We start from the raw sequence: 88,776 nt of genomic DNA, 5'->3' as shown, positions 1-88,776 counted from the left end.
CGGCGACGGTGTTCCAGACGGTGTTCCAGACGGTGTTCCATCGGGCCCAACGGCCGGCTGGCCGGCGGCTGGTGCCTCCGCCCCTTCGGCTCCGCCCGCGTCTGCAGCGGTGTCCCCGGACGGCGCGGTCCCTGCCGCCGGCAGCCCGTCCCCAGGCTGCTGGAGCGGCGTGGCCGTGCCGGCGGGCAGGGGTGGAGTGGCGGTCGCCGGTGTCGCGGACCCGGCAGCCGCCGCGCCCGTGGCGGGGGCCGGAGCCGGGGAGTTCGGGACTGTCGATGTCGGAACAGGAGTTGTCGACGGGGTGACCGTGGTTGTCTCGGGGACCGGCGTGGGCTGCGGGGCGGTAGGGGCCGCATCACCGAGCAGGCCCTGCAGCAGCCCGCCGATCGCGGGTAGCTGTGTGCTCCCCGTGATCTGCACGTCGGGTTCGCCGGAGCCGGAACCTCCGTCCGCCTGCGACGCGGGAACGCCCGCCGAGAGGACCAGTACCGCACCGATCGCGGCAGCGGCGCTGCCACGTCGGACTCCCCCATGGATACCGGTCCGGGAACGTGAAATTTCGGACCTGTAATTCACCATAGTGCTCAACCCTAGCCACGCTGGCGGGGGATGTGAAAGTCGGACATAGCCTGTGGCGGGCATGGATAAGCAGCTGATATCCGGAGCTGAACTGGGGCGATACTCAGCTCAGCAGGCTGCGGATCTGCTCCTTGGTGTCTGCCACCACAGCGGCCAGCCCGTTGCCTGCCACCCAGCCTCCTACGATGCCAAGTCCCTCCTGGCGGGCACAGATGGTCCTGATGGCCGCCACGCGTGCCTTGTGGCCGACGGCGGCGAATGGCAGCGCCCCCTGCCACCGCACGACGTCCCAGCCAATAAGGTCTTCCTGCCGGATCGGGACACCGAGCAAGGCCGAGGCATCACGTAGGGACGAGGCAAGAAGGTCATTGTCGGTTGCCGGACCGCCCGTGCCGGAGGCCGAGCCGTCAATCCGGCCATAGGAGAGCCGGAGAACATGTGTTCCGGGGCCGGCAGCGGCGGCCAGCCAGTCCCATTTCGCGGTTGCATGCGTCAGTGCTTTGGCTTCAATGCCGGCGGTCTGCGGTGCAACGAGGATGCCTGTCCCCCGGGGCCGGCGGTCCAGTTCGGGGACGTCCACCACAAGCGTGGCAAGCCTGACGTCGGGACCGCCGGCAGGCCCTTTCCCCGCCAGGTCCGGGACCGCAGCCTGCAGCAGCCCGACGGCGGCCGGACCGTCGAGCGCCACGACGAGGAGGCCGGCGTCGTAAGCGGTCTCAGCCGCGGTGACGCGCCAGCCGTCCGACGTCCGGATGGCCCGTTCCGCGCGGGCACCATCCACCAGCGCCACGCCGCGGGCCCGCAGGTCCGACACGAGGGTGGCAACCAGAGTGTGCATGCCGCCCTCCAAGCCTGCGACGGCGGATCCGGCCTTGGCGGCTTGGGTTGGCACGGTGGTTTGTGCTGTTGTTGGCCCCGCCCCCGGTCCAGACGGCATGGGGCCGCGCCGCTGCGCCGAGACCGCGGCTGCGAGTGAACCGTGCCTGCGGAGCCCTGCGCGCAGTCCTGGCGCCACCATGTCAACGTCCAGCAGTCCAGGATCGGCGGAATGCACCCCTCCGACCACAGGGGCGACCAGCCGGTCAAGGACGCGGCGGCCCATGCGGGCACGCACGAGCGAGGAGACGCTCGTTACCTCAGCCGTTGTCCCGATGGAGGCGGGCAGGATCCTGTCCAGCGAGGCCCGCAGGGAACCCAGCAGGCCCAGGGAGCGCCGGACCTCGGGGTCCCATGGATTGGCCGGGATGCCCAGGACACCCGTCTTGGGCAATTCCCGGGGGCCGTCGGGCAACTGCACCCACGCGCCACCAGGTTGCGGGGTGACGATTCTTCCGGCCAGCCCCAACTCGGTCGCGAGGTCGGCCACTGCGGTGGAACGGGTAGCAAAGGACTCGGCGCCGCTATCCAGCACCAGGCCCGCAACTGTGTGGCTTCCCACGCAGCCACCCCAGCGGTCGGTGGCTTCCAGGACAGTGACCCGACGGCCCGCCGCGGCGAGTTCCCGAGCGGCCAGGAGGCCGGATATCCCTCCGCCCACCACCAGGGCCGCCGGGGACACCCCGGCCTGCGCGTCGGGCTGCTGTCGGGAATCCGGTTCCGTGCCCAAGGGACTACTCCGGGGAAATGGAATGAATGAGCTCAACAACCCGGGTCAGGACGGCGGGATCGGTCTCCGGAGGCACCCCATGGCCAAGGTTGAGGACGTGGCCGGGCGCAGCTGAGCCGGCTTGGATGACTTCGCGCACGTGTGCCTCCAGCACCTCCCAGGGGGCGGAAAGGAGGGCGGGATCGATATTTCCCTGCAGCGGTACCGTGCCGCCGAGCCTGCGGTTCGCCTCATCGAGCGGAAGGCGGTAGTCGACGCCCACCACGTCCACGCCGACATCGCGCATGGCCACCAACAGTTCCGAGGTGCCGGTCCCGAAGTGGATCAGCGGGGCACCCAGGTGGCGGACGTGGTCCAGTGCCCGGGCAGAGGCGGGCGCGACGTATTTCGTGTAGTCCGCCAGGCCCAGGGACCCGGCCCACGAATCAAAGAGCTGTCCCGCGGAGGCGCCGGCCTCAAGCTGGGCGCGCAGGAACATTCCTGAGGCGTCGGCGGCCCAGTTGGCCAGCGCGCTCCAGGTCCCAGGATCGGCGTGCATCATGGTGCGCGGGCCGAGGTGGTCGCGTGAGGGTTTGCCTTCCACCATGTAGGCGGCGAGGGTGAACGGCGCGCCGGCGAAGCCGATCAGGGGGGTTTTGCCCAGTTCGGCGACCGTCAGGCGGACCGCTTCACGGATGGGCTCCAGGGCTTCCCAGGTCAGCTGCGGCAGGGCCGCAACGTCTTCAGCAGTACGGACCGGCTTGTCCAGCACCGGACCCACGCCGGGCACAATGTCCACGCCGACGCCGGCAAGCTTCAGCGGAATCACAATGTCCGAAAAGAAAATTGCGGCATCGACGTCGTGCCGGCGCACCGGCTGCAGTGTGATCTCGGATGCAAGCTCGGGCCGGAGGCACGAGTCAAGCATGGCCACGCCTTCACGGACCTTCAGGTACTCCGGCAGTGACCTGCCAGCCTGCCGCATGAACCACACTGGCCTGCGTGACGGCTTGCCGCCGCGGTAAGCGGTGATGAGCGGGGAATCTGCGGTGCGGCCGTCCCTGAGTGGGTGGCCGGCAGCGAGGGCGCTGTCATGGGACAGGGCACTAGGCACGGCATTGGACACAGCGGAACTGGAAGTCATGCCATCGATTGTCCCCCAAAATCGGCCCCAAAAGATAACGACAGACTGTCACCCACAGCGGCCCCGCCGGCTCCGTGGCGGGAATCACGGCCCCGCGCCGTCCGCACACGCATCCCGGGTTGTTCTACCGCGGCACGAAAAAGCTATGATTGATCTGCTGTGGTTCTTTTTTCATTGGTGGCTACACACGCCGACATCGACCTTGAGACCGTTGCTCAGTTGAGCAACGGTGCTTCCGGGATCGCCACATCCGCACTCTCCGGATCGCCGGCAGTGACGGGTGCGGTGGTGCTTGCCACCTGCAACCGCTACGAAATCTACGGTGAAGCGCCCCACGCAGATGACGTGGAGGCCGCCCGTGCGGCCCTGGTGTCCCAGATCAGCGACCTCAGCGGCCTCAACGAACAGCTCGTTTCCCGCTCCTTCAGCACCCGGACCGGCCCCGAAGTCACCCAACACCTTTTCGCCGTCAGCGCCGGGCTGGACTCAGCCGTGGTAGGCGAGCGCGAAATCGCAGGGCAGGTCCGCCGCGCCCTGATCACCGCCCAGCATGAGGGCACCGCCAGCCCGGGCCTCGTCCGGCTGTTCCAGGCCGCATCCAAGACGGCCAAGGACGTAGGTGCGCAGACCGCCCTCGGCTCCCGGGGCCTGTCCATCGTCTCGGTGGCATTGGACCTGGCCACGGACCTATCCGAAAACCCGGACTGGTCAGCCAAGAAGGTTGTGGTGTTCGGTACGGGGGCCTACGCCGGCGCCACCATGGCGCTCCTCCGCGAGCGGGGCTGCACCGACATCTCGGTGTTCTCCTCGTCCGGCCGGGCCGAAGGCTTTGTGGCCACCCGCGGCGGGACGGCACTGGACAGTGAATCGTTGCCCGCAGCCGTTGCGGCGGCCGACGTCATGATCGGCTGCAGCGGCTCGGACACCCGCGTCGAGGCAGACGAACTGGCCCAGGTCCGCGCCGGATCACCGCAGCCGCTGATCGCCATCGACCTCGCCCTCACCCATGATTTTGACCCGGAAGTAGGCGGGCTCGACGGCGTCGAATTGCTGACGCTGGAATCCGTGCGCCTGGCTGCGCCCCAGGAACAGGCCGAGTCCCTCACCCAGGCCAGCGGCATTGTCTCAGGCGCGGCCAAGGCGTTCGAGCAGGAACGGGAGGCCCGCTCGGTGGATAGCGCCATCGTGGCATTGCGCAGGCACACCATGAACGTCCTGGACGCCGAGATGGAGAAGGTCCGTGCCCGCCACGGCTGCACCGCGGCGGCGGAGGAAGTAGAGTTCGCGCTCCGCAGGATGGTCAAGCAGTTGCTGCACGTCCCCACCGTCCGCGCCCGCGAACTGGCGGCCAACGGCCAGCAGGACGACTACGTGACTGCGCTCGAAACCCTCTACGGCATCACCGTGGAGCAGCCTGCCGCGGCAGCTCAGGTCGAATGCCCGGTGGACCACAAGGGGTTGGAAAGCGCCTGACCCGGCGTTGCCCTATCACTTTTAGCTCTTAAACCACCGGTTTGGCGACCAAAAGTGATAGCGCAACGGGCTAGTAGACGGGCTTCTGCGGCTCCACGTCGCGCACCCACGCCAGGATTCCGCCGTCGAGATGGCTGACCCGCTGGTAACCGGCCTTCCGGGCCGCTTCCAGGACATTAGCCGAACGCGCACCCGACTTGCAGTGGAATACGATCTCCTTGTCCTGCGGCAGCTCAACCCAGGCCTCACCGGCGAGGATCCTGCCCTGCGGGATCAATACGGAGCCGTCGATGCTGACGATGTCGTGTTCGCCGGTTTCCCGGACGTCCACCAGGTCGAAATCCTTCAGGCCCGCCTTACGGGACGCCAGCATGGTGGCCAACTGGGTCGCCGTAATGCTGTGCTCGTTGTCCGCTGAGGCGGCTGGCGTGATGCCGCAGAAGGCCTCATAATCCGTCAGTTCCGTAATGGGTTCCGCAGCAGGGTCCTTGGAGACACGGATCTCGCGCCAGCTTCCGCCCAGCGCATCGAACAGTGCCACGCGGCCCAGGAGTGAACGCCCGACGCCGGTAATCAGCTTCACTGCCTCGGTGACCATGAGCGAGCCGACGGCGGCGCAGAGCATGCCGAACACGCCACCCTCGCCGCACGACGGCACGGACCCCGCCGGTGGCGCCTCCGGGTATAGATCGCGGTAGGTGGGTCCGTGCTTTTCCCAGAACACGCTCACCTGGCCGTCGAAGCGGAAGATCGATCCCCACACGTAGGGTTTGCCCAGGATGGCCGCGGCGTCGTTCACCAGGTAGCGGGTGGCAAAGTTATCCGCCCCGTCGAGGATCAGGTCATACTCCGCGAACAGCTCCAGCGCGTTGGAGGAGTCCAGCCGGACGTTGTGCAGGCGGACGTCCACCAGCGGGTTCAGTGCCGCGATCGCATCGCGGGCAGATTCAATCTTGGGCCGTCCCACATCGGCCACGCCGTGGATCACCTGGCGCTGCAGGTTGCTGAGGTCAACGTCGTCGTCGTCGATGATCCCCAGGGTCCCCACGCCGGCCGCCGCGAGATAGAGAAGCGCCGGCGAACCCAGCCCCCCGGCCCCGATGACAAGCACTTTCGCGTTCTTTAGCCGCCGCTGTCCGAGGGCACCGATCTCGGGAATGATGAGGTGCCGTGAATAGCGCTCCACCTCGGCGGGGGTCAAATCACCCGCGGGCTCCACCAGCGGTTCAAGCGAAATAGAGGAAACATTTGCGGTGAATGTCGAAGCCATACTTCAATGTATGCCCCGAGATACCGCGAGGTCATATTACCCCGCAGTAAAGTGGAGGTAACTGCAATGGAAAGTAGGGCAACTGTGGTCCACGAAGCACGGGCTGACCGGGCGTCCGTCGGCGAACCGCCGGCACCTCAACGCACCGCGGGCCAGCGGTCCGCCCGACTTCCCCGGGATGAACGCCGGGCACAGCTCCTCACAGCGGCCCAGGAAGTCTTTGTCGCCAACGGCTACCACGGCGCCGCCATGGATGAAATCGCCGAAACAGCCCATGTGAGCAAACCCGTGCTGTACCAGCACTTTCCCTCCAAACGCGAGTTGTACCTGGCCCTGTTGGACAGCCATCTCAGCTCGCTGACGGACCTGATGCTCGGGGCCCTCAGCTCCACGGTTGACAATAAGGAACGCGTCCAGGCCGTGATGCGCGCCTATTACCGGTTCATTGCCAGCGACGACCAGGCCCACCGCCTGGTTTTCGAGTCGGACCTCATCAACGATCCCGACGTCAGCTCCCGCCTTGAGACCTTCAACAAAACATTCGCCGACGCCGTCGCCCGGGTTATTGCCGAGGACACCAAGCTGCCCCATCTGGAAGCACAGCTCCTGGGGCGGGGCCTGGCGGGGATGGCCCAGGTCAGCGCCCGGTACTGGCTGGAAACCGACGGCAACCTTGACCTCGATGTGGCCAGCGACCTCATCTACCGTTTAGCTTGGCGCGGAATCTCTCGCTTCCCCAAAGAGACCTAGACTACAAATAAGAGAACCCAAGAAACTTTGATTGGCTGGGAGGCCCCCTTTTGGAAATTAAGATTGGCATTCAGAACATTGGCCGCGAAATCGTGCTGGAATCGGCGCAGGACGCCGACTCCGTGGCTACGGTCGTTGAAGAAGCCATCACCAAGGGCACCGAACTCCGCCTGAAGGACGACAAAGGACGTATTATCATCGTTCCCGGAAACGCCCTGGGCTACGTCGAAATCGGCGCGGAAGAAGCCCGCAAGGTCGGCTTCGGGCAGTTCTAGCAGCCGACCCACCGCCTAAAACGGCGAATACCCCCGCTTTGAGGAGATTCGATGCTTTCGCTGACGATTGTTGTACTGGTAACCGTGGCCGCAGGCTTTATTGTCTGGGCCAATGACAAACGGCACGCCAAGTACGGCATGGGGCTGCCCGCGGGGGTTGCCGCGGCGGTCGGCGCGCTGAGCTGGATCATCTTCATTGCCGCAGGCTTCGGCTACCAGCCGGGCCTGACCTGGATTCCGTGGGTGCTGCCCATGGTGCTGGGGTCAGCGGCCGCGGTGGGTGCTGCGGTGTACCTCGGACGCACCAGGTCGCACTACGACACCTTGCGGCTGACCGCGGCGCTCAAGCTCTAGCCAGGCTCAACCCGCCGGCTGACGTCCTGCCTCCGTGCACAGGCAGAGCCGGTTTCCCTGTGAATCCGTGACCACCACCCAGTCGGGTGCGTGGTCACGGTTCATTAATGCTCCGGTAGCCACAGTCTTCTCCAGGACGGCACCCGACTCCGCGCGGCTTCGATGGATGTCCAGGTGCATCCTGCTGCTGTTGGGGGTGGGCGTCTCCTGGAACCACACCGACGGGCCGCGTCCGTGAGGATCCACCAGGTCCGTGCCGGGGCCCTTTTTGTATCCCAGTGCGACGCGCCACACCTCGGAGATTTCAGTGGCGTCCGTCGTGTCGATCCCCACCTCAACGGTCCGGTGCAGTCCCGGTTCCGCTGTTGCTCCGGCGTCTGCTGCGGCAGCACTCGCCGCACCAGCCGCCCTCACATCCCGGGAAGTCACCACGCCGCCAGCGTCATGGGAGGTGTACCGCAGGAACACACGGTTGTACCGCCAGTCCAGGTCCGGGTGGTGGTTTTGTTCTTCGGCGAGGCGTCCGACGTCGGCTATCAGCCGCAAGGCCGCGGCCGCCGTCGGCGTTTTAAACACAGTCACGAACCCGCCGAGGCGGTACCGCCAGTCCGGGAGGCCAGCCAGCGCTTCATCGATGGCTGACCTGCTGAGTGTGTCTTCAGTGCCCGCCACGGCTGGCTCCTCGGGTTGATCCTTGAGGGCACGCCCGGTGGCCGGCCGCGGCGGAATCGGGTCAGAGGAACTCTGCCCGGCCTTCCATGGCTGAGGATGCCAGGGCGTGCTCACGGCGCGGTATCCGCCCGGCCGCTTTCGCCAGCCTACCGGCGATCACAGCGTGTTTGAAGGCCTCCCCCATGAGTGCCGGGTTCTGGGCGCGTGTGACAGCGGTAGCCAGCAGGACGGCGTCGCAACCCAGTTCCATGGCAAGGGCAGCGTCCGAGGCAGTCCCTATGCCGGCGTCCAGCACCACGGGCACCGACGCACGGGACACGATGAGTTCGATGTTGTGCGGGTTGAGGATGCCCAGCCCGGTGCCGATGGGCGATCCCAGTGGCATGACCGCCGTCGCGCCGAGGTTTTCGAGCCGCAGGGCCAGGACGGGGTCGTCGTTGGTGTAGGCGAACACCTTGAAGCCCCGGTTGACGAGCTGTTCAGTCGCGTCCACGAGCTCAACGGCGTCCGGCAGGAGGGTCTGTTCGTCGGCGATGACCTCAAGCTTGACCCAGTCTGTTTCCAGCGCCTCGCGGGCCAGTTCAGCCGTCATCACGGCATCCCGCGCAGTGAAGCAGCCGGCAGTGTTGGGCAGGACCCGGATGCCATGGTCCAGCAGGAGCTGGAAAAGGGAGCCGGTTTCGGCTGGCGAGTATCGCCGCATGGCGACGGTGGTCAGCTCCGTCCCGGAGGCCAGCAGGGCCGCGCCCAGCCCATCAAGGCTTGGCGCGCCGCCGGTGCCCATGATCAGGCGGGAGCCGAGCTCGACGCCGTCGATCACGAGCGCGTCCGGGTGCCCGGTCGGGTTAACGGTATTGATGGTTTCGGTCATGGTTCAGCCTCCCTGGACTGCTGTGACCAGTTCGACGTCGTCACCTTCGGCGAGTGCCGTGACGTACCACTGGCTGCGGGGTACTACTTCGGAGTTGTGTGCCACTGCCACACCCAGTTTTTGCCCGTCGGTGGCCTGCCCATTCGCAGCAAGTGGACGGCCGGTGACCTGGCTGACCAGGGTGGTAATTGACGCGCCGTCGGACACGCTGTGCTGCAAACCGTTGAGGGTGATGTTCATGCTGTTTCCTTGGTGGGTTGGAGGATGGCGGCGCGGCGTGTGGAGAATCTGGCCGGACTGAACGGGAGCCAGCGCGGGTCTGTGCGTCCATCCATGAGGTCCCGGCAGATGGCGGCGGCTGCAGGGGTCAACAGCACACCGTGGCGGAAAAAACCGGTCGCCACGATCAGGCCATCCACCGGTCCGTGGTTCCCTGGGAGGTGGACGCGGCCCAGCAATGGAGCGTTATCCGGCGTAGCAGGACGCGCCCGGGCTGTACTTTCCAGCAGTTCCAGCTCGGCGACCGCCGGCACCAGGACCTGGGCATCGCGAAGCAGCTGGTAGACGCCGCCTGCCGAGACGCCGCCAGCCGACGTTCCTGTGCCGTCCTGGCGGCGCTCCGGACTGGATGCTGCCAACGCGTCCTCGCGCTGGGTGGCACCGATGACCACAGTGCCGTCACGCCTTGGAACGATGTAGACGGGAACACCGTGGACCAGTCCGCGGACAGTAGCGGTGACCAGAGGACGGAGATGCTCAGGGACGCGCAGCCGGAGAATGTCGCCGTGCACGGGGCGCAGCGGCAGCTGGAGTCCATCGGGCAGCCCGCCCAACGACGCCGCTCCGAGCCCGTTGGCCACGATGGTTTCCCTGGCGGTCACCGATCCCCCACCGGCCAGCCGGACACCTGCGACCCGGCCGTCTTTCCAGGCCAGCGACGACGCACGGTCGGCAACGGCGAATCCGTGTTCGGCTCCTGCGACCGCGGATCCTGAATCCTCCCTGTGGCTGGCCAAAGCCTCCCGCAGGCACGCCACCAGCTTCCGCGGATCCACCTGGTGGTCAGCGGGAATGTCCAGGGCGCAGGAGATCGCGGGGCTCAGGAGGGCTTCGCGGCTGCGGGCCTCGCGCACCGTCAGTGGTTCAACGTCCAGCCCGTGGGCCCGCTGGACTGATCGGAGGTTCATCAGCGCACGGCGGTCGGCCGCGTCCGCGCCGATGGCCAGCGTGGGGGTGGGCAGGTACCCTGCATCGCCGGGAACGTCCCGGGCCAGGTCCGCCGCGAAGGCCGGCCACAGCCGGGACGATTCAAGCATCAGCTCCAGGAGTTCTTCCTCCTGGTAGTGCAACTCACTTACCGGGGCGAGCATGCCTGCCGCAGCCCAGGAGGCGCCGGAACCGGGGGCATCATCGATGACCACCACAGAACGGCCCGAGCGCCTGGCTTCCCAGGCTATGCCGTGCCCGATCACACCCCCGCCGATAACGGCGACGTCGGCGGAGAGGTCGGCGAGAGCGTCATTGGGGGCGCCGGCCGAGGGACTGCCGGTTGGCGGGATCATGTGGTTCCTTCCCTACGCCGGTACTAGCCGGATCAGGTCAAGCGGTCGGCTCTGACGCCCTCTCAGCCCGGCGCTTTATGACAGCTGCCGCGGGCTCCCGCAGTACCTGCCCAGTTTAGAGGAACTACTCTGGTTTCCATGAACGCAGCCCTTCCTGACAGCATTGCCGTCGCCAACAACCCCCTCCCTTCCACGAGCCATGCTGCGCCCCTGGGCGATGCCCGGCTGTACCTGTGCACGGATGCCCGTAAGGATCGCGGTGACTTCGCCGGTTTTGTTGATGCGGCCTTCGCCGGGGGCGTGGACATCATCCAGCTCCGCGACAAGACGATTGAGGCAGCAGAGGAGCTGGACCTGCTGGCGGTACTGAAGGAGTCCGCCCTGCGCCATGGGCGGCTGTGGGCGGTCAATGACCGGGCCGACGTCGCGGTGCTCTCAGGTGCCCCGGTGTTCCATATTGGCCAGAAGGACCTGCCGCTGAAGGCTGCACGCACCTTGTTGAACGGCAATGCAGCCATCGGTCTGTCCACCCACACAACCTCACAGATCGACGGCGCGGTCTCGGCCTCGGCCGCAGTCACTGCCGCGCCCACTGGGCTGGACTATTTCTGTGTTGGTCCGGTCTGGGCCACCCCCACCAAGCCCGGCCGGGCCGCCGTCGGGCTCGACCTCCTCAGGTACGCCGCGGGGGCAGTCAAACAGGCGGGGTCCGTGCCCGGCGTGGCAGAGGTACCCTGGTTCGCCATTGGGGGCGTGGACCTGGGCAACGTGGAGCAGGTAGTGGAAGCGGGCGCCCGCCGGATCGTTGTGGTCCGGGCCATCACCGAAGCCGCCGATCCCGCAGAGGCCGCCGCGGCACTGCTTCGGGCCCTGGACACCGCCGGCGCCTAGGACTCCGGCCCCGGAGACGGGATGGCGTGCATTATCAGCGGAAATCGGGCTAACCTGAATTTCGTGTCACATCATCGGCTGGCCCCAAATGTCCACGAGCACACCAATGCCCTCGAGGAGGCACTGAGTGCGCTGCGGACCGAGCTGGAGCTACCGGGCGACTACCCTGCCGACGCCGTCCGAGATGCGGAAGCCGCTGTCTCCTCAAGGCAACTGCCTGATGCCGACCTGACAGGCATTGATTTCCTCACTATTGATCCTGAGTCCTCCACCGATCTAGACCAGGCCCTGTTTATTGAGCGCGCCGGTAGCGGCTATCGAGTCCTCTACGCCATCGCAGATGTACCCGCATTCGTGGTGCCCGGCGGGCCGCTGGACGCCGAGACCCGCCGCCGGGGACAGACGTTCTACGCGCCCGATGGCCGCATCCCGCTTCATCCGGAGGTCATCAGCGAGGGGGCCGGCAGCCTCCTGGCAGGCCAGCTCTGCTCTGCCTTTGTGTGGGACTTCCACCTGGACCAGGCTGCCCAGGTCAGGTCCGTTTCGGTCCAAAGGGCACGGGTCCGCAGCCGGGCCAAGCTCAGCTACAAGGGCGCCCAGGCTGAACTCGACGCCGGAACGGCCTCGCCGGTGTTGGAGCTCCTTAAGGAAGTGGGCCTGAAGCGTGTTGAGCTGGAGCGGGAACGCGATGGCGCGAGCCTGAACATGCCCGAGCAGGAGATCGTGCAGCTTCCCGACGGCGGCTACCGGATCGCCGCTGCTCCCCAGCTCCCGGTCGAGGACTGGAACGCCCAGATCTCGCTCATGACAGGAATGGCTGCGGCCACCCTGATGCTTGAGGGCAAAGTCGGCATCCTGCGGACCATGCCCGCCCCTGACGAACGGTCCCTGGGGCACTTCCGGCTGCAGACCGAGGTTCTGGGCAAGCCCTGGGACGGGAAAGCGGGCTACGGGGAGTATCTCCGCACGCTTGACCCCACGGATCCACGGCAGCTGGCCATCATGCATTCGGCGGGAATGCTTTTCCGTGGTGCCAGTTATACGGCGTTCGACGGCGAAATCCCCAATGATGCCCGCCAGTCCGCGATCGGAGCCGCTTACGCCCACACCACCGCTCCGCTCCGCCGGCTGGTGGACCGCTTTGTCCTGGTCATCTGTGAGGCACTCAGCAACGGCAGCCCCGTCCCGGCCTGGGCGCGGGAAGCGCTGCCCTCCCTGCCGGTGATCATGGCCGGTTCCGATCAGCTGGCTGCCAGGATGGAGCGCCTTGCGCTGGACACCGTGGAGGCCGCCCTGCTGGTCAACCATGTGGGCCAGGAATTCGACGCGATCGTCATTTCAGGGTCCAAGCCGCAAAAGGACAACGGCAAAAACGGCAATGGCTCCAACGGTAACGGCAATGGAAGGAACGGGAACGGCCCTTCCGGAATCATCCAGATAGCCGAGCCTGCCGTCACGGCCCGCTGTGCCGGTGACCTCGAATCCGGCACCAAAGTCCGGGTCCGGCTTCTCTCCTCGGACATCGCCACGCGGGAAGTGCATTTCGAGCTCGTCGGGTAGGCGCCGGGGCGGCCGAAAGGGGCAAAGCCGGGTTTAAGACTCCTTGCCGGTAGACTGAAGAAGTAGATATGGATGCCCGGTCGTTGATTTCCTTGATTTTGAATTCAACAAGCCCGCCCCTACGCGATCTTGAGATACGCCCGCTGGTCACCAGTGCCAGCAATTAGATAGCCCGCGATCGGCTTCCACTGGATTTGCTTGCGCGCTTCGAGCGTGCTCCGGAACGGCCACGTTGGCCGGCCCGTTGAGCAGGCAGCGCCAATGCCCAAATGAATAAGGAAACTCACCTGTGAGTGAATTGCATACCCACCAGCTCCTGATTGACGATTCCGGCACCGAGGTCATCGAGCCGGAAGAAACCATTATCTCGGACGAAAAGCCCCATGAGATCGAGGAGAAATCCTTCGCAGACTTCAACGTCCGCGCCGATATCGTGGAGTCCCTCGCCGATGCCGGGATCACCCACCCGTTCCCGATCCAGGCCATGACACTGCCGGTGGCGCTCTCGGGCCACGACATCATCGGACAGGCCAAAACCGGAACCGGCAAGACCCTCGGCTTCGGCATCCCCGCGCTGCAGCGCGTCGTGGGCCGTGACGATCCAGGCTTCGACAAGCTCGCCGTCCCGGGCGCCCCGCAGGCGCTGGTGATCGTTCCCACCCGCGAGCTCGCCGTGCAGGTAGCCAACGACCTCCAGACCGCCTCCCGCAAGCGCAATGCCCGCATCGCCACCATTTATGGCGGCCGCGCCTACGAGCCGCAAGTCGAAGCCCTGCAGAACGGCGTCGAAGTTGTCGTCGGTACCCCCGGCCGGCTCATTGACCTTTACAAGCAGAAGCACCTGAGCCTCAAGAACGTCAAGATCGTCATCCTCGACGAAGCCGACGAAATGCTGGACCTCGGATTCCTCCCGGATGTGGAAACGCTGATCGCCGGCACGCCTGCGGTCCGCCAGACGCTCCTGTTCTCAGCCACGATGCCCGGGCCGGTCATTGCGATGGCTCGCCGCTACATGACCCAGCCCACCCACATCCGTGCGGCCGACCCCGACGACGAGGGGCTCACCAAGCGCGATATCCGCCAGCTCATCTACCGTGCCCACAGCATGGACAAGATCGAGGTCGTGGCGCGCATCCTGCAGGCTCGTGGCCGTGGCCGCACCATCATCTTCACCAAGACCAAGCGGACCGCCGCCAAGGTGGCAGAGGAGCTGGTGGACCGCGGGTTCGCGGCTGCCGCCATCCACGGTGACCTCGGCCAGGGTGCCCGCGAACAGGCCCTCCGGGCTTTCCGCAACAACAAGGTGGACGTCCTGGTGGCCACGGACGTCGCCGCCCGCGGCATCGACGTCGACGACGTCACCCACGTCATCAACTACCAGTGCGTTGAAGACGAAAAGATCTACCTGCACCGCGTGGGCCGCACCGGCCGCGCCGGGAACAAGGGTACGGCCGTCACGTTTGTGGACTGGGACGACATGCCCCGCTGGGGCCTCATCAACAAGGCACTCGGCCTCAGCGTACCGGAGCCCGTTGAGACGTACTCTTCCTCCCCGCACCTCTATGAGGAGCTGGACATTCCGGAGGGAACCAAGGGCCGGCTGCCGCGCAACAAGCGAACCCTTGCCGGTGTTAACGCCGAAGTCCTGGAGGACCTGGGCGAGACCGGCAAGAAGAACTCCCGCAGCAGCGGACGTGACGGTGCACGTGACGCGGCGAAGGACAGCGGACGCGACAGCAGCCGCGACCGCGCACGCTCATCCAGCCGCCGCAGCGGAACTGATACGGCCCCCCGCTCAGGTGAGCGCCGCCGTCGTACCTCCGACGCGGCGACTGCAGGCACCGGCCCCGCCACGGAACCGGCGGCTACAGCCCCGGCCGAAGGGGACCAGTCGCGCACCCGCCGCAGCCGGACACGCACCCGCCGCCGCAACGGCGAAGTGGTGGCCGGCAGCGACAACGGCGCACAGCCGGGCAGCGCCGAGGCCTAAAAGCCTCAATGACTGAATCTGTCTGGGCGCCGGACGGCAGCAACCTGGTGGTACACGCGGACAACGCGGAATTCCTCCCCTCGCTGCCGGACGGCGCCTTCACACTCATTTACGTGGACCCGCCGTTCAACACCGGCCGGGCCCAGCAGCGCCAGGAAACGCGGATGGTGGTCAACGCCGAAGGTTCCGGAGACCGCGTGGGCTTCAAGGGACGTTCCTACGACACCATCAAAGGCGCCCTGCACCGTTACGACGACGCCTTCAGCGACTATTGGTCCTTCTTGGAGCCGCGGCTCGTGGAGGCCTGGCGGCTGTTGGCGGACGACGGCACGCTGTACCTTCACCTGGACTACCGCGAAGTGCACTATGCCAAGGTCATGCTGGACGCCATCTTCGGCCGGGAATGCTTCCTGAACGAGATCATCTGGGCCTACGACTACGGGGCGAGGGCCAAGTTCCGCTGGCCCACCAAGCACGACAACATCCTGGTGTATGTGAAGAACCCGGCGAAATACCATTTCGACAGTGCCGAGGTGGACCGGGAGCCGTACATGGCGCCGGGGTTGGTCACGCCCGCCAAACGCGAGCTCGGCAAGCTGCCCACTGACGTCTGGTGGCACACCATCGTCTCGCCCACCGGCAAGGAAAAAACCGGCTACCCCACGCAGAAGCCTGAGGGCCTTGTCCGCCGGGTGGTTGCCGCGTCTAGCCGGCCCGGAGACTGGTGCCTGGACTTTTTCGCCGGTTCCGGCACGCTCGGTGCGGTGGCCGCCAAACTGGACAGGAAGTTTGTGTGCGTGGACCAGAACCAGCCAGCCATCGACGTCATGGCCAAACGGTTGGGCACCCGCGCGACGTTTACGTCGTTCCCCCCCAACTAGGTCGCAGCTAATGTCGTTTTGAGCCTCCAATACGACATTAACTGCGACCTAGATTCGTCGCTGGTTCGGCTAGCAGGTTTCCATCAGCTGGATTCCGTGATCTCTCTGCCGGTTGTCCAGGACCGCTCCGTTGGAGTCGCAAATGGCGTTGACCAACAGGGCAAAGCCTTCACCGTTCTGGAAGTTGCCATTGTTGCCAGCGCCTTCCGGGACAGTTCCTGGCGGCAGGAACACCCAAGCACCCGCCTCCAGTACGTACGCCCAGTTGCCCTGCACGTGGACGTTGATGTTAGGGCCGGGAATGAAGATGAAGTCGCTGCCCGTGTAGGCCGACCGGCTGACGTTGGAACAGTCCAGCGCATTGGCTGCCGTGGGGACAAACATAAAGAGTGCGGCCAGGCCAGCCGCGGCGAATGATTTCCTGAACATGGTTTCTCTCCGTCTACCGTACGAAATGTTGCATGGCGACGAGACCTTTTGGCGATGAACACCACCCCCGGCAAGCGCAAGACTACTCAGCCCGGAGCGTTAGTCAAGATGTGCGGAACTCCCGCGCACTACTGCCGTCCCGGTGGCCAGCTCCTCGATCCGCGCCAGCACCTGGGGCGTCGTCAGGTTCTCTCCCAGCAGGTTGGGTTTGCCGGTGCCGTGGTAGTCGGACGAACCTGTAACCAGGAGTCCATGCTTAGCCGCGAGGCCCCTCAGGTATTCACGGCCGGCCTCAGGATTGTCCCTGTGGTCGATCTCCAGGCCCACCAGGCCGGCGTCGATCATCTCCTGGTACGTGCGCTCCCCCACGATCCGTCCACGTGCGGAAGCCACCGGATGCGCAAAGACGGGGACGCCGCCGGCGGCACGGACAAGTTCGACGGCGGTTGCGGGGTCGGGTGCGTAGTGCTGGACGAAGTAGCGCGAATGGGAAGTCAGGATGGAGGTGAAGGCCTCTGAACGGTCCGCCACTACACCGGCGGCCACGAGCGCATCCGCGATGTGGGGGCGCCCCAGCGTGGCACCGGGTGCCACATGATGGATGACGTCGTCCCACGTCAGCGGATAGTCCTCCGCAAGCAGGGTGACCATGCGCTCGGCGCGGGTAAGGCGGGCGTCCTTGGCCTTCGTGATCTCCTCCAACAGCCCTGGGTGGTCAGGATCGTGCAGGTAGCTCAGCAGGTGCACGCTGATCCCCTCCGCCGTCCGGCAGGAGACCTCCATGCCCGGAACGAGCGCCACGCCGAATTGCACGGCTGCGGCCGAGGCTTCGGCCCAGCCATCCGTGGAGTCGTGGTCTGTCAGCGCGACGACATCCAGCCCTGCGCGGGCGGCCGAGGCCATCACATCGGCGGGTGTTTCCGTGCCGTCGGAAACATTGGAGTGGGCATGCAGGTCAATCCTCACCTGCCCAGCCTAGTTGACCGCGTTCGCGCAGCCGCGTAGCTGGTGAGACGATGGTGCCGTGAACGATGCCGAAAACACCCTGAACTCTGCTTCCCAGCCCCTCGAAGAGCGCGTCAACAACCGCTCGCAGCGGCCCAGTTCCGATGCCTTCAAGGCCTTTATGGCCAGCAATTGGGCGCCTTCCACTAAGGAACTGCCGGCGCGCGATACCGTAGCCAGTTACGCCGCGACCCGGCGAAGGACCATCTCTGACCAGTTCAAAGGCGAACGCCTGGTCATTCCCGCCGGCCCGCTGAAGGTGCGCTCCAACGACTGCGACTACCGCTTCCGCCCGCACTCCGCATTCGCCCACCTCACCGGCCTGGGCCTGGACCACGAGCCGGACGCCGTACTCATCCTCGAACCTGTCGGAGAAGGAAAGGGCGACGACGGCGGGCACCACCATGCCACGCTGTACTTCCGCCCGCTGGCCGGCCGGGACACCGAACAGTTCTACGCCGACTCGCGATCCGGCGAGTTTTGGATCGGCGCCCGTCCCACCCTGGCTGAGTTTGAAGCACGGTTGGGCCTTCCCACCGCGCACATTGACGCGCTCGAAACCGCGATCACGAAGAATGTGGGCGCTCCCGAGATCGGCGGGATCTCCATTCGCCTGGTCCGCAAGGTGGACGAGAACATCGATGCCCTGGTGGACACGGCCCGTTACAACACAGCCAAGGACCCGGACAACCTGGACCTCGCGGTCCTCGATGCGCTGGATGAGAAGCTGTCCGAAGCCCTGTCCGAGCTTCGCCTCCTGAAGGACGAGTGGGAGATTGAGCAGATGAAGACGGCAGTCGCGGCCACGGTCGAAGGCTTTGTGGAAGTGGTCAAGTCCCTTCCCCGTGCCCTGACCCATGACCGCGGCGAGCGGGTTGTGGAAGGCGCGTTCTTTGCGCGTGCCCGCGAGATCGGCAACGAACTCGGTTACGACACCATCGCGGCCTCGGGCAACAACGCCACCGTGCTGCACTGGACGCGCAACACCGGCAGCATCAACGCCGGGGAGCTCCTGCTCCTGGACGCGGGAGTGGAAGCCGACTCCCTGTACACCGCCGACATCACCCGCACCCTGCCTGCCAACGGCATGTTCAGCGAGATCCAACGCAAGGTCTACGAAGCGGTCCTCGACGCCGCCGACGCCGGGTTCGCCGCCGCCCGGCCCGGGGCCAAGTTCCGGGACATCCACACCGCAGCCACGACGGTCCTGGCCGAGCGGCTCGCTGAGTGGGGCCTGCTGCCCGTCAGCGTGGAGGAAGCGGTCAGTCCCGAGGGGCAGCAGCACCGCCGCTGGATGCCGCACGGCACCAGCCACCACCTCGGACTGGACGTGCACGACTGCGCACAGGCCAGACGGGAGCTGTACCTGGATGGCATCCTGACCGAGGGCATGGTGTTCACTATCGAACCGGGCCTGTATTTCAAGAACGAGGACCTGGGCATCCCGGAGGAGTACCGCGGCATCGGAGTCCGGATCGAGGACGACGTCCTGATGACGGCCAATGGCCCCATCAACCTCAGTGCCGCGCTGCCCCGCAAGGCCGACGACGTCGAGTCCTGGATGGCCGGCATCTATCGGGAAGCCAACGGCGAAGGCAGCCAGCAGGCCCCCGCATAGCCCGCTGCGGCTATATACGCCAACGGACACCTAAGCCCCTGGGGTTTAGGTGTCCGCTCGCGTTTAAAGCCGTGGGCGTAACGACTAGGAGCCTGCTTCGTCCCGGTTCCTGTCCGGTGCCACGTCTGGCTGCCGCGCAGGCTGCCCGGAGTCCGGGTGGTCGCTGCCGGGCCCGGCGTTGTTGGCGGGTGAGGCAGGCGCGGGGTTATCGCTGACACGCACGCCGTACTGCGGCCGGCCATCGGGCAGGTCAGGATAGCGAACCGCCGAGACGGGGGCCGGAGCAGGCTGCGCCTGGCCCTCGGCCGGCTGGCCTGGTTGTGCGGCCGCAGCGGGGCCGCCCTGAGTGCCGGGGCCCTGCTGTCCGTACGGATCGTTCCAGCTGGCCGGCCTCACGGGAGCCTGCCCTTGCTGGTGACCGGGCTGTTGGCCGGGCGCCTGCCCCGGCTGCTGGTAAGGCTGGTTGTGGTAGTCGCCCTGCGTGTATGGCCTCGGCCCGGCAGCGGCGTCGGACCGTGTCATCGGCAGCTGCTGGAGCAGCCGCCGGGCTTCGTGGGCTGCCTCTGGCGAAACCACCACGTCATAGCTTGTGGCCACCACTTGGCTGGTAGAGGTGAAGTCACGCTTTCCCCGCTGCATGGCGTAGGTGACAATGCCGAACAGCATAAAGAAGGCGGCACCCATCAACACGGACGTCAGGATGGAGAAGTAACCCGGGGACGGTGCGAAGAAGGACAGCATCACGCCGACGAACAGACCGAACCACATGCCGCTCAGCGCCCCCGACAATGCCACGCGGGGGTAGCTGAGGCGTCCCGTCACGCGCTCCACCATCTTGAGCTCGTTGCCCACGATGGACACCATCTGGACCGGGAACTGCTGGTCAGCGAGATAGTCCACAGCCTTCTGGGCATCCAAGTAGGACGTGTAGGAACCCACGGTGTCACCTGTGGGGACGGTGCGGGACTCGTCCACGCCGTTGGACCCGCCGGCCTTCGGACCACCAAAAATGTTTGACATAACTCCATTCTTGCCTATCAGCATGTGTGCCGCCTGTAAATTCAGCTAAAAGAGAGCAGACTCGGTAGCCTGTAGACGTGAGCACAAATCTTTCGCGCGTCTTCGTTGCGCGCCTTCTGGGTCTTGACGTCTTCGACCCGCTGGGCGACCGTCTGGGCCGGTTGCGCGATGTTGTGGTGCTCTCGCGCGGAAGCCGGGGCGCCCCCCACGTGGTAGGCATCGTCGTCGAAGTTCCGGGTAAGAAACGCGTTTTTGTGCCGATGACGCGCATTACCTCGATCGACCAGACCCAGATCATCTGCACCGGCCTGGTCAACCTCAGGCGATTTGAGCAGCGCGGCGCCGAGACACTGGTAGTGGCGGAAATGTTTGACCGCCGGGTAACGCTCAGGGACGGCAGCGGTGACGCCACCATCGAGGACATCGCCATGGACCAGCACCGTTCCCGGGACTGGTTCGTCAGCAAGCTGTTTGTCCGCCGGGGCCATTCCCTCTCGCCCCTGAGCCGCCTGCGCCGCAACGAGACCATGATCATCGACTGGGCCGACGCCCTCCAGGGTGCCCGTACCGAGCCCCAGGCCGCAACGCAGTTCGTAGCAAACCATGAAGACCTAAAGCCCGCGGACTTCGCCGAGGCGCTGCAGGAGATGAGCGATAAGCGCCGCTTCGAGGTAGCCAGTGAACTCCAGGACGAACGTCTCGCCGATGTCCTGCAGGAGCTCCCGGAGGATGACCAGGTGGAGATCCTTTCGGCCCTTGATGTCCAGCGCGCCGCTGACGTCCTCGAAGAAATGGACCCGGACGACGCCGCCGACCTCCTCGGCGAACTGCCAACCGCCCAGGCCGAAGAACTGCTGCAGCTGATGGAGCCCGAAGGCGCCGAAGACGTCCGGCGCCTGCTCGAATATGACGAGGATACCGCTGGCGGCCTGATGACGCCGGTGCCGGTGATCCTGCCCCCGGAGGCGACCGTCGCCGAAGCCCTGGCCCACGTCCGGCGCGAGGAACTCTCGCCCGCCCTGGCTTCGTCCATCTTCATCGCCAGGCCACCGCTCGAGACTCCGACCGGCCGATTCCTGGGCGTCGTGCACATCCAGCAGCTCCTGCGATTCCCACCCTTCGAGCCCTTGGGGAACCTCGTGGACAAAAACCTGGAGCCGTTGTCGGACCAGGCCCACATCAGCGAAGTCGCCAGGACGCTCGCTACCTACAACCTGAACTCCCTGCCCGTGGTCAATGATGACGGCCGGCTCGTGGGGGCGGTGACTGTTGATGACGTTTTGGATCATCTGTTACCGGATGATTGGCGCGCCCATGATGGCGAAGCCCCGATAAGAAGGCTCGGTGGCCGCATTGGCTGACAATACCGCTCCCAAGAATCCCGGCCAGCGCGGCACAGGGAAGGCAGCAAACAAAGGAAGCCTCGACACACCCCTGAGCGGCCGCAAGCGGATCCTGCCCAAGTTCTCCCCCGATCCGGACGCTTTCGGCCACGCAACCGAAGGTTTTGCCCGGTTCATGGGTACGCCCCAGTTCCTGGTCTACATGACAGTCTTCGTCGTCATCTGGCTGGTCTGGAACACCTGGGCACCGCTGGAGTGGCAATTCGACTCCCGCGCCCTCGGCTACACCTTGCTGACGCTGATGCTTTCGCTGCAGGCGTCCTATGCTGCACCCCTGCTGCTGCTGGCCCAGAACCGGCAGGATGACCGCGACCGCGTCTCGCTGCAGCAGGACCGCCAGCGCGCTGAACGCAACCTGTCCGATACCGAATACCTGACCCGTGAGCTCGCCTCGCTACGGATCGCACTTCGCGAGGTGGCCACACGCGACTACGTCCGCGCGGAGCTGCGTTCATTGCTGGAGGACATGCTGGAGGCCCAGGAGGAACTGCGGACGCACGACCCCTCCGGGGCCGGCAGCCACGAATCACCGCGGGACAAGGTCAAGGAGAAGCTGAAGGAGAAACGGGATCGGCAGCGGAGCCCCCGCACGCAGCAGATCCCCCGGGTCAAGCCCAGTCACGCCGCCCAGCAACCCGCCGTACCGCCGCAGCCCCCCGAAACCCGTACAACCCCGGAAGTCGAGTAAACGCCTGCATGTCTGAATCCCTGCACCAGGCGGTTAATACTGCCCTGGCCACCGTCATCGACCCTGAACTCCGCCGCCCCATCACGGAGCTGGGCATGGTGGACTCGGTGGAGATTTCCGACGACGGCCGTGTTCGGCTTGCCGTGCTGCTCACCATCGCCGGTTGTCCCCTCCGCGACACCATTACGTCCGACGCCGAAAAGGCGCTGTCCGCGGTTCCCGGGGTCACCGCCGTCGAGGTTGAACTGAAGGTCATGAACCAGGCCCAGCGCGACGCCCTGAAGGAACAGCTGCGCGGCGCCGGCGGCCAGCGCGGCATCCCCTTCAACCAGCCCGGTTCGCTGACCAAAGTCTTCGCCGTGGCCAGCGGCAAGGGCGGCGTAGGGAAGTCTTCCGTCACCGTTAACCTGGCCTGCGCCCTGGCCGCGCAGGGACTCAGGGTAGGGATCGTGGACGCCGACGTCTACGGCTTCTCGGTTCCGGCGCTGATGGGCATCACGCAGGCCCCGACGCGGGTGGACGACATGATTCTGCCACCGGTCGCGTACGGAGTAAAGGTCATCTCCATCGGGATGTTCGTCACGGCGAACCAGCCTGTAGCCTGGCGCGGTCCCATGCTGCATCGTGCCTTGGAGCAGTTCCTCACCGATGTCTACTTCGGTGACCTCGACGTGCTCTTCCTTGACCTGCCCCCGGGCACTGGCGACATCGCGATCTCTGTAGCCCAATTGCTGCCCAAGGCGGAAATCCTGGTGGTCACCACGCCGCAGGCCGCTGCGGCGGATGTCGCCGAGCGGGCAGGCGCCATCGCTACCCAAACGGGGCAGTCGTTGGCTGGAGTCATCGAGAACATGTCGTACCTCGAGATGCCCGACGGCGGCAGGATGGATTTGTTCGGAAGCGGCGGCGGGGAGGTCCTCGCCGAGCGGCTCACGGCAACAGTGGGTTCAGAGGTACCGTTGCTGGGCCAGATTCCGCTGGACATCCTCCTGCGGGAAGGCGGGGACACCGGTTCGCCGATCGTGCTGGGGCAACCGGAGACGCCGGCCGCTAAGGCGCTTGTAGAGATTGCCGGCAAGCTGTCGGCGAAACCGCGCGGGCTGACGGAGATCAAGCTGGGGTTGCAGCCGCGCTGACTGCCATGGGCCGGCGGATCGGCGGGACCCTCCCTGCGCCCTCGCCGTGCAGTTCCTAGGTTGCTTCGGTGTCGAAGGGCGCTGCTTCACCGGCTGGCAGCTGCTGGATAACCCGTTCAGGGCGGGGGGCCGTCGTAGTCGCACCGGCAGTGACGGCTGCGGCGCCAGCCACTGCTGCCACCGCTGGCGCACCTGTGCTGACCGGTTTGGAGTCGTCGTCAAGAAGCGCTTCCTTGATGATGCGCCGGGGATCGTACTGGCGGGGATCGTATTTCTTCCAGTCGACCTCGTCGATGTCGATCCCCACCTCCTCTTTGATCTGCTCGCGGGCGCCGGAGGCCATGCGTCGGACTTCCTTGACCAGGTTCGCAAGTTTCTGGGTGTATTCGGGCAGCCGCTTGGGACCGATCACCAGAATGCCGATGATCAGCAGAAGGAAGAACTCCGGGCCGTTGATTCCAAACACTTTAGGAAGATTACCCTCTCCGGGGTCATGCTGACGATTCGCGCTTACCACCGGCGGCAACAGCCAGTTTTAAGGCGTCAGAATCCGGACGATTTTGTGCAGGCCACGCTGCAGTCGTTCACTCAGGGGCTCCGCTGCGGGAGGATTGACGGACGCCGTCTCCTCCGGGGCAACGCCCGCGCTGATACCGGTCGCGGCGAGGGCGGTGAGCCGCTGAAGGACAGGGAGGGCGTCGTCCGCCCGGTCCGCCGGCAGGTCGGATTCGTACGTGAGGGTGCTTACTCCTGACTGGAAGACCGCCGTCCCGGGTGCGGAGCTCAAGATGGACACATCACTGTCCCCTCCAGGCGTGCGGACGTCATGCTGCTCGACGACCTTGGCATAGTACCGGCCGTCAGAGAGCTTCATCTCGACGGCCGGGCGACCGTCCAGGGTGGTTGCCCTGGCAGAAAGAACGTGAAAGCCCAAAGACTCCAGCTCAGGACACACCCAGCCTTCCAGGCGCAGCCCTGCAAGTTGTCCGGCGCTCAGCTCCCGGCCGTCGGCGGGCACTTTGGCGGGTTGCTGTACAAAGCTGCCAGCGGCCGAACTGGCAGCCATCGGCAGCGGGTCGCCGGCCAGGGCGAAAGCGCTTGCGGCCAGGACCCCGGCAGCCGCCGCCGTTCCGCCGGCTGCGAAGGCCAGGATCTTCGCTCCGCGGTGCGGACTGCGTGACGGCTCGCAGGAGGCCATGGCAAGGACATGGGTCTGCTGCAGCAGGCGGGCAGTGAGGTCCTGGCTGGCAGGCGGGATGGCGGCTTCCCGCAGTCTTTCGATGTACTGGCGTTCGCGGCGCACGGCCGAGGCGCACTCCGGGCAGCTCTTAAGGTGGCTGTCGGTCCGGGGATGCCTGCGGAACAGCGGGTTGTCGGGAGTCATGAGGCCGATCAGAGAATGCTGGCGATGCGTGGCATCGAAAGCTTCGGCTTGCGCGAGTGCTGCGGCCGTGGGTCCCGGTGCGCGAGCTTCTCACGCAGCATAGTCCGGCCGCGGTGGATGCGCGAACGCACGGTCCCCAGCTTGACGCCAAGCGCCGCTGCAACTTCGTCGTAGGACAGGCCCTCGAGGTCGCACAGCACAACTGCCGCGCGGAAGTCCGGCGGAAGCTCCTCCAGTGCGGCCTGCACATCGAGGTCCAGGTTGTTCAGTTCGAAGCTCTGCTCCGGCCCCGGTTCGCGGCCCGGGATCCGGGATTCGGCATCCTCCGCCAGCGCGTCAAAACGGATGCGGCTCTTCCGGCGGGCCTGATCCAGGAACAGGTTGGTGGTGATGCGGTGCAGCCAGCCGTCCAACGTCCCTGGTTTGAAGTTTTCCAGCGACCTGAAGACCCGGACAAAGACCTCCTGGGTGAGGTCCTCGGCGTCGAACTTGTTTCCGGTCAGGCGGTAGGCCAGCCGATAGACTTTCGCGGAATGGTTGGCAACCACTTCTTCCCAGGTTGGCCTGACCCATTCGACCGCAGGATCTTGTGATGCAGGGACAGGTGCCACAACTGATGCTGACATCGTCCACTCCCCTCGTGGATAAGCTAACGCCCGGATACTGTTGACATCTCTGGTTCGGCGCCGATCACCGTATGGATGAGCGGATCTTCATCATTTCAAAGTTGGCTGGGAATTTCCTGATTGGCAAGCCACTTCTGCCAAAGGCGCAACCCCCGGGATCCGGCGTCCGTGCCTGAAGACACAGTAGGCTGTATTCAACACTCCCCTGCCGCCCAGAAAGCGAAATCACCCATGAGCGCCGACAAGTCCACGAGCTGGTCCTATGCAGAAGATCTGCCCGCAGAGGATGAAGTCATGCTTCGTGCACGCGAACGCTCCTTTGAGCTGGGAGTGACCCCGATCGGACGCGGCGTAGGCGCCGTATTGACGGTCCTGGCAGCGTCCTCCAAGGCGCAGACCGCCGTCGAAATCGGTACTGGAGCAGGAGTTTCCGGTGTGTGCCTCCTGCGCGGCCTGGGGCCCCAGTCCGTGCTGACCACCATCGATGTGGACGTTGAACACCTGAAAGCGGCACGGGAGGCGTTCTCCGAGGCCGGCAGCCCTGCCAACCGCACGCGCACTATCTCCGGACGTGCTGGTGACGTCCTGCCGCGGCTCACCGACTCCGCCTACGACCTCGTCTTCATCGACGCCGACAAGCCGGGCCTGCCGGGTTACGTGGAACAGGCCGTCCGCCTGCTGAAGTCCCGGGGGCTGCTGATCATCAACGACGCCCTGGACAAAGATCGGGTGGCCAACCCTGCCAACAGGGATGCCACCACCGTTGTGCTCCGCCAGGTGGGCAAAACCATCCGCGACGACGAGCGGCTCGCCTCCAGTATGCTTCCCACCGGCGACGGCCTTTTGGTCGCGGTCAAGAAATAGTCGGTCAAGAATAGGCACGCCTGCGGAATAGTCCCGGCCAGGAATAAGGCCAGGGCCCGCAGCCCTAAGGCTGCGGACCCTGGCCCAGCGAGATTATTCGGTAACGCCTACGAGGCATTCCTTAAGGTTTGCCGCTTCCGCTGCATTGAGTTCAACAACAAGCCGTCCGCCACCTTCGAGCGGCACACGCATAATCAGGCTGCGGCCCTCCTTGGTGACTTCCATAGGGCCGTCGCCGGTGCGTGGTTTCATAGCCGCCATGAGGAATTTCCCCTCCAATTAGTCCAGGACATACCAGCCCGGACGGGCTGTGTCCGCATGGTCAATCAAGCCGCTATGGCGGCACGCGTGGGCACCGCCATGGCTGAACATATTCTGAATGCTTTTGTCCTTGCTTACTTACTATTATCCCGTAATTACCCGCACGTAGCTAATCGATGGACATTTCCGGCCGCGTCGCATTCCTGCACTCCGCCGCCGGGCAGGACGGGCAATCACGGCGGATAGTCGCCGCCTCCGGGCAGTTGAGCCCAGGCCCACAGCCAGACAATCCAGACGATCTGCAAAATAATAAACATCAGGATCACTGTGCCGCGGTAGGCCTTGGAGCGGGACAACACCGCTGCAGCGAGGGCCAGCGGAAAAAGCGGAAGCAGCATCCTGAACGTGCTGGTCTGGGGATGCAGGAACAGCAACAGGTATCCCATGTAGCAGGCGCACCACAAACGGAGTTCAACACCGAGTTTCAGTACAGGTGGGCTGAAGAGCATCAGCGCAAACAGCCCGGTAAAAGCGAACGGCGCAACCACGCCCAGTACCGGCCCAAAGAGCTGGATGCCTGTGTCGAACCATGGCTTGAACGGCACGAGGTCGTGACCCCGCCAAACCGTTTCCGTCTTGGTGTACGCCTCGATGTCACCGGTAGCGGACCAGGCCGCGGCAGGCCAGATGAGCGCGGCGGCTCCGCTGAGCGCGGTCAGGCCAGCCAGGGCGCCCAGCTCCCGCCGGCTGTGCACCTGGGAGTCCTGTTCACCACGGCCTCGTTGCACCAGCCGGCAGATAAACAGCACTCCAACCATGGCGGCAAATGGCACCCCCACCGGCCGGGAGAGGCTCATCAGCAGCACTACGGGCATCGCTAGGTAGTACTGCCGCCTTACCACCAGCAGCAACGCCGCACCCAGTAGGAGGATGGTCAATGGCTCGGCATAGGGCACCTGGAGTATCGCGGAAACGGGGAAGGTCGCGAAGAACGCCACGGCCCACATGGCTGTGCTGTGCGGCACCCTGTGGCGGAACAGGCTGTAGAGGACCAGGGCTGCCATCAACCCTGAGAGCATCGCGATGAGTGCCAGCGCCGCTGCCGGCGCGATGCCGGTCAGCGCTGAAAGTGCCCCGCCAAGGAAAGGGAAAAGCGGGTAGAACGCCCAAGCGTTTTCCTGGACATTGCCGGCCGCGTCAACGGGGAGGACCGCCGGGTAGCCGTTGCTGATGACCTCGCCGTACCACCGCGCGTCCCAGATATTGATGAAGTTCCAGTAATCCGGCTTGGCAGGGAACCAGGGGTTGGTTCCCTGGTGCCGGGCTGCAGCCACGAAGATACCTGCGCTGACCAGCCTGGCCGCCACGTAGAGGGCTGAAACCTGAAGCCACCACGGCCAGTGCCGGACCGCATCTCCGGCCCGTGTCGCCAGTGCGCTGATCGAGGAGGCGAAGCCCTGCCTGCTTCCAGTGTCCGTGCTCAAGCCCCGTCCTCCGCCGGGCTCCGGCCCGGGCCCGGCGGTGCCTGTTCCGGTCCCTGTTGCGGTGTCGGTTCCGCTGCCTGTTGCGGTTCTTGGTCCGTGTCCGCCGGGTTCTGAATCACGCGCTGTGCCTCAACAAGCCGCGCAGTCAGTTGCTCCACTTCCCCGCGCTTGGCGGCGAGCTGGTCGCGAAGCTCATCAAGCACCTGGTCCACCTGGTCCATGCGGTAACCGCGCAGGCCCAGGGAAAAGCGGACGCGGTCGACGTCGGCCGGCGCCGCATCGGCGGGGAGCAGGACTGGAGGAAGGTTTGCCACGGGCTGCTCGAAGCCGGCGTCGAGGAGTCCGCTTTCCCGTACGGCGCCCGGGCGGCCGCGCCGGAAGATGCTGGAAGGGCCGCCGGCACCGGCCCACACGACAGCGCCAACCAGCACGATGGCAAGGAAAACCAGGAAGTAGCTCACAGCATCAATCGTGCCAGATCGCGGACAACCTGCTATTCGGGCCGCTGCTCGCCGTTGGACGGTACCTGGACGGTGCCGTGGAGCACGCGGTCCACGGCGTCGGCGGCGTCGTCCACAACCTGGATCAGGTCCAGGTCCTTCTCGGAAACCATGCCCTCGGCCACCAGTGTGCCCTTGATCCACTCGATCATCGGACCCCAGAAGTCGACACCGAGCAAGACGATGGGGAAGGAGGTGACCTTCCGCGTCTGGACCAGCACCATTGCTTCGAACAATTCGTCCAGCGTCCCCAGCCCGCCTGGAAGGACAATGAAGCCCTGGGCATACTTCACGAACATCGTCTTGCGCGCAAAGAAATACCGGAAGTTGATGCCGAGGTCCACCCATTGGTTGAGGCCCTGTTCAAAGGGAAGTTCGATGCCCAACCCCACCGACACTCCGTTTCCCTCAACGGTCCCCCGGTTGGCGGCTTCCATGGAACCGGGACCGCCTCCGGTAATCACAGCCACGCCCGCCTCCGCGAGTTTCCGGCCCACTTCCACGCCCATCTCGTAGTAAGGGCTCCCCGGCTTGGTCCGGGCGGAACCGAAAACGCTGACCGCCGGGCCCAAGTCTGCCAATGCCCCGAAGCCTTCAACGAACTCGCTTTGAATCCTCATCACACGCCACGGATCGGTGTGGACGAACTGCCCGGCACCCTTGGTGTCAAGCAAATGCTGATCAGACATTTCCACGGCCGCCTGTTTGCGGCGGAGTTCAAGGGGCCCCTTACGGCGCGGCTGGGAAGTTTTGGCCGGATCTGCGTTGATGCTCATCACACAAGGCTAGCGCCACGGCGGGCACACCAGCGGCAGGTATCTCTTGAATCACGATCCGCACGAACTTGGCGTGATTCCCGTCATAAGAGGTCTTTGTTCGCTAGATTCTTCCTATGACTACTCATGTGCCCGGCGACGCGCTCGTCTCCCTGAACGGTGTGAATAAGCATTATGGTCAGCTGCACGTTCTCAAGGACATCAACCTGAATGTCCGCAAGGGCGAAGTGGTTGTTGTCATCGGGCCGTCCGGCTCAGGCAAGTCCACGTTGTGCCGTGCCATCAACCGGCTCGAAACCATCGAGGGCGGCACCATCAGCATCGATGGGAAAGTCTTGCCGGAGGAGGGGAAGGAACTTGCCCAGCTGCGCGCCGACGTCGGCATGGTCTTTCAGTCCTTCAACCTCTTTGCGCACAAGACCATCCTCGAGAACGTGACCCTGGGACCCATCAAAGTCAAGAACGTGCCGAAGGCCCAGGCCGACAAGGAAGCCATGGCGTTGCTGGAGCGGGTGGGCGTGGGACACCAGGCCCCCAAACTGCCGGCGCAGCTCTCCGGCGGCCAGCAACAGCGCGTGGCCATCGCCCGTGCCCTTGCCATGAAGCCGAAGGTCATGCTCTTTGACGAGCCAACTTCCGCCCTCGACCCCGAGATGATCAACGAAGTCCTTGATGTCATGATCCAGCTGGCCAAGGAAGGCATGACCATGGTGGTGGTCACCCACGAAATGGGATTCGCCCGGAAGGCTGCAGACCGCGTTGTCTTCATGGCAGACGGCCAGATCGTCGAGGACGCAACACCGGAGGAATTCTTTACCAACCCCCAGAGCGACCGCGCGAAGGACTTCCTCTCCAAGCTGCTGACCCACTGATTTCCCCTCTCCGGACACACCCACCCCAGTTCGCACCCAGGCCGTGACCCACGGCCGACCAATGAAAGGAATGTCATGAAGGCATTTATGACCCGGCGGAAGTCGTTCTTCGTGGCGGCTACCGCTGCCCTGGCGCTGTCCCTGAGCGCATGTGGCGGCACCACTCCCGGCACCACCGCTGATCCCACCGTTGCCGAAAAGCCCACTTTCGCCGCCGGCACCACGATGGAGAAGCTTTCCAACCAGGGCACGATTAAGATCGGCACGAAGTACGACCAGCCGCTCTTCGGCCAGGTGGGCCTGGATGGCAAGCCCGTTGGCTTTGACGTCGAGATGGGCAAGCTGATCGCCGCGAAGCTCGGCATCGCCGCGGACAAGATCGAATGGTCGGAAACCGTCTCCGCCAACCGCGAACCGTTCATCGAACAGGGCAGGGTAGACCTGGTCATCGCGACCTACACCATCAACGACAAGCGCAAGCAGGTTGTGGATTTTGCCGGCCCGTACTACGAGGCCGGCCAGGCCCTGATGGTCCTCAAGGACAACGACTCGATCAAGAAACCCGAAGACGTCAAGGGCAAGAAGGTCTGCTCCGTCACCGGCTCCACCCCTGCTGCCACGATCGTGGACAAGTATGGAGCCGAGCTGTCGCCGGCCGGAACCTACTCAGCCTGCCTTGAGCCGCTGCGCAACAAGCAGGTTGAAGCCATCACCACGGACAACGTGATCCTGGCCGGTTTTGTGGACAAGGAGCCTGACGTCTTCAAGCTGGCGTCAGATGAAACCTTCACCAAGGAGCCCTACGGCATCGGCCTGAAGAAGGGCGACACCGAGTTCCGCAACTGGATCAACGACCAGCTCGAAGCGTTCGAAGAGGACGGGTCCTACAAGAAGGCCTGGGAAGCCACCGCGGGAACCGTCATCAAGACTGCCCCGGCACTCCCTGAGCTCGACCGCTACTAAACAGCGCCAGCGGTTGCCGGGACGACGGCGCTCAGCCCGTTCCCGGCAACCGCTTCCCGTTTTCGCCCCCAACGCCCAGAGCCGAAGGATCCTATGGAAGTCATCATCGAAAACCTCCCCCTGTACTGGGAGGGCCTTCTCCGCACTCTTTTCCTATCCGTCGTCTCCGGGATTATCGCACTTGCCGTGGGGACACTCCTGGCAGCAGCCCGCGTCTCCCCCGTTGCAGCCCTGCGGGGTTTCAGCACCGTGTACGTGGAAGTCCTCCGGAACACGCCTCTGACCATCGCCTTCTTTTTTGCTGTGGTTGTCCTCCCCCGACTGGGTGTGACATTCCAGCAGTTCGAAGTCGCTGCCATTATTGCCCTCAGTGCCTACACGGCAGCCTTCATCGCCGAAGCTGTCCGCTCAGGCGTGAACAGTGTCCCGCTGGGCCAGGCGGAGGCCGCCCGAAGCATCGGCATGAAGTTCGGCCAGGTACTCTCCCTGATCATCCTGCCGCAGGCTCTTCGGACGGTGATCCCGCCACTGATCAATATCCTGATTGCCCTTGTAAAGAACTCCTCCGTGGCCGGCGCATTCTTTGTTCTTGAACTGTTCGGTTATGGCCGCCAGTTGGCCAACGCCCACGGAGACCAGGTTATGACCGTGCTGCTGGGCGTAGCGTTCTTCTATCTGCTCCTCACCATTCCGCTGGGCATCCTGGCCAGCACGGTGGAACGAAAGGTGGCGATTGCCCGATGACTTCCGTCCTATACGACGTTCCCGGCCCCAAAGCACGCCGGGTATCGCTGATCGGTTCCGTGGTCGGCTCCGTCCTGATTCTCGGGCTGCTCGCCTTTATCGTCATGACCTTGGCGCAACAAGGCATTTTCGAAGGCCGCCGCTGGGCGATCTTCACCCGGGCCGATGTGTGGACGCTACTCGCAAACGGCATCGGTGCCACGCTCAGTGCGGCTGCCATCGCAGCGGTCATCGCCTTCCCGCTAGGCCTGATGCTCTGCCTGCTGCGGATCTCCCTGGTCCCTTGGATCAGGATTCCCACCCGCGTGGTCCTGGAGTTCCTTCGTGGCATGCCAGTGGTGCTGATGATGCTGTTCGTGTTGCTGGTGTTCGGGACCACCCCGTTCATCGCGGTGATTGCCGGGCTTGTCCTGTACAACTCTGCTATCTTCGCTGAGATCATCCGTGCCGGTATCCAGTCCCTGCCCAAAGGCCAGCGCGAGGCGGGCCTGACCATCGGCCTGACAAGCTTCCAGTCAAGGATGCTCATCGAACTGCCGCAGGCGGTCCGCCGGATGATGCCATCGCTCGTTGCCCAGCTTGTGGTGCTCCTCAAGGACACCTCGCTTGGTTACATCGTGGCGTACGGCGAACTCCTCCGTGCTGTCCAGGTCATGGCTGACTTCCTGGGTAACGCGTTCCTGTTCCCCATCTTCTTCGTGGCCGCGGCCATCTACATTGCGATCAATATCGTCGTTTCCAGGATCGCGGTCTGGATCGAGCGCCGTGGGTCCAAGAAGACAGCCGGCGGCGTTGCTCCTGCCATGATTCGAACCGGCCTTGAAGGTGCTGGCAACGACCCCGTTGCCCAGAACATCGTTCCAGGTCCAGAAAAGAAGTAGCCACGCAGTAAAAGAAGGGTCCGCAGCCGGCAGGCTGCGGACCCTTCCTGCATTGCGGATTAAGCGCGCTGCGGATTAGGCGGAAAGCCAGCTTCGCAAGGCACGCAGGCATTCGCGGATGGCGTCGGCGTCCACGTGCTCGTTGTCCTTGTGGGCCAGCAGCGGATCTCCCGGACCGAAGTTCACCGCCGGGATCCCCAGTTCGCTGAAGCGTGCGACGTCGGTCCAGCCGTATTTCGGTTTCGGCTCGGCTCCGACGGCGGCCACGAAGGACGCGGCTGCGGGGTGGTTCAGGCCCGGACGCGCTCCGGCGGCAGCATCGGTGCGCACGACGTCGAAGCCTTCGAGCAGTTCGCGCACGTGGGCCTCCGCCTGGTCAGGCGTCTTGTCAGGGGCGAAGCGGTAGTTGATCTCCACCACGCAGCGGTCCGGAATGACATTGCCTGCCGTGCCGCCGTTGATCTTCACGGCGTTGAGGCTTTCCCGGTAGTCCAGACCATCAACGTTGAAGGTCTGCGGTTCGTAGGCAGCCAGCCTGGCCAGGATCGGGGCCACGGCGTGGATGGCGTTCCTGCCCATCCAGGCGCGGGCGGAATGCGCTGCCTCCCCCACCGTAGTGGCCTCAAAACGGCTGGTCCCGTTGCACCCGCCCTCCACCGTTCCGTGGGTTGGCTCCAGGAGGATGGCAAAATCGCCACCAAGGAGCCCGCCGTAATTGCGGACCAAGCGGCCCAGCCCGCTCTTGACCGCTTCCACTTCCTCGTGGTCGTAGAAGACAAAGGTGACATCGCGACTGGGTACCGCGCCGCCGTCGAACATGGTGGCTGCCAGGGCCAGCTGGACCGCAACGCCGCCCTTCATGTCCGTGGCTCCACGTCCATACAGGACCCCTTCGCCCGGAATACCGGACTCCCAGCTCGACGGGACAGTGCCACGCGCGCCCTCGGTGGTGGGCAGCGGAACGGTGTCCAGGTGACCGGCAAGGATGACCCGTTCCGGCCGACCCAACTCCGTCCGCGCAATCAAGGAGTCGCCGTCGCGCACCACGTGCAGTTGCGGGATGGCTCGCAGGGCGGCCTCAACGGCGTCGGCCAACTCCGTCTCGTTGCCGGAGACACTGTTGATGTCCATGATGGCGGCGGTGAGGAGGGCAACGTCCTGGTGGACGTCGAGCGGCAGGATGGAAGCGTCAGGAGCAGTTTCGGCAGTCACGAAGCCAGTCTAGTTCGAACCGGAGGTCCGGCTCTCGATAGACTGGGCCCATGACTGAGACCGCTACTTCTGCCGTGCCCGAAAACCAGAACGCAACCGTTGATGCCCGCTCCGCCTATGGCTTCGGAGTCGCCACCATCGCCACCGCTCCCGGCGACGAAAACGGCGTGGAAAATGCCAACGCCACCGTCCTGGACGTCTGGTTCCCGGCCCCCGCCCTTGGCGTGGCCGCGGAGAGCCTGCGGGCCGTCGAAAACGCTGACCCCACCCTGACTGAAATCGCGAAGAACGGGGCCGACGCCGACCGTGGAACCGAGCAGAAAGTGGTTTTCGTCCAGATAAACCTGGATGAAGCACCGGCAGACACAGCTGACGCGTACCTGCGCCTGCACCTGCTGTCGCACCGCCTCGTGAAGCCCAACACCATCAACCTTGACGGCGTCTTCGGCAAACTCGCCAACGTCGTCTGGACCAATTTCGGCCCCGCCGCCGTGGAAGGCTTCGAACTGACCCGCGCCAAGCTGCGCAAGCGCGGCGCCGTCACCGTTTTCGGCGTCGACAAATTCCCGCGGATGGTGGACTACGTGGTACCCACCGGAGTCAGGATCGCCGACGCCGACCGCGTCCGCCTCGGTGCCCACCTCGCCGAAGGAACCACGGTGATGCACGAGGGCTTTGTGAACTTCAACGCCGGCACGCTGGGGACATCGATGGTGGAAGGCCGGATCTCCGCCGGCGTAGTCACCGGTGACGGCAGCGACGTCGGAGGCGGCGCGTCCATCATGGGCACCCTGTCCGGCGGCGGCAAGGAAAAGATCGCCATTGGCGAGCGCGTGCTGCTGGGTGCCAACTCCGGCGTCGGAATCAGCATCGGCGATGACTCTGTGGTGGAAGCAGGCCTCTACGTCACTGCCGGCACGCGCGTTCGCGTGATCGGCCCTAAGGACGCCGACGGCGAGGACACCACGAAGGTGGTCAAGGCCGTGGAGTTGTCCGGTGTTCCGAACCTCCTGTTCCGGCGCAACTCCACCACAGGCGCTGTGGAGGTCCTCCCCCGCAAGGGCCAGACCGTGGAACTCAACGACGCCCTGCACGCCAACTGAGCCCCGCACATCATTCTTCAGTGGCACGTAAACGTGGCCTCCGGCGACCTGTGGTGCTGCTCCTCACTCTGGCACTGGTAGGAGGCGCGGTTTACACGGCTGTTTCGTTTCTGCAGCGCTCCGAGACCCTGGTCTCGGAGCGCTGCACAGCCGTGGTTGGCTCCCAGACGGCGGAACTGGCTACTGACCAGGCGGTCAACGCGTCCCTGATCACCGCCGTCGCGGTCCAGCGCGGGCTTCCGCCGCGGGCTGCAAGCATCGCCCTGGCCACTGCCATGCAGGAATCCAAACTGCGCAACATCAGCCACGGTGACAAGGCCGGTCCGGATTCGCGGGGGCTGTTCCAGCAGAGACCGTCCCAGGGATGGGGGACGGAGGCACAGATCATGGACCCCTACTACGCGGCCAACGCGTTCTACGACGCACTGGTCAAGGTACCGGGCTACGAATCCCTGGAAATCACCGACGCCGCCCAACGGGTGCAACGCTCCGCATACCCCGACGCATATGCCCAGCACGAGGAAATGGGCCGGTACTTCGCGTCCGGACTGACGGGCCAGTCGCCGGAAGCCGTGAACTGCACGCTGCGCTCCCCTGACGCTCCGGGCGACCCCGCCCGAGTGGCCGCCGAGTTGTCCCAGGCTTATGGCGCCCTGGACACCACGGCCGAGGCGCAGACGCTGACCATTGAGGCAAGCGGCGCCCGGGCGTGGTCGGTGGCCCATTGGGCCGTTGCCAACGCCAAGGGCCTTGCAGTCATCAATGTGGAGGTTGCCGGGCGAAGCTGGAGCCGCGGCGGCGACGGATGGCAGGTCTCCAATGCCGCCGACAGCCAGGTACGGATAACCGTCTCGCCTCCGATCGACAGCTAGGCTCCTCCGGCGTCCGACGATTTAGCAGGACGTGCTCAGACGAGCATTTCCACGACTGGCTGGACGTAACTGCGGAAAAGCTCGGGCTGGGACATCAGCTCGTGGCTCATGATGATCTTGTCCGGTTCCAGGTACCACGCCCGTTGCTCGTTCAGGGGCAGTTCAATAATGGTCAGGTTGAAGTCCCGGGAACCCCTGCCAATTTCCATGAGGCGGTCATCGACCATGTCATCGAGCAACTGGTCGGAGCCGCTGGCCACCCTTTCCGCTTCCAATTCGGCGTATTCGCTGCGGCGCTCCCGCGCCCATGTCAGGGCGGCCCCGAAGTGCGCCTGCAGGACACGCTGCAGTGCCGGGGAGTTGCCGAAGGCCTCAAAGGTGGGCGGCGTCAGCTCCGGCGACATCTGGGGATAGGACTTGAGCAACTGGTCCCACCAGGCTTCCCACTCCGTCTTGAGTGCACTAAGCCCACCCACTTCGGCAGTGAGATGGGAGTGGTCCGCATGGCGGATCTTCGGGGCGGCATGAGACAGGGCGGGACGGCCGGCCCCGTCCAGTCCGGCGGCATCTCGCACGTACAGGGCGATCATCATGGGACCTGACGTGTCCATGGTTATCTGCCAGCCGGAACCGCCTGTGTGATGCATCCCTATTCCTTCCGTGGCGTGCGCTGTACCGGCTTATTTTCCGGATCTGCTTCCCCCGGCTCCCAGTCTATTCCCGAAGCTGCCTGACGTTAACGGCCTGACCAGCGGACATGCCCGCGATATGGCGCTCCAGGACGTCGCGGCACATCTGTGCGGTCATCCACTCGGGCTGCAGCAGCGCGTGCATGCACAGGCCGTCAATGGTGGCAAGAAGCCTTTCGGCTTCAATAACCAGTGACTGCTGCCCGTTGCCATCATCCGGCACGAGGTCCGTGACCAGCCGGCCCACCACGGCAGCCACGCCGCGGTGGCTCCGATCGGCCTCGGCAGCCAGGAAAGGACGGATGCGGGCTGCGTTCTTGAAAGCCATCCAGACGCAGGCATCCACGGCACGCTCTTCGTCCAGCGGCAACAGTTCACACAGCAGTGTTAATACGGCCTCGCGGTGTTCCACCGTGCCAACTGTGTGTTGTTCCACCGTGTCCAGCGCACGGGAGACACGGAAGATGATCCGGTCAATGACGATGGCAAACGAGTAGCCCAGCAGTTCCTCGCTGCTCGCAAAATAGTGCCGGACGGAGCCGACGGCGAGCCCAGCCTCATCGGCGACCTCGCGGAGTGACGCCCGCTCGAGGCCGTCTACGGCAATGATCCGGAAAACGGCGTCGACAACTTCCCCGCGCCGGGCTTCGGCGTCCACGATTTTAGGCACTTCTCTTTTTAACACAGTTGTGCTGTATAGACGTAATCCCGCCGCGCCACTTCCGGACCGGTCCATGACCGGCATCCGGAATGCCCGGGCGCACGGGGCATGAAGTGGGATAGCGTTGAGGCATGAAAATTCTGGTCACTGGTGGCACCGGGTACATCGGCTCCCACACTGTTTTGTCCCTGCAGGAAGCCGGCCATGACGTTGTGGTGATCGACAACCTGGCAAACTCCAGCGAGGAGTCCTTGCGCAGGGTTGCAGAGCTCAGCGGAAAAACGGCCGAATTCCATAACGTGGATCTGGTGGACGAGGCAGCCGTCGAAGGCGTGTTCGCCAAGGGCGGGATTGACGCCGTCATCCACTTCGCCGGCCTGAAAGCGGTAGGGGAATCAGTCCGCGAACCCCTCAAGTACTACTACAACAACCTCGTGGGCACCCTGAACCTCATCCGGGTCATGGACCGCCACGACGTCCGCTCGCTTGTTTTCAGCTCCTCGGCCACCGTGTACGGCGAACACAACCCCATCCCCTACGTCGAGAAAATGGAAATCGGCGCCAACAACCCCTACGGCCGGACCAAGGAACAGATCGAGGACATCCTCTCTGACCTGGGCGACGCCGATCCGCGCTGGCACATCGCCCTGCTTCGCTACTTCAACCCCGTCGGCGCACACCCCTCCGGCCGCATCGGCGAGGACCCCCAGGGCATCCCCAACAACCTGGTCCCGTTCATCGCCCAAGTGGCCGTGGGGCGCCGCGACAAGCTCATGGTCTTCGGCGGCGACTACGACACTCCCGACGGAACCTGCCTGCGGGACTACATCCACGTCGTCGACCTCGCCGAAGGCCACCTCGCAGCCCTGAACCACGTCGCGGACCGCGCCGGAGTCTTCCGCTGGAACCTCGGCTCGGGCAAGGGCTCCTCCGTCCTGGAAGTCCTGCGCTCCTTTGAAAAAGCTGTTGGCCAGCCCATCCCCTACGAGATCACCGGCCGCCGCGCCGGCGACCTCCCAGCCTTCTGGGCCGACGCCCACTCAGCCCTGGCCGACCTCAGCTGGTCCACCACCAAAACCATCGACCAGATGTGCGAGGACCACTGGCGCTGGCAGAAAAACAACCCCCAAGGTTACAACTCCTAGCATCTAAGGCCCAAAAAGCGGCCACGGCCAGCGCAAATGCGTGACTTTCAGCTGACCCGAAAATTGGGTTCAGGGGGATTCCGGGCTTTCCGTTTCGCCGGCCGCTCAAAAGCGACGCAATCTGGCTGCGGGAAAGGCAGAGAAGGGTAGCTTTTGGGTCATGAACGACGGCGGCCGCCCACCTTTGGAAGGTGGGCGGCCGCCGTCGTTATTCTGCAGGAGCCGGTGGCGTCAGCGGACCGGGTAATCGCGCTCGGGCTCGCCGATGTACAGCTGGCGAGGGCGGCCGATCTTGGTGTTGGGGTCGCTGATCATTTCACGCCACTGCGCGATCCAGCCGGGCAGGCGGCCGATCGCGAAGAGCACCGTGAACATCTTCTCGGGGAATCCCATGGCCTTGTAGATGAGGCCGGTGTAGAAGTCCACGTTCGGGTAGAGCTTGCGCTGGATGAAGTAATCATCATTGAGCGCCTTCTCTTCCAAGCGCATGGCGATGTCCAGCAGTTCGTCGTTGCCGCCGAGCTTGCTAAGGATCTCGTGGGCTGTTGCCTTGACGATCTTGGCTCGCGGATCGTAGTTCTTGTAGACGCGGTGTCCGAAGCCCATCAGGCGGACGCCGTCTTCCTTGTTCTTGACCTTCTCCATGTAGTCCTCGGGCTTGGTGCCGTCGGCCTGGATCTGGCGGAGCATCTTCAGCACTGCTTCGTTCGCGCCACCGTGGGCCGGGCCGAAGAGGGCATTGATGCCTGCCGATACCGATGCAAAGAGGTTGGCGTTGGAGGAACCAACCAGGCGCACCGTAGAGGTGGAACAGTTCTGTTCGTGGTCAGCGTGCAGGATCAGGAGGAGATCCAGCGCCTTGGCGATGACCGGGTCCACTTCATACTGCTCGGCGGGGAGGCCGAAGCTCAGGCGCATGAAGTTCTCGACGAGGTTGTGGGAGTTGTCCGGATACAGCATGGGCTGGCCGATGGACTTCTTGTGCGCGTAGGCAGCGATGACCGGCATCTTGGCCATGAGGCGGATGGTGGAGACTTCCACCTGCTCGGCGTTGAACGGGTCCAGGGAGTCCTGGTAGAAGGTGGACAGCGCTGACACGGCCGATGACAGTACAGGCATCGGGTGGGCATCCCGCGGGAACCCGCTAAAGAAGCCCTTCAGCTCTTCGTGCAGCAGGGTGTGGCGGCGGATCTTCTGGTCGAACTCTTCCAGCTCCGTGGCGCTGGGCAGGTTTCCGTAGATCAGCAGGTAGGAGACCTCGAGGAAGCTGGAATGCTGCGCCAGCTGCTCGATGGGGTATCCGCGGTAACGCAGGATGCCCGCATCGCCATCGATGTAGGTGATCGCCGAGGTGGTAGCCGCGGTGTTCATGAAGCCGGGGTCAAAGGTGACTGCGCCCGTCTGCTTCAGCAGTTTGGAAACGTCGTAACCTTCGTTTCCTTCAATAACCTGGATGCGCGGGAGCTTTAGCTCGCCTCCTGCGTGGAGCAGGGTTGCGCTGTTGGTCTCAGTCATGGAGTCCCCTTCATGAGGCGTCTGGGCCTCTGTCGAAAGCTTGATCCAACATCCGGTGAGCCGCGCACTGTCCCTGTACATCCAGGATTCCAACACCCGGGCTGCCTTCTTGTAGAAAGCCACCATTGATAGTCACTTAAAAAGTACAGCCCCTTGGCGGGTGTCACTAATCGGCGTCGTTCCAAAATGGCCTAAAATGCCCATCTTGTGGCGCGAGTCACATCATTGTTACGGAGCTGCCGCAAGCCTCGACACGGCCGCGTCGATGCGTTCATCGCTTCCCGTCAAGGCGACGCGTACAAACCCGTTGCCCGCATCGCCATAGAAGACGCCAGGCCCCACCACGATGCCGCGGTCCGCAAGACGGCCCACGGTCTCCCACGTGCTTTCGCCGGCGGTGGACCATAGGTACAGCCCCGCCTCTGATTCTTTGATCTCCAGGCCAAACTGCTGCAGCGCAGGGACCAGCCGCTCCCGGCGTCCGCGGTAGAGATCCTTCTGGGCCAGGACGTGGGCGTCGTCACCCAATGCCACGCGCATGGCTTCCTGCACGGGGTAGGGCACGATCATGCCCGCGTGCTTGCGGCTGTTAACCAGGTTGGCCATGATGTCCGCATCGCCGGCTACGAAGGCAGCACGGTAGCCGGCAATATTGGACTGTTTACTCAGGGAGTACACGGCCAGCAGGCCTTTATGGGACCCTCCTGCGACGCGTGGATCCAGGACGCTGGGTACAGGCTCACCGCCGCGCTGGACATCCCAGCCACCCCAGCCGAGTTCCGCGTAGCATTCATCAGACGCCACAACGGCACCGAGGTCCCTGGCCTGTGCGACGAGAGCCTTCAGCGAATCAACATTCCTGACGCTTCCGGTGGGGTTGCCCGGGGAATTCACCCAGATCAGCCGCACGCGTGAGCGCGTCACTTCATCAAGTTCGTCCAGGTTGTCCGTGGCCACCGACGTGACACCAGCGAGCGTGGCCCCGATGTCATAAGTAGGGTAGGCCACCTTGGGACGGACGACGACGTCGCCCGGCTGGAGCCCCAGCAGGAGCGGCAGCCACGCAACCAGTTCCTTGGACCCGACGGTGGGCATGACATTCCGCGGGTCCAGGCCCGGAACGCCGCGGCGGCGTTCGAACCACCCGGCAATGGCTTCCCGCAGCGGGATGGTGCCATGGACGGTCGGGTAGCCCGGTGCGTCAGCGGCGGCCTTGAGTGCCTCCTGGATCAACGCCGGAGTAGGGTCAACCGGAGTTCCAATGGAGAGGTTTACGGCCCCGCCATGATGCTCCGAGGCCCTGGCCAGATAGGGCGCCATGGCCTCCCACGGGTAATCGGGCAGGCTCAGGCCAAAACTGTTCACCGCTGCGGTCACCGGGGTACCCGGCTCAGTGGTCTTGGTTCTGCGGGGGCAGCGCGGCAATCATCGGGTGGTCCTTGCCCGTGTTGCCGATCTTGGCGGCACCGCCGGGCGAGCCAAGGTCATCGAAGAACTCCACGTTGGCTTTGTAGTAGTCAGCCCACTCATCGGGGGTGTCATCCTCGTAATAGATGGCCTCCACCGGGCACACCGGCTCACAGGCACCACAGTCGACGCACTCATCCGGATGGATGTACAGCGAACGCTCACCCTCATAGATGCAGTCGACCGGGCATTCCTCAATACATGCCTTGTCCTTGACATCTACACACGGCTGCGCGATTACGTACGTCACGTCCCTTGCCTCTCCACGTTGTTTCCGGCGACGGCCGGCAGTTGCATCCGGCGCTCGGTCCGGACTATTGACTTCAGAGCCTATTATCTCCCAGTCCGTTCCTGCGAACCTAGCCGGCCGCCTAGTATGAACTGGTGAGTCCCACCCAGCCTACGCCCCGAGAGTTTCTGGCCAGTGCAGCGCCCGGGACCAGGGTGGTGGTCCGCTACCGGATCGCAGGCGGTGGCCTCACTGACGCGCTGGGCCATCTGGTGGACACCGACGACGACGGCTGCACCGTGCGCACGCGGCAGGCCGACGTCGTAATCCCCTTGGAACTCGTTGTGGCTGCCAAGGAAGTGCCACCCGCTCCCCCACGCCGCCCGGCGCGCGCCCGGGGCTGAATCCCGGCCCGGCATTTGGCGAAGTCCAAGCACAAAAATAAACTGCCGGTACGACGGCGGGAATCCGCCTGCCGTACCGGCAGTTCAGTTATGTGCTCCAGGTGATTAGACCTTCGCGCGGGCGCGGTTAGCCTTGGCGCGCTCGTTGGTGTCCAGGATGACCTTGCGGATGCGGATGGACTCCGGAGTTACCTCAACGCACTCGTCCTCGCGGGCGAATTCGAGCGACTCTTCGAGGGTCAGGTCGCGCGGCGGCGTCAGGTTCTCGAAGGTGTCCGAGGAGGCCGCACGCATGTTGGTGAGCTTCTTTTCCTTGGTGATGTTGACGTCCATGTCGTCTGCGCGGGAGTTCTCGCCGACGATCATGCCCTCGTAAACCTCGGAGGTGGGCTTCACGAAGAAGGAGCCGCGTTCCTGCAGATTGATCATGGCGAACGGCGTTACAACACCGGCGCGGTCCGCGATCATGGAACCGTTGGTGCGGTACTCGATCGGGCCGGCCCAGGGCTCGTAGCCCTCGGAGATGGAGGCCGCGATGCCTGCGCCACGGGTGTCCGTGAGGAACTTCGTGCGGAAGCCGATCAGGCCACGGGCGGGAACGATGAACTCCATGCGGCACCAGCCGGTGCCGTGGTTGGCCATGTTGGTCATGCGGCCCTTGCGGGCGGCCATCAGCTGCGTAACAGCACCGAGGTACTCTTCCGGCACGTCGATGGTCATGTGTTCCATCGGCTCGTGGATCTTGCCATCGATGGTCCTGGTGACAACCTGCGGCTTGCCCACGGTCAGCTCGAAGCCTTCACGGCGCATCTGCTCAACGAGGATGGCCAGCGCGAGCTCGCCACGGCCCTGGACTTCCCAGGCGTCGGGACGCTCAGTGGGCAGAACCTTGATGGAGACGTTACCGATCAGTTCCTTGTCCAGGCGGTCCTTCACCTGGCGTGCCGTGACCTTGGCGCCCTTGACCTTGCCGGCCAGCGGCGAGGTGTTGATACCGATGGTCATGGAGATCGCGGGATCGTCCACGGTGATCAGCGGCAGCGGCTGCGGGTTCTCGGCGTCGGTCAGGGTCTCACCGATGGTGATTTCCTCGATGCCTGCCACAGCCACAATCTCACCCGGTCCTGCAGACTCCGTGGGAACGCGGTCCAGGGCCTTGGTGGCCAGGAGCTCGGTGATCTTGACGTTTTTGAGTTCGCCGTTGGCCCGCGCCCAGGCAACGGTCTGGCCCTTGCGCAGGGTGCCGTTGTAAATACGGAGCAGTGCGAGGCGGCCCAGGAACGGCGAGGCATCCAGGTTGGTGACGTGGGCCTGGAGTACACCATTCGGGTTGTACGTGGGAGCCGGAATGTGCTCGATGATGGTCTGGAACAACGGCTCCAGGTCTTCGTTTTCCGGAGCGGTGCCGTCGGCCGGCTGCTCGAGGGAGGCACGGCCTACCTTGGCTGCGGCGTAGACAACGGGAACGTTGAGGATCTTGTCCAGATCAAGGTCCGGAACTTCGTCAGCCAGGTCAGAGGCTAGGCCCAGGAGCAGGTCCATGGACTCGTGGACGACTTCCTCGATGCGCGCATCGGGACGGTCGGTCTTGTTGACCAGCAGGATGACGGGCAGGTGCGCGGCCAGGGCCTTGCGCAGCACGAACCGGGTCTGGGGCAGCGGGCCCTCGGACGCGTCAACGAGCAGGACGACGCCGTCAACCATGGACAGGCCGCGCTCCACCTCGCCACCGAAGTCGGCGTGGCCGGGGGTGTCGATCACGTTGATGGTGATGGTCTCGCCCTTGGAGGACGGACCGTTGTAGGCCACTGTGGTGTTCTTGGCCAGGATGGTGATGCCTTTTTCGCGCTCCAGGTCACCGGAGTCCATCACGCGGTCTTCGAGGTGGTTGTGCTCGGCAAAGGAGTTGGTCTGCTTGAGCATGGCATCGACCAGCGTGGTCTTGCCGTGGTCAACGTGGGCCACAATCGCGACGTTGCGCAGGTCACTGCGCGATGCAGTGGCTACCGCGGTGTTGGTGGTGGTTTCAGACATGCGTAATGGCTCGATTCAGTGGGTCAGCTGTAAGTATCGCCGCATTTCCAACTGGAACGCACGACGGATTGGCCCATTAGCACAGGGCACCTTCCCCCATTCTAGCCGCTGAGCCATTTATTGGCCTAAAAACTTGAGATTGGCTGTGGCTGAGGACCCCAGCAGTAGCGCCAGAGACACGGATGTTCTGTGAGAAAAGTCACTGGCTTTATTTGACTTGATGGCCCATCATGGCTGTGATACTTCAAGCTCGTCCGGAGAACCACTGATGCGAAAAGCCTCGGCTCTGTCCCGCTTCGTCGCATCCGGAATCGCTGTAGGCGTACTCCTGTGCGGCTGCGGACAGCCACCTGCACCTCCCGTTGCGTCCACAGTGCACGCCCCCGGGTCCGGACGGCATGTGGCCCGCGGCGTTGACCCGGCAAGTCTCCCCGCCGGCACCATCTACCGGAACCCCGCCAGCGGCAGGGACGAAATGGTGATCCCCGACGTCAGCCGCACAGCCCTCCTGATCGGGGACTCCCAGTCCGAACCCGCAGACGGCTGGCCGCGACTGGGGCTGGCCGCCATTGGTTACAAGGTCCACTTCTGCGGGCTGGGCGGCACGGGCTTCGTGGCCACCAACGGCAAGACCGGGAACTACATCGATGCCCTGCAGCGGGGAGATTGGCTGCTTCCTTATGGGACTCCCCCGCTCATCGTCATCCAGGGCGGCGGCAACGACGCCGGCCAGGGTGCCACTGACGCGCAGATCGTGGCCAACGCGGACCGCCTGGTCGCAGCCCTCAATGAGCGGTACCCGGGTGTCCGGAAGGTCCTGATCGGCACCCTCGGGCGCGGCGCCAACTATGGCGGGGGCCGCCGCAGCCAAGTGGACGCCCTCCTGGGCAGCGTTGCGGCAAGGCACGGCATGCCGTTCGTGGGCGTTGGCGACTGGCTGACCAGGTACAACCTCACCAAGGACCTGGCCGACGCCGTCCACATGAATGCCTCGGGCCGCCGATCGCTTGGTGCCCTTCTGGAAGGCAGGCTTCGTGACCTGGGCATCACAGCCCCTCCCGTCGATGGGACCGGCTCGCTGGCAGCCGCCGAACATGAACTGGGTGCTCCCCAATAGCCTTAACCGGATGGAACCGGCACCCACCCAGGCAGTTACCGGTTCCATCTGCAGCCCGGGAGGGGCTGCTTTTGTGAGGCTGCGCTCAGGCCACCTCGGGCGGGAGCATCAGCTTCGCTCCGGGGATGGCGTTGAGCAGGGCCTTCGTGTAGTCCTCCTGCGGGGATTCGAAGACGTCGTCCGTGGAACCGGTCTCCACCAGCTTGCCCTTTTCCATGACGCAGACGTGGTCGGCGATCTGTCGCACCACGGCCAGGTCATGGGTAATGAACAGGTAGGTAAGGCCCAGGTTCGACTGCAGGTCAGCCAAGAGATTGAGTACTTGTGCCTGCACCAGCACGTCCAACGCTGACACAGCCTCGTCGCAGATGATCACCTCGGGGTCCAGGGCGAGTGCCCGGGCGATGGCCACACGCTGGCGCTGGCCGCCGGAAAGTTCGTTCGGGAACCGTTGCATGCTTGATTGCGGCAGCGACACCTGATCGAGCAACTGGCGGACCTTCTTCTCCCTGCTCGCCTTGCCGCCGATCTTGTGGACGCGCAGCGGCTCCTCGATGGTCCGGTAGATGTTGTACATCGGATCCAGCGAACCGTAGGGATCCTGGAAGATCGGCTGTACCCGCCGCCGGAATTTGAACAGCTCCGCCGGCTTCAGCAAAGAGGTATCGACGCCGTCAAAAAGGATGCGCCCATCCGTGGGCTTCTCAAGTTGCAGGACCATCTTGGCAACAGTGGACTTGCCCGAGCCGGACTCGCCCACGATCGCTGTTGTGGTGCCCCTCGTGACGTCGAAGCTGACTCCATCCACGGCTGCAAAATCCGTCGATTTGCCCAGCCCTTGCCGCAGCTTGTAGACCTTCCGCAGATCCTGGATCTGCAGGACATGGTCAGCGGCGGCGGACTCCACAGGTGCAAGCAGATCCGATGCTTCCACACCGAGTTCCTTGGCCACTTGAATCCTTCGGCTCGCCAAGGAAGGGGCAGACTCGACCAGCCGCTGGGTGTACGGGTGCTGCGGATTCCGAAGGAGCTCCAGCGACGGTCCGGATTCCACCACGTTGCCCTGGTACATGACCACTACCTTGTCCGCCCGCTCGGCAGCCAGCCCCAAATCATGGGTAATGAGCAGGACGGCCGTCCCCAGTTCACTGGTCATGGTGTCCAGATGATCCAGGATTTGCCGCTGGACAGTGACGTCCAGGGCCGACGTCGGCTCGTCAGCGATCAGGAGGCGCGGCTGGCACGACAGCCCGATAGCGATAAGTGCCCGTTGGCGCATGCCGCCTGAAAACTCGTGCGGGTACTGTTTAGCCCTCCGATGGGCGTCGGGGAGCCCGGCCTCTGCCAGTACCTTGGCGATATCGTCCGGACCACTCGGCCGGCCATTGGCACGTAGGGTCTCTTTGACCTGGTAGCCGATCTTCCACACCGGGTTCAGGTTGGACATCGGGTCCTGCGGGACCATACCGATCGTGTTGCCGCGGAGTTCAATCATCCGTTTCTCGGAGGCATGGGCTATGTCCTCGCCGTCAAGAAGGACTTGCCCACCGGACACTGCGCCGTTGTTGGGCAGAAGTCCGATCGCGGCCAAAGCCGTGGTGGATTTGCCCGAACCGGACTCCCCCACGATGGCCACTGTTTCGCCCGGCATGATGGTCAGGTGGGCGTTGCGGACCGCCTGCACGTCACCGCTGCCGGTCTTGAAGGTGATGGCGAGGTCGCGGATTTCCAGGAGGGGCCTGTTTCCTGGCTCCTCTGCCTCGTCGATGTGAACGTCGGGAATTGTCATCTTGTCGTCTCTCATCGCTGCCGGCTCTTAGGGTCGAGGGCGTCACGCACAGCATCGCCGAGCATGATGAAACTCAGGACCGTGATGGACAGGGCGGCCGCGGGGTACAGCATAATTTCCGGCTTCGTTCGAATGGACGACTGCGCGCCTGCGATGTCATTACCCCAGGACATGATGCTGGGTGGCAACCCAATGCCAATGAACGACAGCGTGGCCTCGGCCACAATGAAGATGCCCAGGTTCAAGGTTGCGAGCACGATGATGGGGGCTAAGGCATTAGGCAGGACGTGCCGCACCAAGGCACCCACTTTCGAGACACCCAAGGCACGGGCTGCCGTAACGAAGTCGGCATTGCGGACTTCGAGCACGGCGCCACGTGTAATACGTGCCATTTGCGGCCATGCCAACAGTGCAATGACCGCAACCACTGTCCACACACTCTTGTTTTCCCGGAACACCGGCAGCTGAGTGATCACCAGCGCGCCAAGGACCAGGGGCAAAGCGAAGAAAATGTCACCAAGCCGTGCAAGGACAGCATCCACCCAGCCGCCGTAGTAGCCTGCAACTGCACCGAGGGTCACTCCGATGACGAGGACACAAAGCACTGACAACACGCCCACCGAGAGCGAGGCCTGCGTCCCGTGGACAACCCTCGAATAAATGTCGCAGCCCTGGAAAGTAAAACCGAAAGGATGCCCGGCGGTGGGACCGCCTTCAGAATTTGCCAGTTGACAGTCGTCGTTAGGCGGCACTGTCGAAAGCAGGCCTGGGAAGATCGCGATGACAATCAACGCCAGAATCAGCAGCGTGGAGATAATGAACAGTGGACGGCGGCGAAGCTTTCGCCAGGCGTCTGCCCAGAGGCTCAACGGAGCCTGATCAGACTTCAGGGCATCTGTTGCAAGCAACGGGGTCTGTTCGATGGGTGCTACAAAATGGTTGTTTCTACTGGTCATAACGAATCCTCGGGTCCAGCCAGGCATACAGGAGATCAACAAGCAGGTTGGCCACCACAAAGACCAGCACCAGGATGCTGACAATGGAAACGATGGTTGGGCCTTCGCTCCGCAACGTTGCCTGAAACAGCTTGTTGCCAACTCCCGGAATATTGAAGATGAATTCGGTGACAATCGCGCCGCCCATGAGGCCGCCAAGGTCGGCACCAAGGAACGTCACCACCGGGATCAGCGAGTTACGCAGAATATGGGTCATGACGACGCGGGGCCTGGAAAGGCCCTTGGCCGTGGCAGTCCGCACATAATCGGCATTCATGCTTTCACTCACGGATGCACGCGTCAGGCGCAGCACGTAGGCAAAAGACACCAGGCCCAAGACGGTGGCAGGCAGCAGCAGGTTGCCCCAGTCAGCCGTGGCGCCGACCGTTGGTTTCGCCCATCCCAGCCTGACTCCGAAGATGAGCTGAAAGACGAAGCCGAGAACGAACGTGGGGACGGCGATAACCACCAGGGAGGCGACAAGAACAGTGGAGTCAAACCACTTGCCACGGCGAAGGCCAGCGAAAACGCCGAAAGCGATCCCGAAAACCGCCTCGATGATGAGCGCCTCGACGGCGAGCATGGCCGTCACGGGAAAGATGCGGGCCAGGGACGCCGCAATAGGCTGACCGGTGAAGTCGTTCCCAAGGTTGAACGTAAAGAGGTTTTGCAGGAAAAGTCCGTACTGGACCCAGAAGGGTTCATCCAGGTGGTACTGGCTGCGAAGGGTGTCGATGACAGCCTGCGGGGGCTGGCGGTCACCAAAGAGCGCCGCAATGGGGTCCCCGGGAAGGGCGAACACCATGTAATAGACCAAAAGAGTGGTGCCAAGGAAGACGGGGATCACTTGAAGGAGCCGACGAAGAATAAAGCGGGCCACAGGATCACCGGCCTTCCGGGAGGGAAGAAAAATGGTTCATGCTTGCCTTCCTGCCGTGCAGGCAAAATGGGGGCCCGGCCGTGAAACCGGACCCCCATGCGCCTGTCGGCAAGTTAGATCCTGGGGACTACTTTGCCGTGATGTCGAAGTAGCGGATGCCGCCGTTCCAGCCGGTTTCGGCCTTCACAACGTTGTTGCTCCACACAATCGGCTTAGCCTGATCCCAGAGAGCCAGGCCGGGAAGGTCCTCGAACAGGATCTCCTGTGCCGCGTTGAACTTTGCGTTCGCCTCGTCGGTGGTCTTGGCTGCCAGGCCCTCCTTGAGGAGCTTGTCGAACTCAGGGTTCGAGTACTTCTCGTAGTTGGAGGACGCTCCCGTTGCCCAGACAGGCCCGAGGAAGTTGTACAGCGACGGGTAGTCGCCCTGCCAGCCGGCTCGGGTCAGGCCCGGAAGTGACTGGGACTTGCGCAGGTCCAGTACTTCGGCGAACTTGGCGAAGGGCTGGATTTCAGCCTGGATGCCGAGGTTGTTCTTGAAGCCGTTGGCGACGGCGTCGATCCATTCCTTGTTGCCGCCATCAGTGTTGGAGGCAATCAGGAGCGGCTTGGAATCGTCGTACGGCTGGATCTTTTCGGCCTGGGCCCACAGATCCTTGGCCTTGGCGGGGTCGAACTTCAAGGTTTCGCTGCCCTTGAGCCCTTCCTTGTAGCCATCAATGACCGGCGGGGCGTAAGCCCTGGCCGGGGTGCGCGTGCCACTGAAAATCACCTTGCAGATTTCCTCGCGGTTGATCGCGTAGGAAAGGGCCTGGCGACGAAGCTTGCCGGCCTCGCCCTGGAAGTTCGGGTTGTAACCCGGGATGTTCAGGGTGGAGTTGGTTGCGACGGGCTTCGTGGCGTTACGGTCCGGGAAATCCGTGACGTAGGTCTTCAGTGCATTTGAGGGCAAGACATCAGAGACGTCGAGGTTGTCAGACTGCAGGTCAGTGTAAGCGGGACCCGGGTCAGTGTAGAACTTGAAGGTCACGCCACCGTTCTTCGCTTCGCGGGGTCCGCTGTAGTCAGCGTTCTTCACCAGTGAGATGGACTGGTCATGTACCCACGCGCCGTCCTTTTCGAACTTGTACGGGCCGTTCCCGACAGGGTTTTCGCCGAAGGTCTTCGGATCCGTCAGGGCTGCGGAGGGCAGCGGGAAGAATGCCGAATATCCAAGTCGCAGCGACCAGTCAGCCTCGGGCTGAGTGAGCTTGACAGTGATAGTGGAGTCATCCTTGGCTTCAAGACCTGACATGGTTTCGGCTGTGGGAGCGGGCGTCGTGGTGGTCTTGCCGTCTGCAGATTTCTCAGTGGTGACCGCCGAGACTTCCTCGTAGCCAGCAATGGATTCGAAGAAGAATCCGTTGTTCTGGAGGTTCTTGGAGTTCGCGGCGAAGTTCCACGAATCCACGAACGTCTTAGCCGTGATTTCTTCGCCGTTCGTGAACTTCTGGCCCTGCTTGACCTTGATGGTCCAGTTTTGGGCGTCAGGCGATTCAATGGACTCGGCAAGGGCGTTGACGGGTTTGCCGTCGGCGTCGTACGCGCGTAGGCCTTCGAACAGCAGTTCAACAACACGGCCGCCATAAACTTCATTGGTGTTGGCGGGCAGCAACGGATTCTGTGGTTCGTTGCTATACGCGGTAATGACCTTGTTGGGGTCGCCGGCAGACTGGGTGCCGCCGTCGTCAGTACCGCCTCCGGCACCGCAGCCGGTCAGGGCAAGCGCGGCGATTGCCACTATGCCCAGTGCTTTGGAAGTGCGCGTGAAACGCATTCCGCCTCCTATGAGTTGTGGGAGATATTCAAGGGAAATCTTTTGCTTCCCCGCAGCCTGGACCACAGTCTTCCACTGTGACGCAGGCTACATATACGAGTAGCCTAACCGCACAGAGTCCAAATACTGGTACTCCGTTGCCAAACCGTAACCGGTTAATCGCCATTAGCTCGCCGGGGCACGGAAGTTGTGCAAGTCACATGTTACTCGCAGGTAGGACCAATGCCGAATTGGCCCTGCCAACTCCTCCAAACAGCCCGGGCAGGCGGCAACGCGCCTTAGTTCAGGCGCCACTCCCACACGTTCCACCACACGCCCAAGGGGCCACCACTGGCCTTCACGCCCGTGACGCGTCCCGCAACGGCAGTGGTTCCCGTGGTCTGGTAGAGGGGCAGGCCGTAGTCGCTTTCCCATACCCGTTTGTCTATCTCAGCCATCAGTTCGTCCTGCTTGGCCAGATCAGTGGTGTTGGACAGTTGTTGCATCACCTTGTCCGCGTCAGCGTCGGAATAGCCGTTGAAATTACTGCCCGCTCCGGTCCGGAAAATCTGCGGTACCCGGCCGACGCCTACCCCTGTACTGATCCAGCCGAGGATGGCGGCATCGTAGGAGCCTCCGCCGAGTGCCTTGGCCCAATCGGCGTTGCCCTGCCCGGCATCGATCACACGGAAGCCGGCGAGGGCTGCCGAGTCACGTATCAATTCAAAGGCCTGCACGCGGTTGGGGTTGTCGCGGTTGTAAAGGATCCGGACCGTGGGAGTCGCACCGTCCAGGAGCGACGCAGCCCCGTCGATGTCTACTTCCGCGTAGTCCGTCGAGCCGTTGCCCTTCACCGTTTCGGTGTACTTGGGGTGGGACGGCAGGAAGACGTGGGAGTCGAGCGGTTTGGCGTCCGGCATCTGGTCTCCGACGATTTCTTCGACGATGTCCTGCCGCGGGACGGTCTTGAGGAATGCCTCACGGATCTTGCCGTCGGCGAACACGCCGGAAAAGTTCAGGTCGAGGTGGTCATACCCCGACTGGCTGTAGCGTTGAACAGCTATTCCCTGGCCCTCCAGCCCGTTGAACAGGTCCTCGGATCCCGCGGAGGGCTGGGGCGAAATAATGTCAGCCCGGCCGCTTTTGAGCGCGTCCACAGCCGCCGTCACAGCACCTGTGAATTGGATAGTGATCTCATCCAGGTAGGGCTCCGGACCCCAGACGTAGTCCTTGTTCCGAACAAGTGTCACTGAAGCCTCAGGAATGATGTCCCGGACAATGTAGGGCCCATTCGAGAGGTAAATTGCCGGATCACCGGGCAGCGTTTTCGCATCAAAGCCGGAGTTCCAGAAGCTGCTGACCACCTGGAGGTCCGCATTCAGCACCGGCTGCTCCGCGTCACCGCGGGGCGAATCCCGCAAGAGTTCAATCAGGTCATCTTCATCATTGAGTCCGCCTTTGGCGGCCACAACATGGGCCGGAAGACCGACGTCGAACGCCACTTCCCAGTCAGCGTAGGGCGATCCGTATTCCAAAGTGATGGAGCGACCGTCTCCCCCTATTTCGGGAAAAACCGTAGTGGCCAGGCCGCTGGTGTCCGAGGCTGCGGAAAAGTACCTTCTTCCGGTGCCGGCCACGGGGTCAGCGTCGTCAAAGTAGCCCGACCCCGCCGCCCACGCCAGCACCAGGTCACCCGCATCGACAGCTTCGCCATCGGACCATTTCACGCCTTCGTTGACCGTGTACCGCACTTTCAGCGGCTGGTCAGAGATCTTTTCGTACCGGCCGAATTTCTCGTTCCGGACCACTTTTGCCGAGTCGTCAACGTAGTAAAAGCCGGAGTGGGTGGCGTACCAGACCTTGGAATTGATGTCGGTGTTGCCGTCCGTGCTGAACGGATTAAAGGAGGAGAGGGCATTGACTTCAGCCACTGTGGCACTGCCGCCGCGTTTTGCCTCGCCGACCACCACGGGCAACGCGCCCCCGCCGCCGGAACAACCGGCAAGAACCAGGGCCGCTGCTGCTGCACTGCTGATGAGCTTTACCAGACGCCTGAGAGGCATGCCGTATCCCCTTATGTGTTCCCTCTGCCGGAGGGGCCCCTGGCCTGGCCAGGATCACGTCCAATGTCCTTCAGCAAGGATACTTCGTATGGTCCGGGGCCGGCACCAAAAAGCTGCCCGGTTCCCTGAACCGGGCAGCTTTCGATCCACCCAGCACGTGAAATGAAGGTGCCCTATATGCGCCTTTTCAGCCCGACGTGGGCAGTCCGATATCCGAGTCGGGTGTAGAAGGCTCGGGCCCGTTCCCGTGCTTCGTCCGTGGTCACCTGTGCCAGTTGCGCCCCACGCGCCCGCCCGAAATTGTGTGCCCATTCAAGCATCGCGGTGCCCAAGCCAAGTGAACGCTCCGCGGCCGCAACTCGCAGTCCCTCGATCTGAAGTCGGGAAGAACCACCCCGGGAAAGACCTGGAATAACGGTCAACTGCATCGTGCCCACGATGCGATCGGCACCATTGCGGACAACCCCCAGATAGTTTGAACTGTCACGTTCAACCACGTTGAAGGCCGCCTCGTATCGTTCGAGTTCGGCGCACTCACGATCGGGTCCGAACTGATCATCAGACAGCAGCGCGGCGATGGCCTGAACATCTTCGCGACTTGCCCGTTCCAGCCTGAAGGTCCGGCCCGCCACCCGCAACAGTCCTCGAACCGAGGATCGCGCGTCTGCCTGCAAACGGGCGACCAGCAGATCAAGCCATCCGCCGACGTTGGCTCGAGCCTCGACGGTATCGGGGTAACGGCATCTCAAGTGCAGCCCGGACTCGTCCAGAATGAACCAGAGCATGACGCTGTCGGTGTCGATTGTGGCGCTGACATAATGGGCTTCGAGTCCGACCGAGTCGATTCGCACCGGCAGTCTGCGCAGGTCCAGCCAGGAGATCGCAAACATACCAGGAGCTACGGGCATGCCGCCCCATGGAGCCAGAACGTCCGCACGCGGCCACGAGCCAAGCTGTACGGCCTCTTTTACCGCCGCCGCCGCAGCGTGCGGCTCGGCGACCGCCGACTCAAGTACCGAATTGGTAATGAACCAGCCGACTGAGTCATGCCAGTTCTCATCGAAGCGGCTGTGAACGGGGAAAACAGCTCGCAGCGGCGTTCCGGCCATCTCGCGGGTTACCGCAGTCATCGCAACAACAGCGAGTGCGAGCGTCGACACACCGTCATTGCGGGCCTGCGCGGCAAAGGCGGCACCGTCGTCGAGATCGAACACATCGCGCACTTCCACACGCTCGTGCTGCGGATCGGCCGCGCCCAGGGGCAGTGGGAATTGCGGCATAACGCCGCCGCTGTCCCGGATGATGTTTGCCCATCGGTGACGCACGGAGCCCGGCGCTGCATTCCGCTCCAGCAGTGCTTGCGTGTGTTCAACAAATGCGGGCGCTGGCCCGCGGAACGGTTCGCGGTCCGCCCTCCCAGCATCGAGCGCCGACAGCAGGTCGCGCGCGATCACCAGCATCGACCACATATCGACGTGGGCGTGGTCTGCCGCAATCACGACGGTCAGTCCAGCAGCAGTCTCCAACACGCAGAGCCGGTGTGAGGGCTGCCGATATGGCGAACATGCGGCATCGAGAATGTCCCGCACCGTGTCATTGACGGCCTGGCCAGGAGATATCTGATGCTCGACCCAAGTCCCCGGACCAACGTCAATTTCGTGAAGCTCCGGATCACCATCCGCACCGGGCACGAATGCCGTTCGCAGTGTGCCATGACGGGCTACGACAGCCAGCCACGCATCGGCAATTGACTCACGACGGGTTGGAGTAGGCAGCCGAAAAGACAATGCCATCCAGGAGCCAGGGCGGTCGCCTGCCCCCACATGGAGTTGCTGGTCAAAGGACACTGGAAGGCGTCGGTCCAGCACATTCACACTGACGTCGTAGCCCCAAAGTCGTCCAAACGGTAGGCGCAGGTGCTTGACGTTGGTCAGCCGCATGGCAGAAGCCTATCGCCCCGGATAACCTGAATGCTCAACGCGGCCGCCCGAGGTCACGCGGTCAGTCACGAAACGAGGAGCCAGATGCCCACTTTCGAGGTTCCCGGAGCGGAGCTTGCGGTTGCTTTGAGCGACGAAGGTGGACACCCGGTTGTCCAACTGCATGGCCTTACTTCAAGCCGCGCGCGCGATCGCGTGCTCAACCTCGACCTCGGTCGAGGCCTCAGTGGCACTCGGCTGCTGCGGTACGACGCACGCGGCCATGGCCGGTCGACGGGGCGGAAGGTCCCTGAGGACTATCAGTGGCAAAGCCTCGCCGACGACCTCCTGCGACTGCTCGATCACTGGTTCCCGGGCGAACGTGTCCACGGAGTTGGTCCTTCCATGGGTACCGGCACACTCTTGCACGCCGCTTCCCGCGAGCCTGACCGCTTTACCGGGCTTACGCTTATGGTGCCACCCACGGCGTGGGAAACCCGACCTGCACAGGCTGCAAACTACCGAGCTGCCGCAGCGCTAACCGAATCTGACGGTGTCAAGGCGTTCCTCGCCACCACGCGCGGAGCGCCACCTCCGCCGGCCACAATTGGTGCGCCGGAAACGGTGCCTGACGTCCCCGACGCCCTCTTGCCGTCGTTGTTTCGAGGCGCGGCACTCAGCGATCTGCCTGCTCCCGAGGCCATCGCGCGAATCGATGTACCGACGACAATCCTGGCGTGGGTCGATGATCCGGGCCACCCGCTGTCTACCGCCGAATCCCTTGCCGCGCTGCTCCCCCAAGCAACGCTGACGGTCGCCCGCACCCCGGGAGAAGTCGAAACCTGGCCTAATATCCTGAGCCAGGATGTCGCCCATTGGGGCTAACCGACAATTCGCTCGACTACTTGCTCACATGGAAGCGGCACTCGACTAAACGTTGAAGCGGAACTCCACCACGTCGCCGTCGGCCATCACATATTCCTTGCCTTCAATCCGGACCTTGCCGCGCGACTTGGCCTCGGCCATGGATCCGGCCTCGATCAGGTCGTTGAAGGAAACCACTTCGGCCTTGATGAAGCCACGCTGGAAGTCCGTGTGAATGACGCCGGCCGCCTGCGGAGCGGTGTCACCCTGATGGATGGTCCACGCCCGCGTTTCCTTGGGTCCGGCTGTGAGGTAGGTCTGCAGCCCCAGCGTGTGGAAGCCCACGCGGGCCAACTGGTCGAGGCCCGACTCGTCCTGGCCGTTCATTTCCAGCATTTCCCGGGCTTCTTCCTCGTCCAGCTCCACGAGGTCGGACTCCAGCTTGGCATCGAGGAAGACGGCGTCCGCGGGGGCCACCATGGCCCGCAGCTCTTCCTGCTTCTCCGGGTTCCCCAAAATGCCTTCGTCGGCGTTGAAGACATAAATAAACGGCTTGGCCGTCAGCAGGCTGAGCTCCTTGAGGTGCTCCATCTCCAGCTTGTCGCTTTTGATGGAGGCGAAGATCGTGTCGCCGCGCTCAAGGACTGCCTGCGCAGCCTTGATCGCTGCCAGTTCGGCGGCTTCCCGCTTCTTGATCTTGACTTCTTTTTCGATCCGCGGAATGGCATTCTCAATGGTCTGCAGATCGGCCAGGATCAGCTCGGTGTTGATGGTTTCCATGTCCGAGCGTGGGTCCACCTTGCCGTCCACGTGGATGACGTCAGGATCATCGAACACCCGGACCACCTGGGCGATGGCCTCAGCTTCACGGATGTTGGCAAGGAACTTGTTGCCCAGGCCTTCGCCCTCCGACGCGCCCTTGACGATTCCGGCGATGTCCACGAAGGATACCGGGGCCGGCAGCAGGCGCTGCGAGCCAAAGATCTCCGCGAGCTGCTTCAGCCGCGGATCCGGCAGGTTCACGACGCCGACATTCGGCTCGATCGTGGCGAACGGATAGTTCGCTGCGAGGACCTGGTTGCGGGTCAGTGCGTTGAAGAGAGTTGATTTGCCGACGTTGGGCAGTCCGACGATGCCAATAGTAAGAGCCACGAGCATTGATTCTACCCGCAGCAGGCCCAGAACCTTTCAGCGGCGGTCTTTGGAAGTCCGCGCAACCCTGCGGACATCCCGCGCGCAGGACTGCCGCTGCCCTGAATTGTCACAGGGGCATGCCACAGTGAGGATATGGATGCTTTCGCCCTGATTCTTGCCCTGTTGATGCTGCTGGTCGGCGCCTTTGCCGGTGCCGCCGCCACCTATTTTTCGTTCCGCCGCCGCGCCCACGCGCTGGAGGAGGATTTCGACGCCGTCTCATCCCGCCTTTCCGAGGTCAGCGCCCAGTTCGCCGCAGCCGACGCCGAACGCCGCCTCCTCAGCATCCAGAACCGGGAGCTCGGCGAGTCCCGCAGCCAGGACGGGAACGTGCTGCGTGCGCTCGCACCGGTGGCAGAGAAACTGACGGCCGTGCAGCAGCAGGTGGCGCTGCTGGAGCGTGACCGACTCGAACAGTATGGCCAGCTTGCGCAGCAGCTCCAGGAGGCCCGTCTCTCGGACGCCCAGCTGATCCGCTCCACCCATGCCCTCGAATCTGCCCTTCGCTCAAACAGCGCGCGCGGCCAATGGGGCGAGGTACAGCTGCGCCGGGTGGTTGAAGCATCCGGGATGCTCAAGCACGTGGACTTCCTGGAGCAGGTCCACAGCTCCGGCACGGACTCAACCGTCCGCCCCGACCTCGTGGTCCAGCTGCCTGGGGAAAAGCAGCTCGTGGTGGACGCCAAGGTGCCGCTGTCCTCATACCTCGCTGCCCAGGAACTGGGTTCCGTGCCGGCGGGTGAGCAGGGAAATCGCCCACTGGACGGCGGCGGCTCTCAGCAGGCCTTGCTGGCCGCCCACGCAAAGGCCCTGCGCGCCCACGTTGACGCCCTCAGCAACAAGAAATACTGGGACATTCCCGGAAACACTCCCGAGCTGGTGATCTGCTTCCTGCCCGCCGAATCGATCCTGGCGGCGGCCCTCATGGCGGATGCCACTCTGCTGGATCATGCCTTGTCCAAGAACGTGGTCCTGGCTTCACCCAGTACCCTGCTGGCCGTGCTGAAATCCGTTGCCTTCACGTGGCGCCAGGATGTGCTGACGGACAGCGCACGCGAACTTTTCGAGCTCGCCCGTCAGCTGTACGAACGCATGGGAACCCTGGGCGAGAACGTGGGCAAGCTGGGCTTGTCGCTGAAGTCCTCAGTGGACCGGTACAACTCCATGGTCGGCACCCTTGAGGCCCGGATCCTGCCCACTGCCCGGAAACTCAACGCCATGGACGAATCCGGATTGCTCACGCCACCTGCGCTGGAAGTAACGCCGCGTTCGCTGGCAGCCCCGGAGCTGCAGCAGGACGACGCCGCGGCCTGACGTTGCGGGGAACTGTCAGCTGCGGGACCGGCGTCCGCCGAGCGCGCGGCTGACATCCCCGGCTTCCTTGAGAGTTGCCCGAAGCTCTTTGGGCAGCGAGAAGAGCAGGTCTTCCTCGGCCGTGACAACTTCCTCCACGGAAGAGTAGCCGTAGTCTGCGAGCAGCCGCAGGACATCCTTGACCAGGACTTCGGGCACGGAAGCGCCGGAGGTGACCCCGACAGTCGCCACCCCTTCAAACCATGCCTCGTCCACTTCGTTGGCAAAGTCCACGCGGTAGGACGCCTTGGCACCGTATTCCAGGGCAACTTCCACAAGCCGTACCGAGTTCGAAGAGTTGGCCGAACCCACCACAATGACCAGGTCCGCCTGGGGAGAGATCTTCTTGATTGCCACCTGCCGGTTGGTCGTCGCGTAGCAGATGTCGTCGCTCGGCGGATCCTGGAGGGTGGGGAACCGCTCCTTGAGGAGCCGGACGGTCTCCATGGTCTCATCAACACTCAGGGTGGTCTGGGACAACCAGATGACTTTTTCCGGATCCCGGACCGTCACCTGGTCCACTTCATGCGGGCCGTTGATGATCTGGATGTGCTCCGGTGCCTCGCCCGCGGTGCCTTCAACTTCCTCATGGCCGTCGTGGCCGATGAGGAGGATGTCGAAATCGTCCTTGGCGAACCGGACGGCCTCCTTGTGGACCTTGGTCACCAGCGGGCAGGTGGCATCAATGGTACGGAGTCCGCGGTCCTCTGCGGACTGGACTACGGCGGGCGATACGCCGTGGGCAGAGAAGATGACCAGGGCGCCTTCGGGCACCTCGTCGGTTTCGTCCACAAAGATGGCGCCCTGTTCCTCCAGCGAGCTCACCACGTGGACGTTGTGCACGATCTGTTTCCGCACATACACCGGAGGGCCGTAGTGCTCCAAGGCCTTTTCCACGGCTATGACGGCCCGGTCAACACCGGCGCAATAGCCGCGAGGAGCCGCCAGCAGAACCTTCTTCGGGCCCGCTACCGGGGCCGCCGCAGCAACATCCTCAGGCGAGCGCCGCCTTCGCGGGACAGTTGGCATCGAGAGGGAAACGGCGGTGGAAGTCATTCCTCCATGCTACCGGGTGAGGGCCCGCCGCCCCCGCGAAGCGATGCCGATCACAAGGCCGGCTGCCAGGAGCACTCCGCCTGCAACCGCGGTTCCCGATATCCAGGACTGAAAGCTGCTGGACGCCGCCGCCACGAACGCATCCTTGAACCTGTCGGCCACCTCATTTCCGCTGGCCGTCCCCACGACGGCGTCGCGGGCCCATTGTGAGCCGAAAGTCCACAAGGCCGCCAGGAGCAGTGCACCCACGCCAGCACTGAAAAATACGGTCCAGCGCCGGCGCGCCAACACCAAGGCGAGTGCCAGGGCGATTCCCGCGCCGATCGCCAGCGAATAAGCCAGCGGTGCGTAGGCAGACAGGCGCTCGATCCACTGGCGCTGATCCGGCTGTCCAACGTTGATCAGGGTCTGTTCGGGGGCTTCCAGCGTCAGTCCCGTGGTGCGGGAAAGCTCCTCAACCGCCAGCGCAACCAAGGGTGCCACATCCAGCGTGAGCGACGTGGCGGTGTCCGCTTCGGCCGGCAGGGAGGCGGGGTCGGCAAAGCTCAAACGATGGCTCTTCCGGAGGGACTCTTCCCAGGCTGCCGGGTAACCGGGCAGCCCGGTCAGGGAGCCGGCCGCCGCCTCTGCCACCGGCTCGACGAGGCCTGCCAACGCGTCCGGGATGGAGCTTGTGTCGATGGATCCCACTGCAGCGGCAGCGAGTCGCTGCTGGAAGTCTGCGTCCTGCCCCAGCGGAGCCGACAGCGCCACAAAGCCGTCCTCATCCACCACGTTGCGGTCCACCCAGATAGCAGGGATTGCCACGGCGGACAGCAGGACGCCGAGGAGAACGGCTACGGCTGAAAGGAAGGTGCGCAAAAGCTGGTCCTAACTGGTTGGCGGCTGAGGGGCCATCCTATGCATGAAGCCTGGATAAAGAATGTCCGCCTTCGGTGGTAGAGCTTATGGATAAGGTTGAATGACAGCCGCCATTCAAACATGAACTGCCCACTGCCGAACAAAGGACCGCCATGCCGCCAGCCACAGCTTCCCGGGGCAGCGGGCATGTCTGAACAGGCTGCCCTTCCGGGCACCGCTGCCAGCACGCTGCCCGCCACTGCCGCTGAAACCAGCCCGGACAATCCTTGGCCTTTGCAGTTGTTGTCCCAGAAACTCAAGGCGCACATCGACCGCACGCCTTCTGCATGGGTCGAGGGCCAGGTCATCGAAATGAACCGCCGCGGCGGCAATGCCTATTTGACGCTGCGCGACGTCGACGCGGAGGTTTCGCTGCCCGCGTCGGTCTGGACCAAGGTGCTGGACCGCCAGAACATGCCGTTGGAGCGGGGATCCCGGGTGGTGGCCCTCCTGAAGCCTGAGTTCTGGCTGAAGACCGGCCGCCTCAACATGCTCGTCAGGGATATCCGGCCGGTAGGACTGGGCGATCTGCTGGCGCGGATCGAACGCCTGCGCCAGGCACTTTCGGCCGAGGGCCTTTTTGCGGACTCCCGGAAAAAGACCCTGCCGCTGCTGCCCCACCGCATCGGCCTCATCACGGGTCGGGATTCCGACGCCAAGAAGGACGTCCTGCAGAACGCGGCGCTTCGTTGGCCGGCCGTTGAGTTTGAAATCCGTGAGGTGGCTGTCCAGGGCAACACCGCGGTGTCGCAGATCGTCCGGGCACTTCGCGAGCTTGACTCCCGTCCCGACGTCGACGTCATCGTCATCGCCAGGGGCGGCGGAGCCCTGGAGGACCTCCTTCCGTTCAACAGCGAAGAACTGATCCGCGCCGTCGCCGCCGCGGTCACCCCGGTGGTCAGCGCCATCGGCCACGAGGCGGACAGGCCATTGCTCGACGACGTCGCCGACCTGAGGGCTTCAACGCCCACCGATGCCGCCAAACGGATCGTCCCGGATGTCGCGGAGGAACTGGCCGGCGTCGGCCAGGCCAGGGAACAGCTCCGCCGCTGCATTAGCCGGCTGGTGGACCGGGAGACAGACCGCCTCCATGCTCTGCAGTCCCGCCCGGTGCTCGCCGCGCCGGAAACCATGGTGACGGGCCGCTCGGAAGAGATTGAGCGCCTCCTGCGGCGATCCTCCGCGGCCGTCAGCTCGCTGGTGGTGCGGGCGGCTGACCAACTGGCCCACCTGCAGGCCCAGGTGCGGTCACTTTCCCCACAAAAAACCCTCGACCGCGGCTACGCCGTAGTGGAACTGGCCAACGGCCGGCCCGCGCGGGCAACGGAAGCTTCCGGCCACGCCGTGGTCCGAGACCCGTCGGAGGCACCGTCCGGAACAGCACTATCGGTGCGGGTCGCCCACGGCCTGTTCGGGGCCACCTCCACCGGGAAACTTCAACAAGGAGAAGCACATGCCTGACACAAAGCCCGATCCGGAAATCGAAGCGCTGAGCTACGAGGAGGCGCGCGAGCAGCTCATCGGCGTCGTGGGAAAGCTGGAGGCCGGAGGTGCAAGCCTTGAGGAATCACTGGCCCTCTGGGAACGGGGCGAAGCCTTGGCGAAACGCTGCGAGGAATGGCTCGAAGGCGCCAGAAAGCGTCTGGCTGCTTCCCGGGACCAGCCGCTCTAGGCACGGCCGGAACCTCTTTCCGAGACTTCCCTTGCAGGACCTTCTGACGATCGCCTGGGTTCAGGACCTTTCGACCAGTTCGCGTTCAATCGGGACGTCAAGCTCGGCCTTTGGCCACTCCAGCCTGAGGTCAGACAGGGCTCCCAGCACCAGCTGCTGCACAGCGATCCTGGCATACCATTTCTTGTTGGCCGGCACCACGTGCCAAGGGGCAACCTCAGTGCTGGTGGCGTCGAAGGCAGCCTGGTAGGCGTCCATGTAGTCGTCCCAGAAGGCCCGCTCCTTGAGGTCTCCGCTGCTGTATTTCCAGTGTTTGGCGGGGTTGTCCAGTCTGGCCAGGAGCCGTGACTTCTGTTCATCCCTGCTGATGTTCAGCATCACCTTGACGATTTTCGTGCCCGCATCCGTCTGCCGCGCCTCAAATTCGTTGATAGCACGGTACCTGCGCTTGATTTCCTCAGGCGCTGCCCAGTTGTGGACCCGGTGGATCAGGACGTCCTCATAATGTGACCGGTCAAAGATGCCCACCATGCCTGCTGCCGGCACGGCCTTCTCGATCCTCCACAGGAAATCGTAGGACTTCTCCTCCTCGGTGGGAGCCTTGAACGCCTTGAACTGGACGCCCTGCGGGTCCATCGCGGCCATGACGTGGTTGACGATGCCGCCCTTCCCCGCCGTGTCCATGGCCTGCAGGATCAGGAGCATCCGCTTCTTCCCGCCAAAGCGCGACTCCGCGAACAGCTTTTCCTGCAGTTCGGCCAGCGCGCTGTCCAGCTTGGCCAGGATGGTCTGACCGTCAGCCTTGTTCCCTGGGTATCCGGGCGTGGCGTCCGCGTCTGCGTCGGCAAGGGAATAGCCCTCACCAATCCTCAGCGTTTCAGAAGGGTGCTCCTCGAACTCAACGACGCCGTCCATGACGGTCCTTTCCCACGGTTCCGCGTGCCAAGGATGCACGTCACCACAGGCTAGTTCCCCTGATACCTGCTTAGGAAGTCCCCCATGCGCCCCACAGCCTCCTCGATGTCCTTGACGTTGGGCAGCGTGACCATCCGGAAGTGGTCCGGACGGACCCAGTTGAAGGCACGGCCGTGCGAAACAAGGATCTTCTGCTCTTTCAGGAGGTCCAGCACGAATTTTTCATCGTCCCGGATGTGGTAGACCTCCGGGTCCAGCCGCGGGAACAGATAAAGCGCGCCCCTGGCCTGTTGTGTGCTGACTCCCGGAATGGCGTTCAGCATGTCGTACGCCTTGTTGCGTTGCTCCAGGAGCCTCCCGCCGGGAAGGATGAGGTCGTTGATGCTCTGGTAGCCGCCGAGCGCCGTCTGGATGGCATGTTGGGCGGGCACGTTGGCGCATAGACGCATGTTGGCGAGCAGGTTGATGCCCTCCAAGTAATCCGAGGCATCCTTCTTGGGCCCGGATATGGCCATCCAGCCAGCCCGGTAACCACAGACCCGGTAGGCCTTCGAGAGTCCGCTGAAGGTGAGGCAAAGGACGTCGTCTCCGGTCAGCCCGGCGAGGTTTATGTGGACCGCGTCCTCATACAGGATCTTTTCGTAGATTTCATCTGCGAAAAGCACCAGCCCGTGCTTCTCGGCCAGGGCCACAATCTTCTTCAGCGTCTCTTCGGGATAGACGGCCCCGGTGGGATTGTTCGGGTTGATCACCACAATGCCCTTGGTGCGGGGCGTAATCTTCGCTTCCATGTCCTCGAGGTCGGGCTGCCAGCCGGACTCCTCGTCGCACAGGTAATGCACCGGCTTACCGCTGGCCAGGGCCACTGAAGCGGTCCACAGCGGGTAGTCCGGGGTGGGAATCAGGACTTCGTCGCCGTCGTCCAGCAACGCCATCAGGGACATCGTGATGAGTTCGCTGACGCCGTTGCCCAAGTAGATGTCATCCACATGGATGTTCTGGATGCCACGGGTCTGGTAATACTGCGACACTGCGGTCCGGGCCGAAAAAATGCCGCGGGAGTCGCTATACCCCTGGGCATGCGGCAGGTGGCGGATCATGTCCACCAAAATCGCGTCCGGGGCTTCAAATCCAAACGGCGCGGGGTTTCCGATGTTCAGTTTGAGGATCCGGTGACCCTCCGCCTCCATCTGCTGGGCGGCCTGAAGAATCGGTCCACGGATGTCGTAAAGGACGTTGTGAAGCTTGGTGGACTGCCTGAATTCTGCCATCCATCAAATATGCCACAGGAAGGATGTACTTCCGTTGAGACCTCGGACACGTTCGACGGCGGCTGCCGGACACTGAAAGTCCGGCAGCCGCCGTCGTGGTTGAACCGGAAAACAAGGGCTACTTGACGATGCCCTTGTCCTTGAGCCAGGCGGCGGCAGCGTCCTTGGCGTTCTGCTTCTGGCTGCCGCTGACTGCACGGTTGAGGTTGACCAGGTCATCGGTGGTCAGGATCCGCGATACGGCGTTGAGGGCTTCCTTGGCCTTGTCGGTCATTTTTGCCTCGTTGTACAGGGGCAGGACCTGCTGGGCCTTGAAGTTGTTCTTGGGATCTTCGAGCACCACGAGGTCGTTGTCCGCGATGGACGGCGTGGTGGTGTAAATATCAGCCACCTGGACCTCATCGGTCAGCAGTGCCTGCAGCGTCAGGTTGCCGCCGCCGTCACTGAACGGCTTCAGCGCCTTGAGCTCACAGCCGTAGTTCGCCTTGAGCCCCGGGAAGCCGTAGGCCCGGGTTTCGAAGGTCGCCGGCGCGGCCATGGTCAGGTCCTTGCAGACCTTGGCGAGGTCCTCGATGGACTTCAACTGGTACTTCTCCGCCGTTGCCTTGGTGACTACCATGGCGTCCTTCGACTCAGCCTTTGATGCCTCCAGGACTGCCAGGCCCTCGGGGAGCTTCTCCGGCAGGGCCTTGTAGATATCGTCAGCAGAAACCTCGGCGGCCTCGGGGTCCACGTGCGAGAGCAGGTTGCCGGAGTAGTCCGGGACGAGGTCGACCGAGCCGTCCTGCACAGCCTTGAAGTAGATCTCGCGTGATCCGATGTTGGGCTTGGTGCTGGCCGTGACACCGGCAGCCGTCAGGGCGCCGGCGTAGATTTCGGCCACGATCTGGCTCTCCGGGAAGTCTGCCGATCCAACCACGAGCGGTCCGCCGGTTGACCCGCCGGTTCCGCCAGTGGTGGGGGTGGACAGGGGGTCGCCGCCGCCACAGGCGGAGAGCGCGACGGCGAGGCCGACGCCCGCCGCGAGGCCGGCAAGGCTCCGGCGGGTGATGGTTGTCCGTACTGGGTTCTTCATGGGGTGCCTCCTTGAACAGCAGCTGCCGCAGGCGCGGCAACCGTAAGATCGGCGGGAGCCTTGTGGCCGCCGTCGGGATCGGTGGACAGGCCGGGCGAGAGCACCATTCTCTGCACCGCGGCAAGAATAAGGTCGACGGCGATGGCCAGCCCCGCGATGAGCAGCGAACCGCCGAGCATCCGGGGAAAGTCCTGCAGGACCAGGCCGTCGAAGAGATACCGGCCGAGGCCGCCGAGCGGCAGGTAGGCAACAACCGATACGGTGGCAATGACCTGGAGCACGGCTGTGCGGATGCCGCCGAACATGACCTGCAGGCCGTTGGGTACTTCCACGCGGAAGAGGATCTGGAGCTCGGTCATTCCCATGGCCCGGGCGGCATCAACCACTGTCCGTTCAACGCTGGAGATGCCCGCATACGTTCCGGCTAGCAGCGGCGGGACGGTGAGGATCACCAGTGCCCAAACCGGCGGCATCAGGCTGCTGCCTGCGAGCAGTGCGAAAAGGACGAGCAGCCCCAGGGTGGGGAGGGCACGCAGCGCGCCGGCCACGGCGACGGCAACCACGCGCCCCCGGCCGGTATGCCCGATGTACAACCCCACCGGGACCGCGATGGCGGCTGCTATCACCAGCACCAGGCCGCTGTACTGCAGATGCTCCAGCAGGCGGACGGCGATGCCCGAGCTTCCGGACCAGTGCGCGGGGTCGGTCAGCCAGGCGATGGTCTCCAGGAAGATGCTCATCGTGCCGTCTCCACAGCCAAGGGCAGGCCTGCGGCGTCTTTCATGCCTGAATCGGCAGGGGCTTTCGCAGCCCGCGTCCATGGCGTCAGCAACCGTTCCAGCAGCACCAGCACCATGTCCATCAGCAGGGCCAGCACCAGGATGGCCACGATGCCCACCACCACTTCAGTGACGAACGTCCGCTGCAGGCCGTCGGTAAACAGCATGCCCAGGTTACCCACCCCCAGGAGGGCGGCAACACTGACGAGGGAGATGTTGCTGACGGATACCACCCTGAGCCCCGCGAACATCACCGGGAGGGACAGCGGCAGGTCAATCTGGAGGAACCGCAGCCAGGGCTTGTAGCCCATGGCCACCGCGGCTTGGCGCAGGTCTTCGTCCACGGAGTCGAAGGCATCCAGGGCGGCTCGCACCAGGAGCGCGACCGCGTACAAGGTGAGGGCAACAATAACGTTCAGCGGATCGAGGATCCGGGTTCCCAGGAGGGGCGGCAAGATGATGAACAGGGCCAGCGACGGGATGGTGTACAGCAGTGAACTTGCCGTCAGCACAACAGACCGGAGCGTGGCGTTCATCCGTGCGAGCTGGGCCAGCGGAATCGAGAGAACCAATCCGAGCACCATAGGGATCAGGGCAAGGATCAAGTGCTGGCCCGCCCGTTCCATGACCATGCCGCTGTTCGACAGGAACCAGTCCATCAGAGCGCAGCCTGCCGGACCTGGCGGGCTTCCTCAATAACAGCCAGGACCTCCTGTGCCCTGATGGTCCCCAGGACGCGGCCCTCCCGGTCCACGGCCACACCCAGGCCCGAGGGCGAGGAGAGCGCAGCGTCCAGAGCCCGGCGAAGGGTCTCGCCAGGCCGGAACAGGGAGCCGCCGGGAATGAGTTCGCTGTCCGTCCCCGGACCCGCCCAGCCGAGCGGGTGCATGTCGCTGTCCACTACCAATTGCCAGCCTGACACAGCTCCGGGGTCTCCGGCGAAGCCCGAATCTCCCCGGACGAGCGTGGGCACCGGGTGGATCCCCACGCCGTCGGACGCCGTAAAGCCCAGATGGCGGAACCCCCGGTCCCGGCCGACGAAAGCTGCCACAAAGTCGTTGGCGGGGGCCCGCAGGATTTCCTCGGGCGTGGCGTACTGGGCCAGCTTGCCGCCCACGGCAAAGACTGCCACCTTGTCTCCCAGGACAGTGGCCTCGTCAATGTCGTGGGTCACAAAAACGATGGTTTTGGCCAGGTCTTTTTGCAGCCGCAGGAGTTCCTGCTGCAGCTCGTCCCGCACCACGGGATCCACCGCGCTGAACGGCTCATCCATCAGGAGCACGGGCGGGTCGGCGGCGAGCGCACGGGCTACGCCAACGCGCTGCTGCTGCCCTCCGGACAGCTGGGAGGGGTACCGCTTTCCCAGGACGGACGCCAGTCCGACGACGTCGAGCAGCTCTTCGGCGCGTTTGCGCGCTTCAGCCTTGGGGACGCCGTTGAGCCGGGGAACGGTGGCGATGTTATCCAGCACCGTTCGGTGCGGCATCAGCCCTGAAGACTGCATGACGTAACCCATGGAACGCCGGAGTTCGGCTGCGGGAACGGAGATGACGTCCTTGCCGTCCACGGTGATGACGCCTGACGTTGGCTCGACCATGCGGTTGATCATCCGCAGGGACGTGGTTTTGCCGCAGCCGGACGGGCCCACGAAAACGGTGATCGCACCCCTGTCGATTGACATGGTCAGCTGGTCCACGGCAGGGTGCCCGCCCTGATACTGCTTGGTGACGCTTTGGAACTCAATCATGGCCTGGTCCATTGCGGGACTTACCTGTTCTCTTGGACGGCATCGGACTGCGGATCGACTCGGTAAATAAGCACACTGATAATCACGGTAACCCTCATCCGACCTCAGCTTAACCAGTGGCGCAGGGAAAGTGGGCGAAGGAATCCCTACTGTAATCATTCGGAGACCTCGCCTGTGCGGATGGGAGGAGGTTGCGGAGGGACCCCAACGGCCCGGGCAGCCGGCAGGGCGTTGGGCACTGACCGGGGCCCGCGGTGGGCCTAGAGTTGGACTGTGACCAATCTCGAAGTGACTCCCGAGCAGGAAGTTTGTCCACCGGCGGCCCCCGAAGACAGTTCGGGTCCTTGCCTGCAGCTCTGGCCGGAGCGGGAAGTTCCGCTGGGTGGGGTGCGGGCCATGAATGTTCGTCGCACGCTACCCCAGCGGGGCCTGCCCACCATCGGTGCGTGGTGCTTCCTGGATAGCTTCGGACCGGACAGGACTGCAATGTCCGTGCTCCCCCACCCGCATATCGGGCTGCAGACCGTGACATGGCCGCTGGCAGGGCATATCCGCCACCGGGACAGCGTGGGCAGCGACGTCGTGGTCCGCCCGGGCGAGCTGAACATCATGACGGCCGGGCGCGGCGTCTCCCACTCGGAATTTGCTGTTTTGCCGTCGTCACTCCCCACCTCCGACGGCGGCGGACAGCTGCCGCTGCAGCGCGGGCTCCAGCTCTGGGTTGCGCTCCCGGACAGCCACCGGCACACGAAGCCTGCCTTCGAGCAGCACCGCGAACTTCCGTCCGTGACCGGTGAAGGATTCACCGCGACGGTGATGGTAGGGGAATTCGCCGGTGCGGCGTCACCGGCCACCATGTACTCCCCGATCGTCGGCGTCGACATCTCGTGCGCGGGCCCGGCCGTGCTCCCCCTCAACAAACACTTCGAACATGCCGTCCTGGTGCTCGACGGCGGGCTGGTGGTGGACGGGCAGGAGATTCCGCCGGGGCCGCTGGGCTACCTGGGCGTGGGACGGACGCAGCTAGCCGTTGAGGCGCTCCCGGACACCAGGTTCGTGCTCCTCGGCGGCGAACCGTTCCAGGAGGAACTCCTGATGTGGTGGAACTTCGTGGCACGCACCCATGAGGAAGTGGAGGAGGCTCGTGAGGCTTGGGAGGCACAGGCCGGTATGCCTGGTTCCGAGGCCCGGGAGGCACGCTACGGGCTGGTGGAAGGGCACGGGCCCGACGCCGGTGCTGAAGCAGGCCGGATCCCCGCGCCCGTCCTGCCAACCGTGCGGCTGACGCCGCGGAAGCGCAGTACCCTCCCGTGACGGGCTGTTGCCAGTAGGTCAGTCAGTACTGGCCGTCCGGCAGGCCCCGTGGGCTACTCCTGCTCGGAGACCAGTTGCAGGACACCGAACACAGGTTCCTGGTCCAGTACACGCACGGCGGTGATGCCCGCAGCGGCCAGATGCTTGCGGAAAGCGTCCTGGAGCGGTACAACATTCATTCCCAGGCCGCCGCCCAGAATGACGGGCCCGTCAATTCCCAGCTTCCCGAGCGCCTGCGCGGCCAGGGCTGCGAGATCGCTGCCGGCCTGGTCCAGGAGCTCCTGGCTTCCGAGGTGGCCTGCCGCTGCAGCTTCAACCACGGGACGGGCCTGCTGGGCCCAGAAGCGGCGGCCGGTATCGGGGGAATGGAACAGCGAGATCAGCCGGTTGGGATCCTCCACCCCGCAGGAGTCCAGGAGCGCCGCCGTCAGCTGGTCGACCGGAAGGCCCTGGTTCATCCTGCGCAAGCTGTAGCGGACAGCTTCGCGCCCCAGCCAGTAGCCGCTGCCTTCATCGCCGAGGAGATAGCCCCAGCCACCGGCCCGGGCCTCTTCGCCTTTGGCATTCCTGCCCCAGGCGGCTGAGCCCGTTCCGGCGATCACTGCAACGCCCGTGCTGGCCCGGCCGGCAGCCAGCAGCAGGCGGGAGTCGTGGACCACCGTAATCCTGGCTCCGGGAACGTGGGGTTCGATCAGGGCCGCGAGCGCTGCGGCGTCGTCGTCCGTGTCGATCCCGCCCGCGCCGGCGTACACCTGGGAGACGCTGCCGCCGCCGATCCGGGCGAACAGGTCAGCGAGGTTGAAGGCCGCTTCCTCGCGGCTGACGTTTTGGACGTTGGAACTGCCTGCGGACTCGTCTGCGACCGCCCTTCCGTCGACAAAACGGACCCCGCGGGTCTTGGTTCCCCCGATGTCCAACCCGATGACGGTTCCTGATAATGGGCCGCGTCCGGCGGGGCTGTGTTCTGCGGAGGACGGGGTCAGGGGATTTTCGATGTCAGTCACATCACCAGCCTACTGATGCCCGTTCGGGAAGCCTGCCCGCCGTCGCCGTGTTTCATCCGCTGCGGGATTGGACGAGGCCTGCCAGCAGCTGTGGTCCCTCCTTAAGGACCATCTCCCGGAAAAGCCGGACAGCGTCAGGTTCGGCGTCGGGGCCGGGTTTACGCACTCGCCACGCCAGTCCGATTTCCCGGAAGGCCAGGCCGGACTCAATTGCCACTTCGACCCAGCCCAGGTTGCCGGTCTCCGGGCTGACCTCACGGCCCGGGCCGCTGCCGCCGGGCGGGAGGATGCTCACGCCAAGCCCGGCCGATACCAGCCCCCGCACCGTGTGGGAGTCCTGGCTTTCAAAGGCGATGCGCGGCCGGAAGCCTGCTTCGCGAAACAGTGCGTCCGTCAGGGAACGCAGGCCATAGCCGGACCCCAGTGCCACAAACGGATCGGTCCGGATGTCCTGGATCCGGGCGCTGCGGCGGGACGCCAGCGGGTGGGAGTGATGAACTACCAGCCGCAGCGGTTCGCGGTAGAGCGCTGCCGACGAAACGGAGCGGCCTGCCTGCGCCACGGGAGCAGTGAGGGCCAGGTCCGCCTGTCCGGATGCCAGCTCCGCGAGGCAGCTGTCCCTTGCACCCTGGCTGAAAGTGAAACCTGCTTCGGGGTGGCGGCTGCGGAAGGCGCTGACCAGCAGCGGCAGGGTGGCCTCGCCGAAGGTGTGCTGGAACGAGATGGATATCCTTCCCCGTACGACGTCCGATTCGTGCCGGACCAGGTCCAGCCCGGTCTGGAATTCGTCCAGCGCAGCTTCGATGAATGGAAGCAGTGTCCGGGCGGCGGCCGTCAGGCGCACTCCCCTGCCGTCGCGGATCAGGAGTTCGGTTCCGACGGCGGCGCTGGCGCGGCTCAGTGCGCGGCTCACCGTGGACTGCGGCACGCCCAGGAGCTCGGCCGTTTCGGTGATGTGCTGCGTCCGTCCCAGCTCGGCAAGGAGAGGCAACAGCGGCAGCAGTTGGGCCATTTGTTTCTGGTCAGCGTTCATGGAGCTACCCTTCCGGCCAGCTGTTCCGTTCCATTTTTGATATGAAATTCAAGGCAAACATGCATTGGAAGCATATATTGCCCGGCGTCTATCGTGGAGAAATGGGCACAGATCAGCGTTCGGCCGGCAACGGGAGACCCGTTCCGACGTCGTGGGATGGCCACCCGAAAGGCTCCGCTGCGTACGGGAAGGTCCTGGCTGGCCTGGCCTTTGCCGGCGTCGCCACATTTGCCCAGCTCTACTCCACGCAGGCCGTGCTGCCGATGATGGCAACCGACCTGCGGATTACAGCTGCCGAGGCGGGGCTCACCATTTCACTGGCCACTGTCGGGCTGGCGGTCACAGTCATCCCCTGGTCCTTCCTCGCAGACAGGATCGGACGTGTAAAGGCTATGGCGATGGGTATCAGTGCCGCCACGGTCCTCGGCCTGCTCGTGCCACTCGCCGAAAACTTCGGGATACTCCTGGGGCTGCGGTTGCTGGAGGGAATGGCCTTGGGAGGGATACCTGCCATCGCCATCGCCTACCTCAACGAGGAAGTCAACAAGGCACATGCTGCCTTGGCGGCCGGAAGCTATGTCGCGGGAACCACCCTTGGCGGCCTCGCAGGAAGGCTCGTTGCCGGTCCCGTCGGGGAACTCTGGGGATGGCGGGCAGCCGCGTTAGCGGTGTCACTGCTGGCCACCGTGGCAGCGGTACTGTTCCTGCTGCTGGTCCCCAAAGCCCGGGGGTTCACGCCGGCGAAGGCGGCAGGCCTGCGGGGGGCGTTCAGGACGCTTGCCGGCCATGTCCGTAACCGGAGGCTGCTGGCCCTGTATGTCCAGGCGTTCATGCTGATGGGCGGTTTTGTGGCCGTCTACAACTACCTCGGCTTCCGGCTGGCCGCCGCTCCCTTTGGCTTGCCGGCCACGTTGATCAGCCTGATCTTCCTGGCATACCTGTCCGGAACGGTCTCCTCACGCTGGGCAGCGGGATTGACCCTGCGCTTCGGGCGCCGGAACGTCCTGTTGGCAGGAGTCTTCCTGATGGTGGCTGGGCTTGCCCTGACCCTCACACAAGTGCTGGCAATCATTTTGCTTGGCCTGGTGATATTTACTGGCGGCTTCTTTGCAGCCCACAGCATTGGCGCCGGCTGGACGGGCACCATCGCCTCGACGGGCCGGGCGCAGGCCGCGTCGCTGTACAACCTCTCCTATTACCTCGGCTCCAGTGTCGTCGGCTGGGCTGGCGGGCTGGTCTTCCAGTCCTGGGGCTGGCCGGCCCTGGCAGCAACTGTGGCGCTGGCTTGCCTCACCGCGGTAACTGTCGCCGTCGCCCATCCCTGGCGTGAGACCCGGACGGCCCCGGAACCTTCCGCCGGCTCACAGGAAGCTGCTGCTGCTTAGTTGCGAACTATCGGCTGGCCGAGTCTAAAAGTGCTGGCGATTATTCGGACACCCGGACTGCCCGCGGGGTGAATGGGCGGAATCGGACGTCTAGGATGAACTCAGCACACTTTGAGGAGATCCCATGAGCAGCAACGCCAAGAACGTCCGGACCGGGGCCCATTCCGAACCCCTGGATGCCATCGACGAGCGGCTGCTCGCGGCCTTGGTTGATGATGCCCGGATCTCCAACAAGCAGCTTGCTGAACTCGTGGGCATCGCGCCCTCGACCGCGCTCATGCGCACTCGGGCGCTCTCCGAACGCGGCATCGTGCAAGGCTTCGAAGCCAAGCTCAGCCTGTCCGCCATCGGACGGTCCGTGCAGGCACTCGTGGCCGTCAGGCTCAGGGCCCATGACCGGGACCAGATCGACCGCTTTACTGCCCGAGTCCCGCATCTTCCGGCGGTTCTGTCCACCTTCCACACCTCAGGATCCGTTGATTACCTGCTGCACATCGCCGTGGCCAGCACCGAGGACCTGCGGGACTGGGTGCTGGACAACCTGGCGACAGACCCTGTGGTTGGCCACACGGAGACAACCCTTGTATTTGACCACATCCAGGGAAACCACGGGCCGCTGCCCGAGTAGCCACTGCCCGCGCTCCCGCACTGAGGGCCTGCTAGCGGCGGGCGCCCCGAACGGCCGTCCGCAATGCGAGTGCAGCGATCGCAAAGGACGCGGCGCCGCACAGCACCACAAAGCCGGTGACAGACGCTGCCAGCCCGAACACCGCCGTCGCCCATCCCAGTCCCAGTACCGGGACGGCGCTTCCCAGGTACGTGATGACGTATACGGTGCTGATGACCTGCGCATGATGCGCCGATTCCACTTTGGCGGCGACGTCGTTGAAGACCACGCGGAAGGCCACCCCCTGCCCCAACCCGGCACAGATGCTGGCGGCAACCAGCAACAACGGACTGTCCCAAGCCGCGGAGGCAGCCAGCAGCAGCACCGAAACGCCCAGGACTGCCAGGCCCGCCGGGACCACATACCGGCCGCGGGCACGGAGGAGCTGGCTCAGGGCGGAGGCGCCCAGTGTCAGCCCCGCCAGGGCACCGATTACCGGGCGGGACTCGGCATGCACGATCTGGGCAAAATAGCCCGGCGCCAAGGACAGGCAGAATCCAAAGACTGAGAAGCTGAGGAACCCGACGGCGGCCGCGAGCCAGAAAGCCCCCCTCGCCTCCGTGGACACAGACGGCCGTCGCGGCGCCAGCGCCTTGAACGGGCTGGCGCCGTCCCCGGGCATGATTGCCGGCCGGGCCTGGAGCAGGTACAGAGGTACGAGCAGGGCGGCAAGCAGGGCGGAATGCACGTAGTAAGGTGCCGTCGTGTGCCCGGGCAGCGTGGACAGGAGGCCACCAATGGCCGGACCTGCCGCCACACCTCCCGCGGAGGCCAGGAGGGTAAAACGCGAGGCCCATTCCGGGCGGGAGGGCAGCAGCTCCCGCAGCGCGGCGGCACTTGCCCCGGTGGCCAGCGCCACCGCCGCCCCCTGCAGGGCGCGCCCGGCGGAGAGAGCTGCCAGGTCATCCGCATGCGCGAAAATCCAGCCACCGGCAAGCCCCACCACAACAGCCAGGATCAATGCCGCCCGCCGGCCGATGTGATCCGACCAGTGCCCCGCCAGCATCAGGGTGGATACGAGGGCGAGCACGTAACTGGCGAAGGCAACGGTGATCCCGAAAGACGAAAGCCCCAATCTGGCCTGCAGCAGCGGATACAGGGGTGTAGCCAGGTTCGCGCCTACCAGCAGCGTAAAAATGACGGTTCCGGCGATAACCAGCCGTGCAGTTGTGGAGGCATCCCAGCCCGCGCGGCCAGCGGTGGCTGGACGCATGCGGAGTTCACTGAAAACTGTCAATCTTGTGCCTTTGCTTCGACCGGCGCCGGGTGTCCTTGTGGGATCCGGCGGCAGGATAAGAACGGATATCTACAGATTGCGGCACAACTGCCCGATTGATCCTTTGTTCATGCAAGAATTGGTCAAAATCATCAATTCCTAGCCACATTCATGCCGGAAAGTGAGAGTTTTGAACAACACCCTTGACCCCACCGACCTGAAGATCCTGCTGGAGCTGATCCGCGATCCCCGCGTGCAGATCGGCGAACTCAGCGACTCTCTGGGTATCGCGCGCAACACTGCGCAGTCGCGTGTACGGCGGCTGCTTCGTGCCGGCGTCCTCCACGACGGCGGCCGCGAGATCGACCTCGAGGCGGTGGGGTACGACGTCGTCGCCTTCGTGACGATTGAAGTCACGCACCGGGAGCTCGACGGCGTCGTGTCGGCATTGCGGCTTCTCCCCCAAGTCCTGGAAGTCCACGAAATTTCCGGGCGGGGCGATGTCTGGTGCCGTGTGGTGGCCACGGACACCCACAACCTGCAGGCCGCACTCCGCCAAATCCTCAGAATTAAGGGCGTTATCCGGACTGAAACCGTCCTGGCGCTCCATACGCACATCCCGTACCGGACCGAACCGCTGATCAGCAGGCTGGCACAGGGCGGGCAAACCCAGGCAACACGGCCGGCCCGGCCCCCCAGGGCCGCCCACGGGCAGCCAAGCGACTAGGCTTTCGAGCATGGATTGGCTCTCATATATCTCGCAGATCAATTGGCTGGCCGTGCTGGTCGCCTTCATCGCAAGCATGGTTATCGGCTTCGTCTGGTACCTGCCGGCCGTGCTGGGCAACAGGTGGATGGCCGCGATTGGCAAGACGGAGGAGGACCTCAAGAACATCAGCGGCGGCGCCCGCATCTGGATCCCGATGATCCTCGCGGCAGCCCTGACAGCCATTCTGCTTGCCGTCCTGATCAGCAAACTTGACCTTGACAATGCCATGGCCGGAGGGTTCTTCGCTCTGGTCCTGGCCTTGGTTTTCCGCGCGGGCGGACATGTCATCCATAACGGCTTCGCCGGCCGGCCAGCCGCGGTAACCCTCATCGACTCCGGCCACGACCTCCTGGCGATGACCGTTGCTGGTGCGATCATCGGAGCCATGTCCTGAACCGCCGTCGCGCCGCCTCACCGAAAGGACCCCTCCACCGTTGACGATTATCGACAACGCCGTCTATGTGGACGGGGTCCGCAGCGCTGAACCAGAGTCCATGGAACAGACTTTCGAAACGCTCGCCCACCACGGGGGCATGGCCTGGATCGGGCTGTACCGGCCGACCCAAGCGGAGATGGCGGCCGTGGCCAGCGAATTCGGCCTCCATGCCCTGGCGGTCGAGGATGCGATTTCCGCGCACCAGCGCCCCAAGCTTGAGCGGTACGAGGACAACCTCTTCACCGTGCTCCGGCCGGCCCGCTACCTCGATGCCACCGAAACCGTGGAATTCGGCGAGCTCCACATCTTTACCGGCCGGAACTTTGTGGTCACCGTCCGCCACGCCGAGATGGCAGGGGTGGCCACGGTGAGGCGCCGACTGGAGTCGCGGCCCGACCTCCTCCGGCACGGCCCGGAGGCTGTCCTGTACGCCCTGCTGGACAAGGTGGTGGATGACTATGCCCCCGTGGTGGCCGGGCTCGAGAACGACATCGACGAAATCGAAGACCAACTCTTCAGCGGTGACAGCACGGTCTCACGCCGGATTTACGAACTCGCCCGGGAGGTCATCCAGTTCCAGCGCGCGATCCACCCACTCCCAGGCATGATGCAGCAGCTCAAGCGCGGGTTCGAGAAGTACGGGGTGGAAACGGAACTGCAGCACAGCCTCCGTGACGTGGAGGACCACGTAGAGCGGGTCATTTCCCGTGCCGACTCTTTCCGCGACCTCCTCCAGAACGCGCTGACGCTGGACGGGACACTGACCGCCAACCGCCAGAACGAGGCCAGCGCCGAGCAGAACGAACAGGTCAAGAAGATCTCGTCATGGGCGGCGATCTTCTTTGCGCCTTCGTTCGTGGCCGGCATCTACGGCATGAACTTTGACCACATGCCCGAACTCCACTGGGCTCTGGGCTACCCCATGGCCATTGCCTTGATGGCCGGGACGGCAGGCCTGATGTACGGCATCTTCAAGAAGAAGGGCTGGCTCTGATGCCGGGCCCAGGGAACGATGGCGCTGCTGCGGCGGCGCTGGTCCATGGCCGGATCATCACTCCCGGCACGGATCACCAGCTGGGCACCTACGGGCTGTTCCCGCCGTCGGCCGCCCAGCAGCGCATCCTGACGCCAGCCACCGTGCCGCTCACGGCCAAAAACGCCGAGCCGGACCTGCTGTGGATGGGCTTTGCCGAGCTCTGCGGGGGCGCTGCCGCCCTGGCCGACTACCGGGCGTTGGCGGACCAGCACAGCACGTGGGTCATCGACGGCGTTCCGGACCCCGAGGCGGTCTCGGCAGAAATGGCCCTGGGCTGGATCCGCTTCGCCGAAGCCGTGGAGGCCCTCCGGGAGCGGGGCCGGACGCTGTTCCTGATCGGGCACAGCCCCCTCGACTGGGATCGCGCGACCGTCGCATGGCGGGGCGCCCACAGTCCTGGCACTTCAGACGTGCCGGAAGCGATGGCCAGGATTGCCCGACACCTGGCGGTCCTGGTGCGGGTGGAATCGGCCGCCGAGGCGGTTCCGGAGGGTATCTCCGGAAGCTAGGCGGCATGAACGCCGATCTCCGCACCGTCGCCGAATACAAGACGGCGATTGGCTACCTTTTCAGTGAAGAACCGGTCGTGGCTGACTACCACGACGGCGCCGGGGAAATGCAGCAGGGCGCGTTCCATGACTTGGGTGCTGGAGAGGTCCAGGTGGTTGGTGGGCTCATCCAGCAGCAGGACTGAGGCCCCGGAGAGCAGGCACTGGGCCATTGCCACGCGGGCACGCTGGCCACCAGAGAGGTTGCCGATCCGTTGCTTGAGGTCGGCATCGGAAAACTGGAACATCGCCAGAAACCGGTGGACAGATTTTTTCGTCGCAGTCAGCGCCAGGCTGTCCGGCATCGCGTTGACCGCGTGGGTGACCGTGTCGTCGTCGTTAAGCTCTTCAAGCACCTGGTTGTACGAGACCATGCCCGCTCCCTTGGCCCACGAGACCGAACCGGAATCGGCAGGCTCCTCGCCCGTGAGTGCCCGCAGGAGCGTGGACTTTCCGCTGCCGTTGGCGCCGATGACCGCGATCCGGTGCCCGCGGCCAATCTCGAAGCTCAGGTCCTGGAAAAGTGTCCGGCCGTCATAGGATTTGCCGAGCGAATCCACCCTGCACAACACGTCCTTGACGTAGAGGCCGCCGTAGATCTCCGTGATGATCTGATCCACGGGCCGGGGCGTCCGCGACTTCTTGATCTTGGCCAGCTGGTTGGCCAACCCCTTACTGGCCGCTTTTGCAGCCTCCCTGCGGTCCGAGATGCCCTCGGCTTCGAACGCCAGCAACTCGGACTCGTGCAGGAACTGGCTTTCCAGGCTCTTGAGCCGGAACTGCTTGGCTACGACGTAGTCAGCAAAGTTGCCCGGGTACTCATGCAGGTGGAAGTTTTCCACCTCGACGATGCGGGTGACAACGGAGTCCAGGAATGTGCGGTCGTGGGAGACGATGATCGCCGCACCCTTGAAGGTCCGGAACCAGCCCTCCAGCCATTCGACGCCGGCCACGTCCAGGTAGTTGGTGGGCTCGTCCAGCAGAAGCACATCAGGGGCCTCAAGCAGGATCTTGGCCAACGCGGCCCGGTTCCGCCAGCCACCGGACAGTTCATCGATGGAGCAGACACGATGGGCGTCGCTGAAGCCCAGGGTGGTGAGCACTTTGTCGATGCTCCGCTGGTAGTCCCAGCCGTCCAGCCGGTCCATGTCCTCGAATAGCTCCGATTGGCGGTGGATAAGGATGTCCAGTTGAGCATCCCCCGGCCCTGCGGCGATCTCGGCGTCGATGGCCGCCAGTTCAGTTTCAATGTCCTTGATGTGGTTGAACAGGCCATCCAGGACCTCAAGGATGCTCGCCTCGCCGTCCAGTTCCGAGAACTGTGAAAAATAGGCGGTGCTGACGCCCGGATCCAGGCTGATGGTCCCGGCATCCGGTGCCACCTGCCCGAGGATGAGCCTCAGGATGGTGGACTTGCCTGACCCGTTCCGGCCGATGAGGCCCACCCGGTCTCCCGGTTCAAGCCGGAAGAATGCTTCACGGAGAACCGGTGTTTTTTCGAAGCCGACGCTGACGTCGTTCAGCCGGATCAAACTCATTGATTCTGTCCAATCCAGGGAAGGTTCGTGCGCAGGAAACCGTCCGTAGCAGACAGCCAAGTTTGTGGAGCTAAGGGGATTCGAACCCCTGACCTCTTCGATGCGAACGAAGCGCTCTACCAACTGAGCTATAGCCCCGGAACCGCCCGCTCTCCGGTGGGAGCCGCGGGGCCGGTGACCCTAGGCTACAAATTTTCCGGTCACTTTACCAACCGGGAGCCGAAAAGACTCCTTGGCCTGTGAGCCCGGCGGGCAGCAGGATGTCAGGCGCGCCGGCGCTGCAGGACGTCGTCGAGGTTGCTCAGTGCGCTCTGTGCTTTTGTCAGCGGCTTCGCGGCAGGCGCGACCGCCGGCGCGGCCGGAGTGCCCTGCTTCAGGGAGGGCTTGCCTACGGCCTTGGGCGACTCGGGCAGGTCCAAGGGCTCGGGAGCGGGCCGTTCGGCTTTTGCCGCGTCGACGTAAACCGGTTTGGGGACATCAACCGGTTCCCACGTTTCTCCGGCAGGTACTGAATCCTTGGCCGTGTTGGCGCTGGTGTCGCCGGCTTCGAGGGCAACGGCGAGGGCAGCCTGGCGCAGTTCAGCGGCCGTCAGGGGCTTGGGTTTTGGCCGGTGGGCTTCGGCGTCGAACAGCTTGCTTTCCGGCTGGGGGCCGGGCTGAGGTGCCGGGGTCTGCTCCGGTTGCCCTTCACGGCGGGCCGGTGCACTCATCGCGGACCTGAACGCGGCACTGACCTTTTTCCTGCGGTCACGGACGGCAAGTCCACGCAGCAGTGCCAATGATCCAAAGGCGGCCAGGAAGGCAAGAACCGGCAACAGGGGCGTGCCCAGCCCGAACGGCAGGAGCACACCGGCAATGACTGCGGTCAGGAGGGCAATGAGTGCCAGCAGGGCAATGGCGGTCCGGCCGTAGCGGATGCGGAATCCACCGGTCCCTGCCCTGGCCCCGGGCTCCGCGGCGGCGTCCAATGCGGCTACGGGGCTCTTCCTGATGTCCATGGCTTTCTCCTGCTGGGCGGTGATGTTCATGACCGTCCCGGCTCTCGGGTCCGATGATTCAGTAGCTGGTGCGTCCGCCGTCATCTCGCCTGCGGCTTGAAACTGGTGCCGGCGGTTCCGGAGAACATACGGGGCAACCCAGACAATCCAGAGCACAACGGCAACCACAAGGATCACTGAGCTGCTAAGGGGGAAGTCCACAATCAAAACCGTATGAGCATTACGCCAAGGCCTGCGGCATTAGCCACGGTGTGTCGCCGGCAACGTGGCAAATCAATGGATTTATGACGGCGCGGGACCTAGGAGGGGCGGGATGCCAGCCAGCGGGGAAGGAGCCCATCCGGGACTTCTTCCGAGGTCAGGGCGAAGGTCCGGTGGTCTGCCCACTCCCCGTTGATATGCAGGAAGCGCGGCCGGTAGCCTTCGTCGCGGAAGCCGAGCTTTTCAACGACGCGCAGGCTGGGGCCGTTTTCCGGACGGATGTTGATCTCCATGCGGTGCAGCCCCAGAACCTGGAAGCAATGATCCGTAGCCATAGCTACGGCCGTTGGAGCAATGCCGTGTCCGGCGCGCGCCTGGTCCACCCAATATCCCAGCGTTGCCATCATGGCCGAACCCCACACAATGGATGACACTGTCAGCTGGCCAACGATGGCGGGAGCAGCTTGCTGGGGACGCCGCTCGGTGATGAGGAACGGCAGCGCGGTGGACTGCGCTGCCTGGATCTTGAGGGATCGCACCATCTGCCGGTAGTCGGGCAGGCCGCCGCCAGGAGCCGGGTTGGACGCCTCCCAGGGAGCAAGCCATTCGCTGTTTCGCCCCCGGACCTCGGTCCACTCCTTTTTGTCCCGGTACCGGATAGGGCGCAGTACCAGGTCCCCGCACTCCAGTGTGACGGGCCAGATGGGGCCGGCGCGCACGGTGCGTTACTTGGAAAGACCGGCGGTGAAGCCGGGCAGCCATTCGCGTAGACCGGGCCCGAGGTCGTCGCTGTCGATTGCCAGCTGGACGCAGGCCTTGAGGTAACTAAGTTTGTCGCCGGTGTCGTAACGGCGGCCACGGAAGATCACGCCGTAGACCCCATGGCCCTCATTGTCGCCGGCGGCCAGTTCCTGCAGGGCGTCCGTGAGCTGAATCTCGCCGCCACGCCCCGGTCCGGTGCGTTCCAGTACGTCAAAAACAGCGGGGTGAAGGACGTATCGCCCGATGACGGCGAGGTTGGACGGCGCTTCCTCCATGCTCGGCTTCTCCACGAGCTCGTTGATCCGCACGTAACTCTCACCATCGATGTCCTGGATGTCAGCGCAGCCATAGGCGCTGATCTGTGACGGTTCCACCTCGATTAGGGCGACGACTGACCCGCCGGTTTTCGCCTGGACTTCGATCATGGTGCTCAGCAGCTCGTCCCGGGCGTCGATCAGGTCATCGCCCAGCAGGACGGCGAACGGTTCGTTGCCCACGTGCTGCTTTGCACGTAGCACCGCGTGGCCAAGCCCATTGGGGTCGCCCTGGCGGACGTAATGGATGTCGCCGAGGTTGCTGGCGGCCTGGATCGAGGACAGTTTGGCGGTGTCGCCTTTGTCCGCCAAAGTAGCTTCCAGCGCCGGAACCCGGTCAAAGTGGTCTTCGAGCGCCCGTTTGTTGCGTCCGGTGATCATCAGGATGTCGTGAAGCCCCACTTTGACGGCTTCCTCGACGACATATTGGATGGCAGGTTTGTCGACTACCGGGAGCATTTCCTTCGGCATGGCCTTCGTGGCAGGCAAGAACCTGGTGCCGAGTCCCGCTGCAGGAATTACGGCCTTACGTACTGTCTGGTTGGTGGTAGTCACTGGACTAATCTAGCGGAGGGAACATTCAGACAGTAATCATTGGCCCGGTGAAGCCCGGCCCCGGACAACGGGAAGTTGAGCCATTCATGACCGCCGGCAACAGCTCTTACAAGGAACAGATCCGCACGCGGCACAGGGCCGCACGTGCCGCCATGGACCTCGCCACGCGCGAGGCAGCTGGCGCCGGAATTGCGCACCACGGCCTCCACTGGGCGGAGCAATGCTCCGACGGAATGCCGTCCACATTTTGTGTCTACCTGGGGGTCCACTTCGAGCCGCCCACCGTCCCGCTCATCGATGCCCTTCACGGCCGAGGGCATAAGGTCCTGTTGCCAATCTGCGAACCGGGGCGCAGGCTCAGTTGGGTTTTCTGGGCACCGGGCGGTGAACTGGTCCGAAGCAGGTACGCCCCCATACTCGAGCCGGCAGGGACACGCCACGGACTCGAGGTGATGGCAGGTGTCTCGGCGCTGTTTATGCCTGCCACCGCCGTGGACCGCGACGGCAACCGGATCGGACAAGGCGGGGGCTACTACGACGTTTTCCTCAACTCCCTGGACGGCCTGCGGCCTGGCCTGCCTTCAGCGGCAATTGTCTATGACCAGGAAGTACTGCCACAGGGCAGCATCCCCGCCGAGGACTTTGACAGGAAGGTCCCGGCGGCCCTCACTCCCTCCGGTGTCGTTCCGCTCCGCACGGCTTGAGCCGCACCGGCTCCGCGGTTGGCCTTCGGAGTTGGCCTTCGCAGTTGGCCTTGGCGGCAGGGATGATAGAATTGGCACTCAGGCCCTGCGACTGCTAATGGACGGCAAAGATCGTCCTGGCAGCACGGGACCTCTCGTTTGCCCAAGAGGAGGAGCACCAGTGCCAACGTATGCGTACGCCTGCAAGGATTGCAGCCATGCCTTCGACATTGTCCAGTCGTTCACGGACAGCACACTGACGTCCTGCCCCGAATGCCAGGGGACCTTGCGCAAGAAGTTCAACAGCGTAGGCGTGGTCTTCAAAGGCTCCGGTTTCTACCGCACGGACTCACGGGACAGCAAGGGAAGCGCTGTATCGCCCGCCCCCGCTACGCCAGCCGCTCCGGCACCTGCCCCGGCCGCCGCTGCTGCTGCTGCAAGCTAACGACCAACCCCGCTCATTAGCCCCTGCGGTAATGGTTCCGTGCTGGGCCGGTTCCCAGGCTAATTTAGCCTCCCCGGTTTCCGACGCCTTTCCTTCGCCCCCAGCAATCCCGGCTTCAGGTTGTCCACATAGCCTTCAACCGGCCTGCCCTGGACCAGCCGCCCGGAACTAGCGTGGGCCTATGCCTGTCGCACTGTTACACCCCTACCAAAGAACCCGCCGCAGCAGAGAATCCAATGCGCCCGGGCGCCAACCCCGCAGGACCCGTCCCCAGCCGGCCGGCCGTCCGCCCGGCCGACGGCTTGGCCCGTTGCTGGCCCGGAACCGTCGCCTGGCCATAGCGTTCCTGCTGTGTGTTGCGGCCGCCGTTGCCGTCCATCAGCTGACTCCGGCCCCTGCCGATTCGAAGACGGCCCTCGCAGCAGCCAGGGATCTTCCGGCCGGTTCCTCGCTGGCGCCCTCGGACGTGGCCGAGGTCAAGGTGCCGCCGGGGATGATGGCTGCGGGATTCATCCGGGGCAGTGCCGAGGCAGAGGGAAAGCAGTTGGCTGCCCCGCTCCGCAAAGGGCAGCTCCTCACTGACGCCCAACTGCTGGGACCCGGCCTGCTCACGGGGACTCCCCCAGGGTCCGCTGCCGTTCCACTGCGGATGGCGGACCCGTCATCCATCCAGCTCGTGTCACCGGGCCAGCTGGTCAACGTGGTGCTCACGGGCACCAACGGTTACGACCAGCAGGCTCCCCCGGAGGTTCTGGCGACGGCAGTCCCGGTGCTCTGGACCTCGGGCCAGGGCGGCAAGACCGGGGAATGGCTCGGTACCGCCGAGACAGACGGCCTGATCGTGGTCGCGGCCCGCCCTGAGCAGGCAGCCCGCCTGGCGGGTGCCTCCACGCAGGGCAAGCTGTTTTTCGTCCTGGTGACGCAGCCACCAGGTTGAGCCAGCCCGCCTCTTGTCCGGGGCCTATGTCCCTCGGCTGCCAAGCTGTCTCGGTCGGGCGGCGCCCGTCAGGCAAAGGTCCCGCGGTGACCTAATGGACGCGTGGCCGTCAGCCCCAGTGCGGCGGCTTCTGCTCCTTCAGCCAGGCGTCGTGGTCGTCCTCCGAACCATCGCCCCAGCGGCGGGGATCGTCTTCAGCGGCTTTGTTGGGAAGGATGCCCTCGGTGCCTGCGGCAGCCTGTGCCGAGGCCGGAGTGGATACTTTGCCCTCGTGCGCCGTGTTGTCCTGGCCTGCGTTTTCCCCCGCGGTGCCCTCACCGGCCGGACCGGCGGTGCCGTGTGTTGGGGTCATAATGACCGCCTCCTCCTTATCCGGGCGTGCGGCCCGGTGCTGTTGGTTCTCCGGCGCGCCAGGCTGCACCTGCTGCCGGTGGTCGGCCCGGATGGGGCGGGCAGGCTCGAGGCCAACATTCCCGTAGGCCTCAAGTGAAAGCGGGTCGACGTCGTCATCGAAGAAATTTGCTGAGGCAGTGGCCCGGCCAGGCAGGACCACTTTCTCCAGGCCCAAATATCCGGCAATGCGGTCCGCACAGGCCGACGGGTCTGTGAAGACCTCAATGGTCCACAGCGGCATGTACCGCCACCCGAGGCGCTCCAGCAGTTGGGGCCGGAGCCTGCTCCGCTCGCGGACGCTCATGGTCCGGTACTGCTCGGTGCCGTCGGATTCGATGGCCACTGGCCAGGGGGTCTCGGGGTCGTCCTGGCCCATAGTGCTGAGCGGGTCCGCCGCGGCTACGACGTCAATGACGCCGTCGTACTGGTGCCAGACACGGGCGCCGCGGGCACGCAGGCGGTCACCGAGGTCCGCTACCAGCGGATCAGCGCCGAGCGCCTGCTCGCTGGCCGCTGCCCGGGACGCAGGCGTGCCAAGGTTGGTGTTGCCGGCGATCTCGCGGTCCAGCAGCTCGTAGAGGTCGACCGCGCCGTGGGTCAGCCTGGTGTGGTCCAGGTCCTCGGGCCGGAAGCAGGTCAGTACGTGCAGGGACCTGCGGGCGCGGGTCATGGCGAGGGCGAACTTTTCGCGGCCGCCCTCTGCGGACAAAGGACCGAAGTTGTGCAGGGCCCGGCCGTGCGGCGTGCGTCCGAAGCCAGGCGAAAAGATCACGTGGTCGCGGACCAGGCCCTGCGCGCGCTCCAGATCAACAACGCGGAAGGACTCCGGGCCTGCTCCGAAGAACCCGGCGAGGCCGGGATGGTTGGGCAGCTGCAGCCTGATGGACTCGCCAATCCTCGCCGCATGCCGGAGGCTGGCCGTCACAACGGCCAGTGACGTGCGCGGGCGAAGCCGAGCGTGTTCAAACACCAGGTGTACAACGCGGTTGACCTCTGCCACGACGGATTCAACACCCTCGTGGTCGGCGCTGGGCAGCCCCGTGCCGTCCGGCAGGTACTCGACCAGCAGGGCCCTGTCCAGACCCGTGGCGGACTGGCCTTCGGGGAGTCGGCGGAGGCCGCCGTCGTAGAAGTTCTTGCTGAGCTGGAGGACCAGGTCTTCGTCGACGGCCCGGTACACAAAGTTCAGCCGCCAGACGGGCAGCACGGCCGACAGCGCAGAGAAGGCGCTCTCCACCCGTTGGTGTGCCGTTTCGCCGGCTGCGAGTCTTTCCACTCCCACAGTGAATGTACGCGGGCTGGCAATCCGGGAATCACCGAAGGCAATGACCTGCTTGGCCCGTGCGATGGAAGGCAGAACGGCTTGGAGGGATGTGGCTTCAGCGTCCAGGACAACCACGGCGTCAAAGCGTTGCTCGGCCGGTAGGAGCCCGGTCATCAGGTACGGGCTCACGGACCAGACAGGCACCAGCATGGGCACCAGCGCGGGCGCTTGGGCGGTCAGCGCGGACAGTGTGACCCGGCCGTCCTTCAGCAGGCTCCGAAGCAGGGCAGCCTGGCGCGGATGTTCGGCGATGGCGGCTCGCCACCGCTCGGACAGGTCCCAGCGAAGGCGGGCGGCACCGCTGGCGACATGCGCGTTGTCGGCGAGCCTGTATTCGGCCTCCAGCTGCCGGAGGGCGTCGCCGTCGGACATGGCGAGGTAGTCGTCGCCGCTGATCATGGCTTCCAGGGCGGACTGCCACCAAGCGAGTTCAAGCTCCGCTGCCACGGACCCGGCCGGGACCTCCCGCTCGGCGAGGTCGTTAAGGAGTTCCCCCAAGCCGTGTTCGCGCATGTTCTCTACCAGCAGCGTGCGCTCGGGCAGGGTTTTCAGCGTCTCGGTGTCGGCGACCAGCCGCTCAAGGCGTTCCATGAGTTCCGGATATGGCGTGGTTGCCAGGGAGCCGCCCGCCTCCGTATGGCGCAGGGCCTCCCCCAGCTCAGTGAGCTCACGGTCCAGCGACCGGTACATCATGTTCATTTCGGCAAGGCCGGACGGCACGGCGGGGTGGCGCTGGGTTGTGGCATAGCCGGACCACAGTGCCCGCTGTTCCTGCACGAGGACCAGGGAGCTGTGAAGGTCCGCGATGTGCACGCCGGGACGGACGTACTCCTTCGCCACGCGGCGCAAGCGGGAACGCTGCATGGACGCCATGTCGATGTTCCGCTCACGCCGCCACGCCGAGGACGCGGTCGCCGAAATCAGGTCATGGACAGGGCGGTCGAAAATGTCCGGCGTGAACTTGTCCAGGCTTTCGCGCACCGCCATGAGGAGCTCAAGCTGCTCACCCCATTCGGCAAATGAAAGGCCAAGGCGGATTTCGGCGTGCTCTGCAACGGCGTTCATCCTCTCGCGCAGGACCGGCAGGTTTTCCTCCACGGAGCGGGCCAACTGCTGGGCCTCTTCGGTTTCCTTGCGGGTGAGCAGCCTTGCCCCGTGCCAGGGGCTGGTGGTGGACGCGCGGCTGAAACTGCCCAGCTCAGCGGCACGGCGGAGCCGGCCGGCGAGTTCGTCACGGTCCCGGATGTTGTCCAGGACGCTCCGTTTGAGCCGGACCGTGGTGGCCGGGGCCGGCTGGATAGAGGTTAACTCAGCCAGTGATTGCATGGCCTGGTAGGGCGAGCACCCCCAGCGCTGCCGCACGTTGTGCAGGGACGCCACATGGTCCGTCAGGGCGTGGCGGTGTTCGGTGAGGGTTTTATGCAGGTTGCCAAGCTGGGGCTCGAGGGACTTCTCATTCCGGACAATGGCCCGGACGAGCTGCGCCTTGAGCTGCTGCGGAGTAGCGGTACCGGAAAGCTGGAACATGATGGACTCAAGCCCGAGGGTCTCCAGCTGGGCGGACACTTCGTTGAGGCTGGCACGGCGGTCCCCGACCACCAGCACGGTCTTGCCAGCATCCACCAGAGTGCCGATGGTGTTGATGGCGGTCTGTGTCTGGCCCGTCCCGGGCGGGCTGCTGACCACAAGGGAGTCCCCTGCACGGGCGGCGTCCAGCACGTACTGCTGCTGCGCGTCAGCGTCCAGCAGAAGCAGTTCATCGGCTGGGTGGCGCTGGTCGACGGCGGGGAAACGGGAGACGTCCGGCTCGTCGACGTCCACCACGGCACCGCTGGCAGCCGTAGCCAGGGCGGCAACCAGTGGGTTCCCTTCGTTGATCCATGGGTCGTCGAGGTTTCCGGACAGATCGGCGAAAGTCGAGACCAGCAGGTTGTGCTGCGCCTCCGCACCATGAATCGGCCTGATGAGCGTCGCCAGCCGGTCCAGTACCGGTTGTGGATCGAAGCGGGCGGTGCTGTACGCCAGGCGGGTGACGGCGTTGACGTCGAACACAATCCCGTGGATGTTCTTCAGGTGACGGACCAGCGCCGGATTGATGTGAGCCTGTTCCGTGAGCTGCAGTTCGTAGTCATCTTCCCCGGGGCGCACTGTCAGGGAGATCGCTGTGAGCATCACCGGCGCGGAAATGCGCTGCGGTTTGCCACCGACAGCGGAGGTCCACACCACCGTGCCGGCGGACAGGTAGCCGGCGTCGATACCGCGGTCATTGCCGAGTTCGAAGATTTTGGAGCGGATGTTCCGGGATGCCCGGGCCGCGACCACGTACTGCTGGTGGTCCCGGATCAGGGTTGACAGCCGCGTGCGGCGGCCCGCCATCAGCTGGGCAAGACCGGATGGGTGGGCGTGGGTGAGGTCGATGGAACCCTCAGGTGTCTTGGTGAAACGCAGCATGGTGTCTGCCCCGGTGACGGGCTTGAGACCGGACAGCCATTTCCTGAACTCCTCGGAGCCCTCCGGGTGGCCTTGACCAACTGACACTACTGCCTTCTTTTCTGCGTTTTCACGTGACGCCCTGGACCATACCGGCATACTTTCGAGCGTAGCCGCAAAGATGCCGTAGTGAGAGACCGCAACACTGATCATGCCAAATTGCGGAGTAATTCCCCGCATAGCGACCAGTGGCCGGCCTCCGCTTCGGAGACCGGCCACTGTCAGGACGCTATTCCCATTCGATGGTTCCCGGCGGCTTGCTGGTCACATCCAGCACCACGCGGTTAACGCCTTCCACCTCGTTGGTGATCCGGTTGGATATCCGGGCCAGGAGGTCATACGGAAGCCGTGACCAGTCCGCGGTCATGGCGTCTTCTGAGGAAACCGGGCGAAGGACGATCGGGTGGCCGTAGGTTCGGCCGTCACCCATGACGCCAACGCTGCGGACATCTGCCAGCAGGACAACCGGCATCTGCCAAACGTCGTTGTCCAACCCTGCGGCTGTGAGCTCTGCCCGGGCGATGGCGTCCGCCTTGCGCAGCAGGTCCAGGCGCTCCTTGGTGACTTCGCCGACGATGCGGATGCCGAGGCCAGGCCCCGGGAAAGGCTGGCGGCCAACGATTTCCTGCGGCAGCCCCAGCTGGGCGCCGACGGCTCGGACTTCGTCCTTGAAGAGGGCCCGCAGCGGCTCGACGAGTTCAAACTGCAGGTCCTCGGGCAGGCCGCCCACGTTGTGGTGACTCTTGATATTGGCCGCACCTTCACCGCCGCCGGATTCGACGACATCGGGGTACAGCGTTCCCTGGACCAGGAACTTGATCTTTTCGCCGTGCGCCGCAGCCTCGGCGATGATGGCCAGTTCAGCCTCTTCAAAGGCGCGGATGAACTCACGCCCGATGATTTTGCGCTTCGTTTCGGGATCGCTGACGCCGGCCAGTGCGGCCTGGAAGCGCTCCTGCTCGTTGGCGACGTAGAGCTTGACGCCGGTAGCCGCCACAAAGTCCCGTTCCACCTGTTCGGCTTCGCCTTCGCGGAGCAGGCCATGGTCCACGAACACGCAGGTCAGCTGGTCGCCGACGGCTCGCTGGACAAGTGCTGCCGCGACCGCAGAGTCGACGCCGCCGGAGAGGCCGCAGATGACGCGGGCATCGCCGATCTGCTTGCGGATGCGCTCCACCTGCTCGTCCAGGATGTTGCCGGTGGTCCAGTTGGGTTCCAGTTTGGCGCCCTTGAACAGGAAGTTTTCCAGCACCTGCTGGCCGTAGGCCGAGTGCTTCACTTCCGGGTGCCACTGCACGCCGTACAGGCACTTCTCTTCATTGGCGAACGCTGCGACTTCGGCACCGGCGGTGGTGGCCAGCACTTCAAAGCCTTCCGGCGCCTCGTGAACGGAGTCGCCGTGGCTCATCCAGGTGTTCTGGTGCTGCGGCATTCCTTCCAGCACGGAGCGGCCCTCGCCGAGGATGGTGGTTTGGGTGGAGCCGTACTCGCGCAGGCCGGTCTTG

The 88,776-nt window shown here is 64.4% G+C and carries 84 protein-coding genes, 1 tRNA gene, 1 pseudogene and 1 riboswitch (1 of these 87 running past the window's edge); of the genes and pseudogenes, 36 read left to right on the top strand and 50 right to left on the bottom strand.

From position 1 onward, the window contains the following. The 3 genes and pseudogenes from ACLKOZ_RS12770 to hemE all read right to left on the bottom strand — a co-directional run. A pseudogene (locus tag ACLKOZ_RS12770) lies at positions 1-579 on the bottom strand (hypothetical protein); the annotation flags it as partial. Positions 580-682: 103 nt separating this feature from the next. Next, positions 683-2,185: a protoporphyrinogen oxidase gene (hemG, locus tag ACLKOZ_RS12765; RefSeq protein ID WP_436475487.1), complete on the bottom strand. Its 1,503-nt coding sequence runs from the start codon at positions 2,183-2,185 to the stop codon at positions 683-685. A gap of 4 nt (positions 2,186-2,189) precedes the next feature. Continuing rightward, the gene (gene hemE, locus ACLKOZ_RS12760; RefSeq protein ID WP_436475485.1) at positions 2,190-3,308 is read right to left on the bottom strand and encodes a uroporphyrinogen decarboxylase; all 1,119 of its coding nucleotides are present in this window, start codon (positions 3,306-3,308) and stop codon (positions 2,190-2,192) included. 159 nt (positions 3,309-3,467) lie between these two features. On the opposite strand from hemE, the gene ACLKOZ_RS12755 reads away from it, so the two are divergent. Beyond that, positions 3,468-4,781, top strand: coding sequence for a glutamyl-tRNA reductase (locus ACLKOZ_RS12755; protein ID WP_337345714.1), 1,314 nt, complete (start codon positions 3,468-3,470; stop codon positions 4,779-4,781). A 70-nt stretch (positions 4,782-4,851) separates the two neighbouring features. Here ACLKOZ_RS12755 and moeB read toward each other — a convergent pair whose 3' ends face one another. Next, entirely contained in the window at positions 4,852-6,051 is a 1,200-nt protein-coding gene (gene moeB, locus ACLKOZ_RS12750) for a molybdopterin-synthase adenylyltransferase MoeB (protein ID WP_337345713.1), read from the bottom strand. An 84-nt stretch (positions 6,052-6,135) separates the two neighbouring features. Between moeB and ACLKOZ_RS12745 the strand changes: the two genes are divergently transcribed. From ACLKOZ_RS12745 to ACLKOZ_RS12735, 3 genes are read left to right on the top strand one after another with little or no spacing between them, the layout of a single operon-like run. Next, on the top strand, positions 6,136-6,801 hold the full coding sequence (locus ACLKOZ_RS12745) for a TetR/AcrR family transcriptional regulator (RefSeq protein WP_337345929.1): 666 nt from the start codon (positions 6,136-6,138) through the stop codon (positions 6,799-6,801). 50 nt (positions 6,802-6,851) lie between these two features. Beyond that, positions 6,852-7,076 carry a DUF3107 domain-containing protein gene (locus tag ACLKOZ_RS12740; protein ID WP_066292882.1) on the top strand — a complete coding sequence of 75 codons (225 nt, stop codon included), beginning with the start codon at positions 6,852-6,854 and terminating at the stop codon, positions 7,074-7,076. 51 nt (positions 7,077-7,127) lie between these two features. After that, positions 7,128-7,430, top strand: coding sequence for a hypothetical protein (locus ACLKOZ_RS12735; RefSeq protein WP_337350933.1), 303 nt, complete (start codon positions 7,128-7,130; stop codon positions 7,428-7,430). 6 nt (positions 7,431-7,436) lie between these two features. Here ACLKOZ_RS12735 and ACLKOZ_RS12730 read toward each other — a convergent pair whose 3' ends face one another. The 4 genes from ACLKOZ_RS12730 to thiO all read right to left on the bottom strand — a co-directional run bounded on the left by ACLKOZ_RS12730 (position 7,437) and on the right by thiO (position 10,535). Continuing rightward, entirely contained in the window at positions 7,437-8,102 is a 666-nt protein-coding gene (locus ACLKOZ_RS12730) for a 4a-hydroxytetrahydrobiopterin dehydratase (RefSeq protein WP_436475482.1), read from the bottom strand. Positions 8,103-8,163: 61 nt separating this feature from the next. Continuing rightward, the gene (locus ACLKOZ_RS12725; RefSeq protein WP_337345710.1) at positions 8,164-8,973 is read right to left on the bottom strand and encodes a thiazole synthase; all 810 of its coding nucleotides are present in this window, start codon (positions 8,971-8,973) and stop codon (positions 8,164-8,166) included. 3 nt (positions 8,974-8,976) lie between these two features. After that, a complete protein-coding gene (gene thiS, locus ACLKOZ_RS12720) occupies positions 8,977-9,213 on the bottom strand; it encodes a sulfur carrier protein ThiS (protein ID WP_436475479.1) in 237 nt (78 codons plus the stop codon). Beyond that, positions 9,210-10,535 (bottom strand): glycine oxidase ThiO, encoded by a 1,326-nt coding sequence (thiO, locus tag ACLKOZ_RS12715; protein ID WP_436475477.1) that lies wholly within the window; start codon positions 10,533-10,535, stop codon positions 9,210-9,212. Before thiO ends, thiS begins: the two co-directional genes overlap by 4 nt. Further along, positions 10,528-10,646, bottom strand: a riboswitch (TPP riboswitch). It overlaps the preceding gene by 8 nt. 27 nt (positions 10,647-10,673) lie before the next feature. Here thiO and thiE point away from each other — a divergent pair. The 4 genes from thiE (at position 10,674) to ACLKOZ_RS12695 (ending at position 15,857) form a co-directional block, all read left to right on the top strand. Then, on the top strand, positions 10,674-11,426 hold the full coding sequence (thiE, locus tag ACLKOZ_RS12710) for a thiamine phosphate synthase (RefSeq protein WP_436475475.1): 753 nt from the start codon (positions 10,674-10,676) through the stop codon (positions 11,424-11,426). Between the two features lie 63 nt (positions 11,427-11,489). Next, on the top strand, positions 11,490-12,986 hold the full coding sequence (locus ACLKOZ_RS12705) for an RNB domain-containing ribonuclease (protein ID WP_436475473.1): 1,497 nt from the start codon (positions 11,490-11,492) through the stop codon (positions 12,984-12,986). A 289-nt stretch (positions 12,987-13,275) separates the two neighbouring features. Then, on the top strand, positions 13,276-14,976 hold the full coding sequence (locus tag ACLKOZ_RS12700) for a DEAD/DEAH box helicase (RefSeq protein WP_436475471.1): 1,701 nt from the start codon (positions 13,276-13,278) through the stop codon (positions 14,974-14,976). A gap of 8 nt (positions 14,977-14,984) precedes the next feature. Further along, entirely contained in the window at positions 14,985-15,857 is an 873-nt protein-coding gene (locus ACLKOZ_RS12695) for a DNA-methyltransferase (protein ID WP_376044342.1), read from the top strand. A 69-nt stretch (positions 15,858-15,926) separates the two neighbouring features. Here the strand turns inward: ACLKOZ_RS12695 and ACLKOZ_RS12690 are convergent, their stop codons facing one another. Both ACLKOZ_RS12690 and ACLKOZ_RS12685 read right to left on the bottom strand, forming a co-directional pair. Beyond that, a complete protein-coding gene (locus tag ACLKOZ_RS12690; RefSeq protein ID WP_436475469.1) occupies positions 15,927-16,286 on the bottom strand; it encodes a hypothetical protein in 360 nt (119 codons plus the stop codon). A gap of 99 nt (positions 16,287-16,385) precedes the next feature. After that, positions 16,386-17,252 carry a PHP domain-containing protein gene (locus ACLKOZ_RS12685; RefSeq protein ID WP_337350927.1) on the bottom strand — a complete coding sequence of 289 codons (867 nt, stop codon included), beginning with the start codon at positions 17,250-17,252 and terminating at the stop codon, positions 16,386-16,388. A gap of 58 nt (positions 17,253-17,310) precedes the next feature. Here ACLKOZ_RS12685 and ACLKOZ_RS12680 point away from each other — a divergent pair, with 58 nt between their 5' ends. Continuing rightward, positions 17,311-18,909 (top strand): aminopeptidase P family protein, encoded by a 1,599-nt coding sequence (locus tag ACLKOZ_RS12680; protein ID WP_337345701.1) that lies wholly within the window; start codon positions 17,311-17,313, stop codon positions 18,907-18,909. A gap of 84 nt (positions 18,910-18,993) precedes the next feature. Here ACLKOZ_RS12680 and ACLKOZ_RS12675 read toward each other — a convergent pair whose 3' ends face one another. After that, on the bottom strand, positions 18,994-19,929 hold the full coding sequence (locus ACLKOZ_RS12675) for a general stress protein (protein WP_436475466.1): 936 nt from the start codon (positions 19,927-19,929) through the stop codon (positions 18,994-18,996). Between the two features lie 77 nt (positions 19,930-20,006). Here ACLKOZ_RS12675 and ACLKOZ_RS12670 point away from each other — a divergent pair, with 77 nt between their 5' ends. From ACLKOZ_RS12670 to ACLKOZ_RS12660, 3 genes are read left to right on the top strand one after another with little or no spacing between them, the layout of a single operon-like run. Beyond that, complete coding sequence (locus ACLKOZ_RS12670; RefSeq protein ID WP_131131437.1) at positions 20,007-21,290, top strand: magnesium transporter MgtE N-terminal domain-containing protein; 1,284 nt, start codon at positions 20,007-20,009, stop codon at positions 21,288-21,290. After that, on the top strand, positions 21,274-22,020 hold the full coding sequence (locus ACLKOZ_RS12665; protein ID WP_436475464.1) for a DUF1003 domain-containing protein: 747 nt from the start codon (positions 21,274-21,276) through the stop codon (positions 22,018-22,020). The genes ACLKOZ_RS12670 and ACLKOZ_RS12665 overlap by 17 nt, the downstream gene beginning before the upstream one ends. Before the next feature lie 8 nt (positions 22,021-22,028). Further along, a complete protein-coding gene (locus ACLKOZ_RS12660; RefSeq protein WP_436475462.1) occupies positions 22,029-23,156 on the top strand; it encodes an Mrp/NBP35 family ATP-binding protein in 1,128 nt (375 codons plus the stop codon). A 55-nt stretch (positions 23,157-23,211) separates the two neighbouring features. Here the strand turns inward: ACLKOZ_RS12660 and ACLKOZ_RS12655 are convergent, their stop codons facing one another. The 3 genes from ACLKOZ_RS12655 to sigE all read right to left on the bottom strand — a co-directional run bounded on the left by ACLKOZ_RS12655 (position 23,212) and on the right by sigE (position 25,166). Then, positions 23,212-23,622, bottom strand: coding sequence for a Sec-independent protein translocase TatB (locus tag ACLKOZ_RS12655; RefSeq protein WP_436475460.1), 411 nt, complete (start codon positions 23,620-23,622; stop codon positions 23,212-23,214). A 69-nt stretch (positions 23,623-23,691) separates the two neighbouring features. Then, positions 23,692-24,540 carry an anti-sigma factor gene (locus ACLKOZ_RS12650; RefSeq protein WP_436475458.1) on the bottom strand — a complete coding sequence of 283 codons (849 nt, stop codon included), beginning with the start codon at positions 24,538-24,540 and terminating at the stop codon, positions 23,692-23,694. Positions 24,541-24,548: 8 nt separating this feature from the next. After that, a complete protein-coding gene (gene sigE, locus ACLKOZ_RS12645) occupies positions 24,549-25,166 on the bottom strand; it encodes an RNA polymerase sigma factor SigE (RefSeq protein ID WP_337350922.1) in 618 nt (205 codons plus the stop codon). Positions 25,167-25,397: 231 nt separating this feature from the next. Between sigE and ACLKOZ_RS12640 the strand changes: the two genes are divergently transcribed. Continuing rightward, a complete protein-coding gene (locus tag ACLKOZ_RS12640; protein WP_337350921.1) occupies positions 25,398-26,030 on the top strand; it encodes an O-methyltransferase in 633 nt (210 codons plus the stop codon). 93 nt (positions 26,031-26,123) lie between these two features. On the opposite strand, the gene ACLKOZ_RS12635 is transcribed toward ACLKOZ_RS12640, so the two are convergent. From ACLKOZ_RS12635 to ACLKOZ_RS12620, 4 genes are all read right to left on the bottom strand, one after another. Then, positions 26,124-26,291, bottom strand: coding sequence for a DUF3117 domain-containing protein (locus tag ACLKOZ_RS12635; RefSeq protein WP_009357720.1), 168 nt, complete (start codon positions 26,289-26,291; stop codon positions 26,124-26,126). A gap of 233 nt (positions 26,292-26,524) precedes the next feature. Continuing rightward, on the bottom strand, positions 26,525-27,775 hold the full coding sequence (locus ACLKOZ_RS12630; RefSeq protein ID WP_436475455.1) for a hypothetical protein: 1,251 nt from the start codon (positions 27,773-27,775) through the stop codon (positions 26,525-26,527). Continuing rightward, a complete protein-coding gene (locus tag ACLKOZ_RS12625; RefSeq protein ID WP_436475453.1) occupies positions 27,772-28,236 on the bottom strand; it encodes a DivIVA domain-containing protein in 465 nt (154 codons plus the stop codon). Before ACLKOZ_RS12625 ends, ACLKOZ_RS12630 begins: the two co-directional genes overlap by 4 nt. A 32-nt stretch (positions 28,237-28,268) precedes the next feature. Then, positions 28,269-29,051, bottom strand: coding sequence for a TIGR00730 family Rossman fold protein (locus ACLKOZ_RS12620; RefSeq protein ID WP_337345692.1), 783 nt, complete (start codon positions 29,049-29,051; stop codon positions 28,269-28,271). 116 nt (positions 29,052-29,167) lie between these two features. On the opposite strand from ACLKOZ_RS12620, the gene ACLKOZ_RS12615 reads away from it, so the two are divergent. The 4 genes from ACLKOZ_RS12615 to ACLKOZ_RS12600 all read left to right on the top strand — a co-directional run bounded on the left by ACLKOZ_RS12615 (position 29,168) and on the right by ACLKOZ_RS12600 (position 32,511). Then, positions 29,168-29,923 (top strand): amino acid ABC transporter ATP-binding protein, encoded by a 756-nt coding sequence (locus ACLKOZ_RS12615; RefSeq protein WP_436475451.1) that lies wholly within the window; start codon positions 29,168-29,170, stop codon positions 29,921-29,923. Positions 29,924-29,998: 75 nt separating this feature from the next. Continuing rightward, positions 29,999-30,886 (top strand): glutamate ABC transporter substrate-binding protein, encoded by an 888-nt coding sequence (locus ACLKOZ_RS12610; protein ID WP_436475449.1) that lies wholly within the window; start codon positions 29,999-30,001, stop codon positions 30,884-30,886. Between the two features lie 93 nt (positions 30,887-30,979). Further along, the gene (locus ACLKOZ_RS12605) at positions 30,980-31,630 is read left to right on the top strand and encodes an amino acid ABC transporter permease (protein ID WP_436475447.1); all 651 of its coding nucleotides are present in this window, start codon (positions 30,980-30,982) and stop codon (positions 31,628-31,630) included. Then, positions 31,627-32,511, top strand: coding sequence for an amino acid ABC transporter permease (locus tag ACLKOZ_RS12600; protein ID WP_436475445.1), 885 nt, complete (start codon positions 31,627-31,629; stop codon positions 32,509-32,511). The genes ACLKOZ_RS12605 and ACLKOZ_RS12600 overlap by 4 nt, the downstream gene beginning before the upstream one ends. A gap of 75 nt (positions 32,512-32,586) precedes the next feature. On the opposite strand, the gene dapE is transcribed toward ACLKOZ_RS12600, so the two are convergent. Further along, positions 32,587-33,723: a succinyl-diaminopimelate desuccinylase gene (gene dapE / locus ACLKOZ_RS12595; protein ID WP_436475443.1), complete on the bottom strand. Its 1,137-nt coding sequence runs from the start codon at positions 33,721-33,723 to the stop codon at positions 32,587-32,589. A gap of 50 nt (positions 33,724-33,773) precedes the next feature. On the opposite strand from dapE, the gene dapD reads away from it, so the two are divergent. After that, entirely contained in the window at positions 33,774-34,826 is a 1,053-nt protein-coding gene (dapD, locus tag ACLKOZ_RS12590) for a 2,3,4,5-tetrahydropyridine-2,6-dicarboxylate N-succinyltransferase (RefSeq protein WP_436475441.1), read from the top strand. 20 nt (positions 34,827-34,846) lie between these two features. Then, positions 34,847-35,698, top strand: a complete 852-nt coding sequence (locus ACLKOZ_RS12585) for a hypothetical protein (protein WP_436475439.1) — start codon at positions 34,847-34,849, stop codon at positions 35,696-35,698. 35 nt (positions 35,699-35,733) lie between these two features. Here the strand turns inward: ACLKOZ_RS12585 and ACLKOZ_RS12580 are convergent, their stop codons facing one another. Both ACLKOZ_RS12580 and ACLKOZ_RS12575 read right to left on the bottom strand, forming a co-directional pair. Then, positions 35,734-36,345: a hypothetical protein gene (locus ACLKOZ_RS12580; protein ID WP_337345684.1), complete on the bottom strand. Its 612-nt coding sequence runs from the start codon at positions 36,343-36,345 to the stop codon at positions 35,734-35,736. A 67-nt stretch (positions 36,346-36,412) separates the two neighbouring features. Beyond that, positions 36,413-37,057 (bottom strand): TetR/AcrR family transcriptional regulator, encoded by a 645-nt coding sequence (locus ACLKOZ_RS12575; protein ID WP_436475437.1) that lies wholly within the window; start codon positions 37,055-37,057, stop codon positions 36,413-36,415. Positions 37,058-37,179: 122 nt separating this feature from the next. On the opposite strand from ACLKOZ_RS12575, the gene galE reads away from it, so the two are divergent. Next, positions 37,180-38,193 (top strand): UDP-glucose 4-epimerase GalE, encoded by a 1,014-nt coding sequence (gene galE, locus ACLKOZ_RS12570; RefSeq protein WP_436475435.1) that lies wholly within the window; start codon positions 37,180-37,182, stop codon positions 38,191-38,193. 231 nt (positions 38,194-38,424) lie between these two features. Here the strand turns inward: galE and ACLKOZ_RS12565 are convergent, their stop codons facing one another. The 3 genes from ACLKOZ_RS12565 to fdxA all read right to left on the bottom strand — a co-directional run bounded on the left by ACLKOZ_RS12565 (position 38,425) and on the right by fdxA (position 41,425). Continuing rightward, positions 38,425-39,708, bottom strand: coding sequence for a citrate synthase (locus ACLKOZ_RS12565; RefSeq protein ID WP_337345681.1), 1,284 nt, complete (start codon positions 39,706-39,708; stop codon positions 38,425-38,427). Between the two features lie 228 nt (positions 39,709-39,936). After that, the gene (gene dapC / locus ACLKOZ_RS12560) at positions 39,937-41,085 is read right to left on the bottom strand and encodes a succinyldiaminopimelate transaminase (RefSeq protein ID WP_436475433.1); all 1,149 of its coding nucleotides are present in this window, start codon (positions 41,083-41,085) and stop codon (positions 39,937-39,939) included. 13 nt (positions 41,086-41,098) lie between these two features. Next, positions 41,099-41,425 (bottom strand): ferredoxin, encoded by a 327-nt coding sequence (fdxA, locus tag ACLKOZ_RS12555; RefSeq protein ID WP_009356972.1) that lies wholly within the window; start codon positions 41,423-41,425, stop codon positions 41,099-41,101. 134 nt (positions 41,426-41,559) lie between these two features. Here fdxA and ACLKOZ_RS12550 point away from each other — a divergent pair, with 134 nt between their 5' ends. Then, on the top strand, positions 41,560-41,808 hold the full coding sequence (locus ACLKOZ_RS12550) for a putative acetyltransferase (RefSeq protein WP_436475431.1): 249 nt from the start codon (positions 41,560-41,562) through the stop codon (positions 41,806-41,808). Between the two features lie 105 nt (positions 41,809-41,913). Here ACLKOZ_RS12550 and typA read toward each other — a convergent pair whose 3' ends face one another. After that, a complete protein-coding gene (typA, locus tag ACLKOZ_RS12545) occupies positions 41,914-43,842 on the bottom strand; it encodes a translational GTPase TypA (RefSeq protein WP_337345678.1) in 1,929 nt (642 codons plus the stop codon). A 268-nt stretch (positions 43,843-44,110) separates the two neighbouring features. Here typA and ACLKOZ_RS12540 point away from each other — a divergent pair, with 268 nt between their 5' ends. Then, the gene (locus ACLKOZ_RS12540; protein WP_436475428.1) at positions 44,111-44,959 is read left to right on the top strand and encodes an SGNH/GDSL hydrolase family protein; all 849 of its coding nucleotides are present in this window, start codon (positions 44,111-44,113) and stop codon (positions 44,957-44,959) included. Positions 44,960-45,044: 85 nt separating this feature from the next. Here the strand turns inward: ACLKOZ_RS12540 and ACLKOZ_RS12535 are convergent, their stop codons facing one another. From ACLKOZ_RS12535 to ACLKOZ_RS12510, 6 genes are all read right to left on the bottom strand, one after another. Further along, positions 45,045-46,748 carry a dipeptide ABC transporter ATP-binding protein gene (locus ACLKOZ_RS12535; protein ID WP_436475426.1) on the bottom strand — a complete coding sequence of 568 codons (1,704 nt, stop codon included), beginning with the start codon at positions 46,746-46,748 and terminating at the stop codon, positions 45,045-45,047. Between the two features lie 11 nt (positions 46,749-46,759). Further along, positions 46,760-47,704, bottom strand: coding sequence for an ABC transporter permease (locus ACLKOZ_RS12530; RefSeq protein WP_436475425.1), 945 nt, complete (start codon positions 47,702-47,704; stop codon positions 46,760-46,762). Next, positions 47,694-48,623 (bottom strand): ABC transporter permease, encoded by a 930-nt coding sequence (locus ACLKOZ_RS12525; RefSeq protein ID WP_337345675.1) that lies wholly within the window; start codon positions 48,621-48,623, stop codon positions 47,694-47,696. Before ACLKOZ_RS12525 ends, ACLKOZ_RS12530 begins: the two co-directional genes overlap by 11 nt. A 127-nt stretch (positions 48,624-48,750) precedes the next feature. Then, positions 48,751-50,436 (bottom strand): peptide ABC transporter substrate-binding protein, encoded by a 1,686-nt coding sequence (locus ACLKOZ_RS12520; RefSeq protein WP_436475422.1) that lies wholly within the window; start codon positions 50,434-50,436, stop codon positions 48,751-48,753. Positions 50,437-50,714: 278 nt separating this feature from the next. Next, positions 50,715-52,478, bottom strand: a complete 1,764-nt coding sequence (locus tag ACLKOZ_RS12515) for an ABC transporter family substrate-binding protein (RefSeq protein WP_436475420.1) — start codon at positions 52,476-52,478, stop codon at positions 50,715-50,717. A 173-nt stretch (positions 52,479-52,651) separates the two neighbouring features. Continuing rightward, positions 52,652-54,418 (bottom strand): GNAT family N-acetyltransferase, encoded by a 1,767-nt coding sequence (locus ACLKOZ_RS12510; protein ID WP_436475418.1) that lies wholly within the window; start codon positions 54,416-54,418, stop codon positions 52,652-52,654. A gap of 84 nt (positions 54,419-54,502) precedes the next feature. Between ACLKOZ_RS12510 and ACLKOZ_RS12505 the strand changes: the two genes are divergently transcribed. Then, entirely contained in the window at positions 54,503-55,282 is a 780-nt protein-coding gene (locus ACLKOZ_RS12505; RefSeq protein WP_436475416.1) for an alpha/beta fold hydrolase, read from the top strand. A gap of 45 nt (positions 55,283-55,327) precedes the next feature. Here ACLKOZ_RS12505 and ychF read toward each other — a convergent pair whose 3' ends face one another. Next, positions 55,328-56,413 (bottom strand): redox-regulated ATPase YchF, encoded by a 1,086-nt coding sequence (gene ychF / locus ACLKOZ_RS12500; protein ID WP_337345670.1) that lies wholly within the window; start codon positions 56,411-56,413, stop codon positions 55,328-55,330. 135 nt (positions 56,414-56,548) lie between these two features. Here ychF and ACLKOZ_RS12495 point away from each other — a divergent pair, with 135 nt between their 5' ends. Then, on the top strand, positions 56,549-57,769 hold the full coding sequence (locus tag ACLKOZ_RS12495; RefSeq protein ID WP_337350908.1) for a DNA recombination protein RmuC: 1,221 nt from the start codon (positions 56,549-56,551) through the stop codon (positions 57,767-57,769). A gap of 15 nt (positions 57,770-57,784) precedes the next feature. Here the strand turns inward: ACLKOZ_RS12495 and ACLKOZ_RS12490 are convergent, their stop codons facing one another. Both ACLKOZ_RS12490 and ACLKOZ_RS12485 read right to left on the bottom strand, forming a co-directional pair. Further along, positions 57,785-58,864, bottom strand: coding sequence for a 4-hydroxy-3-methylbut-2-enyl diphosphate reductase (locus tag ACLKOZ_RS12490; protein WP_337345668.1), 1,080 nt, complete (start codon positions 58,862-58,864; stop codon positions 57,785-57,787). Between the two features lie 9 nt (positions 58,865-58,873). Further along, positions 58,874-59,725, bottom strand: a complete 852-nt coding sequence (locus ACLKOZ_RS12485; protein WP_436475414.1) for a hypothetical protein — start codon at positions 59,723-59,725, stop codon at positions 58,874-58,876. A 186-nt stretch (positions 59,726-59,911) separates the two neighbouring features. Here ACLKOZ_RS12485 and xseA point away from each other — a divergent pair, with 186 nt between their 5' ends. Further along, entirely contained in the window at positions 59,912-61,225 is a 1,314-nt protein-coding gene (gene xseA / locus ACLKOZ_RS12480; RefSeq protein WP_337350906.1) for an exodeoxyribonuclease VII large subunit, read from the top strand. After that, positions 61,218-61,436, top strand: coding sequence for an exodeoxyribonuclease VII small subunit (locus ACLKOZ_RS12475; protein WP_337345665.1), 219 nt, complete (start codon positions 61,218-61,220; stop codon positions 61,434-61,436). Before xseA ends, ACLKOZ_RS12475 begins: the two co-directional genes overlap by 8 nt. A 60-nt stretch (positions 61,437-61,496) precedes the next feature. Here the strand turns inward: ACLKOZ_RS12475 and ACLKOZ_RS12470 are convergent, their stop codons facing one another. From ACLKOZ_RS12470 to ACLKOZ_RS12445, 6 genes are all read right to left on the bottom strand, one after another. Then, positions 61,497-62,351, bottom strand: coding sequence for a polyphosphate kinase 2 family protein (locus tag ACLKOZ_RS12470; RefSeq protein WP_436475412.1), 855 nt, complete (start codon positions 62,349-62,351; stop codon positions 61,497-61,499). 50 nt (positions 62,352-62,401) lie between these two features. Next, positions 62,402-63,622 (bottom strand): pyridoxal phosphate-dependent aminotransferase, encoded by a 1,221-nt coding sequence (locus ACLKOZ_RS12465; RefSeq protein ID WP_376042994.1) that lies wholly within the window; start codon positions 63,620-63,622, stop codon positions 62,402-62,404. A 118-nt stretch (positions 63,623-63,740) separates the two neighbouring features. After that, positions 63,741-64,697, bottom strand: a complete 957-nt coding sequence (locus ACLKOZ_RS12460) for an ABC transporter substrate-binding protein (protein ID WP_337345662.1) — start codon at positions 64,695-64,697, stop codon at positions 63,741-63,743. Beyond that, positions 64,694-65,437 carry an ABC transporter permease gene (locus tag ACLKOZ_RS12455; protein ID WP_337345661.1) on the bottom strand — a complete coding sequence of 248 codons (744 nt, stop codon included), beginning with the start codon at positions 65,435-65,437 and terminating at the stop codon, positions 64,694-64,696. Before ACLKOZ_RS12455 ends, ACLKOZ_RS12460 begins: the two co-directional genes overlap by 4 nt. Next, positions 65,434-66,135 (bottom strand): ABC transporter permease, encoded by a 702-nt coding sequence (locus tag ACLKOZ_RS12450; RefSeq protein WP_436475408.1) that lies wholly within the window; start codon positions 66,133-66,135, stop codon positions 65,434-65,436. Before ACLKOZ_RS12450 ends, ACLKOZ_RS12455 begins: the two co-directional genes overlap by 4 nt. Beyond that, positions 66,135-67,235 (bottom strand): ABC transporter ATP-binding protein, encoded by a 1,101-nt coding sequence (locus ACLKOZ_RS12445; RefSeq protein WP_436475406.1) that lies wholly within the window; start codon positions 67,233-67,235, stop codon positions 66,135-66,137. The genes ACLKOZ_RS12450 and ACLKOZ_RS12445 overlap by 1 nt, the downstream gene beginning before the upstream one ends. Before the next feature lie 261 nt (positions 67,236-67,496). On the opposite strand from ACLKOZ_RS12445, the gene ACLKOZ_RS12440 reads away from it, so the two are divergent. Continuing rightward, on the top strand, positions 67,497-68,537 hold the full coding sequence (locus tag ACLKOZ_RS12440; protein ID WP_436475404.1) for a pirin family protein: 1,041 nt from the start codon (positions 67,497-67,499) through the stop codon (positions 68,535-68,537). A gap of 53 nt (positions 68,538-68,590) precedes the next feature. Here the strand turns inward: ACLKOZ_RS12440 and ACLKOZ_RS12435 are convergent, their stop codons facing one another. Together ACLKOZ_RS12435 and ACLKOZ_RS12430 are read right to left on the bottom strand one after the other, a co-directional pair. Continuing rightward, positions 68,591-69,541 carry an N-acetylglucosamine kinase gene (locus tag ACLKOZ_RS12435; RefSeq protein ID WP_436475402.1) on the bottom strand — a complete coding sequence of 317 codons (951 nt, stop codon included), beginning with the start codon at positions 69,539-69,541 and terminating at the stop codon, positions 68,591-68,593. Between the two features lie 52 nt (positions 69,542-69,593). Beyond that, the gene (locus ACLKOZ_RS12430; protein WP_436475400.1) at positions 69,594-70,574 is read right to left on the bottom strand and encodes a LysR substrate-binding domain-containing protein; all 981 of its coding nucleotides are present in this window, start codon (positions 70,572-70,574) and stop codon (positions 69,594-69,596) included. 101 nt (positions 70,575-70,675) lie between these two features. Here ACLKOZ_RS12430 and ACLKOZ_RS12425 point away from each other — a divergent pair, with 101 nt between their 5' ends. After that, positions 70,676-71,959, top strand: a complete 1,284-nt coding sequence (locus ACLKOZ_RS12425; protein ID WP_436475398.1) for an MFS transporter — start codon at positions 70,676-70,678, stop codon at positions 71,957-71,959. A gap of 124 nt (positions 71,960-72,083) precedes the next feature. Further along, on the top strand, positions 72,084-72,587 hold the full coding sequence (locus tag ACLKOZ_RS12420) for an Lrp/AsnC family transcriptional regulator (protein WP_337345655.1): 504 nt from the start codon (positions 72,084-72,086) through the stop codon (positions 72,585-72,587). Between the two features lie 31 nt (positions 72,588-72,618). Here the strand turns inward: ACLKOZ_RS12420 and ACLKOZ_RS12415 are convergent, their stop codons facing one another. Further along, positions 72,619-73,863: an MFS transporter gene (locus ACLKOZ_RS12415; RefSeq protein WP_436475396.1), complete on the bottom strand. Its 1,245-nt coding sequence runs from the start codon at positions 73,861-73,863 to the stop codon at positions 72,619-72,621. Between the two features lie 169 nt (positions 73,864-74,032). Between ACLKOZ_RS12415 and ACLKOZ_RS12410 the strand changes: the two genes are divergently transcribed. Genes ACLKOZ_RS12410 through zapE form a run of 4 tightly spaced genes read left to right on the top strand, consistent with a single transcriptional unit; the run spans position 74,033 to position 76,592 of the window. Continuing rightward, entirely contained in the window at positions 74,033-74,569 is a 537-nt protein-coding gene (locus ACLKOZ_RS12410) for an Lrp/AsnC family transcriptional regulator (RefSeq protein WP_337345653.1), read from the top strand. A gap of 10 nt (positions 74,570-74,579) precedes the next feature. Beyond that, positions 74,580-75,005 carry a DUF1761 domain-containing protein gene (locus ACLKOZ_RS12405; RefSeq protein WP_436475393.1) on the top strand — a complete coding sequence of 142 codons (426 nt, stop codon included), beginning with the start codon at positions 74,580-74,582 and terminating at the stop codon, positions 75,003-75,005. 40 nt (positions 75,006-75,045) lie between these two features. Continuing rightward, positions 75,046-76,041, top strand: coding sequence for a magnesium/cobalt transporter CorA (gene corA / locus ACLKOZ_RS12400; protein WP_436475391.1), 996 nt, complete (start codon positions 75,046-75,048; stop codon positions 76,039-76,041). Continuing rightward, entirely contained in the window at positions 76,041-76,592 is a 552-nt protein-coding gene (gene zapE / locus ACLKOZ_RS12395) for an AFG1/ZapE family ATPase (protein WP_436475389.1), read from the top strand. Before corA ends, zapE begins: the two co-directional genes overlap by 1 nt. Here the strand turns inward: zapE and ACLKOZ_RS12390 are convergent. From ACLKOZ_RS12390 to galU, 5 genes are all read right to left on the bottom strand, one after another. After that, positions 76,589-78,169 (bottom strand): ABC-F family ATP-binding cassette domain-containing protein, encoded by a 1,581-nt coding sequence (locus ACLKOZ_RS12390; RefSeq protein ID WP_436475387.1) that lies wholly within the window; start codon positions 78,167-78,169, stop codon positions 76,589-76,591. The genes zapE and ACLKOZ_RS12390 overlap by 4 nt on opposite strands. Before the next feature lie 65 nt (positions 78,170-78,234). After that, positions 78,235-78,307: transfer RNA gene (locus ACLKOZ_RS12385), tRNA-Ala, on the bottom strand. A gap of 125 nt (positions 78,308-78,432) precedes the next feature. Next, positions 78,433-79,368 (bottom strand): hypothetical protein, encoded by a 936-nt coding sequence (locus tag ACLKOZ_RS12380; RefSeq protein WP_436475385.1) that lies wholly within the window; start codon positions 79,366-79,368, stop codon positions 78,433-78,435. Positions 79,369-79,466: 98 nt separating this feature from the next. Beyond that, complete coding sequence (locus ACLKOZ_RS12375; RefSeq protein ID WP_337350902.1) at positions 79,467-80,087, bottom strand: GNAT family N-acetyltransferase; 621 nt, start codon at positions 80,085-80,087, stop codon at positions 79,467-79,469. Between the two features lie 6 nt (positions 80,088-80,093). Further along, positions 80,094-80,999 carry a UTP--glucose-1-phosphate uridylyltransferase GalU gene (galU, locus tag ACLKOZ_RS12370; RefSeq protein ID WP_337350901.1) on the bottom strand — a complete coding sequence of 302 codons (906 nt, stop codon included), beginning with the start codon at positions 80,997-80,999 and terminating at the stop codon, positions 80,094-80,096. A gap of 86 nt (positions 81,000-81,085) precedes the next feature. Here galU and ACLKOZ_RS12365 point away from each other — a divergent pair, with 86 nt between their 5' ends. The 3 genes from ACLKOZ_RS12365 (at position 81,086) to cpaB (ending at position 83,064) form a co-directional block, all read left to right on the top strand. Beyond that, the gene (locus ACLKOZ_RS12365) at positions 81,086-81,703 is read left to right on the top strand and encodes a 5-formyltetrahydrofolate cyclo-ligase (RefSeq protein ID WP_436475382.1); all 618 of its coding nucleotides are present in this window, start codon (positions 81,086-81,088) and stop codon (positions 81,701-81,703) included. A 160-nt stretch (positions 81,704-81,863) separates the two neighbouring features. Continuing rightward, positions 81,864-82,127 carry an FmdB family zinc ribbon protein gene (locus ACLKOZ_RS12360; RefSeq protein ID WP_436475380.1) on the top strand — a complete coding sequence of 88 codons (264 nt, stop codon included), beginning with the start codon at positions 81,864-81,866 and terminating at the stop codon, positions 82,125-82,127. Between the two features lie 181 nt (positions 82,128-82,308). Beyond that, positions 82,309-83,064, top strand: a complete 756-nt coding sequence (cpaB, locus tag ACLKOZ_RS12355; protein WP_436475378.1) for a Flp pilus assembly protein CpaB — start codon at positions 82,309-82,311, stop codon at positions 83,062-83,064. Between the two features lie 109 nt (positions 83,065-83,173). Here cpaB and ACLKOZ_RS12350 read toward each other — a convergent pair whose 3' ends face one another. Beyond that, entirely contained in the window at positions 83,174-87,370 is a 4,197-nt protein-coding gene (locus tag ACLKOZ_RS12350) for an AAA family ATPase (RefSeq protein WP_436475376.1), read from the bottom strand. A gap of 130 nt (positions 87,371-87,500) precedes the next feature. Further along, a protein-coding gene (gene guaA / locus ACLKOZ_RS12345; protein WP_337350897.1) for a glutamine-hydrolyzing GMP synthase crosses the window boundary here: on the bottom strand, positions 87,501-88,776 show its 3' portion. It continues 314 nt past the right edge of the window; only the last 1,276 of its 1,590 coding nucleotides appear in the window; its start codon lies beyond the right edge, outside the window — the gene reads right to left on this strand; it ends in the stop codon at positions 87,501-87,503.

The sequence above is a fragment of the Arthrobacter sp. R4 genome (assembly GCF_051365025.1).
Lineage (GTDB): Bacteria > Actinomycetota > Actinomycetes > Actinomycetales > Micrococcaceae > Arthrobacter.
The sequence above is the reverse complement of the archived record's forward strand: the minus strand, read 5'-3'. Positions and strand labels throughout refer to the sequence as shown.

Bases quoted from the DNA above. Each gene is read 5' to 3' on its own strand.
- hemE (WP_436475485.1), bottom strand. From the start codon at position 3,308: ATGACTTCCAGTTCCGCTGTGTCCAATGCCGTGCCTAGTGCCCTGTCC.
- moeB (WP_337345713.1), bottom strand. From the start codon at position 6,051: ATGGCTTCGACATTCACCGCAAATGTTTCCTCTATTTCGCTTGAACCG.
- ACLKOZ_RS12735 (WP_337350933.1), top strand. From the start codon at position 7,128: ATGCTTTCGCTGACGATTGTTGTACTGGTAACCGTGGCCGCAGGCTTT.
- ACLKOZ_RS12725 (WP_337345710.1), bottom strand. From the start codon at position 8,973: ATGACCGAAACCATCAATACCGTTAACCCGACCGGGCACCCGGACGCG.
- thiS (WP_436475479.1), bottom strand. From the start codon at position 9,213: ATGAACATCACCCTCAACGGTTTGCAGCACAGCGTGTCCGACGGCGCG.
- thiO (WP_436475477.1), bottom strand. From the start codon at position 10,535: ATGATCCCGCCAACCGGCAGTCCCTCGGCCGGCGCCCCCAATGACGCT.
- thiE (WP_436475475.1), top strand. From the start codon at position 10,674: ATGAACGCAGCCCTTCCTGACAGCATTGCCGTCGCCAACAACCCCCTC.
- ACLKOZ_RS12695 (WP_376044342.1), top strand. From the start codon at position 14,985: ATGACTGAATCTGTCTGGGCGCCGGACGGCAGCAACCTGGTGGTACAC.
- ACLKOZ_RS12690 (WP_436475469.1), bottom strand. From the start codon at position 16,286: ATGTTCAGGAAATCATTCGCCGCGGCTGGCCTGGCCGCACTCTTTATG.
- ACLKOZ_RS12675 (WP_436475466.1), bottom strand. From the start codon at position 19,929: ATGTCAAACATTTTTGGTGGTCCGAAGGCCGGCGGGTCCAACGGCGTG.
- ACLKOZ_RS12660 (WP_436475462.1), top strand. From the start codon at position 22,029: ATGTCTGAATCCCTGCACCAGGCGGTTAATACTGCCCTGGCCACCGTC.
- ACLKOZ_RS12650 (WP_436475458.1), bottom strand. From the start codon at position 24,540: ATGACTCCCGACAACCCGCTGTTCCGCAGGCATCCCCGGACCGACAGC.
- sigE (WP_337350922.1), bottom strand. From the start codon at position 25,166: ATGTCAGCATCAGTTGTGGCACCTGTCCCTGCATCACAAGATCCTGCG.
- ACLKOZ_RS12640 (WP_337350921.1), top strand. From the start codon at position 25,398: ATGAGCGCCGACAAGTCCACGAGCTGGTCCTATGCAGAAGATCTGCCC.
- ACLKOZ_RS12635 (WP_009357720.1), bottom strand. From the start codon at position 26,291: ATGGCGGCTATGAAACCACGCACCGGCGACGGCCCTATGGAAGTCACC.
- ACLKOZ_RS12620 (WP_337345692.1), bottom strand. From the start codon at position 29,051: ATGAGCATCAACGCAGATCCGGCCAAAACTTCCCAGCCGCGCCGTAAG.
- ACLKOZ_RS12615 (WP_436475451.1), top strand. From the start codon at position 29,168: ATGACTACTCATGTGCCCGGCGACGCGCTCGTCTCCCTGAACGGTGTG.
- ACLKOZ_RS12610 (WP_436475449.1), top strand. From the start codon at position 29,999: ATGAAGGCATTTATGACCCGGCGGAAGTCGTTCTTCGTGGCGGCTACC.
- ACLKOZ_RS12605 (WP_436475447.1), top strand. From the start codon at position 30,980: ATGGAAGTCATCATCGAAAACCTCCCCCTGTACTGGGAGGGCCTTCTC.
- ACLKOZ_RS12600 (WP_436475445.1), top strand. From the start codon at position 31,627: ATGACTTCCGTCCTATACGACGTTCCCGGCCCCAAAGCACGCCGGGTA.
- dapD (WP_436475441.1), top strand. From the start codon at position 33,774: ATGACTGAGACCGCTACTTCTGCCGTGCCCGAAAACCAGAACGCAACC.
- ACLKOZ_RS12580 (WP_337345684.1), bottom strand. From the start codon at position 36,345: ATGCATCACACAGGCGGTTCCGGCTGGCAGATAACCATGGACACGTCA.
- galE (WP_436475435.1), top strand. From the start codon at position 37,180: ATGAAAATTCTGGTCACTGGTGGCACCGGGTACATCGGCTCCCACACT.
- ACLKOZ_RS12565 (WP_337345681.1), bottom strand. From the start codon at position 39,708: ATGACTGAGACCAACAGCGCAACCCTGCTCCACGCAGGAGGCGAGCTA.
- typA (WP_337345678.1), bottom strand. From the start codon at position 43,842: ATGTCTGAAACCACCACCAACACCGCGGTAGCCACTGCATCGCGCAGT.
- ACLKOZ_RS12540 (WP_436475428.1), top strand. From the start codon at position 44,111: ATGCGAAAAGCCTCGGCTCTGTCCCGCTTCGTCGCATCCGGAATCGCT.
- ACLKOZ_RS12535 (WP_436475426.1), bottom strand. From the start codon at position 46,748: ATGACAATTCCCGACGTTCACATCGACGAGGCAGAGGAGCCAGGAAAC.
- ACLKOZ_RS12530 (WP_436475425.1), bottom strand. From the start codon at position 47,704: ATGACCAGTAGAAACAACCATTTTGTAGCACCCATCGAACAGACCCCG.
- ACLKOZ_RS12520 (WP_436475422.1), bottom strand. From the start codon at position 50,436: ATGCGTTTCACGCGCACTTCCAAAGCACTGGGCATAGTGGCAATCGCC.
- ACLKOZ_RS12515 (WP_436475420.1), bottom strand. From the start codon at position 52,478: ATGCCTCTCAGGCGTCTGGTAAAGCTCATCAGCAGTGCAGCAGCAGCG.
- ACLKOZ_RS12510 (WP_436475418.1), bottom strand. From the start codon at position 54,418: ATGCGGCTGACCAACGTCAAGCACCTGCGCCTACCGTTTGGACGACTT.
- ACLKOZ_RS12505 (WP_436475416.1), top strand. From the start codon at position 54,503: ATGCCCACTTTCGAGGTTCCCGGAGCGGAGCTTGCGGTTGCTTTGAGC.
- ACLKOZ_RS12495 (WP_337350908.1), top strand. From the start codon at position 56,549: ATGGATGCTTTCGCCCTGATTCTTGCCCTGTTGATGCTGCTGGTCGGC.
- ACLKOZ_RS12490 (WP_337345668.1), bottom strand. From the start codon at position 58,864: ATGACTTCCACCGCCGTTTCCCTCTCGATGCCAACTGTCCCGCGAAGG.
- xseA (WP_337350906.1), top strand. From the start codon at position 59,912: ATGTCTGAACAGGCTGCCCTTCCGGGCACCGCTGCCAGCACGCTGCCC.
- ACLKOZ_RS12475 (WP_337345665.1), top strand. From the start codon at position 61,218: ATGCCTGACACAAAGCCCGATCCGGAAATCGAAGCGCTGAGCTACGAG.
- ACLKOZ_RS12470 (WP_436475412.1), bottom strand. From the start codon at position 62,351: ATGGACGGCGTCGTTGAGTTCGAGGAGCACCCTTCTGAAACGCTGAGG.
- ACLKOZ_RS12465 (WP_376042994.1), bottom strand. From the start codon at position 63,622: ATGGCAGAATTCAGGCAGTCCACCAAGCTTCACAACGTCCTTTACGAC.
- ACLKOZ_RS12460 (WP_337345662.1), bottom strand. From the start codon at position 64,697: ATGAAGAACCCAGTACGGACAACCATCACCCGCCGGAGCCTTGCCGGC.
- ACLKOZ_RS12455 (WP_337345661.1), bottom strand. From the start codon at position 65,437: ATGAGCATCTTCCTGGAGACCATCGCCTGGCTGACCGACCCCGCGCAC.
- ACLKOZ_RS12450 (WP_436475408.1), bottom strand. From the start codon at position 66,135: ATGGACTGGTTCCTGTCGAACAGCGGCATGGTCATGGAACGGGCGGGC.
- ACLKOZ_RS12445 (WP_436475406.1), bottom strand. From the start codon at position 67,235: ATGGACCAGGCCATGATTGAGTTCCAAAGCGTCACCAAGCAGTATCAG.
- ACLKOZ_RS12430 (WP_436475400.1), bottom strand. From the start codon at position 70,574: ATGAACGCTGACCAGAAACAAATGGCCCAACTGCTGCCGCTGTTGCCT.
- ACLKOZ_RS12425 (WP_436475398.1), top strand. From the start codon at position 70,676: ATGGGCACAGATCAGCGTTCGGCCGGCAACGGGAGACCCGTTCCGACG.
- ACLKOZ_RS12420 (WP_337345655.1), top strand. From the start codon at position 72,084: ATGAGCAGCAACGCCAAGAACGTCCGGACCGGGGCCCATTCCGAACCC.
- ACLKOZ_RS12405 (WP_436475393.1), top strand. From the start codon at position 74,580: ATGGATTGGCTCTCATATATCTCGCAGATCAATTGGCTGGCCGTGCTG.
- zapE (WP_436475389.1), top strand. From the start codon at position 76,041: ATGCCGGGCCCAGGGAACGATGGCGCTGCTGCGGCGGCGCTGGTCCAT.
- ACLKOZ_RS12390 (WP_436475387.1), bottom strand. From the start codon at position 78,169: ATGAGTTTGATCCGGCTGAACGACGTCAGCGTCGGCTTCGAAAAAACA.
- ACLKOZ_RS12365 (WP_436475382.1), top strand. From the start codon at position 81,086: ATGACCGCCGGCAACAGCTCTTACAAGGAACAGATCCGCACGCGGCAC.
- cpaB (WP_436475378.1), top strand. From the start codon at position 82,309: ATGCCTGTCGCACTGTTACACCCCTACCAAAGAACCCGCCGCAGCAGA.
- ACLKOZ_RS12350 (WP_436475376.1), bottom strand. From the start codon at position 87,370: ATGCCGGTATGGTCCAGGGCGTCACGTGAAAACGCAGAAAAGAAGGCA.